The organism is Geobacter grbiciae, from assembly GCF_018531165.1.
Taxonomy (GTDB): domain Bacteria; phylum Desulfobacterota; class Desulfuromonadia; order Geobacterales; family Geobacteraceae; genus Geobacter; species Geobacter metallireducens.
This window is the reverse complement of the sequence record NZ_JAHDIW010000004.1, coordinates 1-115343: the sequence shown is the minus strand read 5'-3', so window position 1 is coordinate 115343 and position 115343 is coordinate 1. Positions and strand designations below refer to the sequence as shown.

101 protein-coding genes and 2 pseudogenes (1 of these 103 running past the window's edge) are annotated in these 115343 nt (G+C 61.2%); 50 read left to right on the top strand and 53 right to left on the bottom strand.

The features are described 5' to 3' along the window. The 8 genes from recJ to KJB29_RS07770 all read right to left on the bottom strand — a co-directional run. Window positions 1–1604, bottom strand: partial view of a single-stranded-DNA-specific exonuclease RecJ gene (gene recJ / locus KJB29_RS07805; RefSeq protein ID WP_215734120.1) — the 5' portion only. It extends 133 nt beyond the left edge of the window; the window shows 1604 of its 1737 coding nt (coding positions 1–1604); the start codon lies at window positions 1602–1604; its stop codon lies beyond the left edge, outside the window. A 71-nt stretch (window positions 1605–1675) separates the two neighbouring features. Then, the gene (locus KJB29_RS07800) at window positions 1676–2272 is read right to left on the bottom strand and encodes a tetratricopeptide repeat protein (RefSeq protein ID WP_215734119.1); all 597 of its coding nucleotides are present in this window, start codon (window positions 2270–2272) and stop codon (window positions 1676–1678) included. 18 nt (window positions 2273–2290) lie between these two features. After that, window positions 2291–3199, bottom strand: coding sequence for a protein translocase subunit SecF (gene secF, locus KJB29_RS07795; protein WP_215734118.1), 909 nt, complete (start codon window positions 3197–3199; stop codon window positions 2291–2293). A 9-nt stretch (window positions 3200–3208) separates the two neighbouring features. Then, window positions 3209–4810, bottom strand: a complete 1602-nt coding sequence (gene secD / locus KJB29_RS07790; RefSeq protein WP_215734117.1) for a protein translocase subunit SecD — start codon at window positions 4808–4810, stop codon at window positions 3209–3211. Window positions 4811–4841: 31 nt separating this feature from the next. After that, window positions 4842–5162, bottom strand: coding sequence for a preprotein translocase subunit YajC (yajC, locus tag KJB29_RS07785; protein ID WP_215734116.1), 321 nt, complete (start codon window positions 5160–5162; stop codon window positions 4842–4844). A 65-nt stretch (window positions 5163–5227) separates the two neighbouring features. Further along, window positions 5228–6340 carry a tRNA guanosine(34) transglycosylase Tgt gene (gene tgt / locus KJB29_RS07780; protein WP_215734115.1) on the bottom strand — a complete coding sequence of 371 codons (1113 nt, stop codon included), beginning with the start codon at window positions 6338–6340 and terminating at the stop codon, window positions 5228–5230. Between the two features lie 45 nt (window positions 6341–6385). Continuing rightward, window positions 6386–7417 (bottom strand): tRNA preQ1(34) S-adenosylmethionine ribosyltransferase-isomerase QueA, encoded by a 1032-nt coding sequence (gene queA / locus KJB29_RS07775; protein WP_215734114.1) that lies wholly within the window; start codon window positions 7415–7417, stop codon window positions 6386–6388. Further along, window positions 7407–8528, bottom strand: a complete 1122-nt coding sequence (locus KJB29_RS07770) for a SpoIID/LytB domain-containing protein (RefSeq protein ID WP_246560928.1) — start codon at window positions 8526–8528, stop codon at window positions 7407–7409. The genes queA and KJB29_RS07770 overlap by 11 nt, the downstream gene beginning before the upstream one ends. 390 nt (window positions 8529–8918) lie before the next feature. Between KJB29_RS07770 and KJB29_RS07765 the strand changes: the two genes are divergently transcribed. The 5 genes from KJB29_RS07765 (at window position 8919) to KJB29_RS07745 (ending at window position 14735) form a co-directional block, all read left to right on the top strand. Continuing rightward, entirely contained in the window at window positions 8919–11051 is a 2133-nt protein-coding gene (locus KJB29_RS07765; RefSeq protein WP_215734112.1) for an HD domain-containing phosphohydrolase, read from the top strand. Between the two features lie 117 nt (window positions 11052–11168). After that, entirely contained in the window at window positions 11169–12131 is a 963-nt protein-coding gene (locus KJB29_RS07760; RefSeq protein ID WP_215734111.1) for an ABC transporter ATP-binding protein, read from the top strand. Further along, window positions 12128–13105: an ABC transporter ATP-binding protein gene (locus tag KJB29_RS07755; RefSeq protein WP_215734110.1), complete on the top strand. Its 978-nt coding sequence runs from the start codon at window positions 12128–12130 to the stop codon at window positions 13103–13105. The genes KJB29_RS07760 and KJB29_RS07755 overlap by 4 nt, the downstream gene beginning before the upstream one ends. A 125-nt stretch (window positions 13106–13230) precedes the next feature. Then, complete coding sequence (locus KJB29_RS07750) at window positions 13231–13506, top strand: ArsR/SmtB family transcription factor (RefSeq protein WP_215734109.1); 276 nt, start codon at window positions 13231–13233, stop codon at window positions 13504–13506. Between the two features lie 65 nt (window positions 13507–13571). Next, a complete protein-coding gene (locus KJB29_RS07745) occupies window positions 13572–14735 on the top strand; it encodes a class I SAM-dependent rRNA methyltransferase (protein ID WP_246560877.1) in 1164 nt (387 codons plus the stop codon). Window positions 14736–14911: 176 nt separating this feature from the next. Here the strand turns inward: KJB29_RS07745 and KJB29_RS07740 are convergent, their stop codons facing one another. Genes KJB29_RS07740 through bioF form a run of 3 tightly spaced genes read right to left on the bottom strand, consistent with a single transcriptional unit; the run spans window position 14912 to window position 17732 of the window. Next, on the bottom strand, window positions 14912–15727 hold the full coding sequence (locus KJB29_RS07740) for a methyltransferase domain-containing protein (protein ID WP_215734108.1): 816 nt from the start codon (window positions 15725–15727) through the stop codon (window positions 14912–14914). Next, window positions 15720–16538 carry an alpha/beta fold hydrolase gene (locus tag KJB29_RS07735; protein WP_215734107.1) on the bottom strand — a complete coding sequence of 273 codons (819 nt, stop codon included), beginning with the start codon at window positions 16536–16538 and terminating at the stop codon, window positions 15720–15722. The genes KJB29_RS07740 and KJB29_RS07735 overlap by 8 nt, the downstream gene beginning before the upstream one ends. A 3-nt stretch (window positions 16539–16541) precedes the next feature. Further along, complete coding sequence (gene bioF, locus KJB29_RS07730; RefSeq protein ID WP_215734106.1) at window positions 16542–17732, bottom strand: 8-amino-7-oxononanoate synthase; 1191 nt, start codon at window positions 17730–17732, stop codon at window positions 16542–16544. Window positions 17733–17881: 149 nt separating this feature from the next. Between bioF and KJB29_RS07725 the strand changes: the two genes are divergently transcribed. The 6 genes from KJB29_RS07725 (at window position 17882) to KJB29_RS07700 (ending at window position 23880) form a co-directional block, all read left to right on the top strand. After that, window positions 17882–18562 (top strand): metallophosphoesterase family protein, encoded by a 681-nt coding sequence (locus KJB29_RS07725; protein ID WP_004512985.1) that lies wholly within the window; start codon window positions 17882–17884, stop codon window positions 18560–18562. Window positions 18563–18632: 70 nt separating this feature from the next. Further along, entirely contained in the window at window positions 18633–19868 is a 1236-nt protein-coding gene (locus tag KJB29_RS07720; protein WP_215734105.1) for a GGDEF domain-containing protein, read from the top strand. A 138-nt stretch (window positions 19869–20006) separates the two neighbouring features. Further along, on the top strand, window positions 20007–20624 hold the full coding sequence (locus KJB29_RS07715) for a glycine zipper 2TM domain-containing protein (RefSeq protein ID WP_215734104.1): 618 nt from the start codon (window positions 20007–20009) through the stop codon (window positions 20622–20624). Window positions 20625–20657: 33 nt separating this feature from the next. Further along, on the top strand, window positions 20658–21122 hold the full coding sequence (locus tag KJB29_RS07710) for a (2Fe-2S)-binding protein (protein WP_004512982.1): 465 nt from the start codon (window positions 20658–20660) through the stop codon (window positions 21120–21122). Beyond that, window positions 21119–23293: a xanthine dehydrogenase family protein molybdopterin-binding subunit gene (locus KJB29_RS07705; protein ID WP_215734103.1), complete on the top strand. Its 2175-nt coding sequence runs from the start codon at window positions 21119–21121 to the stop codon at window positions 23291–23293. Before KJB29_RS07710 ends, KJB29_RS07705 begins: the two co-directional genes overlap by 4 nt. Further along, complete coding sequence (locus KJB29_RS07700; RefSeq protein ID WP_215734102.1) at window positions 23290–23880, top strand: nucleotidyltransferase family protein; 591 nt, start codon at window positions 23290–23292, stop codon at window positions 23878–23880. The genes KJB29_RS07705 and KJB29_RS07700 overlap by 4 nt, the downstream gene beginning before the upstream one ends. A gap of 93 nt (window positions 23881–23973) precedes the next feature. On the opposite strand, the gene KJB29_RS07695 is transcribed toward KJB29_RS07700, so the two are convergent. From KJB29_RS07695 to KJB29_RS07645, 11 genes are all read right to left on the bottom strand, one after another. After that, window positions 23974–24312, bottom strand: coding sequence for a hypothetical protein (locus tag KJB29_RS07695; RefSeq protein ID WP_215734101.1), 339 nt, complete (start codon window positions 24310–24312; stop codon window positions 23974–23976). Window positions 24313–24368: 56 nt separating this feature from the next. After that, window positions 24369–24779 carry a bacteriohemerythrin gene (locus KJB29_RS07690; protein WP_215734100.1) on the bottom strand — a complete coding sequence of 137 codons (411 nt, stop codon included), beginning with the start codon at window positions 24777–24779 and terminating at the stop codon, window positions 24369–24371. 94 nt (window positions 24780–24873) lie between these two features. Then, window positions 24874–26727, bottom strand: coding sequence for an alpha-amylase family glycosyl hydrolase (locus KJB29_RS07685; protein ID WP_215734099.1), 1854 nt, complete (start codon window positions 26725–26727; stop codon window positions 24874–24876). A 61-nt stretch (window positions 26728–26788) separates the two neighbouring features. Beyond that, entirely contained in the window at window positions 26789–27775 is a 987-nt protein-coding gene (locus KJB29_RS07680) for an NAD(P)H-quinone oxidoreductase (RefSeq protein WP_215734098.1), read from the bottom strand. Between the two features lie 108 nt (window positions 27776–27883). Then, window positions 27884–29728, bottom strand: a complete 1845-nt coding sequence (locus tag KJB29_RS07675; RefSeq protein ID WP_343213547.1) for a coiled-coil domain-containing protein — start codon at window positions 29726–29728, stop codon at window positions 27884–27886. Between the two features lie 435 nt (window positions 29729–30163). Then, the gene (locus KJB29_RS07670) at window positions 30164–30838 is read right to left on the bottom strand and encodes a roadblock/LC7 domain-containing protein (protein WP_215734096.1); all 675 of its coding nucleotides are present in this window, start codon (window positions 30836–30838) and stop codon (window positions 30164–30166) included. Between the two features lie 27 nt (window positions 30839–30865). Then, a complete protein-coding gene (locus KJB29_RS07665) occupies window positions 30866–31579 on the bottom strand; it encodes a DUF4388 domain-containing protein (RefSeq protein WP_215734095.1) in 714 nt (237 codons plus the stop codon). A gap of 62 nt (window positions 31580–31641) precedes the next feature. Further along, window positions 31642–32400: a hypothetical protein gene (locus tag KJB29_RS07660; RefSeq protein ID WP_215734094.1), complete on the bottom strand. Its 759-nt coding sequence runs from the start codon at window positions 32398–32400 to the stop codon at window positions 31642–31644. Window positions 32401–32412: 12 nt separating this feature from the next. Continuing rightward, on the bottom strand, window positions 32413–32883 hold the full coding sequence (locus tag KJB29_RS07655) for a cytochrome C (RefSeq protein ID WP_215734093.1): 471 nt from the start codon (window positions 32881–32883) through the stop codon (window positions 32413–32415). A gap of 24 nt (window positions 32884–32907) precedes the next feature. After that, window positions 32908–34194, bottom strand: a complete 1287-nt coding sequence (locus KJB29_RS07650) for a hypothetical protein (protein ID WP_215734092.1) — start codon at window positions 34192–34194, stop codon at window positions 32908–32910. 95 nt (window positions 34195–34289) lie between these two features. Then, a complete protein-coding gene (locus tag KJB29_RS07645; protein ID WP_215734091.1) occupies window positions 34290–35207 on the bottom strand; it encodes a cytochrome c3 family protein in 918 nt (305 codons plus the stop codon). A 278-nt stretch (window positions 35208–35485) separates the two neighbouring features. Here KJB29_RS07645 and KJB29_RS07640 point away from each other — a divergent pair, with 278 nt between their 5' ends. Beyond that, the gene (locus KJB29_RS07640) at window positions 35486–35809 is read left to right on the top strand and encodes a hypothetical protein (RefSeq protein WP_215734090.1); all 324 of its coding nucleotides are present in this window, start codon (window positions 35486–35488) and stop codon (window positions 35807–35809) included. 24 nt (window positions 35810–35833) lie between these two features. On the opposite strand, the gene KJB29_RS07635 is transcribed toward KJB29_RS07640, so the two are convergent. Then, on the bottom strand, window positions 35834–36706 hold the full coding sequence (locus KJB29_RS07635; protein ID WP_215734089.1) for an SDR family oxidoreductase: 873 nt from the start codon (window positions 36704–36706) through the stop codon (window positions 35834–35836). 132 nt (window positions 36707–36838) lie between these two features. Further along, on the bottom strand, window positions 36839–37387 hold the full coding sequence (pgsA, locus tag KJB29_RS07630) for a CDP-diacylglycerol--glycerol-3-phosphate 3-phosphatidyltransferase (RefSeq protein ID WP_343213546.1): 549 nt from the start codon (window positions 37385–37387) through the stop codon (window positions 36839–36841). Window positions 37388–37677: 290 nt separating this feature from the next. Here pgsA and KJB29_RS07625 point away from each other — a divergent pair, with 290 nt between their 5' ends. The 3 genes from KJB29_RS07625 (at window position 37678) to KJB29_RS07615 (ending at window position 41192) form a co-directional block, all read left to right on the top strand. Continuing rightward, window positions 37678–39315, top strand: a complete 1638-nt coding sequence (locus KJB29_RS07625; protein WP_215734087.1) for a methyl-accepting chemotaxis protein — start codon at window positions 37678–37680, stop codon at window positions 39313–39315. Between the two features lie 62 nt (window positions 39316–39377). Beyond that, on the top strand, window positions 39378–39641 hold the full coding sequence (locus tag KJB29_RS07620) for a hypothetical protein (RefSeq protein WP_214184886.1): 264 nt from the start codon (window positions 39378–39380) through the stop codon (window positions 39639–39641). A gap of 267 nt (window positions 39642–39908) precedes the next feature. Beyond that, the gene (locus tag KJB29_RS07615; protein ID WP_215734086.1) at window positions 39909–41192 is read left to right on the top strand and encodes an O-acetylhomoserine aminocarboxypropyltransferase/cysteine synthase family protein; all 1284 of its coding nucleotides are present in this window, start codon (window positions 39909–39911) and stop codon (window positions 41190–41192) included. A 77-nt stretch (window positions 41193–41269) separates the two neighbouring features. Here the strand turns inward: KJB29_RS07615 and KJB29_RS07610 are convergent, their stop codons facing one another. From KJB29_RS07610 to KJB29_RS19530, 3 genes are all read right to left on the bottom strand, one after another. After that, window positions 41270–42118: a SagB/ThcOx family dehydrogenase gene (locus KJB29_RS07610; RefSeq protein WP_215734085.1), complete on the bottom strand. Its 849-nt coding sequence runs from the start codon at window positions 42116–42118 to the stop codon at window positions 41270–41272. A gap of 90 nt (window positions 42119–42208) precedes the next feature. Beyond that, complete coding sequence (locus KJB29_RS07605) at window positions 42209–42595, bottom strand: hypothetical protein (RefSeq protein ID WP_215734084.1); 387 nt, start codon at window positions 42593–42595, stop codon at window positions 42209–42211. 181 nt (window positions 42596–42776) lie between these two features. Then, a complete protein-coding gene (locus KJB29_RS19530) occupies window positions 42777–47030 on the bottom strand; it encodes an SNF2-related protein (RefSeq protein WP_215734083.1) in 4254 nt (1417 codons plus the stop codon). 176 nt (window positions 47031–47206) lie between these two features. Here KJB29_RS19530 and KJB29_RS07595 point away from each other — a divergent pair, with 176 nt between their 5' ends. After that, window positions 47207–47566 carry a hypothetical protein gene (locus tag KJB29_RS07595; RefSeq protein ID WP_215734082.1) on the top strand — a complete coding sequence of 120 codons (360 nt, stop codon included), beginning with the start codon at window positions 47207–47209 and terminating at the stop codon, window positions 47564–47566. Between the two features lie 74 nt (window positions 47567–47640). Next, window positions 47641–48477 carry a hypothetical protein gene (locus KJB29_RS07590; RefSeq protein WP_215734081.1) on the top strand — a complete coding sequence of 279 codons (837 nt, stop codon included), beginning with the start codon at window positions 47641–47643 and terminating at the stop codon, window positions 48475–48477. Between the two features lies 1 nt (window position 48478). On the opposite strand, the gene KJB29_RS07585 is transcribed toward KJB29_RS07590, so the two are convergent. Both KJB29_RS07585 and KJB29_RS07580 read right to left on the bottom strand, forming a co-directional pair. Continuing rightward, window positions 48479–49210 carry an HNH endonuclease gene (locus KJB29_RS07585; protein ID WP_215734080.1) on the bottom strand — a complete coding sequence of 244 codons (732 nt, stop codon included), beginning with the start codon at window positions 49208–49210 and terminating at the stop codon, window positions 48479–48481. Between the two features lie 64 nt (window positions 49211–49274). Next, window positions 49275–50771, bottom strand: a complete 1497-nt coding sequence (locus tag KJB29_RS07580; protein ID WP_215734079.1) for a DUF2779 domain-containing protein — start codon at window positions 50769–50771, stop codon at window positions 49275–49277. Between the two features lie 165 nt (window positions 50772–50936). Here KJB29_RS07580 and KJB29_RS07575 point away from each other — a divergent pair, with 165 nt between their 5' ends. Continuing rightward, window positions 50937–51944, top strand: a complete 1008-nt coding sequence (locus KJB29_RS07575; RefSeq protein ID WP_215734078.1) for a helix-turn-helix transcriptional regulator — start codon at window positions 50937–50939, stop codon at window positions 51942–51944. Window positions 51945–52057: 113 nt separating this feature from the next. Here KJB29_RS07575 and KJB29_RS07570 read toward each other — a convergent pair whose 3' ends face one another. Then, the gene (locus KJB29_RS07570) at window positions 52058–55504 is read right to left on the bottom strand and encodes a pyruvate carboxylase (protein ID WP_215734077.1); all 3447 of its coding nucleotides are present in this window, start codon (window positions 55502–55504) and stop codon (window positions 52058–52060) included. A gap of 270 nt (window positions 55505–55774) precedes the next feature. Here KJB29_RS07570 and KJB29_RS07565 point away from each other — a divergent pair, with 270 nt between their 5' ends. Then, window positions 55775–56794 carry a peptidylprolyl isomerase gene (locus KJB29_RS07565; RefSeq protein ID WP_215734076.1) on the top strand — a complete coding sequence of 340 codons (1020 nt, stop codon included), beginning with the start codon at window positions 55775–55777 and terminating at the stop codon, window positions 56792–56794. Window positions 56795–56872: 78 nt separating this feature from the next. On the opposite strand, the gene KJB29_RS07560 is transcribed toward KJB29_RS07565, so the two are convergent. Next, entirely contained in the window at window positions 56873–57646 is a 774-nt protein-coding gene (locus KJB29_RS07560) for a slipin family protein (RefSeq protein WP_215734075.1), read from the bottom strand. 134 nt (window positions 57647–57780) lie between these two features. Continuing rightward, window positions 57781–59067 carry an NfeD family protein gene (locus KJB29_RS07555; RefSeq protein WP_215734074.1) on the bottom strand — a complete coding sequence of 429 codons (1287 nt, stop codon included), beginning with the start codon at window positions 59065–59067 and terminating at the stop codon, window positions 57781–57783. 104 nt (window positions 59068–59171) lie between these two features. Here KJB29_RS07555 and KJB29_RS07550 point away from each other — a divergent pair, with 104 nt between their 5' ends. Continuing rightward, window positions 59172–60533 carry a sigma-54-dependent transcriptional regulator gene (locus KJB29_RS07550; protein ID WP_215734073.1) on the top strand — a complete coding sequence of 454 codons (1362 nt, stop codon included), beginning with the start codon at window positions 59172–59174 and terminating at the stop codon, window positions 60531–60533. A 173-nt stretch (window positions 60534–60706) separates the two neighbouring features. Here the strand turns inward: KJB29_RS07550 and adeC are convergent, their stop codons facing one another. The 11 genes from adeC to KJB29_RS07495 form a co-directional block, all read right to left on the bottom strand. Continuing rightward, entirely contained in the window at window positions 60707–62098 is a 1392-nt protein-coding gene (adeC, locus tag KJB29_RS07545; protein WP_215734072.1) for an AdeC/AdeK/OprM family multidrug efflux complex outer membrane factor, read from the bottom strand. A 158-nt stretch (window positions 62099–62256) separates the two neighbouring features. Further along, window positions 62257–65418, bottom strand: a complete 3162-nt coding sequence (locus KJB29_RS07540) for an efflux RND transporter permease subunit (RefSeq protein ID WP_215734071.1) — start codon at window positions 65416–65418, stop codon at window positions 62257–62259. 143 nt (window positions 65419–65561) lie between these two features. Continuing rightward, on the bottom strand, window positions 65562–66770 hold the full coding sequence (locus KJB29_RS07535) for an efflux RND transporter periplasmic adaptor subunit (protein ID WP_215734070.1): 1209 nt from the start codon (window positions 66768–66770) through the stop codon (window positions 65562–65564). A gap of 52 nt (window positions 66771–66822) precedes the next feature. Continuing rightward, complete coding sequence (locus KJB29_RS07530) at window positions 66823–67398, bottom strand: TetR/AcrR family transcriptional regulator (protein WP_215734069.1); 576 nt, start codon at window positions 67396–67398, stop codon at window positions 66823–66825. A gap of 83 nt (window positions 67399–67481) precedes the next feature. Next, complete coding sequence (locus tag KJB29_RS07525) at window positions 67482–68294, bottom strand: epoxyqueuosine reductase (RefSeq protein WP_215734068.1); 813 nt, start codon at window positions 68292–68294, stop codon at window positions 67482–67484. A gap of 11 nt (window positions 68295–68305) precedes the next feature. Next, on the bottom strand, window positions 68306–69496 hold the full coding sequence (locus KJB29_RS07520) for an MFS transporter (protein ID WP_215734067.1): 1191 nt from the start codon (window positions 69494–69496) through the stop codon (window positions 68306–68308). A 32-nt stretch (window positions 69497–69528) separates the two neighbouring features. Further along, the gene (locus KJB29_RS07515; protein ID WP_215734066.1) at window positions 69529–70095 is read right to left on the bottom strand and encodes a flavin reductase family protein; all 567 of its coding nucleotides are present in this window, start codon (window positions 70093–70095) and stop codon (window positions 69529–69531) included. Between the two features lie 27 nt (window positions 70096–70122). Next, window positions 70123–71127: a YhdH/YhfP family quinone oxidoreductase gene (locus KJB29_RS07510; RefSeq protein WP_215734065.1), complete on the bottom strand. Its 1005-nt coding sequence runs from the start codon at window positions 71125–71127 to the stop codon at window positions 70123–70125. Between the two features lie 53 nt (window positions 71128–71180). Further along, window positions 71181–71771, bottom strand: a complete 591-nt coding sequence (locus KJB29_RS07505) for a TetR/AcrR family transcriptional regulator (protein ID WP_215734064.1) — start codon at window positions 71769–71771, stop codon at window positions 71181–71183. 122 nt (window positions 71772–71893) lie between these two features. Continuing rightward, window positions 71894–72553, bottom strand: coding sequence for an outer membrane protein (locus KJB29_RS07500; RefSeq protein ID WP_215734063.1), 660 nt, complete (start codon window positions 72551–72553; stop codon window positions 71894–71896). A gap of 98 nt (window positions 72554–72651) precedes the next feature. Further along, the gene (locus KJB29_RS07495) at window positions 72652–72993 is read right to left on the bottom strand and encodes a zinc ribbon domain-containing protein YjdM (protein ID WP_004514388.1); all 342 of its coding nucleotides are present in this window, start codon (window positions 72991–72993) and stop codon (window positions 72652–72654) included. A gap of 266 nt (window positions 72994–73259) precedes the next feature. On the opposite strand from KJB29_RS07495, the gene KJB29_RS07490 reads away from it, so the two are divergent. The 4 genes from KJB29_RS07490 (at window position 73260) to KJB29_RS07475 (ending at window position 76371) form a co-directional block, all read left to right on the top strand. Beyond that, a complete protein-coding gene (locus KJB29_RS07490) occupies window positions 73260–73880 on the top strand; it encodes a LysE family translocator (protein ID WP_215734062.1) in 621 nt (206 codons plus the stop codon). 151 nt (window positions 73881–74031) lie between these two features. Continuing rightward, complete coding sequence (locus KJB29_RS07485) at window positions 74032–74976, top strand: PEP-CTERM sorting domain-containing protein (RefSeq protein WP_246560871.1); 945 nt, start codon at window positions 74032–74034, stop codon at window positions 74974–74976. Next, window positions 74973–75611, top strand: coding sequence for a CAP domain-containing protein (locus KJB29_RS07480; protein WP_215734060.1), 639 nt, complete (start codon window positions 74973–74975; stop codon window positions 75609–75611). The genes KJB29_RS07485 and KJB29_RS07480 overlap by 4 nt, the downstream gene beginning before the upstream one ends. Window positions 75612–75618: 7 nt before the next feature. Further along, entirely contained in the window at window positions 75619–76371 is a 753-nt protein-coding gene (locus KJB29_RS07475) for a class I SAM-dependent methyltransferase (RefSeq protein ID WP_215734059.1), read from the top strand. Between the two features lie 15 nt (window positions 76372–76386). Here KJB29_RS07475 and rsgA read toward each other — a convergent pair whose 3' ends face one another. Continuing rightward, a complete protein-coding gene (gene rsgA / locus KJB29_RS07470) occupies window positions 76387–77460 on the bottom strand; it encodes a ribosome small subunit-dependent GTPase A (protein ID WP_215734058.1) in 1074 nt (357 codons plus the stop codon). Between the two features lie 139 nt (window positions 77461–77599). After that, complete coding sequence (locus KJB29_RS07465) at window positions 77600–78355, bottom strand: DUF5131 family protein (RefSeq protein WP_215734057.1); 756 nt, start codon at window positions 78353–78355, stop codon at window positions 77600–77602. Between the two features lie 256 nt (window positions 78356–78611). Here KJB29_RS07465 and KJB29_RS07460 point away from each other — a divergent pair, with 256 nt between their 5' ends. Then, window positions 78612–79118: a YqiA/YcfP family alpha/beta fold hydrolase gene (locus KJB29_RS07460; RefSeq protein WP_215734056.1), complete on the top strand. Its 507-nt coding sequence runs from the start codon at window positions 78612–78614 to the stop codon at window positions 79116–79118. Here the strand turns inward: KJB29_RS07460 and KJB29_RS07455 are convergent. Further along, entirely contained in the window at window positions 79115–79633 is a 519-nt protein-coding gene (locus KJB29_RS07455) for a protease complex subunit PrcB family protein (RefSeq protein WP_215734055.1), read from the bottom strand. The two genes, KJB29_RS07460 and KJB29_RS07455, sit on opposite strands and share 4 nt — an antisense overlap. A 50-nt stretch (window positions 79634–79683) precedes the next feature. After that, window positions 79684–80124: pseudogene (locus KJB29_RS07450) on the bottom strand (dienelactone hydrolase family protein); the annotation flags it as partial. 146 nt (window positions 80125–80270) lie between these two features. On the opposite strand from KJB29_RS07450, the gene KJB29_RS07445 reads away from it, so the two are divergent. The 7 genes from KJB29_RS07445 (at window position 80271) to KJB29_RS19310 (ending at window position 87501) form a co-directional block, all read left to right on the top strand. Then, window positions 80271–81896, top strand: coding sequence for an NADP-dependent glyceraldehyde-3-phosphate dehydrogenase (locus tag KJB29_RS07445; RefSeq protein ID WP_215734054.1), 1626 nt, complete (start codon window positions 80271–80273; stop codon window positions 81894–81896). Window positions 81897–81992: 96 nt separating this feature from the next. Further along, window positions 81993–82766, top strand: coding sequence for an MlaE family ABC transporter permease (locus KJB29_RS07440; protein WP_004513533.1), 774 nt, complete (start codon window positions 81993–81995; stop codon window positions 82764–82766). Between the two features lie 3 nt (window positions 82767–82769). After that, on the top strand, window positions 82770–83516 hold the full coding sequence (locus KJB29_RS07435; RefSeq protein ID WP_215734053.1) for an ABC transporter ATP-binding protein: 747 nt from the start codon (window positions 82770–82772) through the stop codon (window positions 83514–83516). A gap of 18 nt (window positions 83517–83534) precedes the next feature. After that, complete coding sequence (mlaD, locus tag KJB29_RS07430) at window positions 83535–83987, top strand: outer membrane lipid asymmetry maintenance protein MlaD (RefSeq protein WP_004513531.1); 453 nt, start codon at window positions 83535–83537, stop codon at window positions 83985–83987. A gap of 27 nt (window positions 83988–84014) precedes the next feature. Next, complete coding sequence (locus tag KJB29_RS07425; RefSeq protein ID WP_215734052.1) at window positions 84015–85379, top strand: TolC family protein; 1365 nt, start codon at window positions 84015–84017, stop codon at window positions 85377–85379. Window positions 85380–85397: 18 nt separating this feature from the next. After that, the gene (locus KJB29_RS07420) at window positions 85398–86000 is read left to right on the top strand and encodes an MlaC/ttg2D family ABC transporter substrate-binding protein (RefSeq protein ID WP_004513529.1); all 603 of its coding nucleotides are present in this window, start codon (window positions 85398–85400) and stop codon (window positions 85998–86000) included. An 841-nt stretch (window positions 86001–86841) separates the two neighbouring features. Beyond that, window positions 86842–87501, top strand: coding sequence for a PEP-CTERM sorting domain-containing protein (locus KJB29_RS19310; RefSeq protein WP_246560858.1), 660 nt, complete (start codon window positions 86842–86844; stop codon window positions 87499–87501). A 123-nt stretch (window positions 87502–87624) separates the two neighbouring features. Here KJB29_RS19310 and KJB29_RS07410 read toward each other — a convergent pair whose 3' ends face one another. Together KJB29_RS07410 and KJB29_RS07405 are read right to left on the bottom strand one after the other, a co-directional pair. After that, complete coding sequence (locus KJB29_RS07410) at window positions 87625–89835, bottom strand: putative bifunctional diguanylate cyclase/phosphodiesterase (protein WP_215734050.1); 2211 nt, start codon at window positions 89833–89835, stop codon at window positions 87625–87627. Next, window positions 89832–90689 (bottom strand): substrate-binding domain-containing protein, encoded by an 858-nt coding sequence (locus KJB29_RS07405; protein WP_215734049.1) that lies wholly within the window; start codon window positions 90687–90689, stop codon window positions 89832–89834. The genes KJB29_RS07410 and KJB29_RS07405 overlap by 4 nt, the downstream gene beginning before the upstream one ends. 465 nt (window positions 90690–91154) lie before the next feature. On the opposite strand from KJB29_RS07405, the gene KJB29_RS19305 reads away from it, so the two are divergent. The 6 genes from KJB29_RS19305 to KJB29_RS07380 all read left to right on the top strand — a co-directional run bounded on the left by KJB29_RS19305 (window position 91155) and on the right by KJB29_RS07380 (window position 97297). After that, the gene (locus KJB29_RS19305) at window positions 91155–91853 is read left to right on the top strand and encodes a CheR family methyltransferase (protein WP_343213550.1); all 699 of its coding nucleotides are present in this window, start codon (window positions 91155–91157) and stop codon (window positions 91851–91853) included. A gap of 17 nt (window positions 91854–91870) precedes the next feature. Further along, window positions 91871–92296: a PAS domain-containing protein gene (locus tag KJB29_RS19300; RefSeq protein ID WP_343213545.1), complete on the top strand. Its 426-nt coding sequence runs from the start codon at window positions 91871–91873 to the stop codon at window positions 92294–92296. Further along, window positions 92245–92958 carry a sensor histidine kinase gene (locus KJB29_RS07395; RefSeq protein WP_343213544.1) on the top strand — a complete coding sequence of 238 codons (714 nt, stop codon included), beginning with the start codon at window positions 92245–92247 and terminating at the stop codon, window positions 92956–92958. Before KJB29_RS19300 ends, KJB29_RS07395 begins: the two co-directional genes overlap by 52 nt. 1 nt (window position 92959) lies before the next feature. Next, window positions 92960–93388 carry a response regulator gene (locus KJB29_RS07390; RefSeq protein WP_215734048.1) on the top strand — a complete coding sequence of 143 codons (429 nt, stop codon included), beginning with the start codon at window positions 92960–92962 and terminating at the stop codon, window positions 93386–93388. 173 nt (window positions 93389–93561) lie between these two features. Further along, window positions 93562–95808: a sensor histidine kinase gene (locus tag KJB29_RS07385; protein WP_215734047.1), complete on the top strand. Its 2247-nt coding sequence runs from the start codon at window positions 93562–93564 to the stop codon at window positions 95806–95808. A gap of 112 nt (window positions 95809–95920) precedes the next feature. Beyond that, entirely contained in the window at window positions 95921–97297 is a 1377-nt protein-coding gene (locus KJB29_RS07380) for a sigma-54-dependent transcriptional regulator (protein ID WP_215734046.1), read from the top strand. 81 nt (window positions 97298–97378) lie between these two features. Here KJB29_RS07380 and KJB29_RS07375 read toward each other — a convergent pair whose 3' ends face one another. Beyond that, window positions 97379–98749 carry an OmpA family protein gene (locus KJB29_RS07375; RefSeq protein ID WP_215734045.1) on the bottom strand — a complete coding sequence of 457 codons (1371 nt, stop codon included), beginning with the start codon at window positions 98747–98749 and terminating at the stop codon, window positions 97379–97381. A gap of 181 nt (window positions 98750–98930) precedes the next feature. On the opposite strand from KJB29_RS07375, the gene KJB29_RS07370 reads away from it, so the two are divergent. The 7 genes from KJB29_RS07370 (at window position 98931) to KJB29_RS07340 (ending at window position 104944) form a co-directional block, all read left to right on the top strand. Next, a complete protein-coding gene (locus KJB29_RS07370) occupies window positions 98931–99485 on the top strand; it encodes a beta-class carbonic anhydrase (RefSeq protein WP_215734044.1) in 555 nt (184 codons plus the stop codon). Between the two features lie 8 nt (window positions 99486–99493). Further along, the gene (locus KJB29_RS07365) at window positions 99494–100450 is read left to right on the top strand and encodes a diguanylate cyclase domain-containing protein (RefSeq protein ID WP_215734043.1); all 957 of its coding nucleotides are present in this window, start codon (window positions 99494–99496) and stop codon (window positions 100448–100450) included. A gap of 23 nt (window positions 100451–100473) precedes the next feature. Beyond that, a complete protein-coding gene (locus tag KJB29_RS07360; protein ID WP_004513517.1) occupies window positions 100474–100866 on the top strand; it encodes an FxsA family protein in 393 nt (130 codons plus the stop codon). 99 nt (window positions 100867–100965) lie between these two features. After that, the gene (wrbA, locus tag KJB29_RS07355; protein ID WP_215734042.1) at window positions 100966–101577 is read left to right on the top strand and encodes an NAD(P)H:quinone oxidoreductase; all 612 of its coding nucleotides are present in this window, start codon (window positions 100966–100968) and stop codon (window positions 101575–101577) included. Window positions 101578–101686: 109 nt separating this feature from the next. Then, the gene (ppsA, locus tag KJB29_RS07350) at window positions 101687–104089 is read left to right on the top strand and encodes a phosphoenolpyruvate synthase (RefSeq protein ID WP_215734041.1); all 2403 of its coding nucleotides are present in this window, start codon (window positions 101687–101689) and stop codon (window positions 104087–104089) included. Next, complete coding sequence (locus KJB29_RS07345; protein WP_215734040.1) at window positions 104086–104529, top strand: acyl-CoA thioesterase; 444 nt, start codon at window positions 104086–104088, stop codon at window positions 104527–104529. The genes ppsA and KJB29_RS07345 overlap by 4 nt, the downstream gene beginning before the upstream one ends. Before the next feature lie 211 nt (window positions 104530–104740). Then, complete coding sequence (locus KJB29_RS07340) at window positions 104741–104944, top strand: hypothetical protein (protein WP_215734039.1); 204 nt, start codon at window positions 104741–104743, stop codon at window positions 104942–104944. A gap of 216 nt (window positions 104945–105160) precedes the next feature. On the opposite strand, the gene KJB29_RS07335 is transcribed toward KJB29_RS07340, so the two are convergent. Together KJB29_RS07335 and KJB29_RS07330 are read right to left on the bottom strand one after the other, a co-directional pair. Further along, window positions 105161–106630 carry a helicase HerA-like domain-containing protein gene (locus KJB29_RS07335; protein ID WP_215734038.1) on the bottom strand — a complete coding sequence of 490 codons (1470 nt, stop codon included), beginning with the start codon at window positions 106628–106630 and terminating at the stop codon, window positions 105161–105163. An 86-nt stretch (window positions 106631–106716) separates the two neighbouring features. Then, window positions 106717–107736: a GPMC system family 4 glycosyltransferase gene (locus tag KJB29_RS07330; protein ID WP_215734037.1), complete on the bottom strand. Its 1020-nt coding sequence runs from the start codon at window positions 107734–107736 to the stop codon at window positions 106717–106719. Between the two features lie 129 nt (window positions 107737–107865). On the opposite strand from KJB29_RS07330, the gene KJB29_RS07325 reads away from it, so the two are divergent. The 5 genes and pseudogenes from KJB29_RS07325 to KJB29_RS07310 all read left to right on the top strand — a co-directional run bounded on the left by KJB29_RS07325 (window position 107866) and on the right by KJB29_RS07310 (window position 115043). Beyond that, window positions 107866–108621: a GPMC system MBL fold metallohydrolase gene (locus tag KJB29_RS07325; RefSeq protein ID WP_215734036.1), complete on the top strand. Its 756-nt coding sequence runs from the start codon at window positions 107866–107868 to the stop codon at window positions 108619–108621. Between the two features lie 34 nt (window positions 108622–108655). After that, complete coding sequence (locus KJB29_RS07320) at window positions 108656–110500, top strand: TIGR04442 family protein (RefSeq protein ID WP_215734035.1); 1845 nt, start codon at window positions 108656–108658, stop codon at window positions 110498–110500. Between the two features lie 115 nt (window positions 110501–110615). Beyond that, window positions 110616–113426: a GPMC system transcriptional regulator gene (locus KJB29_RS07315; RefSeq protein ID WP_215734034.1), complete on the top strand. Its 2811-nt coding sequence runs from the start codon at window positions 110616–110618 to the stop codon at window positions 113424–113426. 17 nt (window positions 113427–113443) lie between these two features. Then, window positions 113444–113569 (top strand): annotated as a pseudogene (locus KJB29_RS19820) (IS3 family transposase); the annotation flags it as partial. Window positions 113570–113711: 142 nt separating this feature from the next. After that, window positions 113712–115043, top strand: a complete 1332-nt coding sequence (locus tag KJB29_RS07310; protein ID WP_215734033.1) for a sulfatase-like hydrolase/transferase — start codon at window positions 113712–113714, stop codon at window positions 115041–115043. Here KJB29_RS07310 and KJB29_RS07305 read toward each other — a convergent pair. Beyond that, window positions 114948–115343, bottom strand: a 396-nt coding sequence (locus KJB29_RS07305; protein ID WP_215734032.1) for a transposase, incomplete at its 5' end; no start/stop codon positions are given. The genes KJB29_RS07310 and KJB29_RS07305 overlap by 96 nt on opposite strands.

Sequence of the window (115343 nt, the reverse complement as noted above, 5' to 3'; positions counted from 1 at the left end):
GTTGCAAGATTAAAACCAATGGCGTCAAAAGTGAATCCTCCACCAGAAAGCCGTACTTTGAGATGGTTGCCGCGAACGGCCCACCGCCGCACGATCTCCATATCTTTCAGCACGAACAGCGGTTCGGGATTTCCCGCGCCGAAGGGCTCCAGGGACGAAAGCGCGTCCGCCAGACCAGCTGTCACCTGCTGGGCCGAGAGTACAGCATCCACGCGGAGCACCGGTATCAGGTCGTCGGCGGACAGCAGCCCCGCAGCAACTTCTTCGAAGCGGTCCACGAACAGTTTCAGCGTTGGCTCATCAATGGAAAGCCCGGCAGCGTAACGGTGCCCGCCGAACTTCACGAGTTGGTCGGCGCAGGCGCCGAGGGCATCGTAGAGGTGAAAGCCCGGAATACTGCGCCCCGATCCCCGGCCGTTTCCTTCCTGCAGAGCAATGAGCACAGTCGGACGATGGAAGAGATCGACCATTCGCGAGGCAACGATCCCGATGACCCCCGGGTGCCACGCAGCGGAGGCGAGAACGATACTTTTTCTCCCCTCCATGGCGGAATTCCCCTGAACCCGTCCCAGGGCGTCCGTCAGAATCTGCCGCTCCAGGGCCTGACGCTCGGCGTTATTCGCCTCCAGTTCCGCGGCAATGGCCGCGGCACGGCCAGGCTCGGTCTCAAGGAGAAGTTCAACCCCGGCAGCGGCATCCTCCATTCTGCCGGCTGCGTTAAGTCGCGGTGCAAGCCTGAAGCCGACAGCACCACAACTCACGGCGCCGGTGACTCCCGCCACATCCTTAAGGGCCTTCACTCCCACCCGCGGCGAAGCGGAAAGTTCCCGGAGCCCATATTTGACGAATATCCGGTTCTCTCCCACTAGGGGAACCACATCGGCAATGGTTCCGAGGGCAACGAGGTCGAGGTATTCCCGCAGATTCGGTCCGTTTCCTCCGGCGAATGCCCCTTCCTCCCTGAGACGCCCCCGAAGGGCGACCATCACGTTAAAAGCGACGCCCACGCCTGCAAGGGATTTAAAGGGATAGGAACAGCCCGGCTGAAGGGGATTGATAACGGCACAGGCTTTCGGGATGGCCGGGCCAGGGGTGTGGTGGTCGGTGATGACGAGGTCAACCCCTAACGTAAGGCAGAGTTCCGCCTCGGCCACGGCATTCACCCCACAGTCGACCGTAACGACAACCCGCGCCTGCTCGGCCACCTTGCGCAGGCCGTCCACCGAAAGGCCGTATCCCTCTTCGAGGCGTTTCGGAATATGATAGAAACAGCGGATACCAACCGCACGAAAAAAGCTTACCAGCAATGCCGTGGCGGAAATTCCGTCCACATCATAATCGCCGTAGACGCACACAGTTTCACGTCGTGCCCGTGCCGCACAGAGGCGGGCAACGGCCTCTTCCATTCCCTTCAGAAGGAAGGGATCGCTCACGTCCCCCAGGGAAGAGGAAAGAAAGCGGCGCGCGGATTCGCCATCCGTGATGCCCCGGTTGGCGAGCAGCGCTGCCAGGAAGGGGTCGACCGAAGAGTCCGAGGCAATTCTCTGCGCAGCCTCCTTGTCATTGGTCCGTAACTCCCATCGCTTTTCGGCAACCGCTTTCATTCTCTGCCACCCCACCTCGCACAATGGCCACAAAAAAACCCCGCCGAAGCGGGGAATTCGATGCCGTCAAATCACTTCCTGAAGAGTTGCCCCTGGGGGGATGGGGTCTGCGCCATCCCCTTGGCCTCCTCCAACATCGTCCGAATTTGCTGGGAGTTGGGCCCCATGGGATCCAGTTCAAGGTAGCGTTCCCAGTATTTCACCGCCTTGGCGGGTTGTTTCAGGTCGCTCATATAAACAACCCCGAGATTGTAAAGACTCTGCAGGTGTTTTGGATCGAGCTGTTGCGCCTTCTCGAAGTTGGCAATGGCCTTATCGAACCACCCGACTCGCTTGAACATGATCCCCTGGTCAGTAAGGACGTTGGCGTTGGTCGGGTCGAGCTCCAGGGCCTTGCCGTAGGCGTTGATCGCCTTCTGGGCCTGATCGGTGTCGAAATAGTCATTGCCAAGCTGTATCCAGGCCTGGAGGTTCTTCGGATCACTGGCAACAATTTTCTCGGCCTCGGTAATCCGTTGCTGGTAGTCGACGGGAGATCCTCCGCCAGCGGGAATGCCGGCCGTGGCAGGTGCAGGTTTCTGCTTGTTGGCCACACCGACCACGAGAACGGTGCCGAGGATGCCGACAAGAAGCGCAATGACCACGTAAAGCACAGTTTCCTTGTTCATCATCGTCTCCTCTCGACGTCAAGCCTTGCTGGTCTTGGCCCGGCGCCCCCAGACCTCGACAATGGGACTCGCCACAAACACGGATGAGTAGACACCGACGAGGATGCCGACCACAAGGGCCAGGGCAAAGTCATGGATAACCTCGCCGCCGAAGAAATAGAGGGATCCGGCGGCCAGAAAGGTGGTAAGTGCCGTAATAATGGTCCGGGAAAGGACCTCGTTGATGCTGAAGTTGAAGATCGTCTCCAGCGAATCCTTGGTGTTCTTGTGGAGATTCTCCCGGATACGGTCAAAGACGACCACGGTGTCGGTGAGTGAATAGCCGGCGATGGTGAGGACCGCCGTAATGAAGAGCAGATTGACCTCCTTGTCCAGGAGGAAAAAGACGGCAAACATGGCGAGGACGTCGTGGAGGGTTGCAACAAGCGCCCCAATCCCAAAGGTAAAGTCAAACCGCCAGGCAATGTAGATGAGGATGCCGATCATGGAGATGGCCACAGCGATTAGGGTGTCCTTGCGGAGCTTGTCGCCGATGGCCGGGCCGATCTCGGTGGAGCTTTCCACCACGAACGTATTGCCGGTCAACTCCTTCTGGAAGGCAGTCTGGATCAGGTCCGCCGCGTTCCCTTGGGGGAGCGAGGTCTTCCCTACCTTCACCAGGAGCTTGTTCCCCGTCTTGAGCTCCTGAAGGTTGGCGTCATGGATACCGTGCTTCGCCAAGGCTTCACGGGCCCGATCGATATGCACCGGCTGGGCGAATCTGAGCTGTACGGCGGTGCCTCCGGAGAAATCGATCCCCATGTTGGCTGTCCCGAGGGCAATCCGCACGATGCCAATGATTCCGAGAATCGCGATCACAATGGAAATGGCGAAGGAAAACTTCTTCATCCCCATAAAATCGATATGTGTCTTGCCGATAAATTCCATGGACTCCCCCTAGATGCTCAAACGCTTGATCCGCAGGCGCGAAAGGGCGAAGTCGAAAATTGACTTGGTGCCCACGAGAGCGGTGAACAGGTTGATGATAATCCCCAGGCTCAACGACACGGCAAATCCCTTGACCGGTCCGGTGCCGAACTGGAAGAGGACAGCAGCAGTGATGAGCGTCGTCACGTGGGAGTCCATGATGGTCAGGAACGCCTTGTCATAGCCGGCATCCAATGCCGCCTTGGGTGGCTTGCCGAGCCGCATCTCCTCCCGGATCCGTTCGAAGATGAGGACGTTGGAGTCAACGGACATGCCGATCAACAGGACGATGGCGGCAATGCCCGGCAGGGTCAGGGTCGCTCCCAGGGCCGCCAGGGCGCCCATGAGGTAGAGGACGTTGAGCACCATGCCGAAGTTGGCCACAAGGCCACTGAGCTTGTAGTAAACCGCCATGAAAATGATGACAAGGGCGACCCCCACGAGACCGGCCATCAGCCCCTTGGTGATGGAGTCCTGCCCCAGGGAAGGACCGACCGTCTCGTTCTGGATGACCTTGACCGGTGCCGGAAGGGACCCCGCCCGAAGCACGATGGCGAGGTCGGCGGCCTCTTTCTCGGAGAACGAGCCGGAGATCTGGGCGCTCCCGCCCGAAATCCGCTCCCGGATCACCGGAGCCGAATAGATGTTGTTATCGAGCACGATGGCGAAACGTTTCCCCACGTTGGCGGCGGTCACCTGGTCGAAGAGGCGGGCGCCGGTGGAGTTGAACTCGATCGCCACGTAGGGCTGGTTGAACTGGGAATCGATCCGGACTTGGGCGTCGGTGAGGAGATCACCGGTAATCATCGCCTTTTTCTTGACCACCAGGGGTATTTCGGTTACGGCACCGGTGGTGGAGTCGGTCTTCTTCTCCATGAGGAGCTCGGAGTCTTCGGGGATGGTACCGGGAGTTGCCGTGGCAGGATTGACCGCCTCGTCAACCAGCTTAAACTCCAGCCGGGCCGTCCGGCCGATGAGCTCGATGGCACGCTTCGGGTCTTTTATGCCCGGAAGCTGGACCACGATATGGGTGAGCCCTTCCCGGGCTATAACCGGCTCGGAAACCCCGAACTGATCTATCCGGTTGCGGATCGTCTCAAGTGCCTGGGCAACGGCCCGGTCCTTGCGCTCCTGGGCCTCCTTCTCACCCATGCGGAGCTGCATGCTGACGAATCCTCCCTCGTCATAGGGAGGGACGATCTCCAGGGTCGGATATTTCTCCTTGACCATCTTCTGCACCGTGTCGGCGGTGCCCCGGTCGTAGAACGTGAGCTGGATCCGATCCGATGCGATCCGCCCGATCTTCTTGAACCGGATGGTCTTGGCGGAAAGGCTGTCTTCCAGATCGCTCGCGATGAGGTCGAGGGCGCCCTCCACCGCCTTCTGGATCTCCACCTCCATCACCAGGTGTGTCCCCCCCTGGAGGTCGAGACCCAGGTTAATGCGGTCCTTGGGGAGGAGACCCTTCCACCACGACGGGAGGGGTGACACGAAGGTCGGGGTCAGGTAGATACCCGACAGAAAAATGAACAGCAGGATAAGGCCAAAGCGCCAGGTAAGCCCCTTTGACATGCGCGAAGCTCCTTTCAGATCCCCGTAGGTTCTAATCCTTCTTCAGGGTGGCAATATAACCCTTGGAAATCTTGATGGTGACCCCCGAGGCAATTTCGAGGAGCACGACGTCGCCGTCTATGGCGCCCACCTTCCCGTGGATGCCGCCGGCGGTAACAACCTGATCCCCCTTCTTGAGGGAATCGAGAAGCGCGCGGTGATCCTTGGCCTTCTTCTGTTGGGGGCGGATCAGAAGGAAGTAGAAGATGGCGAACATGAAGACGAGGGGCAGGATAGCCTGAAAAGCGCCCATGGCGCCGCCGGGCTGGGCTCCTCCCGGTTGTGCAGCCATTGCAAAAGCAACTCCGAACATTGTGTAACCTCCGGACGATTTATAGAGAGGAAGCCCGAAGCCCCCTCTTTTTTATGGAGCAATCTCTAGGATTGCCCCTGCAACTCCCTCTTGGCGTAAAACTCCTGCCGGAACGCGGCGAACCGTCCCTCGGCAATGGCAGCCCGCGCCTTTGCCATGAGGGACAGATAATAGTACAGGTTATGGTACGTGTTGAGCCGCGACGCGAGAATCTCCCCCGAGCGGTACAGATGCCTCAGATAGGCCCTGCTGTAGGTGCGACAGACGTAACAGTCGCATTCGGGATCCAGGGGACCGGCGTCCTCGGCATAGGCCGCCCCCTTGATGTTGACCCTACCAAAGGAGGTGAAGAGCATCCCGTTGCGGGCGTTTCGCGTGGGCATCACGCAATCGAACATGTCGAAGCCGTGCCAGACCGCCTCGATGAGATCCTCCGGCGCCCCGATTCCCATCACATAGCGGGGTCGGTCTTCGGGAAGCATCGGCGCGGCGTACTCCAGCACCTCGTGCATGACTTCCTTTTCCTCGCCAACAGAGAGCCCTCCCATGGCGTAGCCGTCAAAGCCGATCTCCCGCAGTTCCGCGGCACTTCGCTCCCGCAGGTCCCGGTACATCCCCCCCTGGACAATCCCGAAAAGAGCCTGGTCTTCCCGCGTCTTCGCATCCTTGCAGCGCCTGGCCCACCGGGTGGTCATCTCCATGGAGCGGCGGGCGTAGTCGTGGGTGGCCGGATAGGGAGTACACTCGTCGAAACACATGGCGATGTCGCTCCCCAGAGCCTCCTGGATGGCGATGGCGTCCTCGGGAGAGATAAAATGATAGGAACCGTCCAGATGGGATTGGAACTTCACCCCCTCCTCGGTGATTTTGCGCAACTCGTTCAGGCTGAAGACCTGAAACCCGCCGCTGTCGGTGAGGATCGGACGATCCCAGTTCATGAAACGGTGAAGCCCGCCCATGCGCCTCACCAATTCATGGCCGGGGCGAATATAAAGATGGTACGTATTGGCCAGGATGATCCGGGCACCGATGGTCTTCAGCTCCTCGGGGGTCATGGCCTTTACTGTGGCCAGGGTTCCGACCGGCATGAAAATCGGCGTCTCGATGGTGCCGCGGGGGGTTGTCAAAGAGCCGAGACGGGCTGCGCCGTCTTTCTTTATAAGTTTGAAATGGATCAAAATCCGTCCTGATTATCTCGCGGCCAGCCGGCAACGGCAAGCGGCCTAATGTACAAACATCGCGTCGCCGTAGCTGAAAAACCGGAAACGCCGAGTCACCGCCTCATGGTATGCCCTGAAGAGAGGCTCCTTCCCGGCAAAGGCCGAAACGAGCATGAGCAGGGTCGATTTGGGGAGGTGAAAATTGGTAATGAGGGCATCCACCGTTTTGAAGTGGTAGCCCGGATAGATAAAGATGCCTGTTTCTCCCGCGCCGGCTGCCACGCTGCCATCGTCACGGGCGGCATGCTCCAGGGTACGGCACACGGTGGTTCCCAGAGCGACCACCCTCCCTTTGCCCCCCTTCCGGGCATTCACCGCGTCGGCGGTCGCAGAGGGGATGATATACCGCTCACGGTGCATCCGGTGCTCTTCCACCCGTTCAACCCTGATCGGCATAAAAGTGCCAAGCCCCACATGGAGGGTAAGGGTGGCAATCTCTACGCCTCGCTCCCGTAGCTCATCCAACAGTTCGCGGGTAAAATGGAGGCCTGCCGTCGGGGCTGCGACCGCACCACGCTGGCGGGAAAAAACCGTCTGATACCGCTCCCGGTCAGCTTCAGCCGCGCTCCTCCTTATGTAAGGAGGCAGAGGCATTGCACCGTTGCGCTCCAGCCATTCATCGAACCCTGTCACGGGGGTAAACGAAACACACCACGTATCCCCGTCACCGCGCCCGATGACCTCCGCGGACACACCTTCCGCGAGCACTATCCGGGTACCGGGTCGCGACGGCTTGGAGGAACGGAGCAGGCACTGCCACCGTTCTCCCTCGGCGGCAAGCCTCCTTTCCAGGAAAATCTCCACACGGCCACCACTCTCCTTGACGCCGAAAAAACGCGCCGGAATGACACGGGTATCGTTCACCACCAGGAGGTCTCCCGGCCGGAAAAGCCGGCTTATCTCGCGGAAAGAGACCTCGCCGACCTCTCCCTTCAACCGGTCGACAGTCATGAGTCGGGTGGCGTCACGTCGATCCAGGGGTTCCTGGGCTATCAACTCCGGAGGCAGATCATAGTCGAAATCATCAACGCGCATCGACACCCTGCCCCATCGGGAGCTTGCTCAGGAACGCACCGGGATAGTAATAAGCAAGAATCTCCCGGTAGGTGAAACCATCGGATGCCCGTTGCTTCGCACCCCACTGGCAGAGGCCGACTCCATGCCCGTAACCGGTACCGGTAAAGCGAACCGAGTCGCTGGTGACTCTAACCGTAAAATTGGTGCTTTTGATGGCGGTATAGCCGACGATCTTGCGGAAGTTCACCGCCGTCACGGTCGTGGTCCCCCCGCTTGAAACAAGAGCAAGGTCAATGAGCCTGCCACTCTCGTTTCGCTTCCCTTCCCTGACATCCCGAAGGCCTGAAACATGGGTCCCCGATCCCCTGAGAAGCGACTCGAGCTTCTTCAACGAGATGGCGTATTCCCAACGAATAGAGGGGTTTGTGGAACAGTAAGCGCAATCTACACTCTTGAGATAGGGTAGCCGGACCCCCCAGACGTTCTCGGCGACTTCGGTTCGGCCGCCACAGTTGGAATGGTAGAATGCCTGGATCGGTTGGCCTCCGTAGGTGAGAATCTCCCCGGCAGTCTCCCGTACCCCCCGCGCAGCACGGCTATCCTCGATCTCGCACCCGTCATAGACCTGGTCAAGCACCGATGACTCCAGGTGGTACGGGGCGTTAGCACGTGCCCGCTTCTGGTATGAGGCATAGGTGCGTGCCACCACCGCCTGGGCCTTCACCGCCTCGATGGGCCACTGGGATGAGATTTCGCAATTGATGAGGCCAACCAGATAATCCTCAAGCGGGAGGTCATTCACCACGAGGATCCCTCTGTCGGCGGGAGAAACCTCTATGGTGCCGCGGTAACGCTTGCCGTTAACCTGTATGACCAGGGGAGAAGTAACCGTGAGTCGGGCAACCGTCTGCCCCCCCACGGAGAGAGAGCCTCCGACACGCCTGACCTGCGCGGGGAGAGTCAGACGTAGCGGTTCACCCCTCCCATCGGTGGCAAGCACGCCGTCACCATCGATCCTTACGCTGTCGACTCCCTTGATAATGGCAACCCGAACGGCCTCCTGCCGGGGGAGGGTCGCTGCGGAACCATCCCCAGCAAGGAGCAGGAGCAGAGCCGCTATGGTAAGCAGAAACCTCACGGTAACAGAGAGACCTTCCGATACTGACTTTCAACGACACAAAAAAAGAAAGGAAGGGGTAAAAGCCCCCTTCGAGCATAGTATACTTGGCAACCAAATTGCTTATGCAGTACGAAGAACAGGGACATTAACCAGATACTGCAACGGATGGTCATCATAGGTGCAGGCCAGTTCAATGTCAAGCATTTAGGGGGCAAAAACCACTGTTCATGCCGGTTTGGACTGACATCCCCATCCCGCGGACGGCAACCGAAATACGCCTTCGCGACAAGCACAACACACAGAATTAGCACAAACTAACCGCCATATAGCCATATTTGCAGACCCAAAACGGCCACGATAAACACCGGCGTTGCCAGGGGCAGTCGGTATATTGACGCTATGAATTCACTGAAAGTCAAAATACTCGGGACGATAACCCTTATTGTGTGCTTACTCGTCTTCGTAGTCAGCATCCTGGAATATCAGCACCAGAAACGGCTGATAACGCAGATATCCGCCCAAAACGCCGTCCTTCTTACCACGACGCTTCAAAGCACCATTGAGAACGTGATGATGAGTGGCCGGACCGACGAGGTGCAACGCATCCTCAGCCGGCTAAAGGAAAAGGACAAGATCGAGAACCTGCGGATTTTTGACGAAGCGGGACGTATCCTCAACTCCGCCATCAAGCCGGAAATCGGTCTTCAGGTCGGTCCCGCCGACCTTGAGATGTACAAGGAGGGAAAACGAATCGCTCTCGTTAATGTCGGCAACGAAGACAGCGACAAGATTTTCAAGAGCATTGCCCCCATATATAACAAACCGGCGTGCCACGCCTGCCACGATGCCGGCACCACGCTCCTCGGCGCCCTTGAGGTTGAGCTCTCCATAAGGTACCTTGAGTCGTATCTGGACCAGGATAAGTTCTTCATGTCGGTCTCGATGCTCACCATGGTCGTCCTCATCCTCGCCACCATTTTCATTTTCCTCCACGCCTACGTGAACCGTCCGCTCAAGGCCATTATCTCGTCCATGCAAGGGATAGAGCGGGGCGATTTCGACGTCAAGACCGATATTGCCAGCAGCACCGAGATGAAAGCCCTCTCCGACAACTTCAACATGATGGTGAGCAAACTCCGCTACTTCGTAGACACCACCATCGGCCACGAACGGGAACTGGCACGGGCCCAGTCAAAACTTGCCCATCACCACGAGATGCACCTCATGAACCAGAAGCTGGAGGATCAGCTCCGGGAGATCGAAAACCTCAACGTCGGCATGGAGGAGCGGATCGAGGAGATCGAGGAGGCCAACTACCGCATCGCCGACCTCGCCAGCGAACTCGAAGACAAGAACGTCAACCTGGAGCGGGCCGTGGCCCGCCTCTCGACCCTGTACAAGGTTGGCCTTGCCGTCAACTCCACCATGGAGAGTAAAAAGATCTTCGACCTCATCGTCCGCACTGCCGTTAAGACACTCAATGCTGAGATCGGTTATATCATCCTCTACAACCAGCAGGGACGGAACCTGCTAGTCACCACGCTCCTGGGGCACGAAGTGACGCCGGAAGCCTCTACCATCCTGCAGATGAAGCCGTCGAGCGTCTCGACCTGGGTCATTGAAAACCGAACTCCGCTCCTCATTCCCGACATTAACGAGTTTCCCCAGTTCGACCGCTTCAGCGCCCTGGGCTATGAGCGCAAAAACCTCATCTGTGCGCCGCTTATGATCAAGGACGAGATCATCGGCACCATCACCGCCGTCAACAAGCGGGACAGTTCCACCTACAACGCGGAAGAACTGGAACTTCTCGTCACCATCGCCGCCCAGGCGAGCATCGCCATCAAGAACGCCCAGCTCTACGACGAGCAGCAGGCCACCTACCTCCATACGATCCAGGCACTGGTCTCCGCCATCGAGGCCAGCGACAGCTACACCCGTGGCCATTCGGAGCGGGTGACCCGCTACTCTTTGGAGCTGGCCCGCAAACTGACGCTCCCCCCCGAGCGGCTCAAAATTATCGAGCGGGCCGCCATCCTCCACGACATCGGAAAGATCGGCATCGACCTGAACCTTCTCCACAAAGAAGGAAAGCTCTCTCCCGAGGAAATTCACGACCTCCAGCAGCATCCAGTCATCGGCATGAGGATTCTGGAGCCCATCGACTTCCTCCAGGACGTCCGCATCTGCATCGGCCAACACCACGAGCGGTACGACGGCCGGGGCTACCCGAACCGCATCCCTGCCGGCGAACTCCTTCTGGAGTCGCGCATCCTCGCCATCGCCGACGCCTTTGACGCCATGACATCAGACCGCCCCTACCGCAAAGCGCTTCCCGTTGAAGCGGCGGCAAAGGAACTGGTCGACCATGCCGGAGCCCAGTTCGACCCAGAACTGGTGCCTCACTTCATCGAACTCATCGAGAGCGGCACCTTCGGCTTCTCCTGCGATAAATCCGACATGGAAGAGACCCCGATGCGGGAACGGCGCAAAGTGGTTCCCCTCAGTGACTACGGCATCCGCATCGGTTGACCCCCTCCCCTATCCGTCATCGCATTACGATTTGCCCCCTTCCCGTGATCGTGGTATAAGGTCTCCCTGACCACCACACCGCTCCAGCAGCGCAACTATCCTCTCAGGAACCCCATCGTGCCGGACCTTCTCACCGTCAAAGGGCTCACCACCCGCTTCCGCCTCTCAGCGGGGGACGTTCATGCCGTGAACGGCGTCGACTTCACCGTGGCCGAAGGCGAGACCGTGGCCGTCGTGGGAGAATCCGGATGCGGCAAGAGCGTGACCGCCCTATCGCTCCTGCGCCTTATCCTCCCCCCCGGCGTGATCACGGCAGGCGAAATCGTTTTTGAAGGACGCGACCTCCTCCGCCTCAGCGACGAAGAAATGCAGGACATCCGCGGAAACCGGATCGCCATGATCTTCCAGGAGCCCATGACCTCCCTGAACCCGGTATTTCCCATCGGCCGGCAGATAGCCGAGGGGTTGATCATCCACCGGGGAGTCTCCCGGCGGGAGGCGCTGGAGGAAGCGGAGCGACTCCTGGCACAGGTGGGGATTCCCTCCCCAGCCGAAAGGCTCCGGGACTACCCCCACCAGCTTTCGGGAGGGATGCGCCAGAGGGTCATGATCGCCATGGCCCTTGCCTGCAAACCCCGGCTCCTCATTGCCGACGAACCAACCACCGCCCTCGACGTAACCATCCAGGCCCAGATCCTGGAGCTCATGGACCGGCTCCGGGAAGAGCACCGGATGGCGCTTCTCCTCATCACCCATGACCTGGGGGTAGTGGCCGAACGGGCCGACCGGACCCTTGTCATGTACGCGGGACAAATCGTGGAAGAAGGCCCGACAGACAAGCTCCTGGCCACTCCCCTCCACCCTTACACCGAAGGGCTCCTCGCCTCGCTCCCCCAGCGGAGCGAACCGGGCCGCCCCCTCACGACGATACCGGGCCACGTGCCGAGCCTCTTCGGGGATCTCCCCGGTTGCGGTTTCTGCTCCCGCTGCCCGCAGAAACAGTGGGAATGCGACCGTGAAACACCTCAACTCAGGGAAATCACGCCGGGACACCGGGTCCGGTGCTGGAAATACCGATGACGACACCTCTCATCGCACTGGAAAACATCTCCAAGACCTTTATCGTAAGACCGAGCCCCTTCACACCCAGTAAGGTGCTGCGGGCCGTTGACGGCGTGTCGCTCCGGATAGGAGAGGGGGAAACCCTAGGGCTTGCCGGCGAATCCGGCTGCGGCAAGTCCACCGTGGGCAAGCTCCTCATGGGTCTTCTTGAGCCCGACGGCGGCGCAATCCGATTCCGGGGCGCGGATATGGCCGGGGCAACGGCCGATGAACGGGCCGCCTTCCGCAAGGACGTGCAGATGATCTTCCAGGACCCCTTCTCGTCTCTCAACCCACGGATGCGGGTCGGGGACATCATCGGGGAGCCCCTGGCCATCCACGGCCTCGTCCCGAAGGAGAGGCGCCGGGAGCGGGTCATGGAGCTCATGGAAATGGTAGGACTCACGGCGGAGCAGATCAACCGCTACCCCCACGAGTTTTCCGGTGGGCAGCGGCAACGGATCGGCATTGCCCGGGCACTGGCGGTCTCTCCAAGGTTGATTGTCGCCGATGAGCCGGTGTCGGCCCTCGACCTCTCCATCCAGGCCCAGATCATCAACCTGCTGGACGAACTGAAGCGAACCCTGGGGCTCTCCTACCTCTTCATCGCCCATGATCTCTCCGTAGTGCGACACCTGAGCGATCGGGTTGCGGTCATGTACCTGGGGAGGATTGTTGAGACCGGCCCCCGGGACGCAATCTTCGCCCGCTTCCAGCACCCTTACACCGAGGCGCTCCTGTCGGCGGTTCCCCGGATCACCCCTTTCGAGGGGAAGAAACGGATCATCCTCAAGGGGGATCCCCCCACCCCCCTCAACCCGCCGACGGGATGCCCTTTCCACCCCCGCTGCCCCTACGCGGAACCGGTCTGCGCCACCACTTCCCCTCCCCTCGAAGAAAAGAGGGCAGGCCATCTGGCAGCCTGCCATTTCAGTCATAAACTGTTTTTCTGATCAGTACCTTTTCCTTGACAACACAGGTCGGGAACAATATAAATATATTTAGATTATTGCTCAAACGTGAGGGGAGTTGCACTCTGCATGGCAAGGGTTCTCCCCCGGCCCACAGGACGGAATCCATGGACTTCGACATCAGCAGGACTTTCTCCGAGGAAGCGGAAATCTTCAAGGTGCTCGGCCACCCGATCCGGCTCAAGATCGTTGCAGGGCTCTGTACGCGGGAGTGCAACGTGAAGCATATCTGGGAGTGCCTCGGACTTCCCCAGGCCACCGTCTCCCAGCATCTGGCCCTTCTGAAGAACAAGGGAATCATCGAGGGAAAACGGGACGGGGTGGAAGTCCACTACTCGGTGGTACACCCCCTGGCCAAGAAGCTCATCGAGGTCCTCGGCTGAACGGCAGCCTGCACACAAACACCACGAATCCCCTCCCGGCGAGGGGATTTTTTTTGGAGACAACCATGGAAACAGCCGCTATCCGCGTGACCCTCAACCGTGGCGAAGACCGCCGAATCAAGGGAGGCCACCCCTGGGTCTTCAGTAACGAGATTCGGGAGGCAAAGGGGGAACGGATCCCCGGCGCCACCGCCGAGGTCTACGATACGGGGGGCGGTTTTCTCGGCACAGGCTACTACAACCCCCACTCCCTCATCGCGGTGCGGCTCCTCTCCCGGGAGCGGGAGGAGATCGATTCGCCAGCGTTTTTCAAGGAGCGGATCGGCCGGGCGCTGAAACTGCGTCGCAACCTCTACCCGGACATGGCCACCTTCCGGGTCGTCCACGGCGAAGGGGACTTTCTCCCCGGCCTCGTCGTCGACAAGTACGGCGACCGGCTTTCGGTCCAGATACTGACCGCGGGGATGGAGGCACGCAGGGGAGCCATCGTGGAGGCTCTCATGGAACTTTTCGCTCCCAAGGGGATCATCGCCCGCAACGACGTGGCCGTGCGGTCGCTGGAGGGGCTGGCGGAAACAGTGGAAGTACTGTATGGGGAGATCCCGGAGACGGTGGAGGCGGAGGAGCATGGTTTGCGCTTCCGGGTTGACCTGGCCGGAGGCCAGAAGACCGGCCACTTTCTCGACCAGAAGGAAAACCATCTCGTACTGAAGGGAATGGCGGCAGGGAAGAGGGTTCTGGACTGTTTCTCCTACTCGGGAAGCTGGGGAGTCCATGCCGCGGCCTTTGGTGCCGCGGAAGTGACCTGCCTCGACATCTCGGAGCGGGCCACGGCCCTTGCCCGGGAGAACGCGGCCCTGAACGGGCTTGAAGGAGTGGTGCACGTTGAGGTCTGCGACGCCTTTGACCGGCTCCGGAGCCTGAGACACGAGGGGCGGCGCTTCGACGTGGTGGTCCTCGATCCCCCTGCCTTCGTGAAGAACAAGAAGGCGTTGAAGGAGGCGGAAAAGGGATATCTCACCATCAATCGGCGTGGGTTGGAACTCCTCGACGCTGGAGGGTACCTGATCACCTGCTCCTGTTCCTACCACATGGGGGGCGGGAGTTGTTCAGGGATCTCCTGGCCCAGGCGGCCCGCCAGGCGGGGCGTCAGGTGCGGATCGTGGAGACCCGCTCCCAGGCCCCGGATCACCCCGTGCTCCTGGCCGTGCCGGAGACCGAGTACCTGAAATGTTTCGTGTTGCAGTGCGTTTAAGGCCTTAATAACACTGAGCAACGGAGCACACGGAGAAAACCTGAGAAAAAAAATCCTTCACAAAAAAACAACCAGCTTTAAACGCGCCCGGAAGGTCAGGCAACGACTGAACTAATGCATTGATTTCTCCGTGTTCTCCGTCTCTCAGTGTTATTTTTCTGCCGCTTCTGGCTTCATCCCCACCCCGTAGATCACCGTGTAGGTGGCCGGAATCCCCCGCTCCCCGCCGTACCGTTCCCCGTAGACCCGCATCATCTCCACCATGACCCGCCGCTCCGCGAGGCCCCGCCCCCGGAGCGGCGAGGCGTTGCCGGCACCGACCCGCTTTACGGAGCGGAGGAAGGCCGGCACGTCCGGATGCCACTCAACCTCATCCTCGACGCAGAGGCGCCTCACCCCGAAGCCGGTCCTCTCCAGGGCCGCTCCGGCTTCGGTTTCGGTGAAAAAGCGCTGGGTCCGGTCCTCGTCCTCGCGCCCCACGGCGGTCAGGGCAGACCGGTAGGAGCCTTTCAGCTCGTGGAAGGTGCCGTGGCCGAAGAGGGCGAAGGCGAAGAGCCCGCCGGGGGCCAGCACCCGCCACGCCTCGGCAAAGGCGGCGTCGAGGGTGGTGAGCCACTGGAAGGTGGAGGTGGAGACGACGCAGTCGAATGAGGCGCCGGCAAAGGGGAGCTGTTCCGCATCGGCCACGGCCACCAGTGCCCGGGAGCCGAGGCGTTGTCGCGCCGTTGCGGCCATGCCGGGGGCCAGGTCGACGCAGGAGAGAAGCGCCGCGGGGTGACGGTCGGCAAGCTGACGGGCCAGGAGTCCGGTGCCCGCCCCCACGTCGAGGATCCGGGGGGGAGAGTCCACCTCGTCGTCCAAGATCTGGAGAAACCGTTCCACGACCCGTTTCTGGACAGCGGCATGGGCGTCGTACTCCAGGGCCTGCCGGTGGAAGGAATGTCTCACCCTGCGGCGGTCAATCACGGCCGATCACCTCCGCAAGGAAGCGGCTCAGCTCCTGGTTGAACCGCTCTGGGTGCGAGAGGAACGGGGCATGCCCTGTCCCCTCCACGGAGAGGAAGCGGGCGCCGGGAATCCCCTCGGCCAGGTACCGGCCAGCACCGGGGGAACAGATGGCATCCCGGTCGCCGTGGATGACGAGGGTCGGCGCGGCGATAGCGGGCAGGAGATTGCGGTGATCGCCGCCGGCGAGGGTGACGAGGCATGCCTGCACCGCGCCGGGATCGGGGAGGGGCCGGGGAATCACGATCTCCCGGACGATGCGCTGATACTGATCGTGGGACAGCTCCCCCTCCGCGAACATCTGCCGGAAAAAGTCCCCCAGGGTGGCGTCATAGGCCCGCTTCAGCCGCAGGCCGAGCCCTCGTGCCTCATGTGACGGGAGGCCGTGGGGCCAGCCGTCGGCGGTGGTGAACTTGGGGGTACCGGCCACGAGCACCAGGGCAACAACGCGGTCCCCCAGGAGCGGAACGGCCTCCAGGGCCACTTGGGCCCCCAGGGACCAGCCGACAAGTGCAGCGCGCTCGAGGCCCAACCGGTCGAAGAGGGCCGCCAGGTCGGCGGCGAAGTCGGAAAAGGCGTAACCGGGAGCGGCGGACGATTTTCCGTGCCCCCGAAGGTCCAACGTAATGAGGCGAAAATGGTCAGCCAGGGGCTTCTGGAAGGCCCAGACCTTCCCGGACATGGCCCAGCCATGGACGAAGACAAGGGGAAAGCCCGAACCTTCGTCCTCATAGTGCATCGTTACCTTGTCAGCAGTTTCCATGAAGGGCATCGGTCAAATTACCCCCATCCCTTTGCCGATTGTCGCCATGAGCGCCACTGCCCGGGCCAGGTCCTCCTCCGTGTGGGTCGCCATGAGGGTGCAGCGGAGCCGGCAGGTCCCGGCAGGAACCGTGGGAGGGCGTATCCCCTGGGCAAAGACCCCTGCCTCCAGCAACCGGGCCGTGAAGGCCATGGTCTCTTCGGCTCCCCCCACGAAGAGGGGAACAATCTGGGTCTCGCTCCCCATGGTGTCGAAACCGGCGGCGCACAAGCCCTCTCTGAAGAAAGCGGTGTTGCGGGCAAGCCGCTCCCGGAGCGCCGCGCCATCGGGGGAGTCGACCAGATCGACGGCGGCAAGAGATGCGGCCAGGACCGCCGGTGGGAGCGACGTGGAAAAGATGAAACTGCGGGCTTTGTTCGCCAGGTAATCGATCACGTCCTCCGAAGCCGCGGCGTAGGCGCCGAAACTGCCGAGGGCCTTGCCGAGGGTTCCCATGTGGATGTCGATCTCCGCCATCACCCCCTGAAGCTCGGCGCTCCCCCGGCCGGTCGCGCCCAGGACGCCGGTGCCGTGGGCATCGTCCACCATGAGAAGGGCGCCGAATTCCCGCTTGAGGGCCGCCAGCTCCCGCAGCGGCGCCATGTCACCGTCCATGCTGAAGACCCCGTCGGTGACGATGATCCGCCGGCCGGCGGTTTGATGCCGCTCCAGAAGCCGCAGCAGGGCAGCCGTGTCGTTGTGGGGATAGCGGACCATGGTGGCCCGGGAGAGGAGGCAGCCATCCACGATGCTCGCGTGGTTGAGCCGGTCGGAGAAGACCACGTCCCCCTTCCCCACCAGGGCCGGGATGATGCCGCTGTTGGCGGCATAGCCCGAGTTGAAGACCAGGGCCGCGCTGGTCCCCTTGAAGCGGGCGATCCGCTCTTCGAGGAGGGCGTGGAGTTCCATGGTGCCGGAGACGAGACGTGATGCACCGCTGGAGGTGCCGTAGCGCTCCACGGCCCGGATGGCCGCCTCCGCCAGACGGGGATGGTCGGCCAGCCCCAGGTAGTTGTTGGAGCAGAGGAGGAGCGCCTCCTTCCCGTCCACAACGACCCTGCTCCCCTGGCTTCCGGCGATGTGGCGCATCCTCCGGTGAAGCCCCTGGGCCTTCAGCATCTCCAGTTCTTTGGCAAAGCTTTTCGACACGGGTTCTCCTTTCATCGGCGCTCCGTTTGTAGCACATTCACCGCCTTTTCGTCAACCAAGCCAGACACCAAGGTTGACAATCAGTGACCGTTTACTTGACAGGGGTCCGCATGGTATAAGGGGTCATTACTTCGAATGAATTTTGCTTCCCGAATGGTATCGCATTGAAAAGAACCCAACTCTCCCGCCGCTTTGTCATCCCCGATATCCACGGCTGCGCCCTGACTCTGGACCGCCTTCTCCGGGAAGTCATCCACCTGAGACGCAGCGACGAGCTCTATCTCCTGGGGGACTACATCGACCGGGGCCCCCGCAGCAGGGAAGTCCTCGACATCCTCATGGGGCTCACCCTGAAAGGGTATCGGGTCTTCCCCGTGCGGGGGAACCACGAGGAGATGCTCCTGGAGAGCTGCGGCGACCGCAACATGTTCCGGATGTGGTTCGAAAACGGCGGTCGCGCCACCCTCGATAGTTTCGGCGTGGAGGATGCCTGCGAGATCCCTCTCCCTTACCGTCGCTTCATGGCCGAGATGCCCTACTATCGCATTCTCCCCGACTTCGTGCTGCTCCACGCGAGTCTCAACTTTGCCATCCCCTCCCCCTTTGCCGACACCGAGGCAATGCTCTGGAGCCGATCCCTGGAGGTCCGCAAGGAGGTGATCGGTGGCCGGCGCGTCATCGGCGGCCACACCCCCATGAGCCGCTCAGAAATTCTCCGGGGACTTTCCACCGACCGTATCGTCCTCGACAACGGCTGCGTCTACCGGGAGCGGGCCGGCATGGGGTGCCTGGCCGCCCTGGAGCTGGACTCAATGACCCTCTCTTTTCAGGAAAATATTGATTAAGCCTTCTAAAGTTTTCTCATTTTTCTCCGATATGTTTGCTTAGGACCCATCAACTAGGAGCCTTTGCAGCATGCATGCTCTTTCAATGAAAAACCTGACCATTTTCCTTATTCCCGCTGCGTTTCTCACAGCCACCATCTGGTTCTTCCCCCAGGTGGCAACGCTACCGCCGGGGCGGCTGGAGCTTCTCCCCTTCATTCCCTATCTGACCATGGCTTTGGGCATGATGCTCTCGTTCCATTTTCACCGGGGGAGGGCATTTTTCGTTTTTCTCGTTCTGATTGCCGTTTACTGGAGCTTCCGGGGGCACCTGAACGGCGCTCCGACCGGAATCACGGCCACGGTCCTGTTCCAGTCCGTTTGCGTTCTTGTCCCCCTGAACATCACGCTCTTCTCCCTCATGCGCGAGCGGGGGATCATGACCGTTGCCGGCCGGCTCCGTTTCGCCTTCCTGGCGCTCCAGGCCCTTTTCGTGGGATGGGCCATGGAACCGGGGCATGTGGCGGTCCAGCAACTTCTCTCCTGCCGGTTCACCGAGAGCCACCTCCTGGCTGGGCTCCAGCTTCCCCAGCCGGCACTGCCGGTAATCGTCCTCGGGACGGCCGTGGTAATCGGTCGGGCCGCCAGGGGCCAGTCTCCCATAGACGCAAGCCTTCTGGGAGTCATGGCGGCCTTTGTGGTGGCTTGCAACGGCATCGGGGCAGAGTTCGTCACGCCGGTTTTCATGGCTGCCGCCGCCGCCATCCTCACCCTCGGGGTTTTGAAGGACTCCTACAACATGGCCTTCAGGGACGAGCTGACCGGCCTCCCCTCCCGCCGCGCCCTCAACGAGCAGCTCACATGGCTCGGGCGGCGCTACACCGTGGCCATGGTGGACGTGGACCATTTCAAGAGGTTCAACGACACCTACGGCCACGACGTGGGGGACCAGGTGCTGCGGATGGTTGCATCGAAGCTGCGGGGCGTGGGCGGGGGCGGAAAGGTCTACCGCTACGGCGGTGAAGAGTTTACTATCCTCTTCCACCGCAAGGAGCGAGAGGAGGTTCTCGCCGACCTGGAAGGGCTGCGCCGCACCATTGCCGACTACCAGATGCGCCTGCGCGGCACCGACCGCCCCAGTTCGTCCAAAGAGGGGAAAAAACTCCGCTACGGCACCGGACGCGGCAACGCCACCGTCTCAGTAACCGTCAGCATCGGCGTTGCCGAGAGCAGCGCCGACCGCCGCCGCCCCGCCGACGTCATCAAGGCGGCCGACCAAGCCCTCTACCGGGCCAAAGGTGGCGGCCGCAACCGCGTCTGCAGCTGACGGCCCGCCCACCCTCCATTCACTCCTTCTCATCCTCCCCCCCGTTGCATTCGTTTCCCTCCCCGCTATACTTTTTCCGTTACTCACCAAACAAGTGCGCGCGATGACGGGAACACGGCACCGCCAAGGAGGGAACCCATGAAAATCAGGCTGATTTCACTCGTTACGCTTGCGGCATTCACGTTGGGGGGCATCACGGGGTGCGTCACCATTCCGAAGGAACACGAGGGAGCGGCAAAGGGGGCAGGCTACGGCGGCGCCGCCGGCGCCCTGGCCGGTGCACTGCTGGCCGGAGAGGGTTCACGGACCAAGGGAGCCGTTCTCGGCGGTCTGGCCGGAGCGCTCATCGGCGGCGTCATCGGCAACTACACCATCGACAAGAAGCTCACTGCCGAGGAGACCGCCGCCAAGTACAACGTCCAGCCATCGTCGGGGACCATGGTGCGCCTCGAAAACGTGACCACCACCCCCACAACCGTGAACCCCGGAGAACGGGTGGAGGTCCAGGCCACCTACGCACTCCTCACCCCGTCCACCACCGAGCAGGTAGGGCTGACCGAGTCCGTCGAAATCTACCACGGGGGTGAACTCGTCGGGAATCCCGAGGCCATGGTCACCCATGGCGGCGGCACCTACACCTTCACCATCCCCATCGTCCTCCCCAAAGACGCTAAGACAGGGAACTACCGGGTAATCTCCACGGTCAAGAGCGCCACGGCAAAGGATAGCCGCGAAACCAGCTTTACGGTGCGGTAGCCGCACCCCCATCCACGGAAGGAGGGAAAACGCATGATAGCTCTGACTGTCAACGGCACGCGGCACCAGGTGGACGTTCCCCCCGACACGCCACTTCTCTGGGTGATCCGGGAGGTGATCGGCCTCACGGGAACCAAATTCGGCTGCGGCATGTCCCTCTGCGGCGCCTGTACCGTCCACGTGGAGGGACGGGCGATCCGCTCCTGCGTCACCCCCGTGTCGGCCGTGGCCGGCAAGGAGGTAACCACCATCGAGGGGATTCCCGAGTCTCACCCGGTGAAGCAGGCGTGGATCGCCGATGATGTCCCCCAGTGCGGCTGGTGCCAGCCGGGACAGATCATGGCTGCCACCGCCCTTCTGGCAACCAACCCCAAGCCCGACGATGCCGCCATTGACGAGGCCATGGAGGGAATCCTCTGCCGATGCGGCACCTACCAGCGCATCCGCCGGGCAATCCACCGGGCCGCCGGCACGCCGGCGAAAGGGGGTGCGTCATGAGCGGAATCGTCATCGTGAGCCGTCGCGATTTTCTGAAGGCAGGCATCGTTCTGGGGGGCGGGCTGATCATAGGGGTCCACCTGCCGGGAGGAACCGCCGCCGGCATGGAGCCCCCCCGCGAGACCTTCGCTCCCAACGCCTTCATCCGGATCGGCACCGACGATTCGGTGACGGTGATCGTCAACAAGTCGGAGATGGGCCAGGGGGTCTATACCGCGCTTCCCATGATCGTTGCCGAGGAACTGGAGGTGGATCCGGCCACCATCCGGGTTGAGGCGGCGCCGGTGACCCCGCCCTACAACCACGCCGAGTGGGGGATCCAGGCGACCGGTGGCAGCACGAGCGTGCGGTCCGAATGGGACCGTCTCGCAAGAGCGGGGGCAACGGCCCGGATGATGCTCGTGGCTGCCGCCGCCGAAACATGGAAGGTGAAGCCTGGTCAGTGTCGGGCCGAAAAGGGATTTGTCCTCCATCATGCCAGCGGCAGGCGCCTCTCCTACGGGAAACTGGCTGAACGGGCCGCCCGGCTGAAGCCCCCGGCGGAGGTGCAGCTGAAGTCACCCAAGGATTACAGCGTCATCGGCCGGCCGGTCAAACGGCTCGACACTCCTGCCAAAGTGGACGGCACCGCACTCTTCGGCCTCGATGTCGCCATACCCGGCATGCTCACCGCCGTGGTGGCGCGGCCGCCGGTCTTCGGCGCCAAGGCCATGAAGATTCACCATGACAAGGCGGAAAAGGTGCCGGGAGTGAAGAGGGTGATCCCCATCGATGCAGGGGTGGCGGTCATTGCCGATAGTTTCCCGGCTGCCGTCAAGGGACGTGAGGCCCTGGAAATCGAATGGAACGAAGGGCCCCTGGCAGGCCTCGACAGCGGCCTCCAGCGGGATGAGTACGCGGAGATGGCAAAACTCCCCGGAGCCGTGGCTGCCCGCCGGGGAGACCCGGACGCCGCGCTGAAGCAAGCAGTAAAGCGGATCGACGCGGTCTACGACCTTCCCTACCTTGCCCACGCCCCTCTGGAGCCCCTGAACTGCGTGGCGAGGGTGGAGCCCGGCCACTGCGACATCTGGGCAGGCACCCAGATGCAGACCGGGGACCGGAACGCGGCGGCAAAGATCACTGGCTTTCCCCCCGATAAGATAACCCTCCGCACCATGTTCCTGGGGGGCGGGTTCGGGAGGCGGGCAGTCCCCGACTCCCACTTCGTGCGGGAAGCGGTGCAGGCATCCAAGGCCATGGGCAAGCCGGTGAAGGTGGTCTGGACCCGGGACGACGACATCCACGGCGGCTGGTACCGCCCCACTTTCCATAACGAGCTCTCCGCCGGACTTGACGCCGCCGGAATGCCCGTTGCCTGGAAACACCGGATCGTCTGCCAGTCCATCGCCATCGGCACCCCCTTCGAGAAGGGGATGGTGAAAAACGGCGTCGACGACACCTCCGTGGAGGGGGCCGCCGATTCACCCTACGCGGTGCCAAACTTCCTCTGCGACTACCACATGGCGCCGGCCGGAGTGCCGGTCCTCTGGTGGCGGTCGGTGGGGCATTCGGCCACCGCCTTCGTGAAGGAGAGCTTCATCGACGAACTTGCCCACCTGGCGGGGAAGGATCCCTATCAGTACCGCCGGCAGCTCCTGGAGAAGCATCCGCGGCTCGTGGGAGCCATGGACCTGGCTGCGGAAAAGGCTGGGTGGGGAAAGGCGCTGCCCGAGGGGCGGGGACGGGGAATCGCCGTCCATGAGTCCTTCGGAAGTATCGTGGCCCAGGTGGCAGAGGTATCGGTCGGTGCAAAAGGAGAAATCCGGGTGCACCGGGTCGTCTGCGCCGTGGATTGCGGCCGGTTCGTGAATCCCGGCATCATCGAAGCGCAGATGGAGTCGGGGATCGCCTTCGGCCTCTCGGCGGCCCTTCACGGAGCCATCACCTTCAAGAACGGCCGGGTGGAGCAGTCCAACTACCATGACTACCCCATCATCCGGATGAACGAGATGCCCCGGGTGGAGACCCACATTGTCCGGAACGGGGAGAAGCCGGGAGGGATCGGCGAGCCGGGAGTCCCGCCAGTGGCTCCTGCCGTGGCTAACGCCCTGTTCGCCCTCACCGGGGCCCGCCTGCGGACCCTGCCGATGACGCCGGAACGGGTTCTGGCTGCAACGGGCAAGGCATGAACGTCGCCGCAATCCTTCTGGCTGCCGGCAAGTCGCAACGGATGGGACTCTGCAAGCAACTCCTGCAGCTTGCCGACCGCCCCGCCGTGGCCCATTGTCTCGACACCCTCACCGCCGTCGGCTTGCAGGAGATCATCGTCGTGGTCAGCCCCGGTGGAGACGAGGTTGCCGCGGCCGTTTCCCGCTACCCCGTCGTGGTGGCCGTTAATGAATCAGACTCCTGTGACATGGCCGACTCGGCCAGAACGGGCCTTGCCCGGCTGACATCGGGTCCGACGGGAGTTCTCGTGGCCTTGGCCGACCATCCCCTGGTCAGACCCGACACGGTACGGGCCCTCGTGAACCGCCACGGAGAGGAGCCGGACGCCATCCTCATTCCGCTCCACGACGGTGCGAAGGGTCACCCGACCCTCTTCCCCGCCGCCATCCTCCAGGAGATCGGTCAGGTGGCCACCCTGCGCGATGTCATCGGACGGCACCGCGACAAGGTTCGCCTAGTGCCGGTGACCGACGAGGGGGTGGTCATGGACATGGATGTGTGGGAGGACTACCTGGCGGTGGCGGAGCGGCTCAACCCGCCGGGGTGAGCTAGTGGGGTCGTTTGCGGGCAACAAAAAAGCGGGACCCGGCAGCGTAGTGCGCCGGAATCCCGCTTTTTGTCGTGCGACATCGGGAGAACGTCAGTCGTAGTCGTATTCCCGCCCCCATCGGTCGGTGAACGTCAGGCGGCGAAGCCTGTTCTGGGACATAACCTCGTCGGTGATGGCATCGGCCTCCTCCGGGCTGAACCCGACGCTGGGCCTCACCCCCATCCAGTGGGAGGCATCGGTCGTGGGGTTGTCCAGGGGACGCGGCACCGGCGGTCCCGGCTTGTATTTGCCGTTCAGGAACAGTGCCGCCTCGTACTGGCGCGGCCGTTTCACGAGGCGCACGTCGACGAGGAAGCCGTTTTTGGTTTCTTTGGACAGGATCGAGTCCAACACGTCCATATCCCGCGGTACATCTGAAAATTCTGGCATACCTTCCCCCACCGTTACGGTTGATTGACTGGAAAGCTGATGCTTCCCCCGGTTAACTATATCGGATTGCAACGCATTTTCTTGAGAAGAAATTCGCTCATTTCCTTGTCCACAGCGAGAATATGGAACTTGAGCCAGTCAATGAGCGTCTGGTTCACCCTGAGAACGAAGTCCCGAGTCGGGGCCGCGGCGGCCACCTCTTCCACAAAACGGTTGATTCGCCGCATGAATTCTTCGTGCTCGGCCCGGTGTTTCTCGTAGCCGGGATAGCCGTACTCTTGCTGCAGCTTCTCCTCGGCGGAAAAATGGGCCACCACGTACTGATCGAGGAAGCAGAGCATGGTCACCACCTCTTCCCGCTCCCCCCCGGCCACGCATGCGTCCAGAAGCTTATCCAGTTGCTCGAACAGCGCCTTGTGCTGGCTGTCAATGTCATCGATCCCCACTGCCAGATCATCGGTCCACATGCCGCTCTCCCTGAATTGAAATGTAGAACTTGGTTCACACAGCAAAGTATGGGCCATGACGACACCTCCTTCGCCGCCACGACATCAGCAGATGTCATCGCTGTTCGAGCATCACGAAACCGGCTGCGGGAACCGTCACCTGTATCGCCTGAACGGCATCGTTGATCCGCTGGACAGCGGTTGTTCCGCGTACCTGCCCCGGATCGGTGGAGTAGCGGTAGGCGAAGCGGTCACCCTCCCGGTGGAGGCTCCCGTCAACCAGCACCCAGGCGGTGCGGGGGGAGTCGGCATCGGTGTTGATGGCAAGAACCATCTCTTCGGTGTCAAAGATGCGGGACCAGGGGACCACCGAGCGAATCTCGCCCCCGATGACATAGGGAAGCCCGAAAGTGACCCCGTCCCCCGAGATCTCCCGCAGATACTGGCGCCCGCGCCGCAGGGGGAGCTTCTCCCGGCGCAGGGCGAGAATCTTCGCGAACTCGCGGTAGACCGGGTTTTCCTCGTCAAAAAAGTTGACGCCCCGGGTTCTGAACGCGCCGAAAGGACCGCCGAACATGCACTCGCGCAGATACCGGTCATCCCCCCCCTCGCCGTCAAAGGCCTGCTCGGTGCCGTAGTAGACGCAGGGGATGCCGAGGGTCGTCGTGTTCAGGGCCAGGGCGTTCAGCACGAGCCGGTGCCACTTGGGATCGCCGGCGCAGAAACGCTCCTTCTTGGCCCCCCGACAGACCTGGTCGTGGTCGTCGATGACCGTCACCACCTTGTCCCGGAACCAGACGTGGGATTCCTTCCGCACCAGGAGGGAGTTGCGGAAGAGGTTGAAGTAGTCAGCAGGATTCGTCCTCCCTTTCACCAGGTCCTCAAGGCGCAGCGGAATGTCGTCTACACCGAGGGCAGCGTTGAGGCCAGTAGTATCAAGGGTCTTGAAGGCGTTGTCCCGGCCACCGGTGATCTCGCCGATGAGGTAGAAGTTCTCTTTTCCGATGGCCTGGGCGAACTCGTGGATCACCGAGGCGAAAAACCGGGTGGCCCCGGCACCCATGTGCTTCACCGTGTCGATGCGGTATCCGTCCACATCGGAGAGGGCGATCCAGTACTTGTAAACCTCGCAGAGGGCCAGGAGCGCCGGCGACGGACGGAAAGCATCAACCTCGCCCTCACCCAGATGGATGTCCTTCAGGTCGAAGAAGTCACCGTCCAGGTATTCGTGGTAGCTGTCCCAATCCCGGATGTGGCCCATGCGGGTATAGGCGTTGGCCGCCTGAAGCTCCCGGGGCCAGACCGCGCCATCGGGCCAGGCATCGGGGTTGGCCTTGGTATCGATGGGGCCGAAGGGGAGGTTCGGCGTGCCGTCGGCGGAGCGAAACCCCGTCACCGGGTAGACGGTGGAGCCGTCATAGGGGGTATAGCCCCGGTCGTAGGCAAAGATGTTGCCGGCGTGGTTCAGGATGATGTCGAGTATGACGTAGATGCCGTTGGCATGGGCAACATGGACCAGTTCCCGCAGGTCGTCGGTGGTGCCGAAATGGGGGTCCACCTCGAGGAAGTTCTGGATGCCGTAGCCGTGGTAGGTGGGGACGAAGGAGCACTGCTTGAAGAGGGGGCTGACCCAGACGGCGGTCACTCCCATGCGCTTGAGATACCCCATCTTGCTGGCTAGCCCCTTAAGGGTTCCGCCGCACCAGTTGTTCCCCGACTCGCGCCAGACGGCAGCCTCGGGCTCGGTGCGGATGGCATTCCCCGCGTCGTCTGGCTGGTAAAGGGGCGTTTCCCCCTTCGTGACCCGCCTCCCCCGGTTGTCGCGGTATCCGATCTCCTTCCCGTCGGAAAAGCGGTCGAGCAGGAGAAAGTAGAGCACCTGGTCCTCCCAGGCCACGGGCGAAGGGTGAAACGTGCGATTCGTGAGGTTCTTGAGATCCAGTTCCGTGCTCGATTGCGGTGCCGTCATGGCGTTGCCTCCCCAAAAGGAAAGGGGCGCCGTTTTCCGCGCCCCTCTCTTGTGGTGTCCCCTACGAGATCTTCAACACGATCTTCCCGAAGTGCTTGTCTTCTTCCATCATCCGATGGGCTTCCACCACCTGGTCGATGGTGAACACCTTCTCGATGATGGGGACGATGGTCCGGTCGGCGAATTTCGGCAGCGCCGTCCTGGTGAACTCGGCAACGATCTCTCCCTTGTCCTTCACGGGGCGGGAGCGGAGCACGGAGCCGATGATCTGCTGCCGCTTCACCATCATGAGGGCCAGGTTCAGCTCCGCCTTGATGCCGCTGATGACCCCGATGATGACGAGGCGGCCGGCATAGGCCAGGGAGTTCATGTTGGGCGCCAGGTACTTGGCCCCCACATGGTCGAGGATCACATCGGCCCCCTTCTTGTTGGTGAACTCCTTCACCGCCTCCGAGAAATCGGGGGTCTGGGTGAAGTCGATGACCAGGTCGGCGCCCAGTTCCTTCACCCGCGCCATCTTGCTCGGATGGGAGGTGACGATGATCTTCGTATTGGGAACCAGGGCCTTGCAGAGTTGAAGACCGGCGGTATTTACCCCGCCGCCGCCGCCGTGGAGGATGACGGTATTGTTGTCCTTGAGGCCGCCGATCATGAAAACGTTGAGAAACGCCGTGATGTACGATTCGCAGACGCAGGCCGCCTCCTCGAAGCCCATGGATTCGGGGATCCGCATCAGGTGACTGGCGTAGGCCACGGCATACTCGGCGTAGGCGCCGCCCCCCACAAGCGTCATGACCCGATCCCCCACCTGCCAGCCGGTCACGCCGGGGCCCAACTCTTCAACGGTGCCGGAAACCTCCAACCCCAGGATCTCCGAATCACCCGGCGGGGGGGGATACTTCCCTTCCCGCTGGACGAGGTCAGGTCGGTTGATGGACGTTGCCACCACTTTCACAAGAACCTGCCCCTCCCCCGGTTTCGGCCTCTCAACCTCTCCCACCGTGAGCACATCGAGACCGCCGAAACCATTGAGCAGAACTGCTTTCATACGACTTTTCCTCCTTGCATTGGATAGCTGACAAAATCAATCCGGCAACTCTAGCGAAGTGGCGGGATTGTGTAAACAGGAAATCCGGAGAGCGGTCATAATGCCCGGCTACCGCTTCAGGCGAAGAACGGGAATCTTCGCCAGGGCCCGTCCGCGCTTGTCCGGATCAGGGTTCAGCCGGACCGCGTCCATCATGAAACCGACGGTTTCCACAAAGGCCAGGGCGTCCCGCACCACCTTGGAGCACTCGTTGGCGTCCGTCGGCTGCTTTTCGGGAGAGTAGACAAGGGTGGAGTGGTCCGTGGTAAGGCTCCAGGCCACGTGGACTCGAAAACGCTCTCCTTTTTTGAGGGCAACGATATAGGCGCCGCAGGGCTGGGGAGTGTGCCCCGCCGGGGTGATGTTGACCACGTTGAGGGAGTTGTGGGCCTCGATGACATCCGCCGGGCCGTCGTACTCGATCGTCTCCAGCCCTTTGTCGAGACTGAACCCCACACCCGCCCCGGAGTCCCCTCCTCCACCGGTGGCGCCGAACGAAACGAACTCCTCCCCTTCCCCCATGAAGCTGAAGGGATCGGTTTGCCCTTCCGCAAGGACCTCTCCCACGGCAGCGGCCACTTCATCGTCCCAATCGACCGACGTTGACGCCTCCGAAGCCGCTGCGGCCCCTCCTGTCGCGGCAACAACCGGCTCCGGCTTCTCGGGCTCATGCTTGATCTGCTCCCCGTGGCCACGGCGCGCCGGAGCCGGGGGCTCTCCCTGGGAGGCAAGCCGCGTGACCTCAGCCTGAAGAGTCGAAACCCGCGCGGTGCTCGCCTGCGTAGCAAGGGTCTTCTCCGCCGCCAGCCGTTCGATTTCCCTCCTGAGGGTTGCCGCTTCGGCCTCGGCCCGGGCCAGGGCTCCCGCCATCTCGCCGCCCCCCTTCCGGGAGATAACCTGCTCGACGGCCTCCCGCTCGGCCACCAGAACCTCGACCTCGGCGGCCAGCCGAACGAGCCGGTCGACTGCCAGCTTACGGGCCGCCTCCTTCTCCGCCGCCCGTTTCTCGATCACCGCCTCCAAAGCGGCAATGTCCGCCGCGGCCTTCTTTTCGGCAGAGGCAATCTCGGCCGTCAGCCGCTCCGCCTCGGCTTCAAGCTCCTTGATCCTGGCCGCATTCCCCTTGGCGGCAGTTGCCTGTTCCGTGGCAAGGTCGGCCAGCCGCGTCGTGAGGGATTCAATCCGCTTGGCCGCTGTGCTTGCCCCCTTATCCCGCGCTGCGGCAAGTTTATCCACTTCCGCGCGTAACCGCTCTTCCTCCCGGGCGGTTTCCTCGCTGGCCTTGTCCTTCTCGGCCTTCAGCCAGGCAATCTCATCCCGCAGGGAAGCGGCAGCCGACGATCCACCCTTCCCCAAGGCCTCCAACTCTCCCTTGAGGCGTTCCACCGTGCTCCGGAGGGAAGCTGTTGCCTGGGCGTGCTCCTGGCCGGCCTCCTCCTTCTCCGCGGTCAATCGCGCAATTTCACCCTGCAGGGCCGCTTCCTGGGCCGCCATGGCGGCGTCCTGTTCCTTCCGCTCTGCAAGCAGACTATCGACGCGGGCCTTGAGCTCCGCAAAGCGCTCCCGCGACTCCCGTTCCGCTGCGGCCTTTTCGGCGGCAAGGCGCTCTGCCAAAGCCGTTGCTTCGCTCTCGTCCTTGGGCGAAGGTTTCTCTTCCCGCTTATTCTCCGCAGGGGGGGGCTCCTCCTTGTTCTCCTTCGGAGCCGCCTCTCTCTTTGCATCGCCAGGAGCATCCTTTGCCCCATCGGCGCTCGCCGGTCCCGTGGCGGATGGGCGGCGAAGGACCGGGATATCGCGGATGACCACTTCCCGCATCGCCTTGCCATAGCTGAGATTGACCTCCTGCATGGTGAACCCGAGCGACGTTGCGAAGGCCAGTCCCTCCTTGAAGAGTGGGAGATATGCCTCACCCACCGGGATACTCTTGGGCGAGGCAAAAACCCAGCGGCCCCTCCGGTCAGCGTGTTCAAGGACTACGTAGACACGGGTCAGCCCTTCGCGTTGAATGGCACAAACATATGCATTGCACGGGCGGGGGGATATCCCTTCGGGGGCTGCGGAGGCCGACCCCAATGAACGGTGGACGGCGACGACATCGGCCTCCTCAGCCTCAACGAAAGACAGCGACAAATCATGGACAAACATGACAGACCTCTGGGAAGTTGGTGAAGTTGGTGACATTTTGGCTGCGGAAGGCGCAGGAGGGGTCGCGACCTTGGGAAGGACCCACCGACTACACTCTACCCGATTTTCCCGCCATGGCAAACTCCGGAGATGGAGAGGGTGGGGATTATAACAGGCTGCGGGGAAGGGATGAACCGGGAGAGAAGAACCGTCCAGGGACGCGCGTTACGGAATTTCGACGAGGAGACCATCGCCCTGGAGGGCTTCCAGCTTCTTCTCGATGGACTTGCAGAGGATAATTTTACCGTCGTAGGAAGAATCGCTCTCGTTAACGATCATTACAGGGAAAATATCGGAAATTCCGTTCACCCTGTTGGTGATCTTCAGCTTCTTGAAGGTCTCCCTCTTGTAGAAGGAAGAAACCTGCCGGGCAGTGGCAGGCGTAAGGGCTGCCATGCCGAACTGTTCGAAGGAACTCCCCTTTGTCCCGTCAGCGAGATGACATACCGCAAGCTCCAAGAGATCGGGAGCAGCTGCAGCGGGTTTCTGCCGCCCCCCCCGAGCAACAAGGTGCGATTCCAGCTTTGTCTTTGCCACGTTGAGGGAAATGGCGAGCACCCCGAGGTTGACCTTTTTGGTACAGAGCAGCAGTACAAAGGCATCCTGCAGGGGTTTGACGATAACCCTTCCGTCGCCATAGCGGAAATCAAGGAGTTCGGCCTGACCAGTGGTGTTCTGGACACCGCTTGCTGGATCTGTTACGGCGGCCGCAACCCCCTCGATAATGGTTGAGTCGAACAGGGGAGGAAACGCACAGGCAATGGGATCGCCATCACTCCCGCAGACGAGGCTTCCGATCACTCCCGGAACAGCATTGAGTTGTTGAAGAACTTCGTCCATCCGAATCTCGTACCCTGTCCCAGCCCGCTATTTCCTGTTCCCGAAAGTGGCGCGGATATCCGATTCCACCTGAGCAAGGGAAGTCTCTTTATTCACCGCAATGGAGATGTAGTGATTTTTCGCCTCAAAGAGGAGTTGCTGCTCCCCCTTTGCCTGAACGGCAGCGGATTTCACCCCGCCGAGGCCCAGCAGATCGCCGAGTCTGTTGCCGAGGCGCGACAGCTCACTCCCTTTTTCGGCAAGGGCCTTGGCCTCAGCGCCTTCGTCGTCGACCGGCGTGCCGTCCTTCCTGAAAAGCACCGCATACCCAACTCCGGCGATTTGAAGCAACCGTTCCGCGATAACGCTCATCCTCCGCTGGGCAGTCCCTTCCCCCGCTCCCTTCGGCCGCAGCCCCGCATTTTCCTCATCAAAAATACGGTGTGCCTCAAGGAGGAGATACGCGATGCTCTGCTGGATGGACCGACCGGTAGTGGTCACCTTCGGCTGAACGGCGAAGCGTCCTCCGGGCCAGCGGAGAATCTCGTACAGGGCCTGCTCGCCGACCACGCCCTCCTGCTCCGCGTGGATGATCTCGCCGTCGCGGAAAAAAATCATCCCCTGCCGCTGCCGGTACTCCACTGAAATGGCGCCGGTAAAGCGGTTATGGCCCTTGAGCTGGATGACGTCGGTCAGCGGAAGACCGGCGATCGATCCTTCAAAGCCGCTCTGTTTTTCCGGTCGTGATGACTTGGCCATCATGGCGCTACCCTCATTGGCAGATTATTAACACCTCTTGACAAGCACATTCCATGCCCTGGCATTCAAATGGGCTGTACATGACATACCTTGCAATCCCGTATGATTACAAATTGGAATTCGCCCGCAATAAATCTGAAATGACAGAAACCGCAGGAAAAGCGGTTCGTGATTGCCTCTGAGTGATGGATATTGGCGTTCGCTTCCTGATTATGGCAATACACACAGGTATCCTGTGGATTCGCGTCGGCGAAGACGTACGCCAGGGCATCGTGATTCCGGGGAAGGGTGAGGCTCAACCGGTTATGGATCGAGCCGGACTTGACCCGGTCGATGAAAGCCTGGCGCGCCGCCGAGTACTGGGAAAACTGCGGTGTTGTTGAGTACCGGGCATAGAATTTCTCATAGGGACCGGACGACACTTGGTCGGGAAACCGGGGATCGACAATAACCCCCCCGTGGCACGAATAGCATCCCGCAGGATATCTGACAGGGTCTGCTATGTGGCAGTCAAGGCACGCCGGCCCCGCGGCTCCCCCTCCGGCCCCGAGAAAGCTGCTTCCGTGGCAGACGCGGCACTGGATCAGTTCGTCTTCGCCGTAGGTGGCGTTGAAGGTGGCCTGCGTAGCCGACGAAATTACCCGAAAGGTTACCATCTCGATGATCTTCCTGGGGTGCGTTGTGACCCAGGTGCATTCATGGGCGTTGGCCGACGACGGCGCGTCCGGATTCGACGCATTGAGCCCACCGCCACATCCCGCCAGTACCGCGGCACACAGGAGAGTCCCGACCGTTAGCTTCAGCTTGGCTTGCATACTCATCATTTCAGCTACCTTCTAACCGTGACACGGCCGGCACGTCTGGGACGACTGGGGATTGCCGTGGCAACGGTAGCACGAGGTGGGGTCGAGACGGCCGTCAATGCGGTGGCGGGAGAGATATTCGCCCCGGTGCTGCATCCGCCGGTAGTTCTCCGTCTGGTTCTTGAGCGAGGGTCTCAGTTCCGTGTGGGTCACGTGACAGTCGTTACAGAAGCTCTGCTCATGGCAGAGGGCGCAGATCCGCTGGTCCTGGTAGGCCACGAGACGATGGGACTCGGTGAAGAGCGGGGTATGGTTGTACCGCTCGAAATCCACTGGGGTTTTCTTGTAGCCGTGGCACTTGGTGCAGAACTCGCGGCGGTCGCCCAGCTCATAGATGGTGGGGTGTTTGGCCGGCAACCGATAGGCCGGGGTCGAAGCACACGCCGCCAACAGCGCAAGCATCAGCCCTGTCGCCAAGAGGGTTAGAATCATGCCTTTTTTCATGGGTAGGTGCTCCATCTATGGCCGTCACTTGCCAAAGGCATAGGAGGCGGCCAGTGTGCCACGGTAATCCTTGTCGAAGTAGGGGTCCTGACTGTAGTCGAGGGATAGCTTCACGGTGAGGGCCTTGCCGAGGAACTTGCTTCCCCCGCCGACCGAGGCGAAGAAGGCGCTGTCCTTGCGGTACATGCTCCAGACATTGCCGTCGTCGTAGTTCACATAGACCACGTCAGCCGTGACGAAGGCAGGCGCCACATCCCAATATGCATAGGCCCTCCCGAGATAGTACCGGTTCTGGGCAATGTCACCCTCAATCCGGCCGAACTCCACCCCCACCTCGGAGAAGATCTTGCGCCTGACAGCGGCCAGAACCGTGTACATGTCGGCGGAACCGTAACGCTTGTCATACTCGTAATGCTTGTAGCGGGCGCCGAACTCGATGTTTTCCGCCGGGTACCAGAAGGCCTCGGTCCCCGCAATGTCCACCTTCTCCCCGAATTGTGACATGTACCGGAAGGGAGCGGAACCGCCGGATCTCCGGTTGATGAAATCCTCGTACCGGTAGTGCTGGTAGAAGGGGCGAAGCTCGAAGGCTTTGAAGGGGAACCGCAACTCGTAGGACTGCTCTCCCAAGCCGCCGGTGACGAGATTCCAGGTGGTATGCCCGAGCAGGGTAATGTTGGCGGGAAGGAGCAAGGTGGCGTCGGCCCCTAGGAGTTGCTCATCGGTAGAGCCGTCATTTCCCGTGTGCTTGTAGGCCAAGGCCACGTCGTAGCGGCCGGGAATCCCCTGGGCGACCCGGGCGCCGTAGATCCAGTCGCCCCCCACCCCCTTGACATCCTGCAGATTTACGGGGAAGCCGGCGTAGGCCGAGGCGGTCACGGTCGGCACCAGGTCGGTCTTGACGTAGACGCCGTCGATGCTCTCCCTCATCACCCCCTCGAAGATGTACTGGCGCCCGAGGCGAACCTGGTAATCACGGTTCTTCGGATCCAGATAATCCAGATAGGCATAGAGGAGTTCACCGTCGGTAGTGCCGTCGGCATTGCCAAAGTCGTCCCGGAGGTTCGCCCGCCCCCACCCGTAGGCGTGGAACGAGAGCCCAGGCGTTTTGGGAACGGTATAGTCGAAGCGGAGGAACTCGTAGACCGGCAGGAGGGACCGTTGCCGCCCTCCGCTGTCGTCCCGTTCGTAGAGACGGACGATGGTGTCGGAGGTGATGCCGAGATCGGCGGCCGAGCCCGATGGCGGCGCCGTGAGCAGCGCCGCGGCCAGGACCGTCACCCCTAAGGTAAAGCCTTGGTAAAGCTTCACGCATCCCCTCCTTGGAAAAATGATAACATCAAAGAAAACCATTTACGGGAGGTTCTTCCCTCCTCACTGAGGGTAGAACCTCCCAGCATTCACTGTCAGCGTTGCCGCACCGGCGGGTTGTGCGCATCCTGGTGGCAGGTGAGGCACTTCGGGAACCGCTCGTGGAGCTGCTTGCTGTGGGGCAGTCCGTGGCAGTCGGTGCACTGCGGGATGAAGCCGTGCTTGGTGTGGCAGAGGGCGCAGCTGACCTTGCCGTGGCGGCTCGGAGTCTTGGTCCAGGTGGCATAGACACCCTCGTGGCAGGCTCCGCAGGTACGGGTTCCAACGTCCTTCTTGTAGGAAATTTCCTTCGGCTTGTGAACCGGATGGCATTCGCTCGCGCAGGTCTTGAAATCCTGCCCCTCGTAGTGGGGCTTATGGCACATGTTGCAAGATGGTATGAGGCCGTGACGGGTGTGGCAGTCGGCGCAGGAAAGCTTGGTATGCTTGCTCGGGAACTGCTTCAGGTCCGTCGGCGGTCCGGCATGGCAGGTGGCACAGGAGGCCAGAAGTTTCTGGCTCATGGGCATGACCTTTATCGAGTGGGGATTTGAATGGCACTCGGCACACTGGGTGAAGACCTGCGCATGGGCCACCGTTGCCGGCGAGTGGCAATCGGAACATTTGGGCATGATCTGGTCCCAGTTGTTCTTCCGGGGACTGTAGCTGTGGAAGCTCTTGTGGCAGTTCTGACAGGTGAAGGCGTGGCGTCCGCCGTCCTTCTTGATGTCCTGAAACACGCCGGGGTGGCATTGGCCGCACTGGGTAACGGTGAGTGGAGGGGGCTCGACGGCATAAAGCTCGGGCTGCTTCTGGATCTGGACCGTTGCCACCGGCGACGACGACCGTTTTCCCATCTCAGTCGCGCCGGAGGTCTGCTCGGCGGCAAATGCGAAACCGGCACTGGCTGTGGCCCACCCCAACAACGCCACACTCACCAGCAATCTACCGAACCTGTTCACTCCCTGTTTCATCGGATACAGTCCCTTTCCGAGAGATCAAGAACCCCTCTTGCACCTTCTCAGCATACCCAACACCGTGAATTAGCGCGTATTAATACCCCTTAACTAGCCGTCATGTCAACCGAAAACCGGGGATTCCCCCCATGGCAAACCGGAGAAACCGACGCAGTATCAACACGCTATCCTCTTTTATGCCCTAAAGAAAAATAACGGACTGCCGAAGAGTATATCAACTACGCATTTGCTCAATGTTTTGCGATTTCAGCCCATATCCTGCGATGGTATACACTATGGCGATCGACACCCTCCATACCCGCGTCCTCGGCTATTTTGAAAGCGAGATAGAAGCTCTCCGCAACCATCTGGAAACGGGACAGTTCAAGAGCTTCAAGGATCAGGTCATCGCCGGCCTGAAAATCGCCGAGGCCCTGGATCTCCTTGCTCCCTACGCCCGGCGGAACCACAGGGCGCGTCGACTTGTCAGAAAGGGAAAAACCCTGATCAATGATCTGTTGTCGGTTCGGGAGGTTATCCGCAGGGGCAACAGTTCACCCCACCTCAGGCAGTTACTCCTCATCTCCAAGGTGATGTCATCGGAACGCTATCTGCAATAACCCCTTTGCTGCCGCACTCCCTGACTATTTGGCAACGCTTGCCTTCAGACCATCCTGAAGGGTCGGGTACAGAAGTTTAACCCCTAGTTTACCCGCCATTTTCGCGTTGTCCATCCGCCGCGACTCCGTAACATAGGAAAGCATGAGGGGTGTCATGACTTTCTTCGCCTCCTCCATGGTCACCTGCCGGGGGCGCGGAAAATCGAGGGCATCGGCGCAGGCGTTGAAGTACTCGGTCATGGTGCCCGGGTTGCCGTCACTCACATTGAATATGTCGCCGTCCTCGCCCTTCTCGGCAGCAGCCATGCAGACCCGGGCCAGATCCTCGGAATGGATCCGATTGGTATAGGAGGCCTCACTCTCGAAGAGAACCGGCTGGCCACTCGTTAGCTGCTGGAGCGGGAGCCGCCCCGGCCCGTAGATGCCCGTGACCCGAAGCACGACGATCGGAACGCCTCGCTCCTTGCCCCAGGCGCGAAAGACCGTTTCGGCGTCGTAGCGGCGCTTGGCCCGTGCCGTCTGGGGATTGGCAGGCGTATCTTCGGTCACGATCATGTCGCCGCAGTCGCCATAGACGCCGCTGGTGCTGAGGTAAACCACCTTTGCCGGCTCGTCGCCCGGCCTGACGGCTGCGCAGAAGGCCCGAACCCTCGGCTCGGTTATCCCTCCACCCGGCGGAGGGGCAAAGTAGAACACGGTCGCCCCCCGGAGGGGGAGGCCCGCAAGGGATTCGGGGTCGTCAAGGTGCCCTTCCACCGTTTCGATGCCAAGTTCATGCAGTTTGGCGGCGCTTTCCTCCGAACGGACAAGGGCTGTCACCGCAACTCCCTTATCCATGGCAAGCCGTGCCACCCGTTTTCCGATATCGCCGCACCCGACGATGAACACCTGCGCCACGTTTGCGTCTCCCATCCCCGGTGTCACGACACCGGCACCCCATAACCGCCGCTCATTAGCGAATCAGCTCTAATACCACCTGAGGAGGAATCATGTCAATACTACTCACGGCTGGCTGTTCTCCCCAATCGCTCAGTTTTTCCTGAAGGCCCGACGTCCCCACACCACCATGTAGTCTCCCCCCGAAACCAGTGCCATCGCGAGCGCAAGAACAAAGAGCGGCTTCAGCACAACTCCAAGGAATTCCATCCCCGCCCCATGGGCGAGCACCGCCAGGATCAGGGATATCTGCACAAAGGTATTGGCCTTGCTGGCAATGCTGGGGTCCATCTCCAGGGTTCCCGTGCGGCCGTAATAGGCAACTGCGCCGGCAACAATTACCAGGTCACGGCCGACAATGACCAGAGCGAGCCACCATGGCAGCCGCCCGATGGCCGCGAGAACAAGGGCCGAGGTAACCACCAGGAGCTTGTCGGCCAGCGGATCGAGGAACGAACCGAGGCGGCTTTGCTGGTTAAAGCGCCGGGCGATGAAACCGTCGAGGGCATCGCTCACGCCTGCCACGAGGAAAACCGTCAGGGCCGCCCGGAAGTTGCCGTCCAGAAGAAACGTGATGAGAGCGGGGACCAGGACTATCCGGAGCGCCGTCAACGCGTTGGGTATGGTCACAATGCCGTTCACGGTGGTGGCACCTCGTCCTTCGGATCCATTGACTGATACAGTGCCCATTGATGGTATTTTGTTACACTTTCAGGCCTTAAAACGTTGTTCTTATGATACCCAAAGAAACATCATCCGTCTACTCTCGCCCCTTCGCGCCCTTATTATTCCTCTATAACCAGCATTAAATGACTGTAAAATTTTCTCAAGCCCCGCAATCTTTTACCGATAAATACTACTGGAAACTGAACTTTTTCCTCGTAATTCCAAGGAACTAACTGTGCGCAAGAACAACAGGCAAGGAGGATGACATGTTGGGAAGCATAAAGATCGGAACGCGGCTCAGTCTGGGGTTCGGACTTGTGGTGCTGCTGCTGGTGATTACCGGGGGCGCGGGATTTCTGGGAGTGGAGAAGATCGACAAAGCCAGTAGTGAAATTCTTTCCCAGGAGGTCAAGGTCGGTGAATACTTCTCCCGGATCCGGGCCAATATTCTCTACATGAGGATGTATGAAAAGGACGTGTTCATCAACATAAACAATCCCGAGAAGGTTGCGGAATACGTGAAAAAATGGGCCGAAAAAAAGGAGCGTCTTGATGACTGGCTTGCCAAGTTGGGCAAACTGAAGCTGGACGACAAGGAAAAGAGCCAGTTCGCCGGGATACAGGAAAACTACAAACAATATCTCGCCGACTTCGGGCAGATCCTGGAGCAGATAAAATCCGGCGCCATTACCAGCACCCAGCAGGCAAACGAGACAATGAAACCGGTTAAGGAGGCTGCCCACGCCATTGAAAAACTATCGACAGAAGGAAACCGGGCGGCTTACGAGATGAGTGACAAAAAGGCCAAGGAAGTCGATGCCATCGGGCACAGATCAGTCACGACAATCGTCATCTGCCTGATCGTTGCCCTGGTGCTCGCCGTGGTGATAACCCTGGTCATCACCCGCGGTATCACAAAACCGCTTCGGGCGATGAACACCATGATGGACGACATTGCCCAGGGGGAAGGCGACCTGACCAGACGGATAGAGGTCCGCTCCGACGATGAACTGGGTCGCCTGGGTCGCTCCTTCAACCTCTTTGTCGAGAAGCTCCAGAAGACCATTGCCAGGGTGGCGGATAACACGGCCCAAGTGGCTGCGGCAGCCGGCCAAGTCTACTCTTCTTCCGAGCAGATGGCCACCGGCGCCGAGGAAGTGGCGGCCCAGGCCGGAACGGTTGCCACCGCCAGCGAGGAGATGGCGGCAACATCCAATGAGATCGCCAACAACTGCATGCTGGCGGCGGAAGGATCGCGGGAGGCAAGCGGTTCCGCATCCGGCGGCAGCCAAGTGGTTGAGCAGACCGTTGCAGTGATGAACCGCATTGCCGAGCGGGTGCAGGAGGCAGCCCACACCGTTGAAGGGCTGGGAGCCCGCGGAAACCAGATCGGTGAGATCATCGGCACTATTCAGGACATAGCCGACCAGACAAACCTGCTGGCCCTGAACGCGGCCATCGAGGCAGCCAGGGCCGGAGAACAGGGACGAGGATTTGCCGTTGTCGCCGACGAAGTACGTGCCCTGGCCGAACGGACCACGAAGGCGACCCGGGAGATCGGCGAGATGATCAAGGGTATCCAGCAGGAAACAGGGCGGGCGGTCTCTTCCATGGAAGAAGGGGTCAAGGAGGTGGCCAGCGGCACCGCTGAAGCGGCCAAGTCGGGCGATGCCCTGCGGGAGATTCTCGACAGGATCAACGGCGTAACCGGCCAGGTGAGCCAGATCGCCACGGCAGCGGAAGAGCAGACCGCCACCACTGCCGAAATCACCAACAACATCCAACAGATCACGACGGTGGTGGAAGCCACGGCCCGCGGCGCCCAGGAATCCGCCACGGCGGCAAGCAGGCTGACAGACCTGGCAACGGAACTACAGGGGCTCGTGGGGCAGTTCAAGGTATAAACGACGTATTATGTCGCACCTCTCGGGTTTACTGTCATCATCACACAACCGGGAGGTGCGTCATGATCTATCTCACAACAGACCAGTTCGACCAGGCCGTTTACTTCGATCTCCGCAAAACGGAGCATCCCCGCCGGGCCGGCGGTCAGGAGCACATCCTCCACGGCCTCCTGGGGAACGGGGTCAGCGAGGTGCCGGTCACCATCCGGAGCTGGCGCGACTGGACTGCGGTGGATTTCGGCAAGGGGGATCTCTTCAGCTTCGTGGACGAGCGGACCATCCGGCGGATGCTGGGCCAGGTGGCGCGGGAGATGGAGCTGCATTAAAGTCCGGCGGTTGGAGCCGTCAGAAGAGAGCGCCTTGGGCATGTTTCGTGATGGCACCGGGCGAAACGGAGCATCAGCAGTCGATCCTGTCTGAACCCGCAGGGTGAGTTGATCGACTGCGCGAAGTGAGCCCTGGAGCCATAGAAACAGGCCCTTGAAGCGAACGGAGAATGGCTTCAACTGTTGTATTCGGATTAATTCCGGGTTTCCCGTGGAGGATTTCTCTGCTATCATCGCGGCCTCATTACCCGTTGAAAGGAGACCGCCATGAGCAGTTCGTGGAAGATCGAGACCCAGGCCATCCAGGGGGGATACACCCCCAAGGCGGGCGACCCCCGCGTCGTCACCATCTGCCAGAGCACCACCTTCAAGTACGACAACGCCGACCACGTGACGAAGCTCTTCGACCTGGAAGAGCCCGGCTTTTTCTATACCCGTCTGGGCAACCCCACCACCGACGCCTTCGAGCAGAAGCTGGCTATGATGGAGGGGGGAGTCGGCGCCCTGGCCACCTCCGCCGGCCAGGCGGCCACGACCCTTTCCATCTTCAACATCTGCCAGGCGGGCCAGCACTTCGTGACCGCCAGCACCCTCTACGGCGGCACCTACAATCTCTTCGCCTGCACCCTCCCCAAGATGGGGATCGAAGTGACCTTCGTGGACCCGGAGGCCCCGGCCGACGAGATCCTCGCCGCCTTCCGCCCCAACACCAAGGCCCTCTTCGCCGAGACCATCGGCAATCCCGGCCTGAACGTCCTCGATTTCGATAAATTTTCCGCTATCGCCAAAGAGAAGGGTGTGCCGCTCATCATCGACAGCACCTTCGCCACCCCCTGCCTCTGCCGCCCCTTCGAGCACGGGGCCAACGTGGTGGTCCACTCGGCCACGAAATACATCGACGGCCTCGCCACCAGCGTCGGCGGCGTCATCGTGGACGGGGGGAACTTCGACTGGGGCAACGGCCGTTTCCCCGAGCTGACCGAGCCCGACTCCTCCTACCACGGCCTCCAGTACGTGAAGGCCTTCGGCAATCAGGCCTACATCATCAAGGCCCGGGTCCAGCTCATGCGTGACTTGGGCGCGGTCCCGAGCCCCTTCAACTCGTTCCTCTTCACCAACGGCCTCCAGACCCTGCCGCTGCGCATGCAGCGCCACAGCGACAACGCCCTGGCCCTGGCCCAGTTCCTGGAAAGCCACCCGTCGGTCAGCTGGGTCAAGTACCCGGGGCTCACGAGCCACGCAAGCCATGATCGGGCGCAAAAATACCTGCCGCGAGGATGCAGCGGCGTTCTCACCTTCGGCATCAAGGGGGGGGCCGAGGCCGGCAAGAAATTCATGGAGGCATGCCGACTGGTTGCCCTCGTGGTCCACGTGGGGGACGCCCGCAGCTGCGTCCTCCACCCGGCCAGCACCACCCACCGCCAGCTGACCGCAGAGCAGCAGACCGCCTCCGGTGTCACGCCGGACCTGATCCGCCTCTCCGTCGGCATCGAGCACATTGACGACATCATCGCCGACGTGGACCAGGCCCTGGCGGCGAGCCAGAAATAACCGACTATTTTTCCATCCAGACGCAGAAAAGCCTGCCGGATATCCGACAGGCTTTTTTTGCTGCAAACAACTGGAGATCAGTATTCCGTGGGCTTCTCGATCGTCAGCTTCGGCTGGCCGAGGGGATTGCGCGGATGCTCGGACGCCTTTTTCGGCAACGTCACCGCATCCTCAGGAGCTCCCGATGTGGGAGGGTCTGCGAGCCGGGCAGGAGTCGACCATATCTGCTCCGGAGGGGTGAGATGCTTCGAGGGTTTCGTAACGCCTGCCTTCACCTTCGGCACCCCCACCGACTGGGCAAGGACGATCCGCTGCTCGTTGCGCAGCCCCATGGCCTTTGCCAGGGCCGGGGGATCAAAGGATGCCCGCACCACGGTGGCAAGCCCCTCGGAGGCGCAGAAAAGATAGACGTTCTGGCTGATGGCGCCGGCATCGGCGGCTGCATAAAAGGCCTTCTCCTCCAAGGGGGCCTCTCCCATCTGGCCATAATCGGCCACGTAGATGAGATTTACCGGGGCTTCTGCCACAAAGGGCTGCCGACCGGTCAGCGCCCTGATATCCCTGGCCCCCTCCTGGATCAGCCGGTGCCCCCGGGCGTCGTAGAGATAGAGGCCATCGGCGGCGGCCACGTAAACGTCGATCTCCTGCCGATTCATGGCAGAGGGAGCTGTGCGCCCACCCTTTTCAGGGCGATTGATGCCGAAGGCGGCCCAGAGGAGGTCCGAAAGTTGGCGTGGAGAAAGAGCTTCTCCACTGAACTCCCGCACGCTCTTGCGCTCCCGCAGGGCATCCATGAGGGGCACACCTCCCTCCTTACGGGGAGGCTCCAACTGCGTCACCTTCGCTCCGTCGGCAAAGGTCGCCAGCGGAATCGCCAGGAATAGACAGAGGGCTCCTCCCGCCACCATCCGTGAAACGTTCGTCATCTCGGTTCTCCTTCCGGCAGAGTTTCCCGGCATGCCGGGGCAAAAAAAGGGGAGGCGGCACAATCACCCCTCCCCCTCATCATTCCAGACTTAGTGCTGCACGCCCTCACCGCCGGGCTGCTGGGCCGCGGCGCGCATGGCTGCCTTGTGCTCCTCCAGGGTCTCCAGCTCCCGGACTTTCTCGCCGAGCCAGTGGTGGAGTTCGCGGGCGGTCTGGTAGTTGAGGACCACGCCGGTGGGAACGAAGCGCACGAGGCTCTGGGCGAAATCCTCGGGCTCCACGCCGGTCTCGGCGCCGATGGTGCCGTTGGGGTTCACCTCGTGGGTGATCTCGTTGGGAAGCGGCGGACGCTCCAGGTAGAAATTCACCACCAGGTCGCCCCGGGGAGAGACGCCGCCGTGGGCGCCGTTCACGTAGACCGGGTTATAGTCGTAGGTGAAGATGTACTTGAAGATTACTTCCGGTTTCTTGGACACGTTCTGCTTCTCCTTCCTTGTCTGAAATTGGGAATTGTTCCCATATATCCCTGTAAAGACCGTCAAAACAAGGGAATCGCCCTGTTGGCGACCCCACTTTAATACCACGTTACCGTGCCGGTTTCGAGTGTTTTTAGTTATCAGTTCGCTCCATCCGTTGCTCTCAACACCCCAATGCCCCCTACACCTCCCGCAACAGGGCCAGCAGTTCGTCGGCGGAGATCCTGGCGCCGGTTTCCGTCCCCTCCAGGAGGCTGTCGGCCAGGTCCCGCTTGGTCTGGTGGAGGGCGATAATCTTCTCCTCGATGGAGTTCTTCGTCACCAGCCGATAGACGGTCACGGGACGGTTCTGGCCGATGCGGTGGGCCCGGTCCGAGGCCTGGTCCTCCACCGCCGGGTTCCACCAGGGATCCAGGTGGATGACGTAGTCGGCGGCGGTGAGATTCAGCCCGGTGCCGCCAGCCTTGAGACTTATGAGGAAGAGCTCCCCCTCGCCCCCCTGAAAGGCATCGACCCGCTTCTTCCGCTCCTGGAGGGTGGTGGAGCCGTCCAGGTACTGGTAGCTGATCTCCCGGCGATCCAACTCTTCGCGGACAATGGCCAGATGGTCTACGAACTGGCTGAATACGAGGGCCTTGTGACTGTTGTCCCGCAGCTCCTCCACCAGCTCCATGCAGGCGGCCAGCTTCGCGCCGGCAAGGGGACTTTCCGGCAGCACCAGCCGGGGGTGGCAGCAGGCCCGACGAAGGCGCATGATCTCCGCCAGGATCCGCAGCCGCCGCTCCCCCTCGGGGCCAGCGCTCCCCTCGATCCGCTCCAGTGCGTTGAGCCGGACCGCCTCCTGAAAGGCCCGCTCCTCGGCACCCGGCTCCACGGAAACGGCGATCTCGGTCTTGAGGGGAAGCTCGGTGAGAACCTGGGCCTTTGTCCGCCGGAGAATAAAGGGACGGACCAGTTTTTTAAGCCGCTCCCGGGCACCCTTGTCGTTGTTTTTCTCGATGGGGGCCGCGAACCGCTCGGTAAAGGAGCGATGAGAACCGAGGAGGCCGGGATTGATGAAGCGGAATAGGTTCCAGAGTTCTCCCAGATGGTTCTCCACCGGCGTTCCGGTGGTTATGAGGCGGAAGCCCCCCTGGAGAGACATGGCGGCCTGGGAGCGCTTGGTGGCCATGTTTTTGATGGCCTGGGCCTCGTCCAGGACGATGGTCTGCCAGGAAACCGCCCCCATGAGCTCCGCCTCCTGCTGGAGGAGGCCGTAGCTACAGATGACCAGATCGAAGGGTTGCAGTTCCGCCAGGACCTTCCGCCGGTCTCCCGGGCCAAAGACGATGACATTGAGGGTGGGAGCGAAGCGGGCCGCCTCTGTCTCCCAGTTCATGCAGACCGAGGTGGGGGCCGCCACCAGGGTGGGGCCGCCGGGGGCACGGGAGAGGATGAGGGCCAGGGCCTGGACAGTCTTGCCGAGCCCCATGTCATCGGCCAGACAGGCCCCGGCTCCCCAGTGGGCCAGACGGGCAAGCCACTGAAACCCCTCCTGCTGGTACTCCCTGAGGTCTGCCTGAAGGGTCGATGGGACCGCCGGCATGAGGTTCTCCGCCTCCCGCAGCCGCTCCAGCCGGGCCTCCCACTTTTTGTCGGCGGTGAAGCTCCCTGCTTCAGTGGCCAACTCCTCCAGGGAAGCCAGGGCCGGCAGGGCACAGCGCACCCCCTTGCCATGGAACTCGGTAAAACTGCGCAACTCCTCCAGGCGCCTGCGAAACTGGTCCGTCAGGGTCAGAAACCGCCCCTCCCCCAAGATAATGAACCGCCCGACCCGGCTATCAAGGAGATCGAGGAGTTTTCGCAACTCCAGCACCTCGCCGTCATCGGTCTCCAGACTCCCCTCCAACTGGAACCACTCGCCGGACTCCCGGACCCCGAGGCGGAGTTTCGACGCATCATGGGGCCGTGATACCCGCAGCTTTTCCCCTTCGGGCCAGACCGTCCGGGCCGCCACTTCCTCCAGGGAGTGCAGAGCCTGCAGGAGCTCCAGACAGGGTCCGGGCTCGTGGAAGAGCCAGACCCCGTCCGCCTCCTCCTCCGCACCCTGGAGCGGCAACAACGCCGTGACCCGCTCCGCCGCAGCCGCTTCCCCGGCCAGGTCGCGCCGGGCCTGGACCCGAGCCCCCCCCAAGTCGGCCATGATGGTGGCGGCCCCGGCGCCCGGCCCGAAGAGCGGGCCGTCCTCCCCCAGGGGGCGAACCCTCAGCTCCAGGCGAAGCCCTTCCCCGTAGGGTGTCAGAAGGAGCAGCGGCGTCGGATCAGCCGGCCGCTCCTCAAGATTGTCCCCGCCACCGATGTCGGAATGGACCGTAACCAGGGAGGAGACCGCCCCCACCGCCTCCAGCACCTTCCCCTCGGCCGCCGCCGGCACCGTGAGTCCCTCCCCCACGATTTCGGCCACCTTCCGGAACCGGTCGTTGATTTCGATCACCTTCAGCCGGGTGCGGGTCTCCCAGACAAGAGAGGCCCGTTCCTTCTCTCCCGGCAGGGGTACAATCGTCAGGCGGAGCCTGTCCCCCTGGCGCTTTACCCGCAGTTGCGGCTCACCGGTCACGATCTCCAGGGGAAGCAGGTCGCCGTCATCCGCGAAGGCCAGGGGGTGCCCCACCAGAAGCGGCAGGGCCGCCGTGGGGTTGATGGAATAACTGTCCTGGCTGCCGCGATAGTAGTAGGACTTCTCCCGGATAATCCCCGCGCATACCTTGCGATCCTGTTCGGTCAGAAAGGAAAGCGTCGCGGCCCCCTCCTTCAGGCGCTTCAGGGCCACGGCCCGGCCGGCGGTCCAGCCACCCGAGGGGGTCCGCTTCTGCTCCTTGGGCTGGATCTCGACAAATTCATCGGCGAATCGTCTGAGTACCCAGACAAGACGGGACTCCCCCGAGATTCCCTTGGCAATCGGCGCCTCGTCGGCACTCCCCAGCCGCGCCAGGGCCGCCAGGGCCGACTCCCACGAAGCCCGGCGAGAGATGAGCGCATGGAGCGGCTCCACCCCCTCACTCCCAAGATTCTCCTCCGCTTGCGCCGCGTCATTTCCCGCACCCAGGGCGCGGCAGGCGAGTGCCGTCTCATGGGCCAGCCAGCGATAGCCCGCCCGGTCCATCCTGTCGATGAGGGGCAGGGCCTCCCGGGCCTGCTCCTTTCCTCTCTTGCCTCCGGTCCAGAGCTGGGCGAGGAGAGCGAACAGGGTCTGAAATACCGAGCCGTGCTGCACCAGATGGAAGGACCAATCGTCGATTGTCGTGGCTGCGGAGCTCACCCCCCGCCGGGCCGCCAGCACCTGGGAAACGAGGTAGTAGACGGACCAGAAGTTCCAGCTCCGCTTTCCAACCACAAAGGAAGCGTACTCCTCGGCCTGGCGCAGGCGGTCCGGCTGTCCTGTACGAATCAGGGACGGGATGAAGAACATGCCGGGGATATCCGTGAAAAAATACTTCCGCTTGTTCAGCTCCTTCTTGATGAGGGTGAGGGCCTGTTCATAGCGGGCAATGGCCCCCTCGTCGTCGCCGGCCAGAAAGTCGGCCCAGGCCAGGATGGTAAGATCGGTGGGAGTTGCATGAGACGCGACCACCTCCCGCCCCTCCCGCACCCGACCCCGCAGGATCAGCTCGGTGGCGTATACCTGCCGGAGAAAGGGGATGTCGGCTCCGTTCTCCCGCCGGTAGCGGGCCTCGAAGTGGGCAAAAAAATCACCCGTCGGGATCAGGTAGGACTGGGAAAGATTGAAGTGCTCCGCAACGATACCCAGGTAGAGGTTCAGGGGAAGCTCGTCAAGCCACTGGGCATCGAAAGGCTGACAGATGATCCGGTAGGGGTGCTGCCGTTCAACCTCGTCCGGGAACTGGCCGGCGCAGGCGTCGAGGGCCTTCTGGATATCACCGGCCCGCCCCCGGTGGAGACTGATGCGCACATCCCGCACCGCCTGAAGGTAGGAGCGGTAGTACACCTGCCCACCCCAAGCACTCTGGGGCGCTATCTCCTGCTGAACCGCCGCGGCCATTGCCTCGAAGCGGCCGGCGGCAACGGCCTCCCGCGTGTGCCGGTGACAGAGTTCCAACCGCAGCCGGTACCCCAGGGCATCGAGAATCACAAAACCCTTCTGCACGAGGGGTTGAAGGAGTGGTTCCACATGGGCGGGAACGAACTGCCGCCCGTCGGTGTTTCTGATCCCAGCCCGGTTGAGGCATGATGAAATGGCGGTCCGGGAAGCCGGGGCAAAAATGACGGAGAGGAGCTGGAGCACCTCCCGCTCCAGAGCCTCCGGCAGGGGGGCACCCTTGGCGGCAGGCTTCTCCCTTTCCTTCTTCTCCTGGCCGGCCTTCCGCTTCGCCAGGGCTTCGGCAAGCTCGATAATCTTCCGTTTGTTCTCGGCGTCTTCCCGGGCACGTTTGGACATAGGTTGATCCTCACTGGTTGTGGCTTTAAAACGCGGGAATCATAGCGGGTTGAGAGGGAAAAGGGAAGGTTGAAGGTACAGAATCAGGACGAATTCCAGGCCGAGAAATCAACGCGACAAAAACTGTCGCTACGCCATGCGATGATCTACCTAAATCCACCACAGGAGGGATCACCATGGCACGAACAGCAACGGAAACGGCACGGATTCTCATGGAGCTTTATGACGAGCGGTTCGGCGGGGCGGAGTGCATGCCGTACCGGATGAGTTGGGCGGAACTGCGCGACATTGCCGGCGTGAAGCGTCTTACCAGCGACTTTCTCCAGGATATCAACGAAACCCTGCATGAGGACGAGTATCTGCTCGCCGTCGGCAGCAGCAGTCTTGTTGTCGCCCTCGAAAGAGATTGTTTAGCCGATCGAATGATATCCCAGCGGCTTGTGGAGCAGTATCGTTACGTTACCCGTGAAGAGCCGGAAGATATCGAAGTCGATGATGATGACGATGATCCGTTGGTTGAGGATGAAGAAGAGTAATTTGCCGGCCACTCTTGCCTGGCAGGAAGTCAAAGCGGGCTGCGGACATGCGAGGATTCGGAGGGAACGCCACGATGCGCCATTTCGCCGCAAAGCCGACGGAAGAAGAGCGGCCCCGAATCGTCACCGTGGGCATGGGGACGTTGGGACGGATGGTTGTCAGGCAGGTTCGGCGCACCCTGCGCAATGCCGAGTGTATTCTTCTGGAAGGGCGGGAGGAGATTGTCCACGGTTTCCCGACCCTTGGGCAAAAGGTTCGCGGGGCGGACTGCGTCCTTATCGTCGTGGATCCGCGGGATGGGGAGGCCCTGAATACGGCCAACTGGATTGCCCTGAAAATGATTGTGGAGCGGGCGCTGGTGGTGATTCTTACCCGTGATCCGGCGGAACCGGCAGAGGGCGGGATGCTCTCCGGTGATTTCCCCCGCGCCGGGGAGCTTGCCTGTTCGTGCATCGTGGTCTCGCCCCTCAGCATCAACCCGCTTTCCGAAGATGTTCTGTCGATGTTTGGAGAGGAGATGCTGGCCGCATATCTCGTTCGGCATGTAATCGAGATTCTGGTCCGATGGACGACCGAACACAGCATACCCTGCATCGATTTTGCCGATATCAAGGCGGTTCTGGGCGGTGGCGGGATGATGCGGCTGGGAATCGGCATGAGCACCAACGGCGATGCCGGCGGCGCCGTTCAAAAAGCAGTGGGAAGCCTAGCGCGGCAGGGGGTGGATTTCTCCCCCTGCCGCGTCAGGCTTGGGTGTCTGGCTGGGTCGACGAATCTCAAAATGGATGATTTTGATGAAGTCTGCAAGGTGGCTCATGAATTCCTGGATGACGAGGCTTCCCCTATCGTAGGCATTCTGACTAATGGCGCTTTGGGGCGGACCGTTAAAGCATCGTTATTTGTTGTTTGATTTATTCTAATCTTCGTTTTGAAAGGTTGAGGGCCTCCTTGATTCTGTTTAGCGTTTCATAAGGTATTCTTGCGTTAACAAGTAGTTTTTTGTAATTGGCATCAACTTTATCGCTAATTAAAATTGTACCATCCTCATTGATTAATAATAAATTTGCATCAAATAGTCTATGCAAGTCTGCTCTCAACAATATGCCATTACCTAGAACTTCTTTACCTCGTTCCTTTGCTGGAATAATGTGAGCAGCTTCTAGCGCTTCTTGAGTTTTTTCACCAGTTATTACGCAGCATTCGTCAATAAGTAACAGTGCGCTTCTGAACTGTTCTTGCTGCCTTTGAATTTTAGAGACATAACTCCTGTTTTTGTCACCGGTCAAGTTGTTATTAATTAGCGTTACCGCAACTTGTCCGTTATGACTAGCGTCATTTGAATCAAACCAGTTTGCTGTACCAGTCTTTGCTGTTGTATCGATTCTGATTATCGACTTTCCCCAACAGGCGTCATCAGTAGGTATATGGTTATTTATTTTACTGTTGTATACGATGCATATTTCAAATATTCCGTTCCCTATTAATTTCATTTCGGATGAAGTTTTGTATCTTACCCACCTTTTACGATTCGGCCACCATTCAATAGTTGATTCTATTGAAGGCAGGCGGTTTAGTTCATTCAGGTCGAGTTCGATGTATTCATCTGCGTAGTCCCACGAAATTTGGATTCCATTCTTAATCATAGACATAACCCCCTTAATGGATTTTAGTTCGTACAGCTTTAATGATTTTGCAAATATGGACGATTCAGGTCTGTGTGTTATTCAAGCATTGCCTAAGCACCTCCACCAACCTCACCATAGCCAACGTATCCTGCCGACAATACGCCAACAGCGATGTCCGCAATTCAGCTAATTCCTCCGGCCTATCAACCAGCGCACACATTTCATGATACGCCTCCATGGCCTCACCGCCATCGGCGATTACCATCCCCTCGTAACTCATCCCCTTGACGAAGGCCGGCAATACCTGCTTGATGGAATGGGACCCCCGCTGTTTCCAGGAATAGATCATCCTTTGCCGGAAGGGATCGATGAGATCGACGACATTCTCGATAATCGCCTGGATCTTCTTTCTGTATTTGGGAAAATGCTCTGCAAGTTCCTTGAGCCTGCCGATCTCGAAGGACTTGTTGTAGGCGAGGATGCAGGCACCCTCCGGGATGTCGGCCAGGAGCCTTTCGACGAATTCCTTCCGCGGGTCGGTGGCCGGCGCCGCCAGAAACTCACAATGATACAGCTTGCCGTTTCGCTTCTTCTGATAGTGGAGCGAATACTGGAACGGCACCTGCTGATAGGGCCGCAGCCCGTCGTAGGGAGGGATAGGGGATTGGAAGGTTTCAAAGTCGAGGAAGCAGAGGGGGTACCAGAGCTGGTCCAGAAACTCCTGCAGCCTCTCCCTGTCTACGATGACTTTTTTCTTGGCGGCCGTCTCGGCCTGCTGACGTTGCTTCCCATTCAGGAGGTCCAGCGGAACGTCTTTCAAGGCGATCATGCCGTTGCGGTAGAGTTTGAACTTGTCCACTCCTTTGCCCCGCAGATCAAATACCGACTCCTCCGGGACGTGCTGCCAGCAGTGCCCGCTGAAATCGCAGTCGTAGGGGGTTGAGCAGTGGGGGCCGATGTCGATCTTCGGCGGCTTCTTCCCGCCAAGCATCTTCCGCTGGGCGGCAATCTCCCTGGCAATCCCCGCCTGCAGCGCCTTTGCTTCCTTCGTTACGTCAACAACGGTGAAGAGCTGGGCAAGATCCAGCTCTCCTCTGCGCTGATAGTCACTGTTGAGGTGCGCAACGAAGACCTTGGTGACCGGTATGCCGGCGCCGCTCAGGACAAAATACTGGAGGGCGGCATCGTGCTCATAGACCTCCTTCAGCGCGGTGCCCGACTTCACTTCGTAGATCTGCCACCCCTTGGCAACCTTGCGGAGGATGTCCACCTTGACGATGATGCCGTCGTGCTCGAATGACGCCTCACAGATGACCTTCTTGCCGAACGCCATGGCATCGGAGGTCTGCTTGAGCTGGGTCGCGAAGTCGCCTTTCACATAGGGGATCAGCACGCCGCCGGGGAAAAGGTCACGGGCCAGGTCGCCGACCTGATTGCCGGCGGCGAAACGCGTCTCGGCATTAGCGGTCAGCTCGTCCTTCAATGTGGGGCAGTGCTTTTCAAGATAGAGGGCCTTGTGGCATTGCAGGCCACGGATGTAGAGGGATTTGCTGAGGGAATGGATTGAGCGAGGGGGCATCGGATGCTTCCTTCCTGCCGCTGTCAACATACGTTCCTCATCGGCATGGGGATGGTTTTCTTTAATGGGGTTTTCCTGAAGCGGCCCCTGTGATAAATGTACACTACAAGCGCGACAGGTTTTGTCGCAGCAGAGGGATATCTTCCGACCACGTAGAGACATCACATGGACAAGTTGCACCGACAATGGCTCATGCTCACCCAGATACCACCCGCGCCGCGCAAGATCGACTGCGCCACCATGGAAGAGATCCTGCGGGAAGCAGGCTACCAAGTAAGCCGGCGCACCATCCAGCGGGACCTGATGAAGCTTGCCGCGTCGGAAGTCTTCCCTCTGATCTATGACGACAGTTCCACCCCCTACGGCTGGTCGTGGGCCAAGGACGGGGCGCTTTTCAACATCCCCTCCATGGGACCCCACACGGCGCTCACCTTGCTCCTGGCGGACCGGTATCTCGCCGGTATGCTCCCGCCATCGACCCGGGCATCGTTGCAGCCCTATATTGAAAATGCCGGGAAGGTGCTCGATAAACTGAGCGGAACCGACCTGCGCACCTGGCCGAAGAAGGTGCGCGTTGCCCCCCGGAACTTCCCGTTGCAGCCGCCGGAATTCAAGACAGAAGTGCTGGAGGCGGTCTTTGAGGCGGTACTCAGGGAGCAAAAGCTGGCCCTGCGCTATCGTCGAAGGAATGAAACCATGGCCCGGGAATATGGGGAGATAAATCCCTTGGGACTGGTTTTTGTCGACACCCTGATCTATCTGGTCGGCACCGTGGGGAGCCACGACACCCCGCTCCAGTTCCTGCTGCACCGGATGGAAGAGGCGACGATCCTCCCCCAGGGTGCGGTCATCCCGGCAGGGTTCACCTTGAAGGGGTATCTGGATAAAGGGGAGTTCAGCTACCCGACCGGCGAGGGGATCATCCGGCTCAAGGCGCTGTTCGTCAAGGAGGAAGCGGCGTACCTCTTTGAGACCCGGTTTCCGGGCGAACTGAAGCTGGAAGAAACGGAGGAGGGAATGGTTCTCCTGGAGGCGGAGGTTGAGGACAGCTACCACCTACGGCGATGGCTGATGGGATTCGGGGCTGGCGTTGAGGTGCTGGAGCCGGAGGTGTTGCGGGATGACTTCCGGGAGATGGCAAAACAGTTGCGCCGGATTTACAACCGGCGGTAAAGGCACGTTCCCTTCGTTAGGGGCAGATGATGCTTCCGACTCACATAAAGAAAAGCGGGTACCCCTTACGGAGTGCCCGCTTTTCTTTTATATGGGAATCAGCACAGACTTTGTTACCCCATGACGATGAGAAGATCCTCCTTCTCCACCTTGTCCCCTTCCTTGAACTTCACCTCGGCGACGGTGCCGTCTTCCTTGGCCTTGATGTTGGTCTCCATCTTCATGGCCTCGGTGACCATGAGGACATCGCCAGCCTTGACCTCGTCGCCGGCTTTGACGTTGAGCTTCAGAACCTTGCCCGGCATGGGCGCCCCCACGTGCTTGGCGTTCCCCTTGTCGGCCTTCTCGCGCACCGACTCGTCGGTCTGGACTGAGTAGTCGCGGACCACCACGCTCCGGGCGTTGCCGTTGAGCTCGAAGAAGATGTGCCGGGTGCCGTCGGGATGCACTTTGCCGATGGCGTTCAGCTTGATGATGAGGGTCTTGCCCGCCTCGATCTCGATGGAGGTCTCCTGCCCCGGCTCCAGGCCGTAGAAGAAGATGGGGGTCGGGATGACCGAGGTATCGGAGAACTCATGGCGGTGCTTGTGGAACTCCGGGTAGACATGGGGATACATGATGTAGCTCATGAGCGCCTTGTCGTCCACCGAGTGCCCCACCTTCTCCTCCACCTTGTCCCGCTCCTCGTCGAAATTGGCCGGCTCCAGGAGTTCGCCGGGGCGGCAGGTAATGGGTTCATCCCCCTTCAGAACGATCTTCTGGAGTTCCTGGGGCCACCCCTGGTAGGGCTGACCGAGCATCCCCTTGAACATGCCAACAACCGACTCGGGGAAGGCAAGCTCGCTCCCCTGGGTGAAGACATCCTGCACGTCCAGGTTGTTCTTCACGAGGAACATGGCCATATCCCCCACCACTTTGGATGACGGCGTAACCTTCACGATGTCGCCGAAGAGGAGGTTCACCTTGTGGTACATCTCCTTGCACTCCTCCCAGCGGTCCAGGAGGCCGAGGCCGGCCACCTGGGGCTTGTAGTTGGAGTACTGGCCACCGGGGATCTCGTGGTGGTAGACCTCGGCGGTGCCGTTCTTGAGACCCGACTCGAAGGGGGCGTAGTAATCGCGCACCGTCTCCCAGTAGTTGGCCAGCTTCTGGAGCCCGTCCTCATCCAACTGGGTGTCCCATTCGGTCCCCTTCAGGGCCGCCACAAGGGCGTTCAGGTTTGGCTGGGCCGTGAGCCCCGACAGGGACGACAGGGCCGCGTCGACGATGTCGACCCCTGCCTGGCAGGCCATCAGCAGCGTGGCGCTCCCGTTGGAGGAGGTGTCGTGGGTATGGAGGTGGACCGGGATGCCGATGTTCTCCTTGAGGGCCTTCACCAGCTGATAGGCGGCGAAGGGCTTCAGGAGGCCGGCCATGTCCTTGATGGCAAGGATGTGGGCGCCCATCCGCTCCAGCTCCTTGGCCATGTTCACGTAGTATTCCAGCGGGTACTTGGTCCTGGTGGGGTCGGTGATGTCGCCGGTGTAGCAGATGGCCGCCTCGCAGATCTTGCCGCTCTTGCGGACCGCCTCCATGGCCACGGCCATCCCCTTGGTCCAGTTGAGGGAGTCGAAGACCCGGAAGATGTCGATGCCGGAAGAGGCCGCCTCCTCCACGAAGCGCTGCACCACGTTGTCCGGGTAGTTGGTGTACCCCACGGCGTTGGAGCCGCGCAGGAGCATCTGGAAGAGGATGTTGGGAATCGCCTCGGAGAGCTTGTGGAGCCGCTGCCACGGGTCTTCCTTCAGGAAGCGCATGGAGACGTCGAAGGTGGCGCCCCCCCAGCACTCGATGGAGAAAAGCCCGGCACCGAGATAGGAAGTGGGCTCGGCGATCTTCAGAAGATCATAGGTGCGGACCCGGGTGGCCAGGTTGGACTGGTGGGCGTCGCGCATGGTGGTATCGGTGAGGAGGAGCTGCTTCTGCTCCAGAATCCTCTTGGAAAGCCCTTCGGCCCCGAGCGTCATCAAGAGGTCGCGGCTCCCGGTGGGGCGGGGTTGGGTGAGATCCACCTCGGGCACATGGGCCTCTAAAAGCTCCGCCGATTTAAGGGGCTTCACGATCCCCGGCGAACCGTTGACGATGACGTCGCCGAGGAAGCTGAGAACCTTGGTTGCCCGGTCCTTCTTCTCGATAATCTGCAGCAGTTCCGGGTGTTTCTCGATGAAGGAGGTGTCGCATTTGCCGTCCAGGAAGACCGGGTGAGTGATGACGTTCTCCAGGAAGCCGATGTTGGTCTTGACCCCCCGGACCCGGAATTCCTGGAGCGAGCGGTTCATGATGTGGGCTGCTTCGTCGAAGGTGAGCCCCCAGGAGGTGACCTTCACGAGGAGCGAGTCATAGTGGGGAGTGATCACCGAACCGGTAAAGGCGTTGCCGGCGTCGAGCCGCACCCCAAAACCCGCCGAGGAGCGATAGGTGGCGATGGTGCCGAAGTCCGGGGCGAAGTTGTTGTTCGGGTCCTCGGTGGTGATCCGGCACTGGATGGCGTACCCCCGCATGGCGATGGCTTCCTGATTGGGGATGTTGATGGGGGCATCGGAGAGTTTTTTCCCCTCGGCCACGAGGATCTGGGCCTGGACCAGGTTGCGGCCGGTGATCATTTCGGTCACCGTGTGCTCCACCTGGATACGGGGGTTCATCTCGATGAAGAAGAAGTTCCCCTCCCGGTCCAGGAGGAACTCGACAGTACCGGCGTTGCGGTATCCCACCTGGCCGGCGATCTTGAGGGCCGCGGCGCAGATCGCCTCGCGGGTCTCCTGGCTCAGGCAGAGGGCCGGGGCGAATTCCACCACCTTCTGGTGGCGGCGCTGGATGGAGCAGTCCCGCTCGAAGAAGTGGACCAGGTTGCCGTGCATGTCGCCCAGGACCTGCACCTCGATATGCTTCGGATTCTCAATGTAGCGCTCCAGGAAGACCGCCGGGTTGCCGAAGGCTGCCTTGGCCTCGCTGCGGGCCGCCACGAGCCCTTCGAGAAGCTCCTTCTTGGTCCGGGCCACCCGCATGCCGCGCCCGCCGCCACCGGCCGCCGCCTTGATGATGATGGGGTAGCCGTAGTTCTTGGCGAAGATGAGGGCCTCTTCCTCGTGCTCGATGGGGTCCTCGGTGCCGGGGACGGTGGTGACGCCGGCGGCCATGGCCACCTTGCGGGCCGACACCTTGTCCCCCAGGGCCCGCTGCATCTCGGCCGTGGGGCCGATGAAGGCGATCCCCGACGCTTCGCACTTCTCGGCGAACTCGGCGTTCTCCGAGAGGAAGCCGTAGCCGGGATGGATGGCGTCCACGTCATACTTCTTGGCGATGGCGATGATCTCATCGATACCAAGATAGGCGTCGATGGGATTCTTCCCCTTCCCCACCAGATATGCCTCGTCGGCCTTGTAACGGTGGAGCGACAGCTTATCCTCCTCCGAGTATATGGCAACGGTGCTGATCCCGAGTTCCGTACAGGCCCGGAAAATACGAATCGCAATCTCGCCGCGGTTGGCGGCCATTACCTTCCTGAACTTTCTCCTCTCCATCCGGTCCTCCCCAGTGTTTTTACGTAAAATAAAACATCTACAAGCAAGGTAAAACTTTATTCAAACTAAAATTATTTCGTTATTTTGAATAGTTATGCGCACATTTATAGTTCCTGCATAAAAACAAATCGAACAATTGTTGTCAAGAATAAACTTTTGTTTTACCTGGTTGCAAAACCGCCTGAAGACAGTAAAATTTACCCTTAACAACCCCGTCAAGGGGTGGTACGATCTATCGTGCTTTCATTTCAGCCAAGGAGATAACACCGCATGAACGTATTCAAAACAGCCCGCAGACAGATCATCGCCCTCTCGGCGATCGCCCTTCTTGCCGGCACTGCCGGGGCGAACGCTGCCCCCGCAGCCAAGGCGGACGCGAAGGCGGGTGAGGCCCCGTCTGCCACGACAGCGGTTGCCCGGGTGAACGGCGTCGACATCACCAGAGCCGAACTGGAGCGGGCGAAGAAGATCATCCTCTCCCGGAACCAGATGGCGAGTGCCGCCATGAACGACGAGATGTCGAAGAAGGTTGAGGAAGCGGCCCTCAACCAGCTCATCGCCAAGGAACTCCTCTTCCAGGCCGGCAAGAAGCAGGAGATCAAGGATCTGGACAAGAAGATCCAGGAAAAGGTGGCCGAGCACAAGGCCCGCTTCAAGTCCCAGGCCGACTACGAGAAGGCCCTGAAGGAGATGAACATGACCGAGAAGGAGGTCGAGACCTTCACCAGGGAAGACATTGTCATCGGCAACCTGATTGAGACGAAGATCGTCGCCAACACCAAGATCACGGACGACGAGGCGAAGAAATTCTACAACGACAACAAGGACAAGTTCCGCCGGGAGGAAGCGGTCCGCGCCAGCCACATCCTCGTGAGTGCGGATCAGAAGGCATCTCCGGAAGAGAAGAAAAAGGCCAAGGAGAAGGCAGAGGCCCTGCTCAAGCAACTGAAGGGTGGCGCCGATTTTGCCGAACTGGCCAAGAAGGAATCCTCCTGCCCCAGTTCCGCCCAGGGTGGTGATCTGGGCTTCTTCGGCAAGGGGCAGATGGTTCCCGAGTTCGAGAAGACCGCCTTCAACCTCAAGCCGGGCGAGGTGAGCGACGTGGTGGAGACCCAGTTCGGCTACCACATCATCAAGCTGGCCGAGAAGAAGGATGCTGAAACCGTCCCCTTCGAGGAGGCCAAGGAGCGGATCGTCCAGTTCCTCACCCAGCAGAAGGTGCAGGCCGGGATTGGCGAGTACGTGGATGAGCTGAGGAAGAAGGGGAAGGTCGAGATCCTCTCCAAGTAACCGCAACTCTTCCCAGAAAACAGAAAAGGCCGCGCCGGACGATCCGGACGCGGCCTTTTCCTTTCCGCCCTCGACAGCTTACCCGTTCCTGTCTCCCATCTTTTCCAGGAACATCTTGATGAGGTCGATCGGTATCGGGAAGATGGTGGTGGAATTCTTTTCCGCCGCGATCTCGGTCAGGGTCTGGAGGTAGCGCAGCTGCAGCGACGTGGGTTCGGCGGCCAGAACCTTCGCCGCCTGGGCCAGTTTCTCCGACGCCTGGAATTCGCCGTCGGCATGGATGACCTTGGCGCGCCGCTCCCGCTCCGCCTCGGCCTGCTTGGCAATGGCCCGGAGCATCTCCTGCGGGAGGTCGATGTTCTTCACCTCCACGGCGGTCACCTTCACCCCCCATGGCCCCGTGTGCCGGTCGAGGATCTCCTGGAGCTCCTTGTTGATTTTCTCCCGGTTTGCCAGAAGCTCATCCAGCTCCACCTGCCCCAGAACGCTCCGCAGGGTGGTCTGGGCCAGCTGGCTCGTGGCGTAGAGGTAGTTCTCCACCTCCACGATGGCCTTCTGGGGCTCCATGACCCGAAAATAGATGACCGCCGACACCTTCACCGTCACGTTGTCGTGGGTGATGACATCCTGGGGGGGGACATCCAGGGCCACGATCCGCAGCGACACCCTCACCAGCTTGTCAATCCCCGGAATGATGAAGAAGAGCCCCGGACCCCGAACGCCCGCAAGGCGCCCGAGCCGGAAGAGAACCCCCCGCTCGTACTCGGGAAGGACCCGGATGGCACTGGCTGCGAACATGATCAGCAGGATGAGGATGAATACCACCGGCACGTAGTTGAAGATGTCGAACATGGAAGCCTCCTGTTGAGGCCGGGACCCGGGACCGGGGACCGGCAAAAATCGAAATCAAGATCAAGGGACGGAATTACGCAATAATGACAGCATCACATGGCAGTCCTTGCCTAAAGGCCTTTCCCGGTCCCCGATCACCGGTCCCCGGTCTTTCTGACCTTAACCCGCATCCCCTCAACCGCCACTACCGTCACCCTGTCCCCCTCGGCAAGGGGCTCGTCGCTCCAGGCGTCCCAGTACTCGCCGTGGATGAAGACCCTCCCCTCGGGAGAGATGGCGGAAAGGGCCTTGCCGCTCTCCCCCAGGAGCCCCTCGCCGCCGGTAGTGGGCTTGCGGCGGTGGACCCTGACCGCCATGGTGACGGCAAAGACGGAAAAGGCGGAGACGGCGATCACCGTGATGGCGATAACCTGCCACGACACCCGTAGGTACGGCTCCGGCGATTCGAACAGCAACAGCGACCCGAGTACCATGGCGATGACCCCTCCGACCGTCAGCATTCCGTGGGAAACGATCTTGATCTCGGCGATGAACAGGATGAGCGCGAGGAGGATGAGGAGCACGCCGGCGTAGTTCACCGGCAGAGTCTGAAAGGCAAAGAAGGCGAGGATAAGGGAGATGCCGCCGATCACCCCGGGAAGGATCACCCCCGGATTGGAGAGCTCAAAAAAGATCCCGAGGAACCCGAGCATCATCAGGATGTAGGCGACGTTGGGATTGCCGATGACATCGAGGATCTGCTCCCTCGCTGTCATCGGCTCCTCCCGGACAACGGCGCCGGCAAGCCCGAGGACCACGTCTCCGCCGGGGCGGGCCACCCGGCGCCCCTCCAGTTGGGCCAGGAGCGAGGCCCGGTCGGCGGCGATCAGATCTACCACTTTCTGTTCAAGGGCCTTCTCAGCGGAGAGCGACAGGCTCTCCCGCACCATCTGCCGCGCCACGGCGGCGTTTCTCCCCCGCCGGTTCGCGAGCCCCTCGGCGTAGGCCTCGGCATCGTTCACCACCTTCTCTTCCATGACCTTGTCCTGCTTCTCGCCGATGGAAACGGGATGGGCCGCGCCGATAGTGGTTCCGGGCGCCATGGCGCAGATGTCGGCCGCCAGGCAAATGATGGCGCCGGCCGATGCGGCCCGCGCCCCCGACGGGGCCACGTGGACCGCCACCGGCACCGGGCTCGCGAGGATATCCTTCACGATCTCCCGCATGGCAGTATCGAGGCCGCCGGGGGTGTCCATTTCGATGATGACGAGGCGGTCTCCCCTGCGGGCGGCGTCGGCGAGGTTCCGCTTGAGAAACGAAGCGGTAACGGGATTAATGGCCGAGCGGACGCCCAGCACCCGCACCGTTGCCGAATCGGCAGGGAGGGCGACGGCTGGCAGCAGACAGCACAAGAGGATACAGAGCACAATTATCCGATGCATACGCTCACAGTATACCCGGAGTGGCGCGGCAGTCAACGTGACGGGAGGCTTGCCAAGGGCGACCCATTGGTGCTATGTATCAAACCTGCTCACGGGAGGCACCAATGAAAGAACGGACCCGCATCCTCCTCATCGATGACGAAGAATCGGGGCGCGAAGCTCTCACCCTCATCCTCAGGAATGCCGGCCACCACGTCACTGGGGCGGCATCGGGGCGGGAAGCGGCCCAGCACCTTGCTCGGGACAAGTTCGACATCATCATTACCGACCTCTTCCTTCCCGACACCAACGGCATCGACATCCTCAAAGACGTCAAGAACGATTCCCCCCTCACCGAGGTGATCCTCATCACCGGCCACGCCTCCGCCGAAACCGCCGTGCGGGCCATGAAGGAGGGGGCCTACGACTACATCACCAAGCCCCTCAACGTCGACGAACTCAGGATCATCATCGCCAAGGCCGTTGAGAAGCACCAGCTCCTCTCCGAAAACGTCTACCTCAGGAAACAACTCCGGGACAAATTCGAGTTCGCCAACATCATCGGCGCCTCGCCGTCCATGCAGCAGGTCTTCGCCCTCATGAAGCGGATCGTCAAGACCGACTCCACGGTCCTCATCGCCGGCGAGTCGGGGACCGGCAAGGAGATCGTGGCCAAGGCGATCCACTTCAACGGCTCCCGGCGCGACCGCCCCTTCATCGCCGTCCACTGCGGCGCCATACCGGAGAATCTCCTGGAGTCGGAACTGTTCGGCTACGTGAAGGGGGCTTTCACCGGCGCGGTGAGGGACAAGATCGGCAAGTTTGAGGCGGCCAACGGCGGCACCATCTTCCTGGACGAGATCGGGACCATGCCGCTGCAGCTCCAGACAAAACTCCTGCGGGTCCTGCAGGAACAGGAGGTGGAGCGGGTCGGCTCCACCCGTCCCATAAAGATCGATGTGCGGATCATCTCGGCCACCAACCTGGACCTGGCCGAGGAAGTGAAGAAGGGGACCTTCCGCGAAGACCTCTACTACCGGCTCAACGTCATCCCCCTTGGCCTGCCGCCACTCCGGGACCGGGTCGAGGACATCCTCCCCCTGGCGAAGCACTTTCTCGCCAAGTACTGCAAAGAGATGCAGCGCCGCCGGATGACCCTCGCCACGGAAGCGGTGGAGGCCCTTGAAGGGTATCGATGGGGAGGGAACGTGCGGGAACTGGAGAACGTCATGGAGCGGGTCGTGGCCCTCACCGAGGCAGACACCATCACCCTCCACGACCTCCCCCCCAACATCCGCGAGGAATCCCTCACCCGGGTCACCGAACGGGGTGTCGACCTCGTGAAAGTGATCGCCGAAATCGAGCGGAGCATGATCACCGACGCCCTGGCCCTCACCGACGGTGTCAAGGCCCGGGCCGCGGCGCTTCTGAACCTGAACCGGACCACCCTGGTGGAGAAGATGCGCCGGCTCGGCATGCCGCTGTAACGTTTACGGACCTCTCCTTTCCCGTCAGAAAAAATTCACACAGTTTTCCATTAATCTCTTTCCGCATTCCTGCTCCGCTGGAAACCGTCCGAAACCGAAAAGCCGTGCTGCCGCCCCCGAAGATTCGGAAGCGACAGCACGGCCCTGGATAACCATACTTTTGAAGCGGAAACTTACTCTTGCCCGAGAGCGCCGCCCCCCAACACTTTGTAGAGGGTCGCCACGTTAAGGAGGCGGACCAGGCGGACGCCGATCAGGTTCTGCTGGGCTCCGTAGAGGGCCCGCTGGGAATCGAGCACTTGGAGGTAGCTGTCGACTCCTTTTTCGTACCGTGCCTGGGAGAGGCGGTAGCTCTCGGAGGTGGCGTCGGTGAGGGACTGCTGGGCCGAGAGCTGATCGTCGATGGTTCCCCGCTGGGCCAGGGCGTCGGCCACTTCCCGGAAGGCAGTCTGGATCGCCTTCTCGTACTGGGCCACGGCGATGTCGCGGTCAACCTTCGCCACTTTGAGGGTGGCCTGGTTCGCTCCGGCGGTGAAGATCGGCAGCGTTATCCGCGGCGCAAAGTTCCAGGTGAAGGAATTCCCGGAGAAGAGCCCCGTCAACTCGTCGCTCCCGAAACCGACGCTTGAAAGCAGGGTAATGCGGGGGAAGAAGTTGGCCCGGGCCGCGCCGATGTTGGCGTTGGCCCCCTTTAGGAGGTTCTCGGCCTGGAGGATGTCAGGACGGCGCAGCAGCACGTCGGATGGCAGCCCCGGCGCCACATCCTTCATGGCGGAAAGGTTCTCGGTGAGGGCCGCGGGGAGGAGCGCCGTCGACACCGGCGATCCCACCACGAGATTGAGGGCATTTACGTCTTGGGCTATCAGCGTCGTGTAGCGGGCTATGTCCACTCGGGCCGACTCCACGCTGGTCCGCGCCTGGTTGAGATCGAGGGACGAGGAGACACCGGCCTCGAAGCGACTCTTGGTGAGGTTGTAGGAGGACTGCTGGCTCGCCAGCGTATCCTGAGCCAGCTTCAGCCGTTCCCGGTCGGCGGCCAGGGTCAGGTAGTTGGAGGCCACCTCGGCCACCAGGCTGATCTGCACACTGCGGCGGGCCTGTTCCGTGGCCAGGTACTGCTCCAGCGCCTGGTCCTTGAGGCTCCGCACCCGACCGAAGAGATCCAGCTCATAGGAACTGACCCCAAGACCGACGCTGTACTGGTCGACGGTGCGGGCCTGGCCGGTAGCAGAGAGATCCTGTGGGATTCTCTGGACGCTGCCATCGGCGGTGGCGTCCACCTTCGGAAAGAGATCAGAGCGTTGAATCTGGTACTGCGCCCGGGAGCGCTCGATATTGAGAGCGGCAACCCGCAGGTCCCGGTTGTTCTCCAGGGCCAGGGCAATCAGCTTCCGCAGCTTTTCGTCCACGAAGAACTCCTGCCAGGGGATGTCGGCCACCGGCTTCCCGGACCTGGCACCAGTCTCCTTGTACGCCGGGCCTTCCGGCCATGCGGCCGAAACGGGTGCGGCGGGACGCTCATATTTGGGGGCCATGGTGGTGCAGCCGGCCAGGGTCAAAGTCATAATTGAAACACAGAGCAACTGAGCAACAGAGAAAGGCTTCGACGTGGAACCGCTCGAACTCGGCGACCGCTGTTGGGTATGGAGGTAAAATTGTGCCGCAGGATCCAATTTCCCCTCCATTGCTCCGTTGCTCCGTGTTATTTCGAATTTTCCCATATTCAATTCACCTCCGATGCTGCTTCAGCGGCCGGCTGTACGGAAGGCTGCTTTTTTCTGGCAAAGGCTTTCGACACCATCACAAAGAAGAACGGAATGAAGATCAGGTCGATGAAGGTGGCCGAGAGGAGCCCCCCGGTCACGGCGGTGCCGATGGCGTTCTGGGCCGCGGCCCCGGCCCCCTTGGTGAGTGCCAGCGGCAGGGTGCCGAAGAAGAAGGCCAGCGAGGTCATGATGACCGGCCGCAGCCGGATCTTCACCGCCGCCAGAGTCGCCTCCACCAGTTCATGCCCCTGGTGCATCTGCTCCTTGATGAACTGAATGATCAGGATGGCGTTCTTGGTCGACAGGCCCACGGTGGTCAGGAGACCGATCTGGAGGTAGACGTCGTTGGGGAGCATCCGCAGCTTCACCGCGGTAACCGCCCCCACCAGGCCGAGGGGAAGCATCAGCAGGTTGACGAAGGGAATGGTCCAGCTCTCGTAGAGGGCCGCCACGGAGAGGAACACCACCAGGAGCGAGATGGCGTAGAGGGCCGGGGCCTGCTTGCCGGCCTGTTTTTCCTCGTAGGAGAGTCCGGTCCACTCGTAACCGATCCCCGGCGGAAGCTGGGCCGCCATCTTCTCCATCTCGACCATGGCCTCGCCGGTGCTCACCCCGGGCGCCGCCTGCCCCATGATCTCCACGGACGGAATGCCGTTGTAACGCTCCAGGCGCGGCGAGCCGTACTTCCAGTGGGCGGTGGCGAACGCCGAGAACGGCACCATCTCGCCGTTCCTGTTGCTCACGTACCAGCTGTTGATATCCTCCGGCAGCATGCGGGACCTGGGTTCAGCCTGGAGATAGACCTTCTTCACCCGGCCGTTCTCGATGAAGTCGTTGACGTAGGAGCTTCCCCAGGCCGTGGCCAGTACGCTGTTGACATCGGCCAGGTTGACCCCCAGGGCCCCGGCCCGCACGTCGTCGATGTCGAGCTTGAACTGGGGCGAATCATCCTGCCCGTTGGGGCGCACCGCGATCAGCTTGGGGTTCTTCATGGCCATGCCGAGGAGCTGGTTGCGGGCCTCCATCAGCTTCTCATGGCCAAGGCCGGCACGGTCCTGCAACTGGAAGTCGAAGCCGTTGGCCTGGCCCAGCTCCACCACCGCCGGCGGTGAAAAGGCAAAGGCGAGGCCGTCGCGGATCTGCGAGAAAGCCTTCATGGCCCGTCCGGCAACGGCCGGCGCCTTCATGTCGGGGGTCGGACGCAGCTTCCAGTCCTTGAGCCTGACAAAGGCAAGCCCCATGTTCTGGCCCCGGCCGGCAAAGCTGAAGCCGGCAACGGTGATGATCGTCTCCACCGACTTCTTCTCCTTCTCCAGGAAGTGGTGTTCAAGCTGCTCGAGCACCGTGATGGTCCGCTCCTGGGCAGCCCCTGCAGGGAGCTGAACCTGGCAGACGATGAACCCCTGGTCCTCGTCGGGGAGGAATGCGGTGGGAAGGCGCAGGAAGAAGAACGCCATGGCCGCCACGATGACCCCGTAAATCACCAGGTAGCGCACCGGCCTGCCGAATGAACGGCCGACGATCCCTTCATATTTGCCTCTACCCCAGTTGAAGCATTTGTTGAACCAGCGGAAGAATCCGCAGAACCAGCCGGTCTCGCACGCCTCATGCCCCTTCTCCACCGGCTTGAGCAGGGTGGAGCAGAGGGCCGGCGTCAGAATCTGGGCCGTCATCACCGAGAGGATCATGGCGGAGATAATGGTAATCGAGAACTGGCGATAGATGACGCCGGTGGAACCGCCGAAGAAGGCCATCGGCAGAAAGACCGCCGTCAGTACAGTGGCGATCCCCCAGAGAGCGCTGGTGATCTGCCCCATGGATTTGACGGTGGCGTCGTGGGGCGAAAGCCCCTCCTCGGACATGATCCGCTCCACGTTCTCGACAACGACTATGGCGTCGTCCACCAGGAGGCCGATAACGATGACCAGGGCGAACATGGTCAGGGTATTGATGGAGAAGCCGGCGGCCGACAACGCCCCCATGGTGCCGAGCAGGACGACCGGAACGGCGATGGTGGGGATCAGGGTGGCCCGGATGTTCTGCAGGAAGAGGAACATGATGATGAAGACGAGGAAGACCGCCTCTATCAGGGTCTGGACCACCTCTTCAATGGAGATCTTGACGAAGGGGGTGGTGTCATAGGGGTAGACCAACTGCATGCCGGCGGGGAAGTATTTCGACAGTTCCGCCATCTTCGCCTTGACCCGGTCGGCGGTATCCAGGGCGTTGGCACCGGCGGCCAGGCGCAGCGCCATCCCCCCCATCGGTTTTCCCTTGAAACGGGCTTCGATATCGTAGTTCTCGGTGCCGATCTTACACTCGGCCACATCCTTCAGCTTCACCGTGGAACCGTCGGGGTTGGCCCTCAGGATGATGGCGTTGAATTGCTCCGGGGTCTGGAGGAGGGTGCGGGCCGTGATGGTGGCGTTCAACTGCTGTCCCGGGGGCGCCGGGTTCCCGCCGAACTGGCCGGCTGACACCTGGGCGTTCTGGGCCTGCACCGCAGCGATGACGTCGTTGGTGGTGAGGTGGTAGTTGTTGAGCTTGGCCGGGTTGAGCCAGATCCTCATGGCGTTCTGGGAGCCGAAGACCGTCACCTCGCCGACCCCTTCCGTCCTGCTGATGGTGTCCTGGACGTTGGCAACCAGATAGTCGGTCAGGGCCGGGCGGTCCATGGAGCCGTCCTCCGACACGACCCCGACGATCAGGAGGAAGTTCTTGGTGGACTTGACCACCTGAATCCCCTGCTTCTGGACGATCTGAGGGAGGAGCGGCGTGGCGAGCTGCAGCTTGTTCTGCACCTGCACCTGGGCGATGTTCGGGTCGGTGCCGGCCTTGAAGGTCAGGTTGATGGCCACGGCGCCGGCCGAGTCGCTGGAGGAGGACATGTAGATCAGGTTGTCGATCCCGTTCAGCTTCTGCTCGATCACCTGGGTTACCGTATCCTGCACCGTCTGGGCCGAGGCGCCGGGATACATGGCGTTGATGGTGATCTGGGGCGGTGCGATGGGAGGGTATTGGGAGACCGGCAGGGTCTTGATCGCCAGGAGGCCTGCCAGCATGACCATGATGGCGATTACCCAGGCAAAGATGGGTCGGTTTATGAAAAAGCGGGACATGGAAGAGCTCCTTGGAGTCGATTAAACTGTCCCCTCTCCCTGAGGGAGAGGGCTAGGGTGAGGGGGAAAGGACTCAAAGGCCTCCTCTATCCCCCTCATCCGGCCTTCGGCCACCTTCTCCCACGGGGAGAAGGAACTCTGTACTACTTCTCTTTGGGGGCTACCGCGGCCGGCTGCTGGGCTCCGCTTGGAGCCGTCTCCGGCTTTACCCCAAACGGCACCGCCTTGACCGGCGTGCCCGGCTTTGCCCTCTGAATCCCTTCCAGGATGACCCGATCACCGGCCTTGAGCCCGTCGCTCACCAGCCAGTTGTCCCCAACGGTCCGGGCGACCTTGATGACCCGTGACTCCACCTTGTTCTCGGCCCCCACCACCAGAGCCGTGGCATCGCCCTTCGGGTTACGGGTGACGCCCCGCTGGGGGACCAGGATCGCCTGCTCGCTGACACCATCCTCAACGATGGCCCGCACGAACATCCCCGGCAGGAGGATTTGCTTCGGGTTCGGGAAGACCGCCCGCAGGGTGATGGAACCGGTGCTCTGGTCAACGGTGACTTCCGAGAATTTCAGAGTTCCCGACAGCGGATAGGGGCTGCCGTCCTCCAGCAGAAGCTTGACCCGCGCCTGGGCGGCACCGTCGTGTTTCATCAGTCCGCTGGCCAGGTTCTGCTTCAGCTTCAACAGATCGGCGTTGGACTGGGTGACATCCACATACATGGAACTGAGCTGCTGGATGGTGGCCAGGGCCGTGGGCTGGTTGGCCGTCACCAGAGCCCCGTCGGTCACGGTGGAACGGCCGATCCGGCCGGAGATGGGGGCGGTCACCTTCGTGTAGCCCAGGTTGATGCGGGCCGTCTCAACCGCTGCCTTGGCAGAGGCGACGTCGGCCTCGGCCTGCTTGAGGGCGGCGTTGGCGTCGTCGTAGTCCTGCTGGCTCACGGCCTTGATCTTCACCAAATCACGGAAGCGCTCTTCCTTGAGGCGCGCCGGGATGAGATTGGCTTCCGTCCGGGCAAGGGTCGCCTTGGCGCTGGCAAAGGCCGCCTGATAAGTGGAGGGGTCAATCTGGTACAGGACCTGCCCCGCCTTCACGTCGGATCCCTCGGTGAAGAGGCGTTTCTGGATGATGCCGCTGACCTGGGGACGGACCTCGGCGATCAGGTGAGGCGAGGTGCGGCCCGGCAACTCAGTCGTCAGCTCCACCCGTTGGGGCTGAATCGTAACCACTCCCACTTCGGGGGGACCGCTGGGAGGAGGGGCGCCGTTGGTTTTCTTGCCGCACCCTCCCACCATCATCCCGATGGCAAGAAGCCCCGCAACGGTAATCAGTCGTGTTCTGTACATGGCTTGCATAGACACCTCTTCACGGTATTTGAATGAATATTCATTCTCAAACTGACTCACACTAGCGCCTGACTGCGTCCCAGCAGGCCTCAATGGTCCGGGCGATAAGGAGATCGTCCAGCACGATGAACCCGAGAATGTGGTCCCGAGCTACGGAAAGAAGCGGGCCGAATGCCAGGGCAAAGAGTATTGGCAAGGGAACATCCTTCAGGACCTGCTGGGCAATCCCCGTATCAAACAGTTCCCGGTAGACGTCGCACCCTTCCCGTTCCCCAAGGAGCCGGTCCCGACGGTATTCCAGGCCGTACGGAGAATTATGGAACTGCTCCAGGTACCGGAAATCGAGGGGGTTTTCGATGAAGTACCGCAGGAGTGCCGAACCGAGATGAATGAACCGTTCCCGAAATGCCTTAACCTCCACGTACCCCTCGGTGATGAACGGATAGATCCTTCCTTCCATATCCCGATAGAGTTCCCTGATCAGCACATCCTTGTTTTCGAAATAGCGATAGATCGTCCCGGCCCCTACTCCTGCCCGGTCGGCGATCATGGCCATGGGGGCTCCGTGGAAGCCGTGCTCGGCGATGAGCTCAAGGGCCGCACGGACTATCTCGTCGCGCTTTTCTACTTTCGACATGGCAGACCTCTTTGTCTACAACAACAGAATGAACGTTCATTCCATTTTTAATTAATCAGCCACGTCTTGTCCAGAAAAAATTATTACTTTCTTCCGCGGGGTACCGCCGACTCGCAGGGTACGCGGGTCTGGCAGAGGCCGCAGCCGGTATAGGGGACACCGTAGCGTTCGCCCACCGCCTCGGGAACGGCGCCGTAGACGTAATCCCGACACCGGGACTTGTCGTGGCCGTTGAAGGTGATGGCCCCCACGGGGCAGCGGCCGATGCAGACGCCGCAGGTCCCCTCCCGGTGCCAGAGGCAGTTGTGGCGGTGATCCGGCGCGGTGCGCGGAGTAGGAGGCAACGTGAGGTCGGTAATGACGCTCCCCACGCGATGGGCTATCCCCCGCTCGGTGATGAGGCCGTCGGAAAGGCTGAAGGTGCCGAGTCCGGCCGCGTAGGCGGCGTGGCGCTCGGACCAGGTGGAGGCGATCCCCACGGGGGTAGCGGCGAATTCCTTCCAGGCGGGGGCGTACTGGGGCACCACGGCCCGGTGGCCGATCCCCTCCAGGTACGCCACCAGATGCCGCCGGAGCGCGCCGTTCAGGGCCTCGCCGTGGGTCCGGGTGAGGGCCCACCTGCGGGAGGGCCACTGGCTTTCCAGGCGGTTGCTCATCCGCGTTCCCTCCGTGACCGGCAGGACCCAGACGATGACCGTTGCCGCCCCGTCCAGCAGCTCTGTCGGGGTCAGGTGAAAGTCGCCGATGATGTGCTTGTAGTCCGTGAAGAGGGGGTCATCGGCTGCGGCGAAGCCCACGAGGGGGTCGTCGAAGTAGGGTCCGCTGTCATCAGGGAAGCGGTTTTCCGGGCTCTCCGCCACAAAACGTCCGACCTCGGCACGTAGTGCTTCCTCCATCTCGACCTCCTTCATGCTGCTGCCGGCTCGGGCCGACGGTAGAGGGTGACGAAAAGCAGCAACGTCGCCACCCCGACCACGCCATTCAGGAAAAAACCGATCCTGAAGCCTTCCTCCCGGATGAAAGCCCCCATGCCGGCGGCGCAGAGCATCATCCCGACGTAAACGCAGGTATTGTAGCAGCCCATGGCGAGCCCCCGTTGCTCCCGGGGCACCACATCGGCGATCAGCGCACAGACGGCGGTGAAGGCGACCCCCATACTGATCCCCATGACCGCCGCGGCCCCCATGAGCGGGACCACGGACCGGCAGAGGCCGAAGGAGGCGAGGGCCAGGGCGAAAATGGCAAGCCCTCCAGTTACCAGGATACTCCGGTCAGCCACCCGGTCGCTCAGTTTCCCCGAGGGGAGGCGTGAAATGGCGTTAGCCAGGGCCTGGGCCGCGAAGACAAACCCCACGTGTCCCGAATGCATCCCCTGGCTCCGAATGTAAAGAGGCATGAAGGTGACGAACATGCCGAAACCGAAGCAGGTGCCGAGTGTTGCGACGAGGCAGGCGACGAGCCGGCGGTTGTGCATGAGCCCCGTAAGGGCCGGCAGGATGGCGGGACGGGCAACGCCGCGTGCCTGGTCCGGGGAAGGTGCGGGGAGGAAGATGAGTGCCACGACGAACATGGCGAAGATCAGCCCCCCCGCCACGAGAAAGACCGGCCGAAGCCCCAGCGCCGTGCCGAGAAAACCGCCGGCAGCGGGGCCGAGAGTCATGCCGCCGTACAGGGCCATGGTGTACCAGCCGTAGGCCTGACCCAGCACCTCCGGCGGGGTAACGTCGGCCACGTACGACATGAGGGTCGGCGAGAAGGCCGACAGCCCGATGCCGAAGAGGAGATAGATCCCCCCCATCTGCAGGGGGGTGTTGCTCCAGTAGAGGAGAAACGACGAGCCGGCCAGGAGGATCAGCCCTCCCAGGAGCGGTATCCGCCGCCCCAGTCGATCGGAGACGAGTCCCGAGGGAATGGAGAGCGCTCCCGCCATCAGCATGAACGCGCTGTTGATGAGTCCCACCTGCGCCGTGTCCGCCCCCAGCGACGTGGCAAAGAGGGGGACGATCGGAATCCTCATGTAGGAGCCGAAGAAACAGACAAAGCTGATGACGCAGGCGAGCAGCAGGAGTTTTCCCGCCCGGTGTTCCCGTGATTCCATGGGCACCTACCCCTTCAGCCCCTTGGGCGAATTCATAGCTCTTTCCCCACGGCAAACGCCTTGCCCAGCAGCGGACCAACACCGTGGTAACCCCGATGGCCAGTGTCAAAGACGAGGGGCTTGAGCTTCAGGATGTCGGGGAGGCCGTCGTCGCCGAGCACCTCGGCGTCCGCCTTAACGTCCACGATTTCGCCGACGAACAGGGTGTGAAGGCCGATTTCCAGGGTGTGAAGCAGCCGGCACTCAAGGGCGAAGGGGAACTCCGCCGCGTAGGGGGCATCCACAAGTTCACTTTTTACCGGCGTAAGTCCAGTAGCGGCAAATTTATCCGTGTCGCGCCCCGAGACAATGCCGACGTAATCGGCCGCCTTCATGGCGGTTTCCGACGGAGTTCCAATAGTGAAGGCCTTGCGCTCCACGATCGAAGCGTAGGAATAGGTCGCCTTGCGCAGGGATACCGCAACGCACGGGGGCTGGGAACAACAGATTCCGCCCCAAGCGGCATTCATCAGATTTGGCTTCCCCTCGTGGTCATAGGTGCCGACCATCAAGACAGGAGCCGGAAAAAGGAGGGTCTTGGCCCCCAGGGATTGCTTCATGGTATTCTCCTCTCGCAAATCAGATTTTCAGCTCTCCAGCAGGTTAACCACGACACGCCCCGTGATCCCCCCATGGAGAATCGCCTGGGTCATCACCTCCAGCCCCGCCAGGGTGCACTCCGTCACCATCTCGTCGAGCCGGGAGGGCTTCCAAGCGGTGGCAAGCCGCTGCCAGACCTCCTCGCGAAGCCCCCGGGGGCACTGGACCGAATCGATCCCCAGAAGGCTCACCCCCCGCAGGATGAACGGGTAGACGTTCATCGGCAGTTCCGGCGACCCCACGAGCCCGCAGCAGGTGACCGTACCGCCGTACTTCGTGCTCTTCAGGACCGCAGCCAGGGTCTGGCCGCCGACCACATCGACCGCACCGGCCCAGCGCTCGGCCAGGAGTGCCTTCTCCGCGCCGGCCGTCACGTCGTCACGGCCGATCACGGCTGTCGCGCCGAGCCCCTTGAGAAAATCCTCGTCGAACTCCTTGCCGGTGGCTGCCGTCACCCGATAGCCCGCCCGGGAGAGGATGGAAACCGCGATGCTCCCCACCCCGCCGGTGGCGCCGGTCACGAGGATATCGCCGTCATCGGGCCTCACCCCGGCCCGCTCCAGCTTCAGCACCGACAGGGCCGCCGTGAAACCGGCGGTGCCGAGGGCCATGGCTTCGCGCAGCGTCAACCCCTCGAGCAGCCGCACCGCCCACGCCGACGGGATGCGGATGTATTGCCCCCAGCCGCCGTCGGTTTCCATCCCCAGGTCGTGGCCGGTGACAACAACCTTGTCGCCCGGGGCGAAGGCACCGCTTTCGCAGGAGACCACCTCACCCGCCGCGTCGATGCCGGGAGTGTGAGGGTACTGCCGCGTCACCCCGGGGTGCCCCGTGGCCGAAAGGGCGTCCTTGTAGTTGAGGGAGGAGTAGTGGACCCGCACCATCAGGTCGCCGGCCGGCAGGTCGTCGATGCTCCGCTCGCGGATCTCCCGCACGAACTGCTTCTCGGGGGTCTTCTCCACCACCAGCGCCTTGAATACCGAGTTTCCCATGCTCCCCTCCCCTTCTCAAATTAGACCAGTCGTCTAGTTGCCGAAAAAAATTTTCACACCTGCTCGCGCAGCACCGTTGCAAAAAGCGGGGCGATGAAATCCCGCAGGGGCTGGGGCGACTTCATCACCTTGGCCCGGAGGACAGCCCCTTCCCAGCCGGAGAGAATGAACCCCGCCACCACGGACGGGTCAAGCTCCGGTGCGAGTTCCCCTGCACGCTGGGCCTCCCGCAGGCAGGCGGCGTAGCGCTCCTTCCACGAGGTAAACACCTCTTCGAGCCTCGCCCGGAAGCGTTCGTTCTGGTCGGCCAGCTCCTGCCCCAGGTTGCCGATGAGGCATCCCTTGGCGCACTGGTTCTGCTCCAGGCGCGCCAGGCCGCTCTCCAGCAGATTACGGAGCCGGTTCAGTGGTGTCACCTCATCGTCGTTCAGGAAGGTGTCGAGCCGCTGGTCGTAGCGCTCGGCAAAGTGGTCAATCACCGCCAGGCCGAACTCCTCCTTGCTCCTGAAATAGTAGTAGAATGAGCCCTTGGGTACACCAGCCTCCCTCAGCACCGCATCAATGCCGGTGGCGTTGAACCCCTGACGGCCGATGAGGTCGGTGCCGATGCGGATGATGGTTGCTCTCGTTTCGTTCTTATCCATGGGGATCATTATTAGACCGGTCGTCTACAAAGTCAAGGAGGGAATTTAGAGTGAATGGTTGTTCCTATCACAAACGGAAAAGCCCGCACATGGCGGGCTTTTCCGGGCGCTACCGAATAAATCTAGAACTTGACCCTGAGCCCCATCAGCGCATTGTGGCTCTCGAACCTGAACTTGGTCGCCGTCACCACACCTTCGTCGAAGGTGGCCTTTGAGGTGCCGAAATAGCGATATCCCAGGTCAAGGGACATGATCGGGTTGAGGGCTATCTCCACCCCGGCTCCCGCCTGGTAGGCGAAAACGGTGTCGTCCCCCTTCTCATAGAGGGGGTCCAATTCAGTACTGGTGGTATTACCCAGATTGAGCACGGCGAAGCCGACGCCTCCTCCCACGTAGGGGGTAATGGGGCTCTGGTTGTGCATATCGACAAAGGCGTTGGCCATAACCGCCAGCGCACCGAGATCACCATCCACGCCGTGGAAGCGGTACCCGTCCGAAGCAGTGACGGACTTGATCTCAGAATGCCGGTAGGAAAGCTCCCCCTCCAGGCGGAGAAAGCCGTAATCATACCCGGCGGTGCCACCGACGGCAATGCCGGGATCGAACTCCACCCGGTCGTTGAAGGATGTACCGGAATCGGTGCCGGAAACGTCGGCGTCCCGGGGGATGCTCACCCCGAGGAAACCGGAAAAATACCCCCCGGGCCGGGCAGGCGTTGCCTGGCTCATGGCGGGCATTCCCCAGATGGCGATGGCGGCAGCGGCAATGAGAATTCTCTTCATGGTTATCCTCCTTGAATGGTATGCCGAATGTAATCAGTATAACGCAAAAGGAGGGGTGCAGTTTACATCCCGGGCCTGAATGGAGGCAAACCAGTCGGTTACGCCTTCTTTACGAACTCCGACTTCAACTGCATTGCACCGATCCCGTCGATCTTGCAGTCGATGTCATGGTCTCCTTCGACGAGGCGGATATTCCTGGCCTTGGTTCCGACCTTGATCACCGATGACGAACCCTTGATCTTCAAGTCCTTGATCACCGTAACCGTGTCACCGTCACTGAGAACATTGCCATGGGCGTCACGCACCACGCGGCTCCCGTCCCCGCTCTCCGCCGCCGTTTCTTTCCCCCATTCATGGGCGCATTCCGGACAGACATACATGGTTCCGTCTTCGTACGTGTATTCTGAACTGCATTGTGGACATTTTGGCATATCGCTCATGGCGCATCCTTTCTGATTTTTATGGGCTGGGGGAATATACGGCGGGCACCCCTTATAGCACGGTTATCGGCACGACGGAATTTTTTAACTGCCGGCATTACGAATACATCACACCCCCAAAGAGCATCTTGCGCCGAGGAAGCCGCTCCGCTATAACAGGCACCTGTCCGAACAAAAACATAACCAGGACGAATGCGGAAGGAACCCGCCATTCGCCATCAGCATGACGGGTGAGGACCGCCCCTCCCCCACGGAAAGGACCCCCCATGTCCCTCTATACCCTGCTCTGCTTCCTCGGCGCCTCCATCGCCCTGACCGTGGCCCCCGGCCCCGACAACATCTTCGTCATGACCCAGGGGGTCGCCCGGGGGAGAAAGCCGGCCATCGTCACGGCCCTCGGCATGTGCAGCGGCGTCACCGTCCACACCACGGCCGCGGCCTTTGGAATCTCGGCGGTGTTCTATTCCTCGGCCATTGCCTTCACGGTGGTGAAGTCCGCCGGCGCGGCATACCTCCTCTACCTGGCCTTCAAAACCCTGAAGGAACGGTCCGCCATCAGGCTCTCGGCGACTGACGACCTCCCCGCGGCGGCCCTGTTCCGGCGGGGATTCATCATGAACGTGCTCAACCCCAAGGTGGCCATGTTCTTCCTGGCGTTCCTCCCCCAGTTCGTGGCCCCCACCGCCGGCCGCGTCCCCCTCCAGATGCTGCTCTTGGGACTCATATTCATGGTGCAGTCCGTGGTAATCTTCTGCCTGCTCGGCTACTTCGCCGGGAGCATCGGCAGCTTCATCCTGGCCCGCCCCCGGATCGCACGGTATTTTGACTGGTTGACCGCGGGGGTTTTCCTGTCCCTGGGGGTAAGGCTGGCCCTGGCGGAACGGTAATTTCCCCCCGTTCCGGAAATGAATTCTCCCCTCTCCGCGGGATCAGATAATAATATTTTCATAAAAAATGGTTTCATGATACAGAAAGACGCTTTGCGATTTACCATCAAGGACACATAACGTGGCATACCATGCAGAGGAGGGCATACTGTTGAAAAAAGGGATTTTTTCATTTTTGGTCACGACTTGGCTGTTGACCGGCACGACCGTGCCGGCATCGGCGACAACCTTCCAGTCCCATACGCTGAACACGCTCAGCTTCAGTTATGTGGAGAACCTTTTCGATTCGAACGGAACCATGAAGAATGGACTGGAACTGGCGCCGGGAGATCACTTGGTGGGAATCATATCCGTCAACCGGATCGTAGCGGGAGGGGAAACGATTTTCACGGCAGGCCCAACGTCGCAACTGACCGGGATTTACGCCCATAAGGTGCTGAGCATCCCACCGTATCTGGTGAACGGGCAGTATGCATACGATCCCCTCAACCCTTCGTCATTCCAAGTGCACACGGAATACGGCAACCCTGACCTGGGGGCATTTACTGTCGGTTCAAGCACTGTCAACCTTGCCAGCATCCTGGACCCGGGTGCGGTTCTGGCCCTCTGGCTCGACCAGGGGAACAGCGCCACCAGCTTCACGACGGGGGGAACCCTTGCCGACAGCGTGGCCCGGGCAACCGACGGACTCCCCTTTCTCTCCGCGGGGATTGGGAATTCGGGATATTTTTACAGTCATACCAACCAGTCCGTCACCATGGCCGAGTTGCTGAACGGAGCCTTCATAGGCCAGGCCTTCGCCGGCCTGGAAGTATTGACCAATGCCACGGGGCACGGACTCTCCCCCATCTTCAACCCCGGCGACCTGGAAAAAGGTACTGCAACGCCGTTGGTCCTTTCCTGCGACCTCGGGATCAATCCGGCCTTTTTTTCACCGGAGCCGGCCTCGCCCTGGGTTCTCGCCGGCACAGGCTCGGTGCAAGTCTATCCGGCTCCAGAGCCATCCACCCTGGCCCTCTTTGGCGTTGCCGGGAGCGTAATGGCCCTGTGCAGACTGAGGAAACGCACCCTCGATGACCGGGAAGATACTCCATGATTTTCACCACTCTGCGCGCAACCCTGGCAATGCTCGCCGCCATGGCCATCGCCTGCGCCCTGCCGCTCCGGGCCTCGGCCGAGGATGATCTGGCGCGGGGGGTGCTCGCCGAACTGAACGCGGCCCGGGCCAACCCCAAGGCCTACGCCGAACACCTGCGCGTCTACCGGTCCCAGTTCACGGGAACGTACCATATCCCGCCGGGCAGCAGGATTCGATACATCACCAGGGAGGGTACCCGGGCCGTGGACGAGGCGGTGCGGTTTCTGGAGGCGCAACGCCCCCTTCCCCCGCTGACTTGGTCGGAAGGGCTCTCCCGTGTTGCCGCAGAGCTGAACCGGGAGCAGGCGCGGACGGGAGCCCTGGGCCACGCCTCGGGCAGGATGGAGATGCGAGCCCGGGCCGAACGGATCGGCCGGTGGCAGAGCACCATTGGCGAGAACATCAGCTACGGTCCCGACGATGCCCGTCGCGTGGTGATGCAGCTCATCGTCGACGACGGAGTGCCTGACCGGGGTCACCGGAAGAACATCTTCGCCCCCGACTTCAGGGTAGCCGGCATCGCCTGCGGTCCCCACCCGGTTTTCGAGACGAGTTGCGTCATCGACTTTGCCGGTTGGTTCACTGAGAGGTAAAACCACCATGGCACAGCAATTCAAGGACTATTTTTCCGAGAAATCGGACGTCTATCGTTCCTACCGCCCCGGCTATCCCCCCGAGCTCTTCGCCTGGCTGGCGGGACTGCCGGCGCGGCGCGACGCGGCCCTGGACTGCGGCTGCGGCACCGGCCAGGCATCGGTAGCCCTGGCGGAACACTTCGTTCGAGTCTACGCCGTCGACCCCAGTGCCACCCAAATCGAAAGCGCCACTCCCCACGAGCGAGTAGAGTACCGGGTGGCACCGGCGGAAGAAACCGGCCTCCCCGATGCCAGCGTCGACCTGGTGATCGCTGCCCAGGCCCTCCACTGGTTCGACTTCAGCCGCTTCTACGCCGAGGTGCACCGGGTGGCCCGGGGAGGTGCCGTCTTTGCCGCCTTCACCTACGGGCTCCTCGCCATCGATGACGAGATCGACCGGATCATAGGCCGCTTCTACCGCGACGTCATAGGCCCCTACTGGCCCCCCGAGCGGGCCCACGTGGACGCCGGCTACCGGACCCTCCCCTTCCCCTTTGCCGAGATCGAGGCCCCGGCTTTCGCCATGAAGGCAGAATGGAACCTGGGGCACCTGATGGGATATTTCGAGACGTGGTCTGCGGTCAAGGAGTACCGGCGGCTTAGGGGGGACGATCCGTTGGAACTGGTGGTGGAGAACCTGGCGACGGCCTGGGGGGACCCGGCGCTTGTCAGGCAGGTCTCGTGGCCCCTGGTGATGCGGGCAGGGCGGGTAGCGTAAGAGAAGAGAGCCCTACTACTGTCCTTTCTTCCGGAGAACCACCCGGCGCCCCTTGGCAATGCGCCGTTCCTTCCCCTTCCGCTCCTGCCGGGCAGCCACGTCGTCGCGGGCAGCGGCCTCCTCATCCTCTTTCCTGAGCTTCAGATAACTGGCGTAGCGCCCCGGGTCGATCTCTCCGCCGGCCAGGGCATCGCGCACCGCGCACCCGGGTTCGTGGGCGTGGCTGCAGTCGTGGAACCGGCACCCCTTGGCCAGTTCGGCGATCTCGGGAAAGGAGGCGTCAAGCCCCTCCCCCGCCTGCCAGAGGCCGAATTCGCGCATGCCGGGGGTGTCGATGACGATGGCGCCGCAGGGGAGGAGGATCATCTGCCGGTGGGTGGTGGTGTGGCGCCCCTTGGCGTCCCGCTCCCTCACCGCGCCGGTGGCCATGACCTCTTCCCCGGCAAGGCGGTTGACAAGGGTCGACTTCCCCACCCCGGAGGAACCGACGAAGCAGGCGGTCACCCCCGGCGCCAGGACTTCCCTCACCGCTGATACCCCTTCTCCGGCCAGAGAGCTGACAGGAACCACCCGCACGCCGGGGCCAAGGGCCGCCGCCTCCGCAACCCGCTCCGCCGCCTCGGGACAGAGATCGGCCTTGCTGAGAATGACCACCGGCTCCGCGCCGCTCTCCCGGGCCGCCACCAGATACCGTTCGAGACGCCTCGGGTTGTAGTTGCCGTCGAGCCCCATGACGATGAAGACCAGATCAACGTTGGCGGCAATGGGCTGCACCTCGCCCCCGCCACCCGCGCCACGGCGGGCAAGGAGGGTCCGGCGCGGCAGGATGTCGTGGATCGTCACTTCCGACCCGCCGTTCACCGGTTCAATGACGACCCAATCGCCGACCATGGGGCGGTCAAGGCGGTCCGCAGCCCCCTTGCGGAGTCGGGGGGCAAGCTGCGCCGGAAACTCCCCCGCGGCGGCCCTCAGCCGATACTCCCCCCGAAGCTCGGCCGTCACCCGCGCCACGGTGCCGGGATCCGCCCCCCCCTCGGGGGCCGTTTCCGCAAACCAGCCGCTCCATCCCAACGCTTTCAGCTCATCCATGAAAAACCTCGCCCTCCGCATAGTCGCACGACGGCATTGTACGCAATGTGGAGGGAAACGCAACCGACGGATGGTGCTCCAGGAAGGGAATAAAAGGAAATCGCTGGCAGGGTGTGCCGGAATGGCAGGGCGTGGGGTATCAGGCGGCTACGCTCCGGATGGAGCCATCCCGGCGGTTGGCGCGGCAGTGGTCAAAGATATGGAGGTGGTTGGGTTCTCCCCTGAAGGGGGGAATCTCGTCCCAGGTCCGTCCGTCCAGAAGCCCTCCGCTCCCGGTGTAGAGGAAGGGTATGCCGCGTTCCTCTGCCTGATCGCGGAGATCCCGCGCCCAGTCGGCATGGTGTGGAGCGTCGCCATCCCCGGCCCCCCCGCAGACCACCCAGTCGATGGCGCCGAACCCGGCCAGGCAGAGGCTGTTCACCTGCCGCAGGTCCAGTCCTCCCCGAAGGTGCTCGGCAAGGATGCCGACCATGGGCCACCGGACCCCGTCGGCCACCCAGCAGTTTTTGAGGGCAATAGTGGCGGGGACGCGGAGATCCGCCTCCTCCTGGTCCCGTATCCGGACCAGGAACCAGAGGTTGTTGAGGGTATCGTCCTCCTCCAGGAGGCGATAGGGGGAATCCGGCGAGGTGGCGTAGAGCCTCTGGAAAGAATACTCGGGGTAATCGGTGACGGTGATGAAGAGATGCTGGGGAGACGAGGCCACGACCGAAAGCATGGCGTCCAGCTGCTCCACCGGAAGGGAGGGATGGAAGGGGTCGCCCCCCACGCTCCAGACCTTTCCCTCCTTCTCGCCAAAGGGGCGCCAGAGGGTCTCGCGGTCCACCGTATCCCGCCGGATGAGCACCTCCCAGGCGTCATCCCAGAAAATCCCTTGCCTCAACCGATTGAACATCTCCAGCCCTGCCTTAACCTCATTGCTGTCCACCGATGTAAATACCCACAGTTACGTATCGGTGAACTGGCACAAAACTTGAGGTGCGCGGGATGTTTCCCGCAAACAGTTTGCATTTTCCCCGGGGGACATTAAAATGTCTTACACTCACGGCACCTGATAGTTTCGAGATGTTCTGACACCGTAGGAGCGACGTTTTGAAAAGCATGAGCAGAGCGACCAGAAGAGACCAGTCGGACCTTTCCGGAGCGGCCCAGTGAACCGAAGGCTCGTCATTTTCTCCCACGGCAAGGAGAGCGGCCCCTGGGGAACCAAGATTTCGGCCCTGGCCCCCGTGGCACGGAAGCAGGGTTTTGCCGTCGAAAGCATCGACTACACCGACCTCTCCGACCCCGATGCCCGGGTCGGCAGGCTCGTGGAGCGGTGCACCGGCGAAACGGGCACCCTTGTCCTCGTCGGTTCCAGCATGGGGGGATATGTGGCAACAGTGGCCTCACAGACCGTGAAGCCGGCGGGACTCTTCCTCATGGCGCCGGCCGTCTACCTCCCCGGCTACGCCGAACCGGACCCCACCCCATCGGGGAGAACCTACGTCATCCACGGCATGCACGATGAAGTCATTCCCATGGAGAATGCCGTCCGCTTCGCACAGCGGAACCGCGCACGGCTCTTCCTGGTGGATGGCGACCACGCGCTCGTGGGCCAACTCCCCTTCATCGAAGAACTCTTCGAGCTCTTTCTTGCAAGCATAGCAACCTGCTAGGGGCAGGAGTAGGTCACATCGACATAGTTGGGTATACAGCGCTTGCCACTTTTCCTGATGGCCACCAGATGATAGGGCTGGCTCAGTGACTGGGCCGTGAAGCACCCCCTGCCCGGCGTTCTCCGGATGATGGTAAGCCAGATGGCATCCATACCCTCCTGCGCCTCCTTGACCTCGATGCCGTACCCACCGGTCGGCCGGACCATGTCCACCACGGCAACCACGTCATTACGCGAAAAATCGACGGAAGGAAGCGGCGGCGGGGGTGTCACGTTCCGGTGGAGCGAGTTCCAGAACGCTGTAAATCCCCCTTGGTCGGAAATGACGCGGATCTGGGGCCAGACGAGCTGAGTATCGGTTCCGGGCTCGGAGTAGGCGCCGCCGACTCCCTTGGCGACCGTCTCGACGGGCACCTTTAAGGCGGCGGGAGGTGGCTGTACCGGGACAGCGGTGGCGCAGCCCACAAGGGAGATGACGGTGAGAACCAGAAGCAGAGGTGTGCGAATGAAGTTCATAGGTGGACCATCCTGTTCGTGTAAATTTCAATCCGGTTGCCGCAAGGGCTCTATCGCCCGAACACCCGTCGGAAGAAGCGCTTCATCTCCTCCCACGAATCCCGGTCGGCGGCGGCGTCATAGGCGAAAGGGAGGCCGAATTTCCGGGCATAGACATCGGCGTCGGGGTTCGTGAAGGCGTGTTTCGCGCCCGGGTAGGAGAAGAACCGGAAGGCAGCGCCGGCCCTGGTCATCTCGGCCGCAAAGGCTCCCTCCTGTTCGGGGGGGATGAACGTGTCTGCCCCCCCATTGAATGCCATGACCTTCGCCTTGACCGCGCCCGGCTCGGCCGGCTTTGCCGTGGCGAGGTTGCCATGGAAACTCGCCACACCCTTGAGGTCGAGGCCCTGACGGGCCATGTTCAACACCACCGCACCGCCAAAGCAGTAGCCGATGGCGCCGACAAAACGAACCTCTTGATTCCGCCCATGCCGCACCTCCTCTCCCGCCGCCCGAAGGCGGTTCCAACGTCTGCGGTAACTTTACCAGATTACGGAAAAATTTCCCGCATGGCGTCGTATGCGCCTCCGGCTCCTTGATTATCGGGGAGTCTGCATTACCCTTTTCCTTGTTGCCTTGAGTCCAGGAGGAGGTTCCCATGACCATCAGTGAAAAAATCGCAACCATCTTTCCCGCATCGGAGGATATCCCGCCCCAACACCTGCTCCCGGCCCCGGTGGAGCTTCGGACCTACCTCGTGGGGGGGGAACTTCGCCACTGGGAGGGACCATCCCAGGAAGTCTTCTCCCCGGTCTGCGTCAGGACTCCGGACGACCCCGAGCGGGTCAGGATCGGAAGTTTCCCCCTCATGGGCGAGGCCGAAGCCCTTGCGGCCCTGGACGCGGCAGTGGCCACCTATGACAACGGCAGGGGTGAATGGCCCACCATGACCGTTGCCGACCGCATCGGCCACGTGCAACGGTTCGCGGCCCGGATGAAGGAACGGCGGAGCGAGGTGGTCCGGCTCCTCATGTGGGAGATCGGCAAGGCCGAAAAGGACGCCGCCAAGGAGTTCGACCGGACCATCACCTACATCGACGACACCATCGATGCCCTCAAGGACTTGGACCGGGTCTCCTCCCGCTTCGTGATCCACGAGGGGATCATCGGGCAGATCCGCCGGGCACCCCTCGGCGTGGCCCTCTGCATGGGGCCCTACAACTACCCCCTCAACGAAACCTTCACCACCCTCATACCGGCCCTCATCATGGGGAATACGGTGCTCCTGAAGCCACCGCGCCACGGGGTCCTCCTCTTCGCACCGCTGCTCGAAGCCTTCCGGGACTCCTTCCCCCCCGGCGTGGTGAACACCCTCTTCGGGGCCGGCCGCACCGTCACCCCGCCGCTCATGGCGTCGGGAAAGGTGGACGTCCTCGCCTTCATCGGCACGAGCCCCGCGGCCAACGCCCTCCACAAGGAGCACCCCAAGCCCCACCGGCTCCGGACGGTCCTGGGGCTCGAGGCCAAGAACCCGGCCATTGTCCTCCCCGACGCCGACCTGAACCTGGCGGTGGAGGAGTGCATCGCCGGCAGCCTCTCCTTCAACGGCCAGCGCTGCACCGCCCTCAAGATCATCTTCGTCCACGAGTCGGTGGCCGACCACTTCCTGAATCTCTTCTCCCGAGCCCTCGCCGCCCTCGGCTGCGGGATGCCCTGGGAACCGGGCGTCATGATCACCCCTCTCCCCGAACCGGGAAAAACGGTCTATCTCTCGGAGCTGCTGGAAGACGCCCGCAGACACGGCGCGCGGATTGTCAATGACGGCGGGGGGGCCATGTCCGGCTCCTTCTTCTACCCCGCCGTAGTCTATCCGGTGACCCCGGCCATGCGCCTCTATGCCGAAGAGCAGTTCGGCCCCATCGTGCCGGTGGTTCCGTTCACCGACGCCACCACCCCCATCCGCACCATCGAGGAGTCGGACTACGGCCAGCAGGTGAGCATCTTCGGCCGCGATCCCCAGACCCTGGCGAACCTCGTGGACCACCTGGTGAACCAGGTCTCCCGCGTGAACATCAACAGCCAATGCCAGCGGGGCCCCGACATCTTCCCCTTCACCGGGCGGAAGGACTCGGCTGTGGGGACCCTGTCGGTCTCGGACGCTCTGCGCTCCTTCTCCATCCGGACCCTGGTGGCGGCCAAGGAAATAGATCTGAACAAGGAGATCATTGCCGACATCGTCCGGGAGCACCGCTCCAACTTCCTCTCCACGGACTTCATCCTCTGAGTGTGGGAGTGAATTTTCTCGCCCCCTCAAGCCTTTACTTCGGCGACTCTTCGTCATATACTCTGTCGCACCTATCAATCTTATCGGGAGAGAACCGTGCTCCGCACCTTCCTCGAAAAACTGGGCGCCGTCACCATCTTCATCTTCCGGGAAATGGGCCGGATGCTGATCTTTCTCGTCATGGCCCTCGTGAACATCATCATCCGGCCCGGCAGGCCCTTCCATATTTTCAAACAGATCCACTTCATCGGCACCAAATCCCTCTTCGTCATAACCCTCACCGCCTCGTTCACCGGGATGGTCCTGGGGCTCCAGGGGTACTACACCCTGGCCAAGTTCGGCTCCGAGGGGATGCTCGGCTCGGCGGTGGCCCTCTCCCTCATTCGCGAGTTGGGGCCGGTCCTCACGGCCCTCATGGTGGTGGGGCGTGCCGGCAGCGCCATAACCGCCGAAATCGGGATCATGAAGATAACCGAACAGATCGACGCGATGAAGACCATGGCGCTGGAACCGTTCAAGTACCTGATCTCGCCGAAGATCGTCGGGGCGCTGGTGGCCGTGCCGCTTCTGTGCGCCATCTTCGACGTGGTCGGCATCTACGGCGGGTACCTGGTGGGGGTCAAACTCCTGGGGGTTAACCCCGGCGCCTATTTCCACGAGATGGAGCGGAGCGTGGAGTGGAAGGACGTCTGGTCCGGGTTCGTCAAATCCATCTCCTTCGGCGGCATCCTCGCCTGGGTCTGCTGCTACAAGGGATACCACGCCAGCCACGGTGCCGAGGGGGTGTCGCGGGCCACCACCGAGGCGGTGGTCATGTCGTCGGTCTTGGTGCTGGTGTGGGACTACTTCCTCACGTCGGTGATGCTGTAATTTATGATCAAACTCGTTGACATCCACAAGTCATTCGACTCCCAGGCAGTGCTGGACGGCCTTTCCCTGGAGATACCCGAGGGGAAGATCACGGCGGTGATCGGCCCCAGCGGCGAAGGGAAGAGCGTGCTCCTGAAGCACATGATCGGCCTCATGAAGCCCGACCGGGGCCAGGTCCACGTGGACGGGGAAAACATCACCGCCATGCGCCGGTTCGAGATGAACCGGGTCTGGGAGAAGTTCGGGATGCTCTTCCAGAACGCGGCCCTCTTCGACTCCATGACGGTCTTCGAGAACGTGGCGTTCCCCCTGGAGGAGAAGACCCGGTTCTCCCGGGCCGAGATTCGCGACCGGGTCCACAACGCCCTGGAGAACGTGGGGCTCAGGGGGATCGACAAAAAGTACCCCGACGAGCTGTCAGGGGGGATGAAGAAACGGGTGGGGCTTGCCCGGGCGCTGCTGCTGAACCCGCGGATCATCCTCTTCGACGAGCCGACCACGGGTCTTGACCCGATCATCTGCCGGGCCATCCACCAGCTCATCAGGGATACCCACGAACGGTACGGCTACACGGCGGTGATCGTCTCCCACGAGATTCCGGAGATCTTCGACATCTCGGACCTGGTGGCCATGCTCTACCGGGGACGGATCACCGAGATGGGGACGCCGGAGGAGATCCGGCACTCGGAGCACCCGGTGGTGCGGCAGTTCATCAGCGGCAGTCTCGAAGGACCCATCAAGTTCATCTGACACAGGCAGGGGATTGTTATGAAGAAAGTCACTCTCGAACTCATTGTCGGCATTTTCGTGGCCATCGGCATCCTCTGCCTCGGGTGGCTCTCGGTGAAGCTGGGCAAGATGGAGCTGGTCGGCGGGGACCACTACGAGGTCTACGCCGAATTCGACTCCGTGTCGGGACTCAAGGAGGGGGCAGCGGTGGAGATTGCCGGGGTGGAGGTCGGCCGGGTCGACCGGATCGCTCTCGACCCGAAGTTCAATGACCGGGCACGGGTCTCCATGCGAATCGCCAACGGGGTAAAGCTCCAGGACGATGTCATCGCCTCGGTACGCACCAGCGGCATCATCGGCGACAAATTCATCCTGCTGAAGCCCGGCGGCTCCGATAACTTTCTGGCCGACAACGGCAGGATCAGGGAGACCGAATCGGCAGTTGATCTGGAGGAGCTGCTGAGCAAGTACATCCATGGCAAGGTGGAGTGACTTAGCCGCATTCCAGGAGGGAAGGAAATGAGAACACTTCGCGCAGTGGTACTGGCATGCTGCCTGACGGCACTCCCGCTGTCCGGGGCGCTGGCCGCCGAACCGGCAACGGCACCGAAAACCCTCAGCCTTGATGAATGCATTCGGGGCGCCATAGCTACAGCCCCGGAGCTGGGCGAATCCCAAGCCGACATCGAGCTGGCCCAGTCCAAGCTCGAGGAGGCCAAGGGGTACCGGTTCCCGCAGATCGAAATGAAGGCCCTCTTCGGGCCGGTCCCCGAGGCCAGGGGCAACCAAGTCTGGTCACCGGACGGGTCCGACGACACCTCCCGCATAACCTGGTTCGCCCGGGGCGACGCCACCCTGGTCCAGCCCCTCTACACCTTCGGCAAGATCAGCGAAAACATGAAGGCGGCCACCCACGGCATCGAGGTGGACCGGGCCAAGAAGGACCAGCGGCGCAACGAGGTGGCGCTCCAGACCAAGGAGTACTACTACGGCGTCCTCCTGGCCCGGGAGATGAGGGAAGTGGTCCTGGAGGTACGGGAGAACCTGGACAAGGCCCGCAAGAAGGCCCAGGAGCTTCTGGACAAGTCTTCCCCCAACGTGGAGGAGCTGGACATCTACAAGCTCGACGCCTTCAACGGCGAGGTGGGGAAATACCTGGCCGAGGCCGACAAGGGGGAAACCCTGGCCCTCTCGGCGCTCCGGAGCCGCGTCGGCCTCCCCCCGGAGGCCCGGATCGACATCGCCACCGAGCGACTCGTGCCCGACGAGGGAACCGCCGGCGATCTTCCGGCTTACATCGACGAGGCCCGGGCAAAGCGCCCCGAGTTCAAGCAGCTCAAGGAAGGGCTCCAGGCCCGGGAAGCACTCGTGGAGGCGGCCAAGGCGGCCTACTACCCCGACATCTTCCTGGCGGGGCTCCTGTCCGGCGCCTATTCCCCCGAGCGGAGCCGCATCGACAACCCCTTCATTACCGACGAGTTCAACCACTTCTGGACGGGGATCGCCCTCGGGGCCAGGTGGAAGCTCGATTTCGGCATCACCGGCTCCAAGGTGGCCGGCGAGCGGGCCCAGTACAACCGGCTCCTCTCCACGAAGGTTTACGCCGACACCAACATCCCCCTCCAGGTGAAAAAGGCGTGGCTGGAGCTGAAGGAGGCGGAGAAGAGCATCGACTCCACCCGGGACGCGTACAGCAATGCCAAGAAGTGGATCGTCTCCGCCATGGCCAACTTCGACTTCGGCGTCGGCCCGGCCAAGGAGCTCTTCGACGGGCTCCAGAACTACGCCCGGATGCGGGCCGGCTACTTCCAGTCCATTTACAACCAGAAGATGTCCCGGGCCAACCTGGACTACGCCGTCGGCGCCATGCCGCTGGAGAAATAACCCCGGAGGAACATTGTCATGAAATGGTTTGCCCTGCCGATTCTCTTCATCACCCTCGCCCTTGGCGGGCCGGTCTTCGCCCAAGGAAGCCCCACCCAGACCGTCAAGAAGACCGTGGATGAGGTGGTTCGGATCGTCTCCGACAAGGAGATGAAGAAACCCCAGAACGAGAAGAAGCGCCGCCAGGAGCTGAAAAAGGCCATCGGTGCCGTCTTTGACTACGGCGAGATGGCCCAGCGTGCCATGGCGCGCAACTGGCGGGACCGAAGCGCCGCCGAGAAGAAGGAATTCGTCTCCCTCTTCGAGACGCTCCTGGAAAACTCCTACGCTGACAAGATCGAATCCTACAACCAGGAGAAGATCGTCTACCTCAACGAAAGGATCGAGGGGGAGTACGCCGAGGTGAGGTCCAAGGTGGTCACCGCCAAGCGCGACGAATACTCCCTCGACTACCGCCTCATGAACAAGGGTGGACGGTGGATGGCTTACGACGTGGTCATCGAGGGAGTGAGCCTCGTATCCAACTACCGGGGCCAGTTCAACAAGATCATCACCAACGAGGGGTACCCCGCCCTCCTGAAAAAGCTCAGGTCCAAGCGTGCGGAGATCAAGGCGCCGTAGCCGACCGCCATCGATCGATCACAAGAAAAGGGCTGCTTCCCGCGGGGAGCAGCCTTTTTTGTGCGCATTTCCCGCATGGGAATCTGTTAAACAATTCGACAATTACTGTAAACTTTTTTGAATGGGATAAAGTCGCCCCACGGACTGCTTGCGTCATGGGGCACGTGCTGCCTATTCTATAGCTATCTGCTGTAGGACAGTGTCCATACCATCAGAACAAACGCACCACCCTCCTCACAACGTGGCCACTTCAGGTTGAACTCTTCCCCATCCATTGTCCGCACCTGTCGAAAAACATTACATCTGCCGACTTCAATTTAATTAAAATGCAAACATAACAAGAACTTATAAAATGACATATTTATTGCAACCGCTGAGTCAGATTGGTCAACAAAATATTCAGATTTATTCGGGAGGGAATGAGATGGCAAAAAGGATTCGCTCGGGATTAGGGGCTGGCGCGGCTGCTTTGCTTATCCTGCTGTGCCAGAGCGCTCAGGTTTTCGGATACGCTGAATACTACACGTATGGAGATTATAATCCTACGTCCTCGTTGGATCCGGGTTATTACAGGGAATACAACGATTCTGCCGCGCGCGTCTCTTTCAGCCGGCCGGTGGGAGACATGCTTTCAATTGGAGACAATAAATCGTATGCCACATCCTCCGGGTATGCCGATGCCGGAAAGCTTCGCATGGGGATTTCGGCTTCGGCGGTTTCAAGGCCCCAGAATAATTATTTTACGTCCTCATACATAGCTACCACCGCGACAAACAGAGCCACAATCCTGCCGGGGGCCTCAGGGCTTTCGGCGGGGGATACTGCCCGCCTCCAGTTAACAATGAAGCTGGACGGGACGCTGGGAGCTGATGCCCGATCCTATCCGAGCAAAGGATGGGCCCATGCCGAGTTCGACGTCGGGTTTGCCATCAGTGACTCCAGCGTCACCATATGCGGACCGGGTGAAGTGGGATGCTGGTCGCCCCAACTGGCCTTTTTCGGCGCCTCCGGGGAGGCCGAAGCCTATGATGTCTATGGGCCCGGTTGGGGCTATAATTACTCCAACCACTGGAGCGAGTCCTGGAGTTACGGAAGCAACATCACCCCGGAAACCTCCCATGATCTTGCCGGGGGAACCAAGGAACAGGGCGAGGGCATGTACTACGATTGGGGACGCAGTTTCGACACCGGCTACCTGACGTTCGTCTTCGAGGCCATCGTGGGGCACACGCTGGATATCGAGTCGTACCTGGATGCCTATGTCGACGCCAACAACGATGCGGAATCATTTGCCGATTTCGACAAAACATTGGCTTTCGGCCTGACGCCCACGAATGGAGTGGTATTGGAGTGGGAGATCGGAAATCCGGTACCCCCCGCAGAAAATGCGGTACCCCCCAGACCTGAAGCAGTTCCCGAGCCGAGCTCAATGCTTCTGGTGGGTGCCGGGCTCGTCTCCCTGCTCGGGCTGCATCGGGTGAGGGCACGAAAGGAGCAATAACAACGAGGAATTGCCCTCGGATTCTTAACAGGAGAACATTCCGGAGACGCTGCCGGCCAGTTTACCAGCCCGCCTTTCTTCTGGGCCGACAGCGTCCCGTAATGCCGCCCAAGAGCGCAAGAATCAAGGCGCCGTAGGGATAGAGCAAAGCCGCACGTCCCGCAGCAGTTCAACGAACTTTTCTTCGGGCAGCGGGCGGTGGAAGAGGAACCCCTGCATCTCGTGGCAGCCGAGATCCAGAAGCAAGTCCCGCTGTTCGCGGGTTTCAACGCCTTCCGCCACAACATCGAGGTTGAGTTTGTTTGCCATGGCGACAATGGCTTCCACGATGGACCGGTCGTCGGGATCGTCGCAGATATCCATGACGAACGAGCGGTCAATCTTGATGTGATCGATGGGAAAGTTCTTGAGATACGCCAGGGAAGAATACCCCGTACCGAAGTCGTCGACCACGATCCTCAGATCCAGTTCCTTGAGTTTGTAAAGTGCGCTCACCGTGGCTCCGGCATCTTTCATGAGGCTGGTTTCCGTAAGCTCAAACTGAAGCGCGCGGGCATCGACGCCGGTTTCCTTCAGAACTTCATCGACCAACGCAGTGAAGTTGCGCTGCTCAAACTGCCGCCCCGAGATGTTGACCGACAGCTTGACGGGCGGGAGGCCGGCATCGCGCCACTCCTTCATCTTCTCGCAGGCTTTCCGCAACACCCACTCGCCCAGGGGAATGATCAGGCCCGAGCTTTCCGCAAGGGGGATGAAGGTGCCCGGCATGACTCTCCCCTGTGCAGGATGCTGCCAGCGGACAAGGGCTTCGGCGCCCACCAGGCAGTCTCCGCCAACATTGATGATGGGCTGGAACTCCAGGAAAAACTCATCCCGCTCCAGGGCCTGCCGCAGACTCATCTCCAGCTCCATCCGTTCATGGGCCTTGCGGTTCATTTCCGGCGAATGGAAATGGTATCCGTTGCGCCCCGCTTCCTTGGCTGCGTACATGGCCATATCGGCACATCTCATGAGCGTTTCCGCGTCCTGCCCGTCATCGGGAAAGATGGAAATGCCGATGCTTGCGGAAGTGTAAACGACACGGCTGCCGATCTCGAAGGGGGGCGAGAGCCTCTCCAGGAGGTTCTGGGCAAGATGTGCCGCATTGCGCTCTTCACCGGCATAGGAAATGAGGACCATGAACTCGTCCCCCCCCAACCGGGCAAGGGTGTCCTTGCGGCGGGCACCTTCCCTCAGCCGTTGCGAAACCATGGTGAGGAGCAGGTCCCCCTGGGCATGTCCCAGGTTGTCATTGATGACCTTGAAGCCATCGAGATCAATGAAGAGAAGGGCAAGCTTACCGTTATCGCGGATGGCCCCGGCAAGGGCCTGTTCCAACCGGTCGAGAAAGAGGGTGCGGTTCGGTAGTCCCGTAAGGGTGTCGTAGTAGGCGAGGCTCTGGATCTGTTCGTCCGACTTCTTGCGCGCCGTGGTGTCCTCGAACAGGGTCGCAAACAAACCGCTATCCGGATAAAACACCGACACATCAAAAAAGAGGTTTTTCTCCGGCAGGGGCAATTCGAACATCAGCGCCTCGCCGCTCTCTGCTCCGCGAACTATCTCGGCAAAACGGGCCATGAGCGCACCGCTGAAAAACTCTTCGCCCCCCATGCCGATAATCGCGGATTTCTCCATGCCGAGGATCGACGCGAACGAAGGGTTTACGTCGACGACCTCGAAGCCGACGGAATTGCCCTCCATGTCGGAGATGATCCGGTGCAGCGCCATCCCCTCCTTCATCGAATCGTAGAGGGAACGATATTTCGCTTCGCTCTCCGCCAGGGACTGGTGAGCCTGGTTGACAGCCCGCAAGGGGAGTGTGCGGAGCATGACGAAACCGAGCCCTCCCACCAGCAGCGCGCAGGCGGCCACGAGGGCGGTTTCCAGAAGCAGGGGGGCGAGGGAATGGGAAATTTCCAGCTGAGCTACCGTATGCCCTGCATCATAGATGGCATGGCGCCGGGACACCACCGGTGGACGCAAATGGTCCGCACTCTCCACAATGGTTATCCCCTGGGGATCGAGAATCCGCCTCACCTCGGGGATATCCTGCCGGCTACGGCGCTCCAGCAGTTCCATGAGCCTTACTTCTTCATACCGCCACATGACGGGATTAGCCATTACCAGATGGGTAACGACCCGTGAGTTGAGTTCGGCCTGCGTGTCGAGGCTGCCAAGCATGTACTGGTAGGAAATCAGAAAATAGCCTGCAGGGACCAGAACCGCCACGGCGATGGTTATGGCCCCCGCGAAAAGGGTGGTGAGACGGGCTATGGATCCGTTGAGTGTTTTCACTTGCCCTTTCTACCGCCCGCGGTAACGAGGATCCCTGCCTTTCCGGCGATGGCCCGGCCCTGTGGCGAGTAGATGAAATCGATGAAGTTCAGGACGGCAGAGGGAGTTTTTTTCGTCGTGATGAATCGGATATCCTTGGCAAGGGGATACGTTCCGTTGGCCAAGGTTTTCACGGAAGGCTTTATTCCGTTCAGGGAGAGAACGTTCAGAGGTAACTTTTCCACCAAAATCGCCGACAGGGCCGCGGTGCCCAGAGAGCCCGCCGTCTTTGCGACCATTTCATCGGATTCGGGATCCGTCACCGCTACAATCATGCCATGTTGAGAGTGGGCGGACTTCACCGCCTTCTCCATGGCGGGGGAGAGCCCTGCAAGGATAGTGGTGTCGATATCGGCATCGGGCCGCAGAACCAGCCGAATCGGCTCGCCATTGCTCCAGGTCCTCACGTGGCCGGAATAGATATCCTCCAGTTCCTTCGTGGTGACATCCCTCTTGGGCACCTGCTCCCCCGTCACTATTGCCAGGGGCATCTTGCCGTACTCACGGGAAATCCCCCCCCGCGCAACCTCTTCCGACTTGAGGACCTTGCTGCCCACAACCATGTCCAACGCCCCCGAAAGCAGTGCCTTGACGGCCCCGGAACTCCCCAGGGGCTTTTCCATTCCGATTCGGACTCCGGGGTGAGCCTTGATATACGCTTTGATCAGCGGCTTCATTATGTACAGCGCACTGCCGGAACCATTCACCCGGATGGTTTCGGCCCCGGCTGCTTCCACCCGGCACGGCCCCATCAGCAGGGCAAAAAACATCAATGCGACAACCAGTGACAACGATGGACCGATCGAATTCCTCATCAAAGACCCTCCTCAGGCTGATTGCGGTATAGCCACTCTGTCGGTCATGACGATTACAGCGTATCCATGGCAATGCCACGGCCAAAGCGACGAAACATGCTGTTTAATAACATTTTTCTATTCGTTTTTCAGCGCAAAAGTGAGGAACTGCTCTCCCGATATTCATTTTTATTGATTTCATGGGGTCTTCCCCTTTCTGAGGACTTGGACGACGAGGCTAACCGGCAGGGATTTGTTATCGCTATCCACACCTGTTATCTTGCCAATCACCACTGCTGCGGATATTATTTTTCAACTCTAACGAAACGTTACGGAGACCGGCAGATTCCATCGCCGGCTATGTGCGCTACATCCAGGCAAATCACCAGGAACTGGAACTGCTCTTCAAGGAGTTCCTCATTGGCGTGACCAGTTTTTTGAGGGATCCTGCCGCGTGGGAAAACCTGAAAAACGAGGTAATTCCGGATTTGCTGGCCAGCCACCCGGAGGGGGGGGGTACTGCGGGCATGGTCGGCCGGGTGCTCCACCGGCGAAGAGGCCTATTCCCTGGCCATCATCTTCAGGGAAGTCCTGGAGCAGGTCAAACCCAAGGTCCATTACACCCTGCAAATCTTTGCCACCGATCTCGACCGGGACGCCATAGACAAGGCCCGGCTGGGGCTCTTTCTCCCCAACATTGCCAGTGATGTTTCCGCCGAGCGGCTGAACCGTTATTTCGTCAAGGACGAAGACGGGTACCGGATCAAGAAGGAAATCCGTGAAATGGTCACGTTCGCCACCCAGAACGTTATCACCGATCCCCCCTTCACCAAGCTCGACATTCTCATCTGCCGCAATCTGCTGATCTATCTGGGCATTGAAATGCAAAAGAAACTCCTCCCCCTCTTCCACTACGTTCTCAACCCGGGAGGGGTGCTGTTTCTCGGCAGCGCCGAAACCCTCGGCGCCAGTGCCGAGCTCTTCACGGCCGTCAATGCCAAATTGAGGTTATTCAGTCGGGACAACGGCATCAGTCGGGCGAACCTGATGTCGTTTCCCTCAACCTTCCCCCTTACGTCGGCCCCCCACAAGGAGCTTTCGCCCGTGAAACCCGAGATAAACGTCCAGGTCCTGGCCGACCGAATCCTGCTGCAAAAGCACTCCCCCCCCCGTCTGTTCTCGTGAACGAGGAACTGCAGACGGTGAACTCCGAGCAGCAGGCCAAGGTGGATGAGTTGTCGCACCTGAACGACGACATGCGGAACTTCCTCAACAGCACCGAGGTGGCCACCATCTTCCTGGACAGCAAGCTGAACATCCGCCGCTTCGCCAACGCCTCCAGCAAGCTGTTCAAGCTGATCCCAAGCGATGTGGGGCGCCCCCTCACCGACATCGTCAACGGTCTCAGCTACCCAGAGCTGACCGACGATGCCGAGGCAGTGCTCCGGACGCTGGTCTATTCGGAAAAACAGGTGACCACCAATGACGGGCGCTGGTTCTCGGTTCGGATCATGCCGTACCGCACGGTGAGTGATGTGATCGACGGGGTGGTAATCACCATGACCGGCTACAGGCAGTGGAAGAGCTTCGGAACAAGGAACTGCTGCTGGTTCACCAGGGTAGGATGACCGCCATGGGGGAGATGCTCGCCAATATCGCCCACCAATGGCGGCAATCGTTGAATGTCATGGGGCTGTTGATTCAGCAACTGGGGTTGTTCAGTGAATCAGACTGCCTTGACAAGCAGTTGGTCGACGTTAACGTGGAGAAGGCGATGGGAATCCTCAAACACCTGTCCCAAACCATCGATGATTTCCGGACCTTTTCCGAACCGGACCGGGAAAAGATCCCGTTCAGGATCAACCAGGTCCTCGAAAAAACCCTTAAATTCGTTGGCGAACTCTTCACGCATCAAGGCATTTCAATCAAGTCCGATTTTGTCCAGGATTCGCAGGTGACGGGATTCCCCAATGAATTCAGCCAGGCGCTGCTCAATCTCCTGTTAAACGCACGGGATGCGCTCGTTGAATCAAGGACGGGCAACAAATGGATAAAAGTGAGTTCCCGGCCAGAGAACGGCAGGGCTGTTGTCACGATCACCGACAACGGCGGCGGGGTCGATGAGAACATTATCGACAAGATTTTCGATCCCTATTTCACCACCAAGAAACTCGGCAAGGGAAGCGGCATCGAACTTTTCATGTCAAAAAACATCATCGAACGAAACAGGGGAGGCCACTTGAGCGTTCGCAACATCAAAAAATGCGCCGAATTCAGGATCGAGGTCTGACATGGAACCGGCCCGAAATCCCGCCAAATCCATCAACATTCTCTTTGTGGAAGACGACCGGTATGCGAGAGAGTTGATTCCGCTCATGATCTCCAACAAATTCCCGGGGGTTGCCATCATCCTGGCCGATAATGGCGAATCAGGGTTGGAACTCTGCCGGGCCAACGAATTCGACATCGTCATAACCGATATCAACATGCCCGACATGGACGGCATCCGGATGGCCGGGGAGATCAGAGGCCTGAAACCGGACGCCAAAATCATCGTCATGTCCGGTTATAGCGAAAAGTGCTACTTCGACCAGTTGCGGGAGATCGGCATCACGGACTACATCCTGAAACCGATAGACACAAAGCTTTTGTTCCTGACCATCGGCAAATTTATTGACCAGGTCATGCTGAAACGTCACAGGCCTGCGGTGATCAACTAACTGGCACCAAGTTACCAAAGCCCCCCTAGAGAAAAGAGGCACCGCACATAACCGTCGGTGCCTCTTTTCTCATTTTCGAGACCGCCCTTCGGCAAATCGCTCCCTTGCATTAACGCTCCTGTTTGTATAAAGTGACCCTGTTGCATTTTTGCCACACCAAGGATTCCCCATCAATGGTTGAAAACCATCACCAACAGCCAGGGCTGCTTTCACCCCAGGAGTACGAACGGAAAAAGCGGCGGCGGGAAGCAATCATCATCGCCATCTCCGTCCTGCTGATCCTCGTGCTGACCCGGGCCGAGATCCACCTCTCCCGCATCAGTTCCGAAGTCCCCATGGGGAGCAACATCCTCATCTTCGGCATCATCAACATCATCATTCTCCTCATCATTCTCCTCATCTACCTGGTTTTCCGCAATGTGGCCAAGCTCCTCATGGAGCGACGAAGCAAGGCCATCGGCGCCAATCTCCAGACCAAGCTCGTCATCGCCTTCATGGGACTGTCGCTGGTGCCGACCATGCTCCTCTTCGTGGTGTCGGCCTCCTACGTCAACATGAGTATCCGCAACTGGTTCAACACCCAGGTCGAGAACTCCCTGGCCGAGTCCCTGGAGGTGGCCCAGACCTACTACAAAAACTCGGCCGCCAACGCCCTCTATTACGGCCGGCAGATCAGTTCCATCATCCGGGACGAGCGGCTCCTGAACGAGGAAAACCTTCCCCGGCTCCGGGAGTTGGTCCGCCGGAAGCAACAGGAGTACAACCTCGGCATCGTGGAGGTCTACTCCTCCCAGAACGAAGAGCTGGTCCGGTCGTCGAACCCCGGCGTCCCCCAGGGGGAATTCACGAACCCCTCCTCCGAGGACATCAAGGCGGGGCTCAACGGCAAGGAACTGAGCCGCGTCAACACCGTGGGGAAAGCCGACCTGATCCGCGGCATCATGCCCATCTACTCCACCTACCGGGCCGACGAGGTGGTGGGGGTGGTGGTGGTGAACTACGTCGTCCCCTACTCCCTCGTGGAGAAGATGCGGGAGATCACCAGCTCCTACGAGGAGTTCCGGCAGCTCAAGATCCTCAAGAATCCCATCCGCTCGGGGTACATCCTGACCCTCTTCCTTGTCACCATGGTGATCGTCTTCCTGGCGGTCTGGTTCGGCATCTACCTGGCCAACAGCCTCACGACCCCCATCAAGGAGCTGGCCGAGGCGACCCGCCAGGTGGCCGAGGGGAACCTGGACGTGCAACTGGGGCAGCGATCGAGCGACGAGTTCGGGATTCTCGTGGCCGCCTTCAACAAGATGACCCAGGACCTGCGGAGCCACCAGCAGGCCCTGCGCCAGACCAACATCGAGCTCGTCCGGAGCAACCAGGAACTGGACGAACGGCGCCGCAACATGGAGATCGTGCTGCGCAACGTGGCCGCCGGCGTCATCTCCGTGGACAGTCACGGCGTGGTCACCACCATCAACAAATCGGCGGAGGAGCTCCTGCAGGTCGCCGCCCGCGACGTGGTGGGGAAGAACTTCCGGGAGGTCCTCAAGCACGAGCAGATCGACACCCTCAAGGGTATCCTGCGCGACATGGTGATGGCGAAGCAGGACACCATCAGCCGTCAGGTGACGGTCCCGATCCGCGACTCCAGGGCGACGCTCCTCTTCAACCTGACCATGCTGCGGGACGAAAGCGGCGAGTTCCTGGGAACGGTGGTGGTCTTCGACGACCTGACCCAGCTCATCAAGGCCCAGCGGATGGCGGCCTGGCGGGAAGTGGCCCGGCGCATCGCCCACGAGATCAAGAACCCCCTGACGCCGATCCAGCTTTCCGCTCAGCGGCTGAGAAAGCGCTATCTCCCCCGCTTCGGCGACGAAGACACCGTCTTTGACGAATGCACCGCCATGATCGTCAAATCGGTGGATGAGCTGAAAAACCTCGTGAACGAATTCTCCAGCTTTGCCCGGATGCCGGCCGCCAACCCGGCCCCCAACGACCTGAACGGGATCATCCGCGAGGCCCTCACCCTCTTCAGCCAGGGGCACAGGAGCATCTCGTTCGGCTTCCGGGAAGACCGCCGGCTCCCCCATCTGCAGCTCGACCGGGACCAGATCAAGCGGGTCTTCATCAACCTTCTGGACAACGCCGTGGCGGCCGTGGCCGAAGAGGGGGAGATCGAAATCGAAAGCCGCTTCGATCCCGTCCTGAAGATGGCGGTGATCACCGTGGCCGACACGGGACACGGCATCGCCCCCGAGGACAAGCCCCGCCTCTTCGAGCCGTATTTCTCCACCAAGAAGTCCGGGACCGGCCTGGGGCTTGCCATCGTCAGCACCATCATCGCCGACCACAACGGCTTCATCCGCGTGCGGGACAATCTTCCCCGCGGGACGAAATTCATCATCGAACTGCCGGTAACGGCGTAGCCCCCTCACCCCTGCCCCTCTCCCCAAGGCGAGGGGAAAACTCAAACCCTCTCCCCCTGGGAGAGGGTGGCCGCAGGCCGGGTGAGGGGAATTTTTGCTAGAGGACCACAACATGAACGAAACAATACTCGTCGTCGATGACGAACAGAACATCCGCACAGCCCTGGCCGGCATCCTCGAAGACGAGGGATACCGCCCCGTCTTCGCCAAGGACGGCCTGGAAGCCCTCGACATGGCCAAGAAGGAGAACCCCGACCTGGTGCTCCTCGACATCTGGATGCCGCGGCTCGACGGCCTGGAGACCCTTCAGGCCCTCAAGGAGTTCCACCCCCTCCTGACCGTGGTGATGATGTCGGGCCACGGCACCATCGAAACGGCGGTGAAATCCACGAAGCTCGGGGCCTACGACTTCATCGAGAAACCACTCTCCCTGGAAAAGGTCCTCGTCACCGTGAAAAACGGCCTCGACGTGGGGCGCCTCAAGGCCGAGAACGACACCCTCCGCACAGTGGCCTTCAAGGGACACGACATGGTGGGGAACACCCCGGCCATTCTCCAGCTCCAGGAGCAGGTGAGGCGCGTGGCGGCCACCAACGCCTCGGTGCTCATCACCGGCGAGAACGGCACCGGCAAGGAGCTGGTGGCCAGGGCCATCCACTATTGGAGCCCCCGCAAGGAGAAACCCTTTGTGGAGATCAACTGCGCCGCCCTCCCCGAGGAGCTCATCGAAAGCGAGCTTTTCGGCCACGAAAAAGGAGCCTTCACCGGCGCCGTGGCCCAGAAGAAGGGGAAATTCGACCTGGCCGACGGCGGCACCATCTTCCTGGACGAGATCGGCGACATGTCCCTGAAGACCCAGGCCAAGGTGCTCCGCATCCTCCAGGAGCGGAAATTCGAGCGGGTGGGAGGGACAAAGACCATCGAGGTGGATGTGCGGGTGGTGGCGGCCACCAACAAGGACCTCCCCGGCGAGATCCGCGGCGGCACCTTCCGCGAAGACCTCTTCTATCGCCTCAACGTGGTCCCCTTCACGGTGCCGCCGCTCAGGGAGCGCCGGGACGACATCCCGCTCCTGGTGGAGCATTTCCTCGCCATCTTCGCCCAGCGGGAGGGACAGGAGCGCAAGAAGGTGCTCCCGGAGACGGTGGAACTCCTCAAGGGGTACGACTGGCCCGGCAACGTACGGGAGCTGCGCAACATCATCGAACGGCTCGTCATCATGACGCCGGGAAAGGTCATCACCCCCGACCAGGTTCCCGACTCCATCGGTAGCGCGGCAGCCGGCCGCGAAGGGGAGGCGCAGCACCCCGGAGCACCCCTTGAGCTCAACTCCCTCCGGGAAGCCCGAGAAGGATTCGAGCGGGAATTCATCCTCCAGAAGCTGGAGGAAAACGGCTGGAACATCTCCCGCACCGCCGAGGTCATCGAGCTGGAACGGAGCAATCTCTACCGGAAGATGAAGAGCTACGGGATCGACGCCAGGAAATGAGCTTTGGGTGTCGCACAAAGAGAAAAGGGCCGTCTCCTTTGGGGAGACGGCCCTTTTCTCTTGAAGAAGAGAGTTTTATTCTTACTTCTGCTGCAGCACGCAGTCGATGATGGCGTTGATCCGCCGGTTCATGGCGCGTCCCTTCGGGTCGGAGTTGTACCCGATGGGGCGGGTATAGCCGTACCCCTTGGCGGAGAGGCGGGATCTCTCGATGCCGAACTTGTCGGCCAGATAGGTCACGACACTCTCGGCGCGGCGCTGGGAGAGCTTCATGTTGTAGTCGTAGCTCCCCACGCGGTCGGTGTGCCCTTCGATAACTGCGGTTGTGGTGGGATTTTGTTTCATGAACTCGCCCACCTTGGCGATTTCGTCATGGTACTGGGGCTTGATGGTGTACTTGTCGGTGTCGAACTGGATGTTGAGGCTCACACAGAGCCGGTCCGGAAGCTTGGCGATAACCTTGGGATCCTCCAGGGCGCAGTCGACGACCGCCTGGATCCTGCGGTTCTTCTGTTTTCCCGCCTCGGTGGCGTTGGAGGTAAGGGGCTGGGTCTTCCCATACCCCTTGGCGGAGAGGCGTGAGCGGTCAATCCCGAAATCTTCCACAAGGGAATTCACAACGGCTTCGGCGCGGCGCTGGGAGAGCTTCATATTGTAGTCGTCGCTCCCCACGTCGTCGGTATACCCTTCGATGACCGCCGTGGTGTTCGGATACTGCTTCATGTAGTCGGCGACACGCTTCACCTCGTCCTTGTACTGGGGCCGGATGTCGGCCTTGTCGATGTCGAACTCGATCTTGAGATCGGTGCAGTACTTCATGAGGCCAGGGCGCGGCTCGGCAGCCATGACTGCGGGAGGGGCCTCGGGTGCCGAGGTCGCTTCAGCAGGAGCAGCCACCGCGGGGGCTACGGGAGCGACAGCCTTCTTCTCGCCGCCAAACAGGAAGCTGAGGCCGACGGTGTATTCCCAGTTGCTGAGTGTCCGGCTCAGGTCGAGGAGGTAGCGGCCATCGGTCCGCACCGCAAGCGCCTCGTTGATGAAATACTTGAGGCCACCACCGGCCGTGACGATGCCGTCGGTACGGCTCCTCACCCCGGCGCCCTCACTGTCGATGGTGATTCCGCCGCCGCCAACGGCCAGAAACGGCACCAGATCCGTTTCCGGCATGAAGTGATAGAGCCCCTCAAGACGGTAGGTGATGGCATCAACATCGGACTCGCGCTTTGTCTGCTCGGTGGGGGTATAGCCGAAGACCCCTTCAAGCCCACAGTTTTTCGTAAAATTGTACCCACCACGGATACCGAAGGTGGGGCCCGTCTTGATGTGCTGCTCGCCATCGAAGGTGTATCCTCCCACGTAGGGGGTGATGGCAAACGAGCCCGGCTTCACCCCTGCCATCGCCGTCGTGGCAAGGGCGAAAAGTGCGCATCCTGCAGCCAATAGTCTCTTCATCGCGGAACCTCCTTGTTCTGTGTAAGGCAGCCTCAAGATCTCGGAAAAACTATAGACCGGCATTACCGCTTGTCAACGGATGCAAATGCGCGAAGCTCGTCATGAAAACGGTTGACAGGTCGCACCACGGCCGGGTTATATAGATGCACGCTCAAATCCATGCGAAAACGCGAGGTGCCCGATGACCCTTCTCGACACGATCCTCGACGCCAACAGGAAGTTCGTCCGCCCCGGGGCATTTCCTCCCCTTCCCAAGAACCCGAGGAAGCAGTTCGCCATCTTCACCTGCATGGATACCCGGCTCGTGGACTTCCTGGAACCGGCCATGGGAATCAAGCGCGGAGACGCGAAGGTCATCAAGAACGCCGGCAACACCATCGTCGACCCCATGAGCGGCGGCGTGGTGAGGAGCCTCGTGGCGGCCATTTTCATGCTCGGCGTGGAGGAAATCTTCGTGATCGGGCACCAGGACTGCGGCATGGCCAGCGTCGATGCCAAGGCCCTGAAAGAGCGGATGATTGCGCGGGGCGTGGATCCTGCGATCATCGAAGCCCAGGTGCCAGACCTGGCCCAGTGGATGGGGGCCTTCTCCTGCCCCGAGGAGAACGTCGGGCGGGTGGTTTCCGTTCTCCGCCAGAACCCTCTCATCCCCCGGGACGTGCCGATCCACGGCCTCATCTTCTGCCCCAACGACGGTCACCTGGACGTGGTGGTGAGGGGCTACAGAGCCCCGTGAGGAGCGACATGACCCACGACTCCCTCTTCAGCACCGCCGAACTGGAAACGGTTCCCCTTTTCCGCTTTGTCCCCATGGAGTGCATCGAGGGAATCCTGGCCCACTGCACGGCCCAGGAACTCCCCCGGGGCGAGCGGTTCGAACCTGACGGCCCCCTCGACCGCAGTCTCTCGGTGCTCCTGTCGGGTCGCCTTGCCCTCCACTATGACGTTCGGGAAACCGATGATCCCCTCTTTCTGGAAGCGGGGGATATCATCGGCGAGACGTTCTCCGCGGGAGAACCGGGCGTCCCGTGCCTGCTGGTGGCTGCCGAGCCCTGCCGCGTCCTCGTCATGGAGGAGGACCTCATCTGGTCCCTGGCCCAGGCATCCCACGCCGCCGCCTGCAACCTCCTCGGCATCCTCCTGAGGCGGCGCCACGACCCGAACCGCGAGGGTTTTGCAGGAACGGCGCGCGAGTACGCCCTCCACGACCAGAGCATCGTCGACCCCCTCACCGGCTTCCAGACCCGCCGCTGGCTGGAAGGGGTTCTGGAGCGCCAGGCAGGCCGTGCCGCCTCCAGCGGCAAGCCCCTCTCCCTCATGATGATCGACATTGACCACTTCCGCGCCTTCAACGAAGAGCACGGCCGCATCGGCGGAGACCGGGCGCTCCATGCCGTGGCCAAGGCTCTGCGCAACTACCTCCGCCCCACCGAGGTGGTGGCCCGTTACGGGGGGGACACCTTCGCCATCCTCCTCCCCGAAACCGGAGTCGCCACGGCCCGGATGATCGCCGAGCGCCTTCGCCAGCGGCTGACCAACACCGTCATCGACATCCATGACGGCCGCATGCTTCCCCCCCTCACCATATCGGTGGGGGTCGCCGAAGCCACCGTCGGCTCGGACAGCCTCACCCTGCTCAGGGGCGTCCTGGACGCCCTCGACGCCGCCAAGGCCTCGGGGGGGAACGCCGTTTCCGGCTGATTCGGCGACCGTCCTCGACACCTATGCTCTTCAGGCTCTTCCTCATCTTCAGCGTCGTCCCGGTCATCGAGCTCTATCTCCTCATCAGGGTCGGGAGGCTCATCGGCGCCCTCCCCACTGTGGCCCTCCTTCTCCTCATCAGTTTTGCCGGGGCGTGGCTCGTCCGGCACCAGGGATTCGCCATCCTCCGCACCATTCAGAGCGAGCTGGCCGCAGGGCGGCTTCCGGCCGCCAGCATCCTGGACGGCGCCGTCGTCCTTGTGGGAGGCATCCTGCTCCTCACCCCCGGCTTCTTCTCCGACTTTCTCGGCCTCTTTTTCCTCATCCCCGCCACCCGCACAATAATCAAGCAGTTTTTGGGGCTCTGGCTCCAGAAGAAACTCGCCAGCGGCCAGGTCATCATCCGCCGCCACTGACCCTCCCCGCTCCCCGCCGACCTCCCTTCCGTTGCATCCCCCCCGGAATGCGGTACCCTTGATGATGCCGAACATACTTGCATCAAGGAGGACTCACCCATGAAGGTACTCATTCCGTTCTATTCAATGTACGGCCACATTTACCGGATGGCCGAGGCCGTGGCCGAAGGGGTCCGGGAGGTCTCGGGCGCCGAGGCGGTGCTCCGGCGGGTGCCGGAAACCTTGCCAAACGAAGTATTGCAAAAGATGGGGGCCGTAGAGCCCCAGAAAGCCTTTGCCCACATCCCCGTCTGCACCGTGGACGAGTTGGCCGACGCCGACGCCATCATCTTCGGCACCCCGACCCGCTTCGGCAACATGTGCGGCCAGATGCGCCAGTTCCTGGACGCCACCGGCGGCCTCTGGGTGAAGGGAAGCCTCGTGGGGAAGGCGGGAGGGGTCTTCACCAGCTCCGCCACCCAGCACGGGGGGCAGGAGTCCACCATCCTCACCTTCCACACCTTCCTCCTCCACCAGGGGATGGTGCTCGTGGGGCTCCCCTACGCCTTCGCCGGCCAGATGCGGATTGACGAGATCACCGGTTGCTCCCCCTACGGGGCCTCCACCATTGCCGGCGGCCAAGGGGAGCGGCTTCCCAGTGAGAACGAGCTGGCCGGGGCCCGGTACCAGGGGAAATATGTGGCTGAGATCGCGGCAAAGCTGAAAGGATAACTCCCTCACCCGGCCTACGGCCACCCTCTCCCCGAGGGAGAGGGTTTGTTGTCTTCCCTCGCACTCGGGGAGAGGAACTGGGGGTGAGGAGTAGCATGGAGGTTCCCCCATGACCTGGATCCGCTGGTTCTCCGAAATCACTATCGACGACGTCCCCCTCGTGGGAGGGAAAAACGCCTCCCTGGGGGAGATGTACCGGGAACTCCGCCCCCTTGGAGTGAAAATCCCCAATGGCTTCGCCGTCACGGCGGAGGCTTACTGGTACCTCGTCCGCTCTGCCGGGGTGCTGGACGAGATGCGGCGGACCCTGGCGAAACTCCACAAGGAGGACGTGGACGACCTGGCCTTCCGGGGCCACCGGGTGCGGGAGCTTATCTACGGCGCGCCGCTCCCGGCGGATCTGGCTGCGGAAATTGCGGCCGCCTACCGCCGGCTCTCCATCGAGTACGGCGGGAACTGCGACGTGGCGGTCCGCAGCTCCGCCACCGCCGAGGACCTCCCCACCGCCTCCTTCGCCGGCCAGCAGGAATCCTACCTGAATATCCGGGGCGAGGCGCAGCTTCTGGACGCCTGCCGCCGCTGCTTTGCCTCCCTCTTCACCGACCGGGCCATCTCCTACCGCATCGACCAGGGGTTCGACCACTTCAAGGTGGGGCTCTCCATCGGGGTCATGAAGATGGTCCGCTCGGACCGGGCCTCCAGCGGCGTCATCTTCACCCTCGACACCGAGACCGGCTTCCGGGACACGGTGCTGGTCACCGGTGCCTGGGGGCTGGGGGAGAACGTGGTCCAGGGGGCCGTGAACCCCGACGAGTTTGCCGTCTTCAAGCCGACCCTCCGCCAGGGGTTCCGCCCCATCGTCCGGCGCAAGCTCGGCGAGAAGAAGATCAGGATGATTTACGGTGCCGGCACCTCCAAACACCTGACGAAGAACGTGGAGGTGCCGAAGGAGGAGCGGCGCCGCTACTGCCTGGCCGACGACGAGGTGCTGGAACTGGCCCGCCAGGCCCTCCTCATCGAGGAGCACTACTCGAAACGGGCCGGCCATGACGTCCCCATGGACATTGAATGGGCCAAGGACGGCGTTTCGGGCGAGCTCTTCATCGTCCAGGCCCGCCCCGAGACGGTGGAATCCCAGAAGCGGCTCGACTTCCTGGAAACGTACGTTCTGGAGCGCAAGGGGGAAGTCCTTACCACCGGCACCAGCGTTGGCGGAAAGATCGCCGTCGGCCCGGCCCGGGTCATCACCGATGTCCACAAACTCCATGAATTCAGCCCCGGCGAGGTCCTGGTGGCCGACACCACCACCCCCGACTGGGAGCCGGTCATGAAGACCGCCGCTGCCATCGTCACCAACAAGGGTGGGCGCACCTGCCACGCGGCCATCGTGAGCCGCGAGCTGGGGATCCCGTCGGTGGTGGGGACTGGCAACGGCACCGAGCGGATCGCCACGGGCCGGGAGATCACCGTATCCTGCGCCGAAGGTGACGTGGGACGCATCTACGACGGTCCCCTCCCCTTCCGGGTTGAGCGGGTGGACCTGGCGGGCATGCGCCGCCCCCGGACGAAGATCATGATGAACCTGGGGAACCCGGAGGAAGCCTTCTCTCTCTGCCGGATTCCCAACGATGGCGTGGGGCTCGCCCGCATGGAGTTCATCATCACCAACCACATCAAGGTCCACCCCATGGCCCTTGTGCACCCGGAGCGGGTGGAGGACGAGGCGTCCCGCCGCGAGATCGGGCGCCTCACCGCCGGCTACCCCGACCCGCCCGCCTACTTCGTGGAGAAGCTGGCCGAGGGGATCGGAACCATCGCCGCCGCCTTCCACCCGAAGCCGGTCATTGTCAGGATGAGTGACTTCAAGACCAACGAGTATGCCTCGCTCCTGGGGGGGCGGGCCTTCGAGCCCGCAGAGGAAAACCCCATGATCGGCTTCCGGGGGGCATCGCGCTACTACGACGAGCGATACCGGGAAGGATTCGCCCTGGAGTGCCGGGCGCTGAAGCGGGTGCGGGACGAGATGGGGCTCGCGAATGTCATCCCCATGATCCCCTTCTGCCGGCGGATCGTGGAGGCGAAAAAGGTCCTGGCGGAGATGGCGGCAAACGGCCTCGTGCGGGGAGAGAACGGCCTCGAGGTCTATGTCATGTGCGAGATCCCGAACAACGTCATCATGATCGATGAGTTCTCCCGGCTCTTCGACGGTTTCTCCATCGGCTCCAACGATCTGACCCAGCTCACCCTCGGCATCGACCGGGACTCGGCCCTGGTGGCCCACGTCTTCGACGAGCGGGATCCGGGGGTCATGCGCCTCATCGCCACCGTGGTGGATGGCGCGCGGCGCAACCACCGCCACAGCGGCATCTGCGGCCAGGCCCCCAGCGACTACCCGGAATTCGCCGCCTTCCTGGTCCGGGAGGGGATCGACTCCATCTCGCTGAATCCGGACTCGATCCTGAAAATCACCCTGCGCGTACTTGAAATGGAAAAGGAACTGGAGAAACCATGAACCGTGACTGGACCCTGATCGAAACCCTCCTCCCCCAGGACACCAACCCGGCGGGAAGCATCTTCGGCGGGGTGCTCATGAGCCTCATGGACAAGGCTGCGGCCATCACCGCCTGGCGCTACGCCCGGTGCGACATGGTCACCGCCGGGGCCGAGGAAATCGCCTTCATCCGGCCGGTGCGGGTGGGCGAGGTGATCAAGGTGGAGGCCCGGGTGGTCTGCACCGGCCGAACGTCCATCGACATGGCGGTGATGGTTGAGGCGGAGGATGTCTTCACGGGGCAGAGTTACGAGGCGGCCCGGGGATACTTCACCATGGTGGCCCTGGACAAGGAAGGGAAGCCGACGGAGGTCCCGCCGTGGGAACCCCGCACCGAGGAGGAGCGGCGCCGCTGCGAAGCGTCCGGGGAGCGCCGGGCCAGGCGCCGGAAGAATACGTGACCAACGAGGCAATTATCGCAGCACAAGAGGGCTTCTCCGGAGGCCCTCTTGCTTTTATGGGACAAACACCGATTAATCCCTTCCTGATTAACCTACGAAAAATGCGGCAATACCCCTCCAGTTCTGGGATAATGCCATAGCGGCCGGCAAGGACGTCACCAGGATCAAGTGCGGCAGTGGCGGCATGGGCGGTGGCGGTATGGGTGGCGGTATGGGATGTCCCGGCAGCGGAACGGACCCCGACCGGTGGACGCAATTCCGCAACCTGGGGCTTACTGACAACGAACTTCAGGGGCTGGCCGTCTTCAACGATCCCAGTCGAGCGAACTGCGCGGCGTGCCACTCGCTTGAAGCCGGCAGTAACGGGTATCCGCTCTTCACCTATTTCGGGACTACGGCCTCGGGGGCTACCTGAAAAATGCCGGATATTCGCCCGAAGTCTACGGACCCCAAATGGGCAAGCACAAGGTGCCGACACTCCGCAACGTGGACCAGCGCCCCTCCCCCGATTTCGTAAAGGCTTACGGCCACAACGGCTACTTCACGAGATAGCGGTATTCCGGATGCTATCAAAAAAAAGGGCGACCCTCCCAGGTCGCCCTTTTTGCTGCTTTCCACCACCGGCATGCTGTTACCGCCGCCCTCCGCCGAAGAGGGACCCCAGCACCCCCCGGATGATCTGGCGCCCCACCTGACTGCCGATGGCATGGGCCGCGCTCTTGGCAAAGGCCCCGAGCACCGTCCCCACCTGGCTTGCCACTTCGCTCTTCCCCTCCTCCGGCGCCGGCGCTGCCGCCTCGGCGGCCGCGGCTGCGGCCTCGGTCTTGGCCTTGAGCGTCTCGTAGGCCGACTCCCGGTCCACCGCCTTCTCGTAGAAACCAGCCAGGGGCGACCGGGCGATGACCGCGGTCCGCTCGGCACCCGCGAGGGGGGCGAAGCGGCTCTGGGGTGGGCAGACCAAGGCCCGCTCCACCACGGTGGGAGCCCCCTTCTCATCCAGGACCGATACAAGAGCTTCCCCCACCTCCAGCTGGGTGATGACCGTCTCCACGGAGAAAGCGGGGTTGGCCCGGAAGGTTTCCGCAGCAGCCCGGACCCCCTTCTGGTCCTTGGGGGTGAAGGCCCGCAGGGCGTGCTGCACCCGGTTCCCCAGCTGCCCCAGCACCGTGTCGGGGAGGTCGACGGGGTTCTGGGTCACGAAGTAGATCCCCACCCCCTTGGAGCGGATGAGCCGCACCACCTGCTCGATCTTCTCCACCAGGGCCTTGGGGGCATCGTCAAAGAGGAGGTGCGCCTCGTCGAAGAAAAAGACCAGGTTCGGCTTCTCCGGGTCCCCGGCCTCGGGGAGCTGTTCGAAGAGCTCCGACAGCATCCAGAGGAGGAAGGTGGCATAGAGCTTGGGCGACTGCATCAGCTTGTCGGCGGCGAGGATGTTGATCACCCCCCGGCCGTCGGAATCGGTCTGCATGAAGTCCTGGAGGTTCAGGGCCGGCTCCCCGAAGAACTGCTCCGCCCCCTGCTCACCCAGGGCCAGGAGGTTCCGCTGGATGGCGCCGATGCTGGCGGCGGAGATGTTGCCGTAGGCGGTCTGGAACTCGGCGGCGTTGTCCCCCACGTAGCGGACCATGGCCTGGAGGTCCTTGAAGTCGAGGAGCAGCAGGCCGTTGTCGTCGGCCACCTTGAAGATGACGTTGAGGACCCCGCTCTGGACGTCGTTCAGGTTCAGGAGCCGCGACAGGAGGAGCGGCCCCATCTCCGAGACCGTGGTCCGGACCGGGTGCCCCTGCTCCCCGAAGACATCCCAGAAGACCACGGGGAAACCGCTGTAGGAGAACCCCTCAAGCCCCATCTTCGCCACTCGTTCGGCCACCTTGGGGTTCTCGTCCCCCGGCAGGGCCACCCCCGACAGGTCCCCCTTCACATCGGCCATGAAGACCGGCACGCCGATGGCGCTGAACCGCTCGGCCAGCACCCGCAGCGTCACGGTCTTGCCGGTGCCGGTGGCGCCGGCCACGAGCCCGTGGCGGTTGGCCATCCGCGGCAGGAGGCAGACTTCCTTCTCTCCCTTGGCTATCAGCAGTGCGTCCAGTGCAGTACCCATATATCTTCCTCCCTTTCCTTCATGGCATCCTCTTGAAGTGTTGCCGCTGAACTACCGCCAACCATTTCTCCAACCGGAACGCACCCTCACCCCAGCACCCACCCATAGAGTTCCCGGTATGCCTCCGCCTCCCGCCCGGCCGAAAACCGCTCCTCCACGAACCGGCGCCCCTGCTCGCCGAGCCGCCGGCGCAGCCCGTCGTCCCGCAGCAGGTCCCGGGCCTTTTGGAGCAACTCCCCCTCGTCCCGGTAAAGGAGCCCTGTCTTCCCCTCCTTCACGATGGAGCGGTTCCCCTCGATGTCCGCCGCCAGGACCGGCCGGCCGAAGGCCATGGCCTCCAGCACGCTGTTGGCCATCCCCCCCTCGAAGATGGAGGTATTGAGGACCACGTCGGCACGCCGGTAGATGGCACCGATGGCGTCATGCCCCACCTCCCCCAGGTAGCGGGCGAAGGGATGGCGCACCATCTCCGCCAGAACCGTTGCCCCATACGTTTCGTCGAGGACCGGGCCGGCCGCCACAAGCCGGACGCGGGAATCCTCCCCGTGGAGTTCCGCCAGGGGAGCCAGCGGGAAGCCGACGTTTTTGACCGACCGAAGCCCGGCAGGCAGAAAAAAGACGATTTCTCCGGCGTCGAAGCGCTCCTCTCCCCAGCAAAAAATCTCGCCGGGAAGCTCAACCCCCTGGGGAATGATCCGGGTCTTTGCCGCCAGACTCGGGTGGTGATCGACCACGCGGTGCTTGACGCTGGGGTCAAAGGCAACGATGGCGGCCGCATCACGCAGGACAGCAAGGGATTCTTCCCGCCGATCGTCAGCAAGGGCTTCGTAGACATCGGAACCGGTCAGGGTGACGATGTAGGGGATACCGACGACGCGGGCGATCTCCCGGGCCACCCGCCCCCCGAGATAGGCGTGGAAACCGTGGATCGCGTCCGGCTTCATCTGCCTGATCTCCTCAAGGATTTGGGCCGCGGTCAGACAGTCGAGGGAGTAGACGGTCGCCTCGCACCCGGCAGTGGTAAGATGCGCTGCAATGCGCCTGACGGTAACGGCGTTCCCCCGCACCGGCGGGGCATAGTAGGGAGTGATGAGGGCAATTTTCATGTATGCGGGAGGCTCCTCTCGGAGCGAGGATAGTAGCCTGACTGTGCCTTCCGATGCAAGGACAAAGCCCTTGCAGGGCTGCTCCGGCTCATGGTATTTTTCGTAGATATTTTACAGGGAATTCACCACATGAAAATAACCATTCTCGGCAGCGGCACCTCAACCGGCGTCCCCATGGTCGGCTGCCACTGTCCCGTCTGCTCGTCAAGCGACCCGAAGGACAAGCGAACCCGGTCCTCTATCATGATCGAGACGGCGGGAAAGTACATCCTCGTGGACACCTCGCCGGACCTCCGGCGCCAGGCCCTGCGTCAGCGGATTCCCTACATCGACGCGGTACTCCTCACCCATCCCCACGCCGACCACATAAACGGCATTGACGACCTGCGCGGTTTTCACTTCATCCACCGCCGGGTGATCCCCTGCCACGGCAGCCGGACAACCATGGAGGCAGTGCAAAGGAACTTCTCCTACATCTTCCGGGGACTGGAGGTGGTCGGCTACTCTCCCCTCATGGAAGCCCACATCGTGAACGAACCGTTTGCCCTTTTCGGGCAGAGCATCGTCCCGATCCATCTCTACCACGGCGCCATGCCCGCCACCGGCTACCGGATCGACGGCGCTGCCTACCTCACCGACTGCAGCCGCATCCCCGAGTCGTCGCTATCGCTCCTGACTGGCCTGGACATCCTCATCATGGACGCCCTCCGCTACACTCCCCACGAGAACCACTTCAACATCGAGGGGGCGCTCAGGATCGTGGAGCAACTAAAGCCGAAGCGGGCCATCCTTACCCACCTGACCCACGAGGTGGCCCATGGGGATGAGTCGCGGCTCCCCGTAGGCGTTGAGTTTGCATACGACGGCATGGAGATTGCTCTGTAGACGGAGCTGATCAAACAAGCGGCATAAGGTTCCCATGAACAAAGACATCCGCCTCCACGGACATATCGACGATCGAATCGAGTATTACGCCATCGTGGCTGGCGAGGATGCCCACCGGCGTTACTTCTTCAACGCCGCCGAGAGCAACGGGGCGCAGCTACGCTTCTTCTCCCCCGGCAACGAGTTCGTCATCGGCCGGGGCGGCATCAGCCACGCCGGCAACGGCGGCTCCTTCTGCGAGCACATGTTCGGCGTGGACCAGCCCATGGCTGACCTGGCCAAGGGGGATGTCATCAACCGGCTCGTGGTCTACGGCGCCCGCTCCGGCGACGAGGGAGGGACGCTCCACTTCAGCGAACAGACCAGCGGGGAGTTGGGCTTCGACAAGGTTTTCTTCGACGGCAACGCGGTGGCGAACTACTTCTTTTTCCTCGCCTCGAAACGCCTCGGCGCGAGCCTCCGCCAACAGCAGACAGCCATCGTCCGCGCCGTCGGCAAGGCCCTCAAGCGCTCTCCGGCCGTGGGCGCCCATGACGAGAACACCCTCATCGACGAGGTGCTCGGGCTCCTGAACGACCCCGGCGCCCTCTTCTTTCTCTTCAAGCTGGTAAACATCCATCACCGGGAATATTACGACACCTTCCGCAGTCTCTACTTTGCCAGCAAGAAAATCTCCGACGAGGATTTCGCCGGGCTTTCAGCCATTGCCGAGCGCCACAACATCGACCGCTACCAGCAGGAGCGGATCCGGATCGATGTCATGTACAAACATCCGGCCAATCGGCGGATCGTTGACGAATACAAGAACATCCTCATCGGCTGTCACCTCAAGGGGGAGATCAGCGCCCTGGAAAACGCCCGGCTCACCCGCCTCAAGACCCTGTCGGTGCGAAACAAGATCCCTGGCGCCCTCTTCTACGCCCTCGACGACATGCTGAAAAAAGACAAGAAGATCGGGGGGACCGAGGAGCACGAGTCCATCGCCGAGACCCGCCAGATCCTCGAAGGGCTCTTCCTGCGGGAACGGGAGATCGAGAGTGCCATCGACCGGGAGGACATGGTGAGGCTCCTTTTCGCCAAAAAGCGCGCCTCCGAGGTCAGGGACCACACCTTCGAGGAGATCCTTCTGGACGCCAGCAAGGGGTGCGACGAGAGGATCCGCGACGGGGCGGACATGGCGCTCCTGGAGGGGTTCTCCCACATCATCACCTATTTCGACCGGTTCGACGCCACGTCCCAGGCGGTGAGCCAGCTCGCGTTCATGGAAACCGTACGCATCTCCGAGGAGATGATCCGGAGCCTCCTGGGAAACCGGAGCGCCTTCGAGGAGTTGCGGCCGGGGCTCTTCACCGAGATCTTCATTGACGGGATCCTGGAGAACAAGTATCTGGGCCGCTACGGACGGAGGAAGGTTACGGCGCTCGTGGCGGGGCTGCGGCTTATCGAGGAGAACCGGCTCACCGTGGCGGCGCTGCTGGACGAATTGCTGGCCATCGACCGCGAGGAGCGGCTCGCCATCGCCCTCCTGAACCATGTGCGGGACCGGATCAGGAACTTCTACTCCAACTACGCCACCCGGGACGACCAGGCGACCATGAAACGCGAGGTGACCGAGGATCTGCGGAAACGGAAAATCATAACCGACTCCATCCCCTCACGGCTTTTTGACGAGACCATCGTTACCATCAAGAAGGAGGCGGTCTACCTCCATAACCTCCTCCCCCAGATCATCGGCAAGAAGGACAGCGCCCTGCGGGAGGATTTCCTGGAGAACTCGGGCCTGGACCGCTTCTACGTGGAGGAACTGGAGCGGGAATACTTCGAGCTGAACCGGCTCGACCTCGAACAACTCTACCAGATACGCAAAGGGCTCAGTTAAGGCCGGGATCGGGGATCAGGAACCGGCACAATCCCCGATCCCCGATTTCCTTGACTTCCCCTCCCCCCTTCCCCTACACTGCTCCTGAGTACATTTTCTACACTCAGAGGCATCCATGACCAATCTCAGCACCCAGCTCAATGCACTCCGCGACCGCATCGCCGACTATGGCAAGGAAAACCTGGAGGAGATGCTCCATGCCGTTGCCGAGGGAATCCGCCTCGTCTCGGGCCAGGACCGTATCCGCATCTACCTGGAAGACCTGACCCGCGGGGTCCTCTCCTGTGTCTACGCCTCGGGCCCTCTGGCAGACGAGATCCGTGCGGTAAGCTTCCCCATCATTTCCCGGGAGGCCACGGTCTCCAGCGTGTTCGTCAGCCAGTACCCGGCTGAGTTCCGGCATGACCCGGCCGGCCCGAGCACCTTCGACAACGGCTTTGCCGAGCGGTTCGCCGTCGGCATCTCCTCGCTCCTGCCGGTGGTGAGCCAGGGAAAGTCCATCGGCGTGGCCTGCATCGACCGCTTCCAGCCGGCGGAACTCCTCAGAGGGAAGGACAAGGCCCTCCTGGGCGAATTCATCACCTCCGTGGCCGACCGGCTCGACTCCGCCCGCATCTACCACCAGCAGCTTCTGCTGGCCCGGCGGGTGGATGAGTACAAGAAGCGCGAGGCCGCCTCCTCCATGGTTCAGTCGGCGGTGCGCCTCATCGACAAGCTGGTGCTCGCCTCGGTGCTCGTGCCGGTCATGGGCGACGACGGCACGGCGCGACTCGCCATCCTTGCCAGCCATTCGGAAGACCCCCGGTTCAAGACCCGCTACGACGAGCAGGGAGAGATCGCGCTGCAGCGGGGCACCTCCCTCATCTCCCGCTTCATCGACGACAACGCCGTCATTACTGACGAACGGCTCCTGCGCCCCCTCTTCATCCCCGACCTCACCCAGCACTCCCTCCAGAAGAAGGCCCTCACCGAAGAGATGGCGCTCCGTTCCCTCTACGTGGTCCCCCGCTACGAGCCGTCCAGCCGCAAGGTCATCTGCCTCGTGAACTACTTCACCGTGGAGCTCTACCGCTTCTCCGACTTCGAGATGGGGCTTCTCCAGACCCACGCCGAGATGGCCGAGCGGGCGGTGAACGAGATCGGCGGCGAACACCTGGAGATCCGGGTCCTGGCCGAGATCACTGAACTCCTCCAGGAACGGACCGAAGAGTTGCAGCCCTTCCTCACCAAGGTCCTCTCCAAGGCAACGGAGCTCATCGGCGCCGACACCGGGAGCATCGCCATCGTGGAGGAGCGGGAAGGGGGGAAGTGGCTCGTGGTGGAGGACGAGGAAGGGACCATCGTCGGCGCCAAGAACAAGGCGTGGATGAAGAAGCACATCCCCCCCTTCCGGATCGGCGGGGGGGAGCTCCCCCCGGAGGAACGGAGCCTCACGGGGTACGTGGCCTGGTCGAAGCAGCCCAGGATCATCGCCCACGTGGCCGACGAACAGCAGGGCGAGGGGTTCCACCGCTCCATGCACGAGCAGATCCAGAGCGAAATCGCCGTCCCCATCGTCTGCGACGACGAGGTGATCGCCGTGGTCTGCCTCAACTCCCTGAAGCCGGCCTGGTTCACCGAGGAGCACAAGCGGATCCTCCAGATCATCGACCGGCTCACGGCCCGGCACATCTCGGACCTGACGCGGATCGAGCGGCTCCAGAACGAGGTGACGCGGCTCAAAAGCGACGTGGCCTACAAGGACCCCCAGATCTCCTCCTACCGCCTCGGCAACATCATCGGCAACAGCCGCAAGGCCCAGGAGATCGTCGACTTCATCGAGACCGTGTCGGTTCCCCTCTTCAACCGGATCACCCTCTGGTCCAAGAACGTGCTCCAGGAAGCCACCATCGGCCTCCCCTCCATCCTGGTCCTGGGGCAGACCGGCGCCGGCAAGGAATTCTTCTTCAACAACCTCTACAACAAGCTGAACGAGATGTACCGGGAGAAGCTGAACCCCAGCGGCCAGCTCCCGGTGAAAAAGACCAACATCGCCGCCTACAGCGGAGACCTCACCTACTCGGAGCTCTTCGGCCACAAGAAAGGGGCCTTCACCGGCGCCTACAGCGACCGGAAGGGGATTCTGGAAGAAGCGGCAGGGGGAATCGTCTTCCTGGACGAGATCGGCGACGCCGACCCCAAGACCCAGGTGCAGCTCCTGCGCTTTCTCGACAACGGCGGCTTCGTGCGCCTGGGGGACAACCAGGACCGGTTCAGCCGGGTGTTGCTGGTGGCCGCCACCAACAAGGACCTGACCGAGGAGATCCGGCGGGGGAATTTCCGGGAGGACCTCTACCACCGCCTCTCGGAGCTGTCGATGCGGGTGCCGTCCCTGAACGACCGGCGGGAGGACATCCCTGACCTGGCCACCCACTTTCTCGGCAAGCTCTACCGCACCTATCGCGGCGACGAGCCCAAGGAGGACACCCCCACCCTCACCAGCGACGCCAAACAGCTCCTGATGAACCACCACTACCACGGCAACATCCGGGAGCTGCGGAGCATCCTGCTGCGGGCGCTCTTCTTCCGGAAAGGGAAAGTCCTTACCGCCGACGACATCCGCCGGGCACTGGCCGCCGGCATGAGGGAACTCCCCCCCGCCAACGCCGCCCAGGAGCTCAACGAACGGCTGTCAGTTGACATCATGCAGCAGATCGCCAACGGCGCGACCTTCTGGGAAGCGGTCTACGAACCCTACTCCGCGAACGCCATCTCCCGGGATGTGGTGCGGCTCGTCATCGAGCGGGCAAAGGATGCGGCGGGCAAGGCCATGCCCCAGGTGGCCCGTTATCTGAAAGCAGTGAACGGCGACGAAGAGGAAAACGACGAGGAACGGCGTCAGTTCTTCAAATTCAAGAACTTCCTCTATAAGACTGTGAAATTATGACGGATTGAGCTTTGCTGGGAATCGCTGCCCGGTACGCGTTCATGAGCCGAGTGCTCAACGTGTCGCGTAGCGGCTTTTACACTTGGCTGAGGCGCAAACCTTCTCGTCATGCCCTAGAGGACGAACGCCTCAAGGTAGCGATCGCCGCCCACGGCTGCTGCTTGAGTAGGGAGTGTCTACTATTGACAGGAAACCTCATACAGCTAGTTACCAATAGATTAGCTGGTGCGAAAGTTAATTATAAAATACATAAACCGCCTGTAAGATATGAAAGGTAATAGTATAATGCTGTCATTGAACAATAAATTATCTATAACTCAGAGCACCGCAATATTGTTATGTGCTGTTTATGTTGGTATTTTACTAAATATACCAATTTATATCAGACGATTTAGTTTGCTAGTTAACAAAATAGGATATGAAATTGCTACGTTTAATGTTTTGCTGGAAATATTAGTAGTTATTGCATCGGTTGTATTGTTCCTGATTGTTATTAGCTTGATGGGAAGATTAACATTCCGCGTTATGGCATCGTTATTAATCTTATTATCGGCTATCGCTTCGTTTTATATGATATTTTATAACGTAATAATCGGATACGGAATAATAATATCAATATTATCTACTGATATTGATATGACAAAAGACATTGTTGGATTGTATTCAATTAGTTGGGCACTAATTTTCGGTGTAGCACCGATTGTATACTTGAATCGATATTGTCATATAAACTCTTCAATTTATTGGCACGTTAAAGATAAAAGAGGAATTATCCAATTGCTATTGTTATCTATTATATGTATAGGGGTATTGTTTTCATCGCTACACTATTTTAAACTAAGTCGAGATGCGAGTCGCAAGGGAAACCATGGTGAGATGCCTAATAACACCGGAGTTATTTTTCATTCGTATGTGCCATCGAACTGGTTGGTCGGGCTTGGTATACATATTTTAAATATATATGAGGAAAAATTGCGCTCCAATAAATTGTTTAATCCTGCAAAACATTATATCTACAAGCCATTACCCAGTAACGATGATACCTTAGTGGTATTCGTCATCGGAGAGAGTGCCCGCTATGATCATATGTCTCTTTTCGGTTATGAGCGAAATACAAATGAGTATTTGAAAGCAGAAAAAAATATCGTTGCAATAAGGGGTATTTCATCTGATACAAGCACCAAACTTTCCTTGCGGACCATGTTTGTACGCGATGGCGGTTACGACCAAAGAACTATGCTGCCAAGAGAAGAGAATATATTCTCAGTGCTCAAAAGCCTTGGTTTCAGTTCAGAGTTGTTTGCGATGCAAGGTGAAGTGTGGTTCTACAATAGCGTTAACAGCGACTTCTACAAGATCCGCGAAGTAATCGCTTCTGAGAAAAATAATACGGGTAAACCACTTGACGACATGCTCCTGATTCCTGAGCTTGAACAATCCGTCAATAGACACCCAAAGGGTAAGCATCTTATTATTCTCCATACGAAAGGGCAGCATCATTTATATAGAGTCTTTCGTTTTTTAGTTGAAGCGCCTTTGGTTGAGGAGTCCGCAGTGCTGGTGGACTTTCAGAAGGAAGTAGGCGACGTCCCTATACCCATAGGCCATTCGTTTTAACCGTTTGATCTTGTTGTTGATCCCCTCGGAGATTGCCGAGGTGATTCGCCGGACAAAGAAGTTCAGAATGTAGTGCCGTTTGCGGAAGAGCTTCAATGCCAGCTCCTTGAAAGTGGCAAGGCCTGAGCGCAGGGCCTCGCCGATCCAGGTTCTCAGAGCCGGCTGGGCGTCCTTCTTCTCTCGGAACTCGTAGATGGTTGCAAACTGCTCTTTGAGAAGCATGGCCTTGTAGACCGGCTCGTTCAGCTGCTCCAGGCGTTTGAGCACCTGGGTCTTCTTATGGGACGGCTTGTTGCGCAA

What these genes read in the sequence shown, in the direction of transcription:
- KJB29_RS07535 (WP_215734070.1), bottom strand. Translation starts at nt 66,770, where the DNA reads ATGCAAGCCATGTACAGAACACGACTGATTACCGTTGCGGGGCTTCTT.
- rsgA (WP_215734058.1), bottom strand. Translation starts at nt 77,460, where the DNA reads ATGGATGAGCTGAAAGCGTTGGGATGGAGCGGCTGGTTTGCGGAAACG.
- bioF (WP_215734106.1), bottom strand. Translation starts at nt 17,732, where the DNA reads ATGAAAGGAGAACCCGTGTCGAAAAGCTTTGCCAAAGAACTGGAGATG.
- KJB29_RS07670 (WP_215734096.1), bottom strand. Translation starts at nt 30,838, where the DNA reads ATGGACGAAGTTCTTCAACAACTCAATGCTGTTCCGGGAGTGATCGGA.
- KJB29_RS07705 (WP_215734103.1), top strand. Translation starts at nt 21,119, where the DNA reads ATGAGCGGAATCGTCATCGTGAGCCGTCGCGATTTTCTGAAGGCAGGC.
- KJB29_RS07660 (WP_215734094.1), bottom strand. Translation starts at nt 32,400, where the DNA reads ATGATGAGTATGCAAGCCAAGCTGAAGCTAACGGTCGGGACTCTCCTG.
- KJB29_RS07390 (WP_215734048.1), top strand. Translation starts at nt 92,960, where the DNA reads ATGGAACCGGCCCGAAATCCCGCCAAATCCATCAACATTCTCTTTGTG.
- KJB29_RS07335 (WP_215734038.1), bottom strand. Translation starts at nt 106,630, where the DNA reads ATGGGTACTGCACTGGACGCACTGCTGATAGCCAAGGGAGAGAAGGAA.
- KJB29_RS07325 (WP_215734036.1), top strand. Translation starts at nt 107,866, where the DNA reads ATGAAAATAACCATTCTCGGCAGCGGCACCTCAACCGGCGTCCCCATG.
- KJB29_RS07555 (WP_215734074.1), bottom strand. Translation starts at nt 59,067, where the DNA reads ATGCATCGGATAATTGTGCTCTGTATCCTCTTGTGCTGTCTGCTGCCA.
- KJB29_RS07330 (WP_215734037.1), bottom strand. Translation starts at nt 107,736, where the DNA reads ATGAAAATTGCCCTCATCACTCCCTACTATGCCCCGCCGGTGCGGGGG.
- KJB29_RS07445 (WP_215734054.1), top strand. Translation starts at nt 80,271, where the DNA reads ATGACCATCAGTGAAAAAATCGCAACCATCTTTCCCGCATCGGAGGAT.
- KJB29_RS07550 (WP_215734073.1), top strand. Translation starts at nt 59,172, where the DNA reads ATGAAAGAACGGACCCGCATCCTCCTCATCGATGACGAAGAATCGGGG.
- KJB29_RS19310 (WP_246560858.1), top strand. Translation starts at nt 86,842, where the DNA reads ATGAAGCTGGACGGGACGCTGGGAGCTGATGCCCGATCCTATCCGAGC.
- KJB29_RS07625 (WP_215734087.1), top strand. Translation starts at nt 37,678, where the DNA reads ATGTTGGGAAGCATAAAGATCGGAACGCGGCTCAGTCTGGGGTTCGGA.
- KJB29_RS07610 (WP_215734085.1), bottom strand. Translation starts at nt 42,118, where the DNA reads ATGACGAACGTTTCACGGATGGTGGCGGGAGGAGCCCTCTGTCTATTC.
- KJB29_RS07620 (WP_214184886.1), top strand. Translation starts at nt 39,378, where the DNA reads ATGATCTATCTCACAACAGACCAGTTCGACCAGGCCGTTTACTTCGAT.
- KJB29_RS07575 (WP_215734078.1), top strand. Translation starts at nt 50,937, where the DNA reads ATGGACAAGTTGCACCGACAATGGCTCATGCTCACCCAGATACCACCC.
- KJB29_RS07570 (WP_215734077.1), bottom strand. Translation starts at nt 55,504, where the DNA reads ATGGAGAGGAGAAAGTTCAGGAAGGTAATGGCCGCCAACCGCGGCGAG.
- KJB29_RS07700 (WP_215734102.1), top strand. Translation starts at nt 23,290, where the DNA reads ATGAACGTCGCCGCAATCCTTCTGGCTGCCGGCAAGTCGCAACGGATG.
- KJB29_RS07750 (WP_215734109.1), top strand. Translation starts at nt 13,231, where the DNA reads ATGGACTTCGACATCAGCAGGACTTTCTCCGAGGAAGCGGAAATCTTC.
- KJB29_RS07385 (WP_215734047.1), top strand. Translation starts at nt 93,562, where the DNA reads ATGGTTGAAAACCATCACCAACAGCCAGGGCTGCTTTCACCCCAGGAG.
- mlaD (WP_004513531.1), top strand. Translation starts at nt 83,535, where the DNA reads ATGAAGAAAGTCACTCTCGAACTCATTGTCGGCATTTTCGTGGCCATC.
- KJB29_RS07530 (WP_215734069.1), bottom strand. Translation starts at nt 67,398, where the DNA reads ATGTCGAAAGTAGAAAAGCGCGACGAGATAGTCCGTGCGGCCCTTGAG.
- KJB29_RS07685 (WP_215734099.1), bottom strand. Translation starts at nt 26,727, where the DNA reads ATGACGGCACCGCAATCGAGCACGGAACTGGATCTCAAGAACCTCACG.
- KJB29_RS07340 (WP_215734039.1), top strand. Translation starts at nt 104,741, where the DNA reads ATGGGATGTCCCGGCAGCGGAACGGACCCCGACCGGTGGACGCAATTC.
- KJB29_RS07585 (WP_215734080.1), bottom strand. Translation starts at nt 49,210, where the DNA reads ATGATTAAGAATGGAATCCAAATTTCGTGGGACTACGCAGATGAATAC.
- KJB29_RS07435 (WP_215734053.1), top strand. Translation starts at nt 82,770, where the DNA reads ATGATCAAACTCGTTGACATCCACAAGTCATTCGACTCCCAGGCAGTG.
- KJB29_RS07360 (WP_004513517.1), top strand. Translation starts at nt 100,474, where the DNA reads ATGCTCTTCAGGCTCTTCCTCATCTTCAGCGTCGTCCCGGTCATCGAG.
- KJB29_RS07525 (WP_215734068.1), bottom strand. Translation starts at nt 68,294, where the DNA reads ATGGAGGAAGCACTACGTGCCGAGGTCGGACGTTTTGTGGCGGAGAGC.
- KJB29_RS07615 (WP_215734086.1), top strand. Translation starts at nt 39,909, where the DNA reads ATGAGCAGTTCGTGGAAGATCGAGACCCAGGCCATCCAGGGGGGATAC.
- KJB29_RS07455 (WP_215734055.1), bottom strand. Translation starts at nt 79,633, where the DNA reads ATGAACTTCATTCGCACACCTCTGCTTCTGGTTCTCACCGTCATCTCC.
- KJB29_RS07475 (WP_215734059.1), top strand. Translation starts at nt 75,619, where the DNA reads ATGGCACAGCAATTCAAGGACTATTTTTCCGAGAAATCGGACGTCTAT.
- KJB29_RS07735 (WP_215734107.1), bottom strand. Translation starts at nt 16,538, where the DNA reads ATGCCCTTCATGGAAACTGCTGACAAGGTAACGATGCACTATGAGGAC.
- KJB29_RS07560 (WP_215734075.1), bottom strand. Translation starts at nt 57,646, where the DNA reads ATGTTCGACATCTTCAACTACGTGCCGGTGGTATTCATCCTCATCCTG.
- KJB29_RS07520 (WP_215734067.1), bottom strand. Translation starts at nt 69,496, where the DNA reads ATGGAATCACGGGAACACCGGGCGGGAAAACTCCTGCTGCTCGCCTGC.
- KJB29_RS07315 (WP_215734034.1), top strand. Translation starts at nt 110,616, where the DNA reads ATGACCAATCTCAGCACCCAGCTCAATGCACTCCGCGACCGCATCGCC.
- KJB29_RS07320 (WP_215734035.1), top strand. Translation starts at nt 108,656, where the DNA reads ATGAACAAAGACATCCGCCTCCACGGACATATCGACGATCGAATCGAG.
- KJB29_RS07375 (WP_215734045.1), bottom strand. Translation starts at nt 98,749, where the DNA reads ATGAAGAGACTATTGGCTGCAGGATGCGCACTTTTCGCCCTTGCCACG.
- secF (WP_215734118.1), bottom strand. Translation starts at nt 3,199, where the DNA reads ATGGAATTTATCGGCAAGACACATATCGATTTTATGGGGATGAAGAAG.
- KJB29_RS07710 (WP_004512982.1), top strand. Translation starts at nt 20,658, where the DNA reads ATGATAGCTCTGACTGTCAACGGCACGCGGCACCAGGTGGACGTTCCC.
- KJB29_RS07425 (WP_215734052.1), top strand. Translation starts at nt 84,015, where the DNA reads ATGAGAACACTTCGCGCAGTGGTACTGGCATGCTGCCTGACGGCACTC.
- KJB29_RS07655 (WP_215734093.1), bottom strand. Translation starts at nt 32,883, where the DNA reads ATGAAAAAAGGCATGATTCTAACCCTCTTGGCGACAGGGCTGATGCTT.
- queA (WP_215734114.1), bottom strand. Translation starts at nt 7,417, where the DNA reads ATGCGCGTTGATGATTTCGACTATGATCTGCCTCCGGAGTTGATAGCC.
- KJB29_RS07595 (WP_215734082.1), top strand. Translation starts at nt 47,207, where the DNA reads ATGGCACGAACAGCAACGGAAACGGCACGGATTCTCATGGAGCTTTAT.
- KJB29_RS07590 (WP_215734081.1), top strand. Translation starts at nt 47,641, where the DNA reads ATGCGCCATTTCGCCGCAAAGCCGACGGAAGAAGAGCGGCCCCGAATC.
- KJB29_RS07365 (WP_215734043.1), top strand. Translation starts at nt 99,494, where the DNA reads ATGACCCACGACTCCCTCTTCAGCACCGCCGAACTGGAAACGGTTCCC.
- KJB29_RS07800 (WP_215734119.1), bottom strand. Translation starts at nt 2,272, where the DNA reads ATGAACAAGGAAACTGTGCTTTACGTGGTCATTGCGCTTCTTGTCGGC.
- KJB29_RS07310 (WP_215734033.1), top strand. Translation starts at nt 113,712, where the DNA reads ATGCTGTCATTGAACAATAAATTATCTATAACTCAGAGCACCGCAATA.
- KJB29_RS07505 (WP_215734064.1), bottom strand. Translation starts at nt 71,771, where the DNA reads ATGGATAAGAACGAAACGAGAGCAACCATCATCCGCATCGGCACCGAC.
- KJB29_RS07510 (WP_215734065.1), bottom strand. Translation starts at nt 71,127, where the DNA reads ATGGGAAACTCGGTATTCAAGGCGCTGGTGGTGGAGAAGACCCCCGAG.
- KJB29_RS07695 (WP_215734101.1), bottom strand. Translation starts at nt 24,312, where the DNA reads ATGCCAGAATTTTCAGATGTACCGCGGGATATGGACGTGTTGGACTCG.
- ppsA (WP_215734041.1), top strand. Translation starts at nt 101,687, where the DNA reads ATGACCTGGATCCGCTGGTTCTCCGAAATCACTATCGACGACGTCCCC.
- KJB29_RS07405 (WP_215734049.1), bottom strand. Translation starts at nt 90,689, where the DNA reads ATGAGGAATTCGATCGGTCCATCGTTGTCACTGGTTGTCGCATTGATG.
- KJB29_RS07480 (WP_215734060.1), top strand. Translation starts at nt 74,973, where the DNA reads ATGATTTTCACCACTCTGCGCGCAACCCTGGCAATGCTCGCCGCCATG.
- KJB29_RS07370 (WP_215734044.1), top strand. Translation starts at nt 98,931, where the DNA reads ATGACCCTTCTCGACACGATCCTCGACGCCAACAGGAAGTTCGTCCGC.
- KJB29_RS07515 (WP_215734066.1), bottom strand. Translation starts at nt 70,095, where the DNA reads ATGAAGCAATCCCTGGGGGCCAAGACCCTCCTTTTTCCGGCTCCTGTC.
- KJB29_RS07490 (WP_215734062.1), top strand. Translation starts at nt 73,260, where the DNA reads ATGTCCCTCTATACCCTGCTCTGCTTCCTCGGCGCCTCCATCGCCCTG.
- KJB29_RS07715 (WP_215734104.1), top strand. Translation starts at nt 20,007, where the DNA reads ATGAAAATCAGGCTGATTTCACTCGTTACGCTTGCGGCATTCACGTTG.
- KJB29_RS07745 (WP_246560877.1), top strand. Translation starts at nt 13,572, where the DNA reads ATGGAAACAGCCGCTATCCGCGTGACCCTCAACCGTGGCGAAGACCGC.
- KJB29_RS07640 (WP_215734090.1), top strand. Translation starts at nt 35,486, where the DNA reads ATGGCGATCGACACCCTCCATACCCGCGTCCTCGGCTATTTTGAAAGC.
- KJB29_RS07380 (WP_215734046.1), top strand. Translation starts at nt 95,921, where the DNA reads ATGAACGAAACAATACTCGTCGTCGATGACGAACAGAACATCCGCACA.
- KJB29_RS07720 (WP_215734105.1), top strand. Translation starts at nt 18,633, where the DNA reads ATGCATGCTCTTTCAATGAAAAACCTGACCATTTTCCTTATTCCCGCT.
- KJB29_RS07540 (WP_215734071.1), bottom strand. Translation starts at nt 65,418, where the DNA reads ATGTCCCGCTTTTTCATAAACCGACCCATCTTTGCCTGGGTAATCGCC.
- secD (WP_215734117.1), bottom strand. Translation starts at nt 4,810, where the DNA reads ATGTCAAAGGGGCTTACCTGGCGCTTTGGCCTTATCCTGCTGTTCATT.
- adeC (WP_215734072.1), bottom strand. Translation starts at nt 62,098, where the DNA reads ATGACTTTGACCCTGGCCGGCTGCACCACCATGGCCCCCAAATATGAG.
- KJB29_RS07500 (WP_215734063.1), bottom strand. Translation starts at nt 72,553, where the DNA reads ATGAAGAGAATTCTCATTGCCGCTGCCGCCATCGCCATCTGGGGAATG.
- KJB29_RS07765 (WP_215734112.1), top strand. Translation starts at nt 8,919, where the DNA reads ATGAATTCACTGAAAGTCAAAATACTCGGGACGATAACCCTTATTGTG.
- KJB29_RS07680 (WP_215734098.1), bottom strand. Translation starts at nt 27,775, where the DNA reads ATGAAAGCAGTTCTGCTCAATGGTTTCGGCGGTCTCGATGTGCTCACG.
- KJB29_RS07665 (WP_215734095.1), bottom strand. Translation starts at nt 31,579, where the DNA reads ATGATGGCCAAGTCATCACGACCGGAAAAACAGAGCGGCTTTGAAGGA.
- KJB29_RS07420 (WP_004513529.1), top strand. Translation starts at nt 85,398, where the DNA reads ATGAAATGGTTTGCCCTGCCGATTCTCTTCATCACCCTCGCCCTTGGC.
- KJB29_RS07465 (WP_215734057.1), bottom strand. Translation starts at nt 78,355, where the DNA reads ATGTTCAATCGGTTGAGGCAAGGGATTTTCTGGGATGACGCCTGGGAG.
- KJB29_RS07645 (WP_215734091.1), bottom strand. Translation starts at nt 35,207, where the DNA reads ATGAAACAGGGAGTGAACAGGTTCGGTAGATTGCTGGTGAGTGTGGCG.
- wrbA (WP_215734042.1), top strand. Translation starts at nt 100,966, where the DNA reads ATGAAGGTACTCATTCCGTTCTATTCAATGTACGGCCACATTTACCGG.
- KJB29_RS07580 (WP_215734079.1), bottom strand. Translation starts at nt 50,771, where the DNA reads ATGCCCCCTCGCTCAATCCATTCCCTCAGCAAATCCCTCTACATCCGT.
- KJB29_RS07565 (WP_215734076.1), top strand. Translation starts at nt 55,775, where the DNA reads ATGAACGTATTCAAAACAGCCCGCAGACAGATCATCGCCCTCTCGGCG.
- KJB29_RS07345 (WP_215734040.1), top strand. Translation starts at nt 104,086, where the DNA reads ATGAACCGTGACTGGACCCTGATCGAAACCCTCCTCCCCCAGGACACC.
- KJB29_RS07755 (WP_215734110.1), top strand. Translation starts at nt 12,128, where the DNA reads ATGACGACACCTCTCATCGCACTGGAAAACATCTCCAAGACCTTTATC.
- yajC (WP_215734116.1), bottom strand. Translation starts at nt 5,162, where the DNA reads ATGTTCGGAGTTGCTTTTGCAATGGCTGCACAACCGGGAGGAGCCCAG.
- KJB29_RS07495 (WP_004514388.1), bottom strand. Translation starts at nt 72,993, where the DNA reads ATGAGCGATATGCCAAAATGTCCACAATGCAGTTCAGAATACACGTAC.
- KJB29_RS19530 (WP_215734083.1), bottom strand. Translation starts at nt 47,030, where the DNA reads ATGTCCAAACGTGCCCGGGAAGACGCCGAGAACAAACGGAAGATTATC.
- KJB29_RS07690 (WP_215734100.1), bottom strand. Translation starts at nt 24,779, where the DNA reads ATGTGGACCGATGATCTGGCAGTGGGGATCGATGACATTGACAGCCAG.